Here is a 112,915-nt window from a genome sequence, read left to right as displayed (position 1 = left end):
GGGGTCGTTCATCACCGTCGACGGCGGTCCCTCGGCGACGACCTTGCCCTCGGCCATCACGATCACCCAGTCGGCGATCGTGTTGACCATGTGCATGTCGTGCTCGACGAAGAGCACGGTCATGCCCTCGTCCTTGAGGTTCACGATGTGGCCCAGCAGCGACTGTGTCAGCGCCGGGTTCACGCCGGCCATCGGCTCGTCGAGCATGACCAGCTCGGGTTCCGACATCAGGGCGCGCGCCATCTCCAGCAGCTTCTTCTGGCCGCCCGAGAGGCTGGACGCGTAGTCGTCCTTCTTGGTGTCGAGCTTGAACTTCTCCAGCAGCCGGATGGCGCGGTTCTCGATCGACTCCTCCTCCTTCGACCACAGCGGCCGGATGAGCGAGGTGAGGATGTTCTCGCCCTTCTGCCCCTTGGCGCCGAGGAGCATGTTCTCGAGCACCGTCATGCCGCCGAGGGCCTTGGTGAGCTGGAAGGTGCGCACCATGCCCATCCGGGACACCTTGTAGGCGGGGACGTTCGCGAGGTTCTTGCCCTTGAAGTTCCAGCGCCCGGTGTTGGGCTTGTCGAAGCCCGTCAGCAGGTTGAAGAACGTGGTCTTGCCGGCGCCGTTCGGGCCGATCAGCGCGGTGATCGAGCCGCGCGGGATCTCGACGTGGGCGACGTCGACCGCGGTGAGGCCGCCGAAGCGGCGGCTGACGCCGTCGGCGACGAGGATGGGGTCCTTCTTGACGACCCCGGGGACGATTTCCTGCTCGGTGATGTCCGAGACCGGCGTTTTAGGCAAAGTGCAGATCCTTCTTCTTGCCGAAGATTCCCTGGGGTCTGAAGATCACCAGGAGCATGAGGGCCACACCCACCACGATGAACCGGATCGGTCCGGTCTGCACGGTGGTGAGCTTGATGAGGTCGTTGTTGAGGACCCCGGTGTCGATCCCGAGCGTGAGCAGTCCGTCGGTCAGACCGAGGACGACCCAGAAGATGATCGAGCCGACGACCGGCCCGAAGACCGTCGCGGCACCGCCCAGCAGCATGATCGTGTAGAGGAAGAACGTCAGCTGGGTGCCGTAGTTGTCGGGCTGCAGGGAGCGCGGCAGGATGAACAGCGCTCCGGCCAGGCCGCCCAGCACGCCGCCGAGGATCAGCGCCTGGATCTTGTAGGAGAAGACGTTCTTGCCGAGCGAGCGCACGGCGTCCTCGTCCTCGCGGATGCCCTTGATGACGCGACCCCAGGGGCTGCGCATCAGGAGGAAGACCAGCAGGCAGGCCAGGAGCACGAGGCCCCAGCCGACGATGCGGACCCACCACTGGTCCTGGTTGTAGGTGAGGATCCCGATCCCGAAGCGCCCCTCCGGCAGCGGGTTGAGGTCGTTGAACGCCTTCGCCGCGCCGTTGATGCCCTCCGAGCCGCCGGTCACCGCCGAGAACTCGGGTGTCTTGACCGAGAGCCGGACGATCTCGGCCGCCGCGATCGTGACGATCGAGAGGTAGTCCGCCCGCAGTCTCAGCGTCGGGATGCCGAGGATGAGGGCGAAGAGGGTCGCCGCGACGATCGTCGCGAGCAGGGAGCCCCAGACGGGCCATTCGAACTTGACCGAGGTGATGGCGAAGGCGTAGCCGCCCACCGCCATGAAGCCGGCCTGGCCGAAGTTGAGGAGGCCGGTGAATCCGAAGTGGATGACCAGGCCGATGGTCGCGAGCGCGTAGGCGGCGACGGTGGGATCGACGATCTGCCCGATCGCCAGCCAGATGAAGTTGAGGTTCATGGTGTCAGCCGATCCGTTCCTTGCGACCGAGGATGCCCTGCGGTCTGACCAGCAGGATGATGATCATGAGGACGAGCGGAGCCACGTACTTGAGGTTCTCCGGGATCCAGATCGTCGAGATGTTCATCATCAGGCCGATGATGAGCGAGCCGACCAGCGCTCCGTAGGCGGAGCCGAGTCCGCCGAGCGTGATCGCCGCGAAGATCAGCAGCAGGATCGACGCTCCGGTGTCCCAGCGCAGCGACTGGTAGTAGCCGATGTAGACGCCGGCCAGTGCGGCGAGGGCTCCGGAGAGCACCCAGACCACGCGGATGACGCGCTCGACGTTGATGCCGGAGGCGGAGGCGAGGGCCCGGTTGTCGGACACCGCGCGCATCGCCTTGCCGATCTTGGTCTTCGTGAGCAGCAGGGCGACACCGACGATGCAGACGATGCCGACGGCTGCGCCGACGAGGTCGGTGAACTTGAGGCTGATGCCGAGCGCCGGGACCGTGAAGAACGGCGCCGTGCTGTTCGGCAGGGAGAGCCGGTCCGCGCCGAAGAAGAAGACGAAGGTGTAGCGCAGCGCGAGCGACAGGCCGATGGTCACGATCATCAGCGGGATCAGCTGGATGTTCCTCTTGCGCAGCGGCTTCCAGAGCAGTCCGTCCTGCGCGAAGCCGAACACCCCGCCGAGGATCACCGCGATCGGGATCGCCAGCAGCGCCGGCAGCCCGAAGACGCCGGAGAAGAGGTACGCCATCAGCGCGCCGAAGGTGACCAGCTCGCCGTGGGCGAAGTTGTTCAGCCCGGTGACGCCGTAGATCAGCGAGGCGCCGATCGCCGCGAGGGCGATCAGGAGTCCGAAGATCAGGCCGGTGACGACCTTGGGCCAGAAGATGATCCAGAAGGTGTTCGCCGTGACCGGCTGGTTCGCCGCGGTCGAGGTCCCGTCGGGGTTCGTCGCGTCGTTGCCCGTGGTGCCCTCGGTGGCGGGGTTCGTGGGGGCGGCGGAGTCGGTCGGGACCGGAGCGCTCGCGCCCGTGCCGATCGGGTTGGCCGTCGAGACGATGAAGTTCACGATCTGGTTCTGCGAGGAGACGATCGTCACCTGCTTCGGGTTCTGCCCCGCTGCCGGGTAGCCCTTGTCGGCGGGGAGCGTCTCCTCGTCGACCGTCACGCTGAAGGTGCCGGCCTCCTCGAGCGGGAAGACGGCGCGGCCGTCGTCGCCCGTGGTGAGGGTCGCGGTGGCGTCGCCGCCGAGCTCGACGGTCACCCCCACCAGGTTCTCGTTCGTGCCCTGCACGCGGACCCAGGCGATGATCGACTGGTCGGCCGTGGTCTCGGCGGTCGCAGCGGGCGCCGCGGCGGCGACGCCGGTCAGGGTCGCGGCGAGCAGGCCGAGTGCGACCAGGCCGTCGCGGAGCGTGCGGAGTGTGGGGAGCCGCCTAGGCACGGGGAGCCTCCCGGTCCGTCGGATGCAGGGTCGTCGCGCGCTTGTGGCGCGTCGAACGGCTGGCTGTGAGCAAGACGTCTACCTCTCGTCAGGGTGCACAGACGGATGGGGTCCTCGGGCGCGCCCGGATCGCCGTCGTCAAACAACGTTGGTTGACCATACGTTCCGCATGTGTCGGCGGTGTTTCCCCACCTGCACTACTGCGTGACGACATTATGCGGGGCGGAGAGCGCTCCCGTGTCCCCCGCACGGGTCGCGAGCGCACCCGGAGCACATCCAAGGGACGTCTTGGCAGGAATACCGGGCGCGTCGCCGCGCTTAAGATTGAGCATCCGGGACACCCGTGACCGGATGCGCGACCTCCACCACCGGGCCACCCGCACGACCTGCTAAGGGGCATTGATGGACCAGCCGGATCCCTTCGGATTCCTCGGACTCACCTACGACGACGTCATGCTCCTCCCCGGGCACACCGACGTCATCCCGAGCGAGGCCGACACGGCCTCCCGGCTCACCAAGCGCATCACGGTCGCGACCCCGCTGCTCTCCGCGGCGATGGACACCGTCACCGAGTCGCGGATGGCGATCGCCATGGCCCGTCAGGGCGGGCTCGGCATCCTGCACCGCAACCTCTCGATCGCCGATCAGGCCGACCAGGTCGACCGCGTCAAGCGCAGCGAGTCGGGCATGGTGTCGAATCCCGTCACCACGACCCCCGACGCGACGGTCGCGCAGGTCGACGACCTCTGCGGGCAGTACCGGATCAGCGGCCTCCCCGTCGTCGACGCGAGCGGCGTCCTCGTCGGCATCATCACCAACCGCGACATGCGCTTCGTCTCGCCGTTCGAGAAGGCGTCCACCCTCGTCCGCGACGTGATGACGAGCGCCGGCCTGATCACCGGCCGCGTCGGCATCCCCGACAGCGAGGTGATCGCGCTCTTCGCGCAGCACAAGATCGAGAAGCTGCCCCTCGTCGACGCTCAGGGCAAGCTCGCCGGACTCATCACGGTGAAGGACTTCGACAAGTCCGAGCAGTACCCGAACGCGACGAAGGACGAGGAGGGGCGCCTGCGCGTCGGCGCCGCCATCGGCTTCTTCGGCGACGCCTGGCAGCGCGCCACCGCGCTCCTCGACGCCGGGGTCGACGTCCTCGTCGTGGACACCGCCAACGGCGACTCCGCCGGGGTCCTCGAGATCATCCGCCGCCTCAAGGCCGACTCGGCCTTCGCCGGCGTCGACGTCATCGGCGGCAACGTGGCCACCCGCTCCGGCGCCCAGGCGCTCGTCGACGCGGGCGCCGACGCCATCAAGGTCGGAGTCGGCCCCGGCTCCATCTGCACCACCCGCGTCGTCGCCGGCGTCGGCGTGCCGCAGGTGACCGCCGTCTACGAGGCGTCGCTCGCCGCCCGCGAGTCGGGCGTCCCGGTGATCGCCGACGGCGGGCTGCAGTACTCCGGCGACATCGCGAAGGCGCTCGTCGCCGGCGCCGACACCGTCATGCTCGGCTCGCTCCTCGCGGGCTGCGAGGAGAGCCCCGGCGACCTCGTCTTCCAGAACGGCAAGCAGTTCAAGACCTACCGCGGCATGGGCTCGCTCGGCGCGCTGCAGACCCGCGGCGAGCGGACCTCCTACTCGAAGGACCGCTACTTCCAGTCCGACGTCCCCACCGACGACAAGCTGATCGCGGAGGGCATCGAGGGCCAGGTGCCGTACCGCGGGCCGCTCGCGAACGTGGCGTACCAGCTTGCGGGCGGGCTGCGGCAGTCGATGTTCTACGTGGGGGCGCGGACGATCTCGGAGCTCAAGGAGCGCGGGAAGTTCGTGCGGATCACGGCGGCGGGGCTGAAGGAGTCGCACCCGCATGATGTGCAGATGGTGGTGGAGGCGCCGAACTACCGGCGCTGATTCTGCTGCTGGGGCTCTGGGTGGGGGTCGGCGTCGGGTCGTGAGGGCGGCCCCTCTGCCCGATGGGCCTTCGGCCCATACGCCCACCACGCCGGAGGGGCCGCCCTCACGACCCGACGCCTCCCACTCGGGGCACGCGGACCTGGGGGAGACCGAGGGACTCAGCGCGAGCGGCGCTGACGCGCCGCCGCGACTGCCCCGCCAGACACGCGCGGCAGCAGGGTGGGAGCGCTATCCGCCGATCCGCGTGCCAGCGGATAGGCGTGCGCGGACGCGAGACGCTCTACGGGACGCGACCCGTTGCTCGAGCCGACTGCGGGCGACAGACGAGCGGAGTGCTGAGCGGAGCGAGGCGCGGAGCGAGGATGGAGCCACAGGTAAACTGCCGCTCATGGAGATCGAGATCGGGCGCGCCAAGCGCGCCCGCCGCGCGTACGCCTTCGACGACATCGCGGTGGTCCCGAGCCGCCGGACCCGCGACCCGGAGGTGGTCTCGGTGAAGTGGGCGATCGACGCGTACCAGTTCAGCACTCCGATCCTCGCGGCGCCGATGGACTCGGTGGTCTCGCCGGCGACGGCGATCACGCTGGGCCGGCTGGGGGCGCTGGGCGTCCTCGACCTCGAGGGGCTGTGGACGCGCTACGAGGACCCGGAGCCGCTGCTGGCGGAGATCCGGGAGCTGCCGGCGGAGCGGGCGACGCAGCGCATGCAGGAGATCTACTCGGAGCCGGTGAAGCCGGAGCTGGTGACGGCGCGGCTCGCGGAGATCCGCGCGGCCGGCGTGACGGTCGCGGGTGCGCTGTCGCCGCAGCGCACCGCCGAGCTGTACCAGACGGTGGTCGACGCGGGGGTCGACGTGTTCGTCATCCGCGGAACGACCGTGTCGGCCGAGCACGTCTCGCGGGACACCGAGCCGCTCAACCTCAAGAAGTTCATCTACGAGCTCGACGTGCCGGTCATCGTCGGCGGGGCCTCGACGTACACGGCCGCCCTGCACCTGATGCGCACGGGCGCCGCGGGCGTCCTCGTCGGCTTCGGCGGCGGCGCCGCCTCGACGACCCGCGCGACGCTCGGCATCCAGGCGCCGATGGCCACCGCGGTCGCCGACGTCGCCGGCGCTCGCCGCGACTACCTCGACGAGTCCGGCGGACGCTACGTGCACGTCATCGCGGACGGCGGCCTCGGCACCTCCGGCGACATCGTCAAGGCCGTCGCGGTCGGCGCCGACGCCGTGATGCTCGGCTCCGCGCTCGCCCGCGCCACCGACGCGCCCGGCGGCGGCTGGCACTGGGGTGCCGAGGCGCACCACCAGCAGCTCCCGCGCGGACGCCGCGTCCAGGTCGGCACCGTTGGCACGCTCGAGCAGGTGCTCTACGGCCCCGCGACCGACGCGAACGGCACCGCGAACCTGATCGGCGCCCTGCGCCGCTCGATGGCGACCACCGGCTACTCCGACCTCAAGGAGTTCCAGCGCGTCGAGGTCGTCGTCGCCCCCTACCAGCCCAGCTAGCCCGCCGGCCGGCCGAGGTGACCGCTCGCCGTCTTCGCCGGATGGCTCGCGCTCATGGGCCCTTGTTTGCTGGTCGAGTAGCGCCGGAGGGGCGTATCGAGACCCACCGTCCTCAGCAGGGGGGTCTGCAGACTCGTCGTCTGACGCGGGTGGATCTCGATACGCCCGCTGCGCGGGCTACTCGATCAGCATGGGTCAGGTGTGCTGCGATCAGGGAGCGGAGTCCGAGGTCCGGTCGCCCGTCCTTGCTCGTTCGTGCGCCCTTCTTCGCTGGTCGAGTAGCCCCGGAGGGGCGTATCGAGACCCACCGTGATCAGCACGGCGGATCTGCAGACTCATGTCTTCATGCGCGTGCATCTCGATGCGCCCGCTGCGCGGGCTGCTCGATCAGCAGAGGGGACGCACCTCGACCGAGCGAGGAGGCCGACGTGACCGGGTCCTCCGTGGGCGAACGGGGGCCGGGGGCGGGCGGTGGCCGCCTAAACTGGGAGGAATCCCGAGGTCGGAGCGCTGTCAGGCGCGGATGGAGCACGCATGGTCGAGGTCCGCAGGGTCAAGCTGCCCGGTGTCGGTGTCCTGCACACCTTCCTCACCGCCGACGGCGGCAAGGTCGGCGTCATCGCGCACCGCTCGGGTCACAGCGACCTGATCACCTTCGCCGAGGGCGATCAGGACGGCGCGAAGGTCTCGCTCCGCCTCAGCGACGACGAAGCGCACACCCTCGCCGAGCTGCTCGGCGGCACCCAGATCACCGAGTCGCTCACCGCGCTCGACCAGATCCCCGGGCTCTCCATCGACTGGTTCACCGTCGACTACGACGACCACATCGCGGGCCAGCAGCTGGGCAAGCCCGCCGACCGCGGCATCGTCGGCCTCACCGTCGTCGCCGTCGTGCGCGGTGACGCCGCGAACCCCGCTCCCGCCCCCGACTTCCGGGTGTTCCCGGGCGACACGCTCGTCGTCGCCGGCAGCCCGGAGAAGGTCGCCAAGGCCTTCGCCTTCTTCCGCTCCGGCGTCTTCGCCAAGGCTACCGAGACGCCGCCCGGAGCCTGAGGATGCACCACGGCGAAGACCTCATCGTCCTCGGTGTCCTGTTCGTCGTCGCCTACGTCCTCGGGCGGCTGGGGCGCACGATCGGCCTTCCGGCCATCCCGATCTACATGGTCGTCGGCCTGCTCGCGAGCCCGAACTTCCACCTCTTCCCGCTCGACTTCGAGTCGTCCTACATCGAGCTGACGGCGGTCTTCGGGCTGATCCTGCTGCTGTTCAACCTCGGCCTGGAGTTCGATCAGGACGAGTTCTACGGCAATGCGGCGCGGCTGATCCTCTCCGGCGGCTCCTACATCGCCGTCAACATGGCGGCCGGCCTGGCCTTCGGGTTCGTGCTGGGCTGGGGCAGCCGCGAGGCGCTGATCATCGCGGGCATCACGGCGACGAGCTCGAGCGCGATCGTGACGAAGCTGCTGATCGAGCTCAAGCGCCTCGCCAACCCGGAGACGCCGATGATCCTCGGCGTGACCGTCGTGGAGGACATCTTCATCGCGGTCTACCTGGCGATCGTGTCGGTCGTGCTCTCGGGCGAGACGGAGCCGTGGCCGGTCGTCCTGAAGCTGGTCATCGCGTTCGCGTTCCTCGTGGTGATGTTCGCGATCGCGCGCTGGGGCGGCCGGGTGGTCTCGCGGTTCTTCCGCACCCGCGACGACGAGCTGTTCACGATCCTGTTCTTCGGTCTCGCGATCCTCTTCGGCGGGATCGGTGAGGTGCTCGGCGTGACCGATGCGATCGGCGCGTTCCTGATCGGCCTGGTGATCGGCGCCACCCGCTTCCGCGCGCGGGTCGAGCGGATCGCGATCCCGCTGCGCGACGTGTTCGGCGCCTTCTTCTTCGTGAACTTCGGCCTCGGCCTTGATCCGGGAGCCTTCCCCGACGTCGTGCTGCCGGTGATCGCCGCCGCGGTGATGACGATCGTGCTCAACCTCGGCGCCGGCCAGTTCGTCGCCTGGCTGAACAAGCTCGGGCCCCGGGCCGGGCTCAACGCGGCCTTCATCCTGCACAACCGGGGCGAGTTCGCGCTGATCCTCGCGACGCTCTCGCTCTCGGCGGGGCTCGACGAGCGGATCCAGCCGTTCGCGGGACTCTACGTGCTGATCATGGCGATCGTCGGCCCGATCCTCGCGTCGCGCTCGGAGAGCATCGGGCAGTTCCTCTCGCGGCGGCGGCACCGGCCGAAGCCGGCCACCCGCAGCGCGATGGCGGAGGAGGACTTCGCCTTGGTCGAGGCGGCGATGGCGGACGGGGCGGCGGACGAGCGTCCGGCGGCCGACCCCGCCGAGGCGCCGGTCGCCGAGCCTGCTCCCCGACCGCGCCGACCCGTCGAGCCCGACGAGCTGGACGACGAGTTCCCGGACCCGATGCGGCAGGCCCTCATCGACCAGGCGATGCAGCAGTCCGACGGCATCGACTCCGACCGGCCGCGGCGCCCGCGCGAGCCCGACTACTGAGCCGCCCGGCGCGGTCGCTCGGCGGACGCCCTCTGCTGATCGAGTAGCCCGCGGAGCGGGCGTATCGAGATCCACCTCGATCAGCAGGAGGGATCTGCAGACCCGCCCTGTCGGTGACGGTGGGTCTCGATACGCCCCTGCGGGGCTGCTCGACCAGCAGGAGGGGCAGCGATCCGAGGGTCCTCCCACCCTGGTTGGCTAGGCTTCAGCGGTCCGCCGCCGCCGAGCGGATCCGCCCCGAACGAGGAACGCATGACGCAGAGCGCCCCGCCGCAGAGCACGGTCTGGCAGGTCGCCCGGCGACCGCGCTGGCTCGCGGCCCTGGCCCTTGCGCTGGTGATCGCGGGGCTCTTCGCGGCCCTCGGCCAGTGGCAGGTGGGACGCGCGGTCGAGGCCGCCGCGCCCGACTCCGGCGTCTCCGAGACGGTGCTGCCGCTCGACGAGGTCGCCGCCCCGTCGCGCCCGATCACCGCGACCGCCGACGGCCAGCGCGTGGAGGGCAGCTCCGAGTTCGTCCCGGGCGGCGCCGAGATCCTCGGCGGGCGTCTGAACGGCGAGCAGCCGGGCTGGTGGGTCATCGCGCGCACCCGCACCGCTGACGCCGACCTCGTCGTCGCCTACGGCTGGACCGCGGACCAGGAGCAGGCGCGGAGCGTCGCCGAGCGTCTGAACGACGGCGCGGAGGCGGCGCCGACCGGCTTCACCGGCCGCCTCGTCGCGAACGAGGCCGCCGAGGTGCCCGCCGAGGGCACCGATCCGATGACCCTCACCGCGCTCTCGATCCCGGCGCTGATCAACCGCTGGCCGGACCCGCCGCTGGACGTCTACCAGGGCTACGTCGTCGTCGACCAGCCGGTCTCCGGCCTCGAGGCGATCGACTCGCCCGCCCGCGTCACCGACGTCTCGCTGAACTGGCTCAACGTCTTCTACGCGATCGAGTGGGTCGTCTTCGCCGGCTTCGCGCTCTACCTGTGGTTCCGCCTCGTCCGCGACGCCTGGGAGCGCGAGACCGAGGAGGCCCTCGAGGCCGCCGAGCTCGCGCAGAGCCCGGTCACCGTCTCCGCCCCGTAAACTGGACCCCATGCCCCTCGAGCCCAAGCCCGCGCAGTTCCCTGCGATCCGGAGCGCGCTGCGCTTCTACCGGGTGACCTCGATCATCACCGGCGTGATGCTCCTGCTGCTCTGCGCGGAGATGCTGCTGAAGTACGTGTTCCACCTCGAGCTGTTCGTCTTCGGGCAGCAGGGGATCGCGCACTTCGCCCCGATGTACGAGGTGCCGGGCGGCGAGTGGAAGTCGAGCGGGACGGGCGCGAACCTGTCCACCGGCATCCTGATCGCGCACGGCTGGTTCTACGTCGTCTACCTCTTCGCCGACTTCCGCCTCTGGAGCCTGATGCGCTGGCCGTTCTCGCGGTTCGTCCTCATCGCGCTCGGCGGCGTCGTGCCGACCCTGTCCTTCTTCGTCGAGACCCGCATCGCCCGCGAGGTGGAGCAGTACCTCGAGCGGCGCACCGCCGCCCTCGAGCCGACGACCCCGACCGACTCCGTGGAGGCCCCCCATCAGTGAGCAGTCCGGCGCCAGCGCGCCGCAGTCCGCCCCGCAGCCGCACCTCGCAGCCCAGCCCGTGCTCGTCGTCGACTTCGGCGCCCAGTACGCGCAGCTGATCGCGCGGCGCGTCCGCGAGGCGAACGTGTACTCCGAGATCGTCCCGTCCGGCACGACGGCCGCGGAGATCGCCGCCAAGTCGCCGGTCGGGATCATCCTGTCCGGCGGTCCCTCGAGCGTGTACGAGGAGGGGGCGCCGCAGCTCGACCCCGCGATCTTCGACCTCGGCATCCCCGTGCTGGGCATCTGCTACGGCTTCCAGGTGATGGCCAAGACGCTCGGCGGCGAGGTCGCGAACACCGGGCTCCGTGAGTACGGCGCGACCGACGCGTCCGTCACGGCCGACGGCGGTGTGCTCCTCGGCGACCAGCCCGTCGACCAGACAGTCTGGATGAGCCACGGCGACCAGGTCTCGAAGGCGCCCGCCGGCTTCGACGTGCTCGCCTCGACCGGCTCGACCGCCGTCGCCGCGTTCGGCAGCGACGAGCGCCGCCTCTACGGCGTGCAGTGGCACCCCGAGGTCAAGCACTCCGCGCACGGCCAGGCCGTCATCGAGAACTTCCTGCACCGCGCCGCCGGCATCCCCGCCGACTGGAACTCCTCCAACGTCATCGACGACCAGGTCGCGCTGATCCGCGAGCAGGTCGGCACCGGCCGCGTCATCTGCGGCCTGTCCGGCGGCGTCGACTCCGCCGTCGCCGCCGCGATCGTGCACCGCGCGGTCGGCGACCAGCTGGTCTGCGTCTTCGTCGACCACGGCCTGCTGCGCAAGGACGAGCGCCGCCAGGTCGAGGAGGACTACGTCGCCGCCACGGGTGTGCGCCTGGTGACGGTCGACGCGCGCGAGCAGTTCCTCGACGCGCTCGCCGGCGTCAGCGATCCCGAGCAGAAGCGCAAGATCATCGGCCGCGAGTTCATCCGCACCTTCGAGGGCGCCGCCGAGGCGCTCGTGCTCGAGGCGCAGGGCGAGGGCACCTCGATCGACTTCCTCGTGCAGGGCACGCTCTACCCCGACGTCGTCGAGTCGGGCGGCGGCACGGGCACCGCGAACATCAAGTCGCACCACAACGTCGGCGGCCTCCCCGAGGACCTGCAGTTCGCGCTCGTCGAGCCGCTGCGGACCCTCTTCAAGGACGAGGTCCGCGCGATCGGCCGCGAGCTCGGGCTGCCCGAGGCGATCGTCGGCCGCCAGCCGTTCCCCGGCCCCGGCCTCGGCATCCGCATCGTCGGCGAGGTCACCCAGGAGCGGCTCGACCTGCTCCAGGAGGCCGACGCCATCGTCCGCGCCGAGCTCACCGCCGCCGGGCTCGACGGCGAGATCTGGCAGTGCCCGGTCGTGCTGCTCGCCGACGTCCGCTCCGTCGGCGTCCAGGGCGACGGCCGCACCTACGGCCACCCGATCGTGCTGCGCCCCGTCTCCTCCGAGGACGCTATGACGGCCGACTGGACGCGACTGCCCTACGACCTGCTCGCCCGCATCTCCAACCGCATCACCAACGAGGTGAGCGGCGTGAACCGCGTGGTCCTCGACGTGACCTCGAAGCCGCCAGGCACCATCGAATGGGAGTAGCCGCGACCGCGGTCTGAGAACGGGCCTCCTGCGGGGGCCCGTTCCTCGTCGTGCTCGGGTGGTCCGATGAGCAGGTGATCCCGGCGCGAGAGCGCGCTCACCCGCGCCGGACGTGAGCGGGCGGCCGGATCGCCTGCGAATCGGACGGGGGCAGGCGGGGCGGGCGGGTCAGACGGGGGTGTCGAGGACGCCGACGAAGCGGGTGCCGATGCCGTCGTACTCGTCGCGGCGGTGACCCTCGGGGTGGTGCGGCCACGCGTCGGGGGAGTGGTCCTCGCAGACGAGGAAGCTGAAGTCGGGCCACCACTTCTTCGGGCGGGCCGACTCGGAGCGACCGCAGACGGCGCAGTCCAGGGTCACCCAGACCGGGCGCTTCCCGGTGCGGTTCTCGCGCGACTGGGCGAGCCAGGCGGGCGGATCCTGCTCCAGGGCGACGAGCTCCTCCTCGGAGAGGCGCGTGGGCAGCCCGTGCCGCGTCGCCATCTCGACGGGGATGTCGAGGCGCTGAGCGGCTTCGCGTCGCGTGATCATCGGATCACCCTAGCCGAGCGCCGGGCGGGCGGCCCGGGTGCGCGGTCGGAGCGAGGCCCGCGCGACCAGCCACTCCAGCGGCCCCTGGCCGACGAAGCGGCGCCAGAGCAGGGCGCCGAACACCGCGACGACCGTGAAGGACGCGAGCAGCGTCCAGCTCTGCCAGGCGGCGAAGTCGAAGGGCTCGTAGGGGATCAGGTAGACCGCCAGCGCGACGAGCTGCACGGAGTAGACCGTGAGCGGCATGGCCCCCACCGCGGCGAGCGGCGCGGTGACCGCACGGACGACGGCGAGGCGCGCGGTGAGCGCGGTGAGCGCTCCGATCGCGACGGCCGCGACACCGCCGGCGCCGACGATCTCGGCGGTGGTGCTCGAGTGCGCCTCGACGCTCTCCGGCCCGCCGAGGGCGAGGCCGACACCGTAGCCGAGGACCGCGGCGATCGCGCCGCCGATCACGAGCCAGCGCTGCGTCGTGGCCGAGCGGATGTCGCAGCGCGCGATCAGCAGCCCGAGCATCACGTAGGCGAGCCAGGAGGGCACGGGATAGTACTGCGTCAGCCAGGTGAGCGGCATCCGCGCGAGCAGGGCGTCCTCGGGGGACAGCGTCGTGATCCAGTCGTTCCCGGCGGTGACGATCCGGTCGACGAGCAGGGGGCCGCCGACGGCGGAGACGGCGGCGAGGGCCGCGAGCACCGCCCGCTGCAGGAACATCAGCAGCGCCGCGACGACGAACATCAGGCCGTAGTGCGGCAGGATCACCGCGATCGGCGTGCCGAGCAGAGTCAGACCGACCCCGATGACGAGGAGGTAGAGGCCGCGCAGGAGGATCGACGCGGTGTCCAGGAACGGCCGGGTCGACCGCGTCGCCCCGCCGGACATCAGGCCGATCGAGACGCCCGCGAGGACGGCGAAGAGGACGGCGCTGCGGCCGTCCCAGATCATCTCGCGCTCGGTGGGGGCGAGGTGCGCCGCGAACATCCCGAGCACGGCGAGACCGCGGGCCACGTCGAGGCCGACGATGCGGGTCGGAGCGGCGGCCATCATTCCTCCATCGTCTCAAAAGCGGCGGGCGGGGCTGCGCGGCCCGGCCGCAGAACGACGAACGGGCGCCCGACCGTGAGGTCGAGCGCCCGTCGGGCCGGTCCGGACCGCTCCGGAGGGGACGTGACTACTGGCGGAAGATCGAGATCAGGCGCAGCAGCTCGAGGTACATCCAGACGACGGTGACGAGGATGCCGTAGGCGCCCGTCCAGCCGTAGATGCGAGGGGCGCCGTTGCGGACGCCCTGCTGGATGAACTCGAAGTCCATCACGAGGGAGTAGGTGGCGAGCGCGATGGCGATGAGGCCGATCACGATGCCGATGAAGCCGGTGCGGAGACCGAAGCCGCCGCCGACGCCGAACAGGCCGAGGCCGAGGTTGACCAGCGAGAAGACCGCGTAGCTGATCATCCCGATGAAGAAGATCTTGTTCAGCTTCGGCGAGGTGCGGATCTTGCCGTTCATGAACAGCGCCAGGGTGACGCCGATCACGACGACGGTCGCGAGCAGGGCCTGGACGACCGCGCCCTCGTAGGCGCTCTCGAAGAAGCGCGAGATCGCGCCGACTCCGATGCCCTGGGTCGCCGCGTAGCCGAGGATCAGGGCCGGCGACGGCACCTTCTTGAAGGCGTTGACGATGCCGAGGACCAGCGCGATGAGCACGGCCGGCAGCATCAGCCAGGGGACGAACCAGCCCACCGCGGCACCCGCGAGGAGCACGACGAAGGCGAGTGCCGTCTTCGCGAGGGTGTCCTCGACGGTCATCCGGTTGGTGTCGGCCGAGCCCGCGGCCGGACGGTTGTACATCTGGTCGAGCGTGCCGGGCGACACGTCCGGGACGTCCTGCACGCGGCCGGCGTAGCCCCGGTTGCTGAACTCCGGACGACCGAACGCCGGGTTGTTGCTTGCCATGGTTCCTCTTCTCTCAGGTGCGCTCGACGGTGACGGACGGATCCGTCGGGACTCGCGGAGCTGAGTCGCTGTGACTGCGGGATCCACCGGCTGCCCTCTCGGGCCGCAGGCGGTAGGTCCACAGTATCTGAGAACATCTCTCAGAGTCTGGCTATTCCCTTCGCGGGAGCCCCGGTTCCGCCCGGAGTCGCCTGCCGCCGCCCGTAGGATCGCCGCATGCCGACCCGTCCCGTCCCGCTCGTCATCGGCCACCGCGGGGCCAGCGGCTACCGCCCGGAGCACACCAGGTCGGCCTACGAGCTGGCGATCGCGCTCGGCGCCGACGCCGTCGAGCCGGACCTCGTCGCCTCGCGCGACGGGGTGCTGGTGCTCCGGCACGAGAACGAGATCTCCGGCACGACTGACGTGGAACGTCGCCCCGAGTTCGCGCAGCGCCGCACGACGAAGCGGGTCGACGGCAAGGAGATCACGGGCTGGTTCACCGAGGACTTCACCTGGGCCGAGCTGTCGACGCTCCGCGCGCGGGAGCGGCTGCCGGCCGTCCGCGCCTCGAGCGCCACCTTCGACGGGCAGTTCCCGATCCTGCGCTTCCGCGATCTCCTCGCCCTGCTCGACCGGGCGGGGGAGGAGTCGCCCCCGTCGCCGCCGGGGCTCGTCGCCGAGATCAAGCACGCCACGTACTTCGATGCGCTGGGTCTGCCGCTGGACGTCCTCCTCGAGCAGGAGCTGGCCGCGGCGGGCTGGGCGCGCACCGATCCGCGGCTGACGATCGAGAGCTTCGAGAAGACCGTCCTCGAGCGCCTCGCGGTCCGCGGGGTGGGCACTCGGCGCGTCTACCTGATCGAGTCCCGCGGCACCCCGCCCGATCTCGTCGCCGCCCACGGCTCCCGGGCGACGCCCTACGCCGACTTCGTCACCCCCGCGGGCCTGCGCGGTCTCGCCGGAACGGTCGACGGCGTCAGCGTGGACAAGAGCATGCTCTTCGGGCGGGACGGCGCCGGGCGGGCCGTGGGGACGAACTCGCTGGTCGTCGCCGCGCACGCGGTCGGGCTGCAGGTCTACACGTGGACGCTGCGCGCCGAGAACCGCTTCCTGGAGAAGGTGCACCGGATCGGCAAGGAGCCGGAGGCGTACGGCGCCTGGCAGGACGAGTTCCGCGCGATTCTGCGCACCGGGATCGACGGCGTGTTCGCGGACCAGCCGGACCTGGCGATCGAGGCGCGCGCCGCCGAGGACGACGCCTGGGCGGGGTCCGCCGGCTGATCCCGAGCGCGCGGCCCGGCGAGTGCGCAGGCGACCGGGAGCCTCCGCTGGCATCATCGGGCCGACGACCCCGCCGCCTGGCGCCCCCGCCGGTGCCGACCGACCCCGCCCCGCGCATCCCGAGAGGAGCCCGACCGTGAAGACCCGCGCCCGCATCACCCGCCGCTGGATCGTGTTCGCCGTGCTCGCCGCGCTCGGGGTCGCCGTGGTCTACGGGCTCGCCGTGCTCACCCCGCAGGGGCAGGCAGCCGAGAACTCCGGGCTGCGCGGCGCGGACCTGGTCTTCGGCCGGGCCACCGGCACCGCGGCGGGTGCGCTCGCCGACGTCACCCCGGTGTCGATGATCGGCGGTGCGCTGCTGGTCGCGGCGATCGCGCTGATCCGCCGGCGTCCGGCGCTGGCGCTCGCCTCCGTCGGCTCGATCGTGGTCACGGCCGGGCTGACGCAGCTGCTGAAGAACGTGGTGCTCGAGCGGCCGCTGCTCGTGGAGACCGACTCCTGGTACACCGGCGGCAGCTTCCCGAGCGGGCACACCGCGGCGGCGGTGTCGGTGGTCTTCGCGCTGGCGATGGTCGTCCCGGGGCGCGGGCGCACGGTCGTGCTGGCGATCGGCGGCGCCGTGGTGGTGCTGGTCGGGAATCTGACGATGGCCGCCTCCTGGCACCGCGCGAGCGATGTGCTGGGCGCCGATCTGGTCGGTCTCGCCTCCGCCTCCCTGGCCTGCGCCTGGCTGTCGACGCGGGCGCAGGTGGGGCGGGCGCCGCGGAAGCCGCCGCGGCGGGCGGTGCTGCGGGTGCTGCTCGTCTGCTCGATCGTGCTCGTGCTGACGCTCGGGGCGCTCGCCGTGCAGGGCATCCAGTACTACCCGGACGACACGAAGGACCTCACGGCGTTCGTGCTGCTGCAGGTGCTCGCGGTGGCGACCTCCACCGTCGCGGTGGTCGGCTTCGCGCTGGCCTGGCGCGGGCTCGACATCGGTGGGCCGCTCACCGCGCCCGCGCGGCGGTCGCGCGCCGCCTGATCGGAGCCCGACCGCGCGGCGTCCCGCGGCGGGGTGTCGGAGGCGCGATCTACACTCGGAGGGACATGAGCCTCCTCTTCGATCCGAGCGATTCCCGCGCCACCCCGGTCATCGTCGGCGCGCCCGGCGGGCCCTCCGGCGACTCCGCGCGCACCGACCCCGAGCACGAGCGCCTCGTCGCGGGACTCAACCCGCAGCAGCGCGAGGCGGTCGAGTACCGCGGCGACGCGCTGCTCATCGTCGCGGGCGCCGGGTCCGGCAAGACCAGCGTGCTGACGCGGCGCATCGCGAGCCTGCTCGGCAGCGGCGAGGCCTGGCCCAGCCAGATCCTCGCGATCACCTTCACCAACAAGGCGGCCGCCGAGATGCGCGAGCGCGTCGAGAAGATCGTCGGCCAGGCGGCCGAGGGGATGTGGATCTCGACGTTCCACTCCGCCTGCGTGCGGATCCTGCGGCGCGAGGCCGAGAACTTCGGGATGACCTCGTCGTTCACGATCTACGACTCGGGCGACCAGCGGGCGCTGCTCAAGCGGATCGTGAAGGACCTCGAGGCGGACTCGCTCGGCATCACGGTCGCGAGCGCCTCGTCGAAGATCTCGAAGCTCAAGAACGAGCTCGCCGACGTCGACTCCTACGCGCGGACCGCGAACATGAGCGACCCGAACGAGGAGATGTTCCTCCAGGTCTTCCGCGCCTACTCGCGCGCGCTCGAGAGCGCGAACGCCTTCGACTTCGACGACCTGATCGCGCAGACGGTCTACCTCTTCCGCGCGTTCCCGCACGTCGCGGCGAAGTACCAGCGCCGCTTCCGGCACGTGATGGTCGACGAGTACCAGGACACGAACCACGCGCAGTACTCGCTGATCCACGAGCTGACCCGGGCCGTTCCGCCGGCCACGATCGCGGCGGCCGCCTTCGACCGGCCCTACCGCGGCCCGGTGACGGCCGACGGCTCGATCCCCGGCGCCTCGCTCACGGTCGTGGGCGACTCGGACCAGTCGATCTACGCGTTCCGCGGGGCGGACATCCGCAACATCGTCGAGTTCGAGCGCGACTTCCCCGGCTGCCGGGTGATCCTGCTCGAGCAGAACTACCGCTCCACCCAGAACATCCTCTCGGCCGCGAACGCCGTCATCTCGAACAACTTCGACCGCCGCGCGAAGAACCTCTGGTCGGCCAGCGGCGAGGGCGAGAAGATCATCGGCTACACCGGGTACTCCGGCCACGACGAGGCGCAGTTCGTCGTCGACGAGATCGCCCGGATCCACGCGGCCGGCACCGGCTACGACGAGATCGCGGTGTTCTACCGCACCAACGCGCAGACCCGCGCGCTGGAGGAAATCTTCATCCGCTCGGCGCTGCCCTACCGGATCCTCGGCGGCACCAAGTTCTACGAGCGCGCCGAGATCAAGGACGCGCTCGCGTACCTGATCACGGTCGCGAACCCGGCCGACGTGCTGGCGCTGCGGCGGATCATGAACACGCCCAAGCGCGGCATCGGCCCGGCGACGGAGGCGCAGCTGCAGTCCTTCGCGGACACCAACGCGGTGACCCTCCGCGAGGCGATGCGCAACGCCGGGTCGCTGGGCATGGGGCCGAAGGTGACGAAGGCGATCGTCGACCTCGCGACGCTGCTCGACGAGTGCGCCCTGATGCTCGACCCGGGGCGGCCCGAGGGCGAGGCGAAGGTGCACGAGGTGCTGTCGGCGCTGCTCTCCCGCAGCGGGTACATCGACATGCTCCGCGCCAGCCGCGACCCGCAGGACGAGGCGCGCGCCGAGAACGTCGACGAGCTGATCGCCGTGACGAAGGAGTTCGCGCGGAACAACCCCGACGGCGGCCTGGTCGACTTCCTGACCGAGGTGTCGCTGGTCGCCGCGGCGGACGACCTGGACGACGACTCCGGGACCGTGTCGCTGATGACCCTGCACACCGCGAAGGGGCTCGAGTACGACGCGGTGTTCCTCACCGGCATCGAGGAGGACCTGCTCCCGCACCGCATCTCGGCGAACGAGCCGGGCGGCCCGGCGGAGGAGCGGCGGCTGTTCTACGTGGGCATCACCCGCGCGCGCAAGCGGCTCTACCTCTCGCTCGCGATGACCCGCGCGCAGTACGGCGAGACCTCGGTCGCGATGCCCAGCCGGTTCCTCCAGGAGATCCCGGCCGAGCTGATCGAGTGGCGCCAGTCGCCGGGGGCGGCGACCTCTCGCGGCGGCACCCAGCCGCGGGCGCTGAACGCGCAGCGGCCCGGGTTCGGCCGCTCGAAGTCGAACACCGAGTTCCGCCAGGCGCTCGCCGCGGCGCCGAAGGCGAAGGGCGAGTTCCCCAACCGGATCACCGGGATGGTGCGCGACAACGGCGACCTCGAGCTGATCGCGGGCGACCGCATCCGGCACACCGACTTCGGCGAGGGCCGCGTGAACGCGGTCACCGGCGAGGGCAGCAAGCGGGTCGCGCACGTGCTCTTCGACCAGGTCGGCGCCAAGAAGCTGCTGATCAAGGTCGCGCCCATCGAGAAGATCTGAACCGGTCCGGATGCCCCGTGCCGGTCGACGAGCCGTGAGCCGCTTCAGGGGCCCTGCGGCCGACACCGCGACGAGCGGACGCGGGCCGCTCGCGGCGCGGGTGGCGACGGAGGCGTTCGCGCCGCCGGTGCTGGCGATGGTCGTCCCGCTCATCGTGGGCGCGCGGGTCGCGGACCCGCCGCTGCGCGGCGTGGCCTGGGGAGCACTCGCGGCGCTGTTCGTGGGCGTGCTGCCGTACCTCGTGGTGCGGCTGCTGATGCGCGCGGGGCGGATCCGCGGCGATCACCACGTGCCGGACCGCCGCGAGCGGGCCCTGCCGATCGGGCTCGCGCTGGTCTCGATCGTGGTCGGGCTCGTGCTGCTCGCCGTGCTCGGCGCGCCGGCCGCGGTGACGACGTTCGGGGTGGTGACGGTGGCGGTGCTCACGGTGATCGGGATCGTCAACCTCGGCTGGAAGCTGTCGGGGCACGCCGCGGTCGTCGCGACCTGCGCGGTGGTGGTGCTGATCGCCTACGGCCCGTGGTCGCTGCTGATCACCGTGCCGATCGCACTCTGGACCGGCTGGTCGCGCGTACGCCTCGGCGCGCACACTCCCGCTCAGGTGATCGCGGGCGCCCTGGTCGGCGCCGTGCTCGCCTCGCTCGTCTGGTCCCTCCTGAGCTGACCCCCGCCGCGAGATGCCACTTGTGCACGCCTTTCACGGCGTGTCGCGTGCACAAGTGTCATCTCGCGGAGGGAGAGAGGGGGTTATGCGTCGCAGGCGATGCCGTCGCCGTCGCGGTCGAGGTCGTACTCGTCGGGGCCGACGACCGTGACCGGGCCCTGGATGTAGACCGGGCCGTTGCCGGAGCCCGCGGCGCAGTCGCCGTCGGAGGCGATGGGGACGCACTCGCCGGCGTAGCTGGGGTGGCAGCCGGCGTCGGCTGCCGCGGCGACCGGGGCGGGGGCGGGGACCAGCGTGCCGACGCGGGTGACGTCGTCGACCGCGGGTGTGGTGACCGCCTCCGAGAGCTGGGCGCGGGAGACCTCGACGCCGTCGTGCTTGACGACCTCGAAGGTGCGCGTGAGCACGCCGTCGACGCCCGCGACGACGGTGCTCGTGCCCTGCGCGGCGCTCGGGTCGTCCTCGGTGCGCGAGGAGCGGGCGATAGGAGCGGTCTCGGTGACCTGCTCGGTCGTGATCACGACGGTCGGGGTCGGGGTCGGCGTCGGCGTGCGGGTGGGCGCCGGCGTGGTCGTGCGAGTCTGAGCGGCGGCGAACGACGCCGGGCTCTCGGTCCCGGACGCCACCGCCTGCTCGTCGGCCGGTGCCGGCGCGGACGTGGCTCCGAACGCCGACGTGCTCAGGACGAGCACGAGCATCGCGGCGGCCCCCGTCATCGCTGAGGCGCGGCGGCGGCGCGGCAGTCCGAGCCAGGTCGGCCGGCGCAGGAGCACGCCGTAGGCGGCCGTGATCAGCACGACGAGAGCGACCATGATCAGCGCCGACCAGGGCCCGCCCGTCAGCCAGGCGACGAGGGCGAGGAAGGCGGTGACGCCGCCGACGACCCACTGCAGCGGAGTGAGGCGGAGGCGGGTGAGCCGCAGCGATCCCGCCCGCAGCGGCCGGCGCCCGGACGGGCTGCGGTCCGGGGAGGCGGGGGCGGCGGGAACGCTGTCCTGCGGCCGGCCCCCGGACCGGAGGAGGTGGGGCAGGGCGGCCGCCCGCCGGCGGACGCTGGAACGAGGATCGGCGGAGCGGGCGTTCCGGCGGGCGCGACCCGGCAGATCGGGCGGGAGGTGCGGGTGGCGGGGGCTCATCGTCGTTTCTTCCTGGTGGCGCGGCGGGACGCCTCAGCATGCCCCACGCGCGCCCCTCCCCGTGTCCCCCTTACAGGGCAGACTCTGCACAGCGCTCCCAAGCTCACCTCTTCGCGAGATGCCACTTATGAGCGCGACACGCCGTGAGAGGTGTGCACTAGTGGCATCTCGCGGAGGGGACGCAGGGGTCAGGAGTACTGGGCGACGAGCTCGCGCTTCAGGATCTTGCCGCTCGGGCCGAGGGGGAGAGCGTCGACGAGCTCGATGCGGCGGGGGAACTTGAAGGCCGCGAGGTGCTCGTTCGCGTAGGCGATCAGCTCCTCCGCGGTCGCCGTCGCCGAGGGCAGCAGCACGACGGCCGCCATGATCTCCTGGCCGTGCTTCTCGTCGGGGACGCCGAAGACAGCGGCGTTGGCCACGGCGGAGTGCCCGATCAGGACCTCCTCGACCTCGCGCGGGTACACGTTGTAGCCGTTGCGGATGATCATGTCCTTGGTCCGGTCGAGGATGCGGATGTAGTCCTCGTCGTCCTTGGTGCCGAGGTCGCCGGTGCGGAACCAGCCGTCGACGACCGCGGCGGCCGAGGCCTCGGGGTTGCCGAGGTAGCCCTTCATCAGGTTGTGGCCGCGGACCACGATCTCGCCCAGCTCGCCGCGGGGGAGCAGCTCGATCCGGTCGGCGACCTCGGCGCGGGCGACCTCGACGTCCACGCCCCAGATCGGCGTGCCGACGGTGCCTGCGCGCGGCGGGACGCCGACGTGGTTGAAGGTCGCGACAGGGGAGGTCTCGGTCAGGCCGTATCCCTCGTAGATCTCGACGCCGAACACCTCGCGGAACCGCTCGATCACCGCGACGGGCAGGGCTGCTCCGCCGGAGACCGCGTAGCGCAGCGGCGGGCGGTCCTCACGGCGGGTCGCGGCGTCGAGCAGTGCGACGTACATCGTCGGCACGCCCTCGAACACGGTGCACTCGTGCGCGATCATCGCCTCGAGCGCGGCGTCGCCGTCGAACTTGGGCACGAGCACGACGGTCGCGGCGGTGCGGAACGCGGTGTTCATCGCGCAGACCTGGCCGAAGGTGTGGAAGAGCGGCAGCGCGCCCAGCACGACGTCGCCCTGATGCAGGTCGAAGGTGTTCATCAGGAGCACGTCGGACTGCGAGACGATCGCGAAGTGCGTGCCCTCGGCTCCCTTGGGCCGGCCGGTGGTGCCGCTGGTGTAGAGGATCGTCGCGGTGTCGAACGGCGAGCGCGGCACGTAGGTGTCGACCGGCGTCGCGTCGGCGGCGAGGTCCTCGAGGCGGGGGAAGGGGCTCTCGGTGCCGTCGGGCACCAGCACGCTCAGCACGGGGACGTCGGCCAGGGCCGCTCCGGCGGCGCCCTCGGCCAGCAGCGGAGCCGCGCAGATCAGCGCGGTCGCTCCGGAGTCGCGCAGCACGTAGGCGATCTCGTCGTGCTTGAGCAGCGCGTGCACGGGCACCACGACGGCGCCCAGGGCGAGCACGGCGAAGTAGCCGCGCGGGAAGTCGGGGACGTTGGGGATCAGCAGGGCGACCCGGTCGCCGGGGCCGATGCCCCGCGCGCGGAGAGCTCCGGCGTAGGCGCGGGTCTGCTCCCAGAGGCTCCCGTAGTCGATCGCCTGCGGGCCGACCCGGACCGCGATCGTCGCCGGCGTCCGTCGGGCCGCCTCCGCCAGGATCGCCGCGACCGAGACGCTGCCGAACCCGGCCGTGGGCGGGGGTGCGGCGGGTGCCTCGGTGGTGCGCGGTTCGGTGATGCTCATCGGGGCTCCAGTCGTCGTTGACCGCCGCGGCGCGTTCGCCGGGTGCTTCACGGTAGATCCGCCGGGGGCGCCGTTCAAGCGCTGCGCATCGGATGCTCAGCGTGCCCTCCCTCTGCGGCAGCGCGGCGGCAGGCTGGTGGTGGTCGTCGGCGAGGGAGCGGATCCCGCCGGAGACAAGGGCCTGCAGCCGAGCACGGCCGCCCGTACAGTCGAGGCGACGACGGAGGAGGCGCTCATGCGCGGTGAGGCGACGCTCTACACCGAGACGATCGCGACGGCGCCGTTCGCGCTGGCCGTGATCGCGGAGGCGACCGGCTCGCGGGTGGTCGGCGCGCGCACGGCGGATGCGCACGTGCCGCTCTACAGCGGCCCGACCAGTGCGCGGGTCTCGGTCGCGGGCTTCGGCGACAGCGTGCCGATCAGCGTCGACGTCCGCGACGAGCGCGGGCAGGACGAGGCGCGGGCCGCCGCGCAGGCGCTCGGGCTGGAGCTCGCCGCCTACGCGGGCTGGACGATCACGGCCGGCTTCTGAGACTCCGGTCGGACTCCGCGCGCACCCGGGCCAGGAAGAACCGGCTCGGCGCCGTGCGCACCGCGGTCGGCAGGACGCGGTAGACGGCGAAGGTGCGGGCGAGCGCCCGGTCGAACCGCGCCTGCTGTCGTGCGCTCCAGCGGAAGCCGAACGGCGCGCGGAGCTCGGGCGGCAGGAGGCCCGCCGTCATCAGGCGGAGGTAGGGGCCGACCGGTCGCAGCCACCAGGCGGCGATCCCGCCGTCGAGCAGGTCGTGGGCGACCCGGCGCGCGGCGGGCGTGACCTCGAGCCGGGCGAGCTCCCGCTCCCAGTAGGCGTCGAAGGCCGCGCGGGAGTCGGGCCAGAGTTCCTCGGACATCTGCAGCGCCGTGCCGACGACGCGGGAGCGGTGCACGATCTCGTCCGCCTCCTCGCGGCCGAGCGGGCCGAAGGCGCCCTCGTGGAGCTGCAGCATCGACTGGGTGATGGTGGCGGCGACCCAGCGCTGGAGCTCCGGATCGAACGCGGTGTAGCCGGGGCCGCGGACCGGCGCATGCGCGCGGTTCACCCGGCGCTGGACGGAGCGGACGTCCTCGGGGCTGCCGAACTGCAGGGCGTAGAGGTAGGAGAGGGTGCCGAACAGCCGGCCGAGCGCGCGGTGGACGAAGTCGGAGTGCTCGGCGACGCCGGCGCCGACCGCGGGGTGCGCGATCTGCAGGAGGATGGCGCGCGCGCCCGCGACGAGGAAGACGCCCTCGCGGAAGACGTCGCGGTCGGCGGGTGCTCGCAGGGGCATCCCTCCACGGTACGCGGGGCAGGTCCCTCCACACGCGGCGATCCGGTGGTCCCTCCACAGTCCGCCGCTGCGCGCCCCGCGGCGCAGGAACGCCTCGCGGGGTCCGGAGTAGAGTTGGCGCGGCCCAGGAAGAGTGCCGACACAGAACCGTGCCGAGACTCCGGACAGCGCAGCGGACCACCAGCGCGGATCCGGACAGCACGGACCGCCGGCGCCGTGGGCCGACCTCGGACTCGGAACGCAAGCGCGCTCGGCGCGGAATGGGAATGCAGCGTGGATCTCTTCGAATACCAGGCCCGTGATCTGTTCGAGAAGTACGGCGTGCCCGTGCTCCCCGGCATCATCGCCGACACGCCGGAGGAGGTGCGCGCCGCGGCGGAGAAGCTGGGCGGCGTCACCGTCGTCAAGGCGCAGGTCAAGATCGGCGGCCGCGGCAAGGCGGGCGGCGTGAAGGTCGCGAAGACCACGGACGACGCGTTCGAGGCGGCGAAGTCGATCCTCGGCCTGGACATCAAGGGCCACGTCGTCAAGCGCGTCATGGTCGCCGGTGGCGCCCGCATCGACCGCGAGTTCTACTTCTCGGTCCTGCTCGACCGGGCGAACCGCTCCTACCTCTCGCTCACCTCCTACGAGGGCGGCATGGAGATCGAGCAGCTCGCCGTCGAGCGCCCCGAGGCTCTCGCGCGCGTCGAGGTCGTCCCCGGCCAGGGCATCGACCAGGCCAAGGCCGAGGAGATCGCCCGCGCGGCGAAGTTCCCGGAGGAGCTGATCGCCAAGGTCGCCCCCGTGCTCGTCAAGCTCTACGACGTCTACACCGGCGAGGACGCGACGCTCGTCGAGGTCAACCCGCTCGTGCTCACCGAGGAGGGCGACATCGTCGCGCTCGACGGCAAGGTCTCGATCGACGAGAACGCCGGCTTCCGCCACCCCGAGCACGCCGCGCTGGAGGACAAGGACGCGGCCGACCCGCTCGAGGCCAAGGCCAAGGAGAACGACCTCAACTACGTGAAGCTCGACGGCGAGGTCGGCATCATCGGCAACGGCGCGGGCCTGGTCATGTCCACGCTCGACGTCGTCGCCTACGCCGGTGAGAAGCACAAGGGCGTGAAGCCCGCCAACTTCCTCGACATCGGCGGCGGAGCCTCTGCCCAGGTGATGGCGAACGGCCTCGACGTGATCCTCGGCGACGAGCAGGTCAAGAGCGTCTTCGTCAACGTCTTCGGCGGCATCACCGCCTGCGACGCGGTCGCCAACGGCATCCTGCAGGCCCTCGAGATCCTCGGCGACTCGGCGACCAAGCCGCTCGTCGTGCGCCTCGACGGCAACAAGGTGGAGGAGGGCCGCGCGATCCTCGAGGCCGCCGCCAACCCGCTCATCACCCTGGCCGCGACGATGGACGAGGGCGCCGACAAGGCCGCCGCACTCGCCGCCGCGTAACGACCCCCTCGACTCAAGGAATCAGAGAACAAGCATGTCGATCTTCCTCAACAAGGACTCCAAGGTCATCGTCCAGGGCATCACCGGCGGCGAGGGCACCAAGCACACCGCGCTGATGCTCAAGGCCGGCACGAACGTCGTCGGCGGCGTCAACGCCCGCAAGGCCGGCACGACCGTCACCCACGGCGACGTCGAGCTCCCGGTCTTCGGCACCGTCAAGGAGGCCATCGAGGCCACCGGCGCCGACGTCTCGATCGCGTTCGTCCCGCCCGCCTTCTCGAAGGACGCCGTCATCGAGGCGATCGACGCCGAGATCGGCCTCCTCGTCGTCATCACCGAGGGCATCCCGGTGCAGGACTCGGCCGAGTTCTGGGCCTACGCGCAGGAGAAGGGCAACAAGACGCGGATCATCGGCCCGAACTGCCCCGGCATCATCACGCCGGGCGAGTCGCTCGTGGGCATCACCCCCGCGACGATCACCGGCAAGGGCCCGATCGGCCTCGTCTCCAAGTCGGGCACGCTGACCTATCAGATGATGTACGAGCTGCGCGATCTGGGCTTCTCGACCGCCATCGGCATCGGCGGCGACCCGATCATCGGCACCACGCACATCGACGCCCTCGCGGCGTTCGAGGCGGACCCCGAGACCAAGGCGATCGTGATGATCGGCGAGATCGGCGGCGACGCCGAGGAGCGCGCGGCCGACTTCATCAAGGCGAACGTCACCAAGCCGGTCGTCGGCTACGTCGCGGGCTTCACGGCTCCCGAGGGCAAGACCATGGGCCACGCCGGCGCCATCGTCTCCGGCTCCGCGGGCACCGCGCAGGCGAAGAAGGAGGCCCTCGAGGCCGCCGGAGTCCGCGTGGGCAAGACGCCCTCCGAGACGGCCGACCTGCTCCGCGAGGTCTACGCGGCGCTGTAGCGCACCACCGTCCCGCGCGCCGCGGGACGCGATCGGACGGGATCCTCTGCCTCGGCAGGGGGTCCCGTCGGTCGTTCGGGCCCCCGGCGGCGGTAGCGTGCAGGGGTGACCCGCCGCCTCGGACTCGACTTCCTGACCTTCGTCCCCTACCCGGAGGGCCCCGAGCAGCCGGGCGACGCGGCGCGCAGCCTCGAGGACGGCCTCGCGCTGTTCGAGCTCGCGGAGGAGCTCGGCTACGACACCGGCTGGGTGCGCGTGCGGCACTTCGAGCGCTTCCTCGCCTCGCCGATGACCTTCTTCGCCGCCGCCTCGCAGCGCACCCGGCGCCTGCGCCTCGGCACCGCCGTGATCGGCGCGCGCTACGAGTCGCCCGTCCGGCTCGCCGAGGACGCGGCCACTGTGGACCTGCTCTCCGGCGGCCGGCTCGACCTCGGCGTCAGCAGCGGCTTCGCACACCTCGCCTCGGTCTTCGACGGCGTCTTCGGGCAGGCCGAGCGGGAGTTCCGCGCCGAGGCGCAGGAGCGGATCGAGCGCCTGCGCGACGCGCTCTCGGGCTCGGTGCTCGGCATCGCGGAGTCGGCACTGATGTCGGTGCCGGTCGGCGATCCGCTCGTGCAGCAGCCGCACGCGCCCGGTCTGGCCGACCGGCTCTGGTACGGCGCCGGCACCACCGCCTCCGCGGTCCGCGCCGGGGAGCAGGGCATGCACCTCCAGGTCTCCACCCTCAACACGGAGGAGACCGGGCTGTCGTTCGCGGAGCAGCAGGCCGCGCAGATCCGCGCCTACCGCGAGACGTTCGCCGCCGCCCACCCCGGGCGCACCTCGCGGGTGACGGCGGGGCGCATCGTGCTGCCGCTGACCGGCCCCGCCGACGAGGAGGCGCACCGCCCCTTCATCGAGGGCTACCTCGCGCGGATGGACGACGACGGCCGGCCGCGCACCGCCGACCGCTCGATCATCGCGGCGCCGATGCGCTTCAGCCCGCTGCACCTCGGCACGGCCGACGAGATCGTCGCGTCGCTCTCGGCCGACCCCGCGCTGGCGGAGGCGGACTCGCTCACGATCACACTGCCCGCGGTCGGCGGGGTCGAGTCGCACCGGCGGATCCTGCGGACGATCGCCGCGGAGATCGCGCCGCGGCTGGGCTGGACGCCCGCCGCCTAGCTGCGGCGCAGCAGGAGCAGCGAGAGCGGGCGCTGCGCGATCAGCAGCAGCAGCCACCAGAGCCCGACCGAGGGCACGAGCAGTGCGAGCGCGAGGGCGAGCACGAGGAGGGCGAACGGGACGACGGCGGGGGCCAGCCGGACCGGTCCGGCGCCCTCCCGCAGCAGGTGCGGCCGGCGCCGCAGCCGCAGCTCGATCAGCAGCAGCGCCCCGCTGACCACGACCATCGTGCCGATGTAGAGGCCGATCGTCGCGCGCGAGTCGGGCAGCAGGGCGATGGCGCTGGTCGAGAACGGGAAGAAGGCGATCGCGACCAGCCAGAGCAGATCGAGCCAGACCAGCCCCGCGTCGTAGTCGCCGGCCAGCTCGAAGACCCGGTGGTGCGGCATCCAGAACACCGCGATCAGCGTGAAGGAGAGCGCGAAGGCGAGCACCGAGTCGAGGTGCCGGCCGAGGACCTCGCCCACGCCGCCGCCGTCGCGGCCGATCTCGGGGGCGAGCTCGACCAGCGGGAGCACCAGGATCGTGATCGCGATGGCGACGGTCGCGTCGGAGAAGCTGACCAGGCGGTCGAGGCCCCGCTCCGTGCGGGTGGGCCGGTGCCGCTCGGGCGCGTGCCCGCGGTGCACCAGGCGCTCGATCGGGCCGGAGAGCAGCAGCAGCAGGAGCGCGAACATGTTGACGCTCGGGACGGTGACGGCGAGCACTAGCGCGGCGGCCAGCAGCGCGAGCACGATCAGCGAGCGCGAGAGCGAGCGGAGCGGGTCCGTGCCGGGCACGAGGAGGGCGGGGTCCCGGCGCAGGATCAGCTGCATCGCCAGGGTCGCGGTGCTCGCGACGATCATGGTGCCGATGTAGAGCGCGAACACGCTCGGGTCGGTGGTGAAGACGTTCGACAGCAGATTGGCTGCGAACGGCAGCAGCACGATCGCCGCCAGCCAGACGAAGTTCACCGCGACCAGCGCGGGGGAGTAGCGGGCCACGCCCTCGAAGACCGAGTGGTGCACCAGCCACAGCCGCCCGATCACGGCGAAGGTGATGAAGAACGCCGAGAGCGTGCCGTAGTGGCCGCCGAGCAGCGCTCCGAGGTCGGTCGCGCCGCCCTCCTCGACGACGTCGACGAGGGGGAGCACGAGGAACGTGATCGCGATGGCGACCGTCGCGTCGGTGAAATTCACTAGGCGGTCGAGTCCGCGCTCGGTGCGGGAGGCGCTGGTCGTCACGGCTCGACCCTAGGGGACGGCTGCTCTGGTGACGCAGGTGGATCTCGAGACGCCCGCTGCGCGGGCTGCTCGATCAGCATGAGCGGGCCGTCCGGCGCGCGTCGATCAGCACGGCCCGGCAATGTGCATGCTGGTCGAGTAGCCCCGGAGGGGCGTATCGAGACCCCGCATCGTCAGCGGGGCTTCCGGCCCCGGTCCGGGGCGTCGCTGAGCGGTGCCGGGCGGGGCCGCCGATAGGCTCGACAGGCTCATGAACCGGATCACCGTCGCACTCCTCGCCGCCTTCGACGCCGCGCTCTCGGCGCTGATCGGGCTCGCGATCCCGCTCGTGCCGCTGACGATCCTCTGGGCCGTCCAGTACGACACGGCGGTCGACTGGAGCGTCTTCTGGCGCGTCGCCGCGGACGCCTGGCTGCTCGGTCACGGCGCGGATCTGCAGGCCGCCTTCGCCCCCGACTCCCCGCTGGCGCTCGGGCTGCCGGACGGCGGGCAGCCGTTCGCGATCACGATCGCGCCGCTCGCCTTCGCGCTCCTCGCGATCTTGCTCGGCGCCCGCACGGGCCGCCGCGCGCAGGAGTCGCCCTACCGCCTGCTCGGCATCGGCTCGGCGATCGCCACCTACCTCCTCGTCGCGCTGCTGGTCACCCTCGGCGCGACCACCGACGTCGCACGGGTCGACGTCGTGCAGGGCACGCTGCTCCCGCCGCTCGTCTTCGGCCTCGGCGTGGTGATCGGAGCGGCGACCCATTCGGCCAGGAGCGGGGAGCGCGACCCGATCGGCGAGTTCGCCGAGCGGACGCTGCACCGCCTGCCCGACCCGGCCGCGCCGCTCGTCCTCGCCTCGCTGCGCGGCGGGACCCTCGCGGCGGCCGGTGTGATCGGCGTCGCCGGCGTGCTCGTCGCGGTGCTACTGGTCGCCGACTACGCCGCCGTCGTCGCGCTCTACGAGGGTCTCGGCGGGGAGGCGCTCGGCGGCCTGGCGCTGACGCTCGGGCAGCTGGCGATCCTCCCGAACCTGGTGATCTGGGCGGCGAGCTGGCTGATCGGACCGGGCTTCGCCCTCGGCGCCGGCTCGTCCGTCGCACCGGCCGGGACCCTCCTCGGCCCGATCCCCTCGATCCCCGTGCTCGCGGCACTGCCGCAGGGCGAGCTCGCCTTCGCCTTCCTCGGTCTGCTGGTGCCTCTCCTGGCGGGCTTCCTCGCCGGCTGGCGGATGCGCGCGGAGGTCGTCGACGGGCTCGACGGCCGGTCGCTGCTGCGCTGGGGTGCGGCCGCGGCGGGCGGCATCGGCGTGGTCGGCGGTCTGCTGCTCGGGCTGCTCGCCTGGTTCTCGGCGGGAGCGGCCGGGCCGGGGCGCCTCGTCCAGGTCGGGCCCGACCCGCTGCTCGTCGGGGCGCTCGCGGCGCTCGAGCTGGCGCTCGCCGCGGGTCTCGGACTGGCGGCCGGCCGCCTCCGCCGCGGCTGAGCGCCGGGCCCGACCGCCGGTGGTCGCCGCGGAGGCGTCCCCCTAGACTTGCGCAGTGCTGAAGTTGGTCGTCCTCATCTCCGGCGGTGGCTCCAATCTCCGCGCGCTGCTCGAGGCGACGCGCGACGACCGCTTCCCCGCCCGCGTCGTGGCGGTCGGCAGCGACACCGACGCCGACGGCCTGCGCCACGCCGAGGCGCACGACGTCCCCTCCTTCACCGTGACGCCCGGCGCCTTCGCCTCCCGCGACGCCTGGGGCGCGGAGCTGCTCGCGCAGATCCAGGGCTGGCAGCCCGACCTCGTCGTCTGCGCCGGCTTCATGCGGATCCTCCCGCCCGTCGTCGTCGACGCGCTCAGCCCGCGGATGATCAACACGCACCCCGCCCTGCTGCCGCTGTATCCCGGCGCGCACGCCGTCCGCGACGCCCTCGCCGCCGGCGCCACCGAGACCGGAGTGACGGTGCACGTCATCGACACCGGCGTCGACACCGGCCCGGTCATCGCCCAGGAGAGCCTCGCCGTGCTCCCCGGCGAGAGCGAGCACGCGCTGCACGAGCGCATCAAGACCATCGAGCGTCGCCTGCTGGTGCAGACGGTGCTCGACATCGCCCACGGAACCGTCGATCTCGAGGAGCTCGCCCGCGCATGAGCATCACCGCACACGATCCCAGCAGCTACGACGACCGCGACGTCGTCCCCGTCCGCCGGGCGCTGATCTCGGTCAGCGACAAGACCGGACTGCTCGAGCTCGCCTCGGCGCTGGCCGGCGCCGGGGTCGAGCTGGTCTCCACCGGCTCGACCGCCGCGACCATCCGCGACGCAGGCCACTCCGTCACCGACGTCTCGGCCGTGACCGGCTTCCCCGAGTCGCTCGACGGCCGGGTGAAGACCCTGCACCCCGGCGTGCACGCGGGCATCCTCGCGGACGTGCGCCTCGCCTCGCACCGCGAGCAGCTCGAGCAGCTCGAGATCGCGCCGTTCGAGCTCGTCGTCGTGAACCTCTACCCGTTCCGCGAGACCGTCGCCGGCGGCGCCGACGCGCCGACCGTGGTCGAGAACATCGACATCGGCGGCCCCGCGCTCGTCCGCGCCTCGGCGAAGAACCACGCGAACGTGGCGATCGTCGTCGATCCGGCCGACTACGCCGGCGTCGTCGCCGCGCTCGGCACCGGCGGCACGACCCTCGCCGCTCGGCGCACTCTCGCCGCGCGCGCCTTCGCGCACACCGCCTCGTACGACTCCGCCGTCGCCGCCTGGTTCGCCGGGCAGGAGGCGGATGGCGAGTCCGAGTTCCCCGGCTCGGTCGAGATCCGCGGCACCCGGCAGCAGGTGCTCCGCTACGGCGAGAACTCGCACCAGAAGGCCGCGCTCTACGTCTCGCCCGACGGCACCGGCATCGCCCAGGCGCGCCAGCTGCACGGCAAGGAGATGTCGTACAACAACTTCGTCGACGCCGACGCGGCCGTCCGCGCGGCCTACGACTTCGTCCTCCCCGCCGTAGCGATCATCAAGCACGCCAACCCGTGCGGCATCGCGATCGCCGGCGCGAAGGCCATCGACCCGATCGCGTCCGCGCACCGCCGCGCCCACGAGTGCGACCCGGTGTCGGCCTTCGGCGGCGTCATCGCCGCGAACCGGACCGTCACCCTCGCCATGGCCGAGACGGTGAAGGAGATCTTCACCGAGGTCCTCGTCGCCCCCGGCTTCGAGCCCGAGGCGCTCGAGGTGCTGAAGACCAAGAAGAACCTGCGCCTGCTGCAGCTGCCCGACTTCTACGCCCCGGTCGAGACCGAGTTCAAGCAGATCTCCGGCGGGATCCTGCTGCAGCAGCCGGACCGCTTCGTCGGCGGCCCCGGCGAGGTCAGCTCCGGCTGGGAGCTCGTCGCCGGCGAGCCCGCCGACGCGGACACGATGCTCGACCTCGAGTTCGCCTGGAAGGCCTGCCGCGCCGTCAAGTCGAACGCGATCCTGCTCGCCAAGGGCGGCGCCTCCGTCGGCGTCGGCATGGGCCAGGTCAACCGCGTCGACTCCTGCCACCTCGCCGTCTCCCGCGCCGGCGACCGCGCCCCCGGCTCCGTCGCCGCCTCCGACGCGTTCTTCCCCTTCGCCGACGGCCTCGAGGTCCTCCTCGCCGCCGGCGTCAAAGCCGTCGTCCAGCCCGGCGGCTCCGTCCGCGACCCCGAGGTCATCGAGGCCGCGAAGCGCGCCGGCGTCACCATGTACACGACGGGGGAGCGGCACTTCTTCCACTGAGCGCCGCAGGCGCTCAGTGGGCGCCTTCTTCCACTGAGCGCCGCAGGCGCTCAGTGGGCGCCTTCTTCCACGCCGCTCCCTGCGCGGCGTGGCGCGGTCGGCCTCCTGGGGTGGTGCGTTCCGCAGAGCGGGTCGCGTCGGCCGCCGCGGGAATCGCTTGGCACGCGATCCCCGCGCGCGGCCTCTCCCTTCGGGAGTCGGGGTCTGCCCGCTCCACTCCTCAGAAGTTGTCGTAGTCGAGCGTCGAGTCCGACAACATTTGCGGACTCGGGGTGCGTGCCCGGCGCCGCGCCGCCACTCTCCAAAAGTTGCGGTAGTGGCATGCGACTACCGCAACTTCTGCGGAGTCGGTGGCCTCCGAGCGCGGACGGGTCCCTCCGCTCTCCAGAAGTTGTCGTAGGCGACCGTCGAGTACGACAACTTTTGCGGACTCGGGGAGCGAGCCCGGCGCCGCGCACCCACTCTCCAGAAGTTGCGGTAGCGGGGCGCGACTACCGCAACTCTGCGGAGTCGGCGGCTTCCGAGCGCGGAGGAGCCGCTCCGCTCTCCAAAAGTTGTCGTAGTGGGGCGTCGGGTACGACGACTTCTGCGCACTGGCGGCGCGAGGCGGGCGGGCGGCTTCATTCCGCAGAAGTTGCGGTAGTGGGGTGCGAGTACCGCGACTTCCGCGGAGTCGGTGTCCGGCGAGGGCGGGCCGGGTGCTCCATCCGCCGGAAGTCGCGGTAGTGGGGTGCGAGTACCGCGACTTGGGAGGAGTGGTGGGGGAGCCGAGCGGGCGCGGCGCGGACGGGCGACGGCTCTCAGACGGCTGCAAGGGTCTGGGCAGGGGGCGCAGGGGTGCGAGCGCGTAGGGTCTCCGGGTGCCCTCCGACTCGACGCTGAACGCGCCCACCGCCCCGACCGCCGCCACCGCTCCGACCGGGAGGCGGCGCCTGCTGACGGCGCTCGCCGCCGCGGCGGCCACGGCGATCGCGGCCCACCTCGCCAACCTGCTCGCCTTCTTCATCGGCAACCAGCTGGCGCCGACGTCGATCCCGCAGGTCAACGCCTACTTCCTGCTCTCGAGCGTGCTCGCCTTCGTGGTGGTGCTCGTCCTCGCCGCGGCCGGGCTGCTCGCCCGCGCCTGGACGGCCGCGATCGCCGGGCTCGTCGCGGGGATCGTCGGCGCCGTCTTCGGCACCCTCGTGCAGGCCAGCGCGACGGGCGAGCCGATCACCGGCGAGGTCTGGTTCTCCATCGTGCAGACCTTCGGCGGGCTCAACCTCGTCTTCCTGCTCGCCTTCGTGGTCGCCGCCGCGACCCTCGGCCACCGCATCGCCGTCGCCTTGACGCACGCCAGGTCCGCGAAGTCCTCGGCCACCGCCGCCCGCCCGGAGCGCCGCCTCGCGCTCATCCGGCAGCCCGCGGACGACCTCGACGCCGGCGAGCTCACCCACCTCGAGCGCGTCCCCGTCGACCGGGTGAAGGCGCTGCAGCAGTGGGAGGAGTACGTCGATGCGCTCGAGGAGGCCGGCTGGGAGACCGTCCAGGTCGCCACGGCGCCCGAGCTGCCCGACTCCGTCTTCCTCGAGGACGCGCTGCTCGTCGTCGACGGGCACGCGGTCCTCACCCGCCCGGGCGCCGAGTCGCGCCGCGGCGAGGTCGACGGCGCGGAGGAGGCGGCCCGCGCCCTCGACCTGATCGTGCACCGGATCGAGGCGCCCGGCACCCTGGAGGGCGGCGACGTCCTCCGCATCGGCTCGACCGTCTACGTCGGCCGCGGTGGCCGCACCAACGCCGAGGGCGTCGCGCAGCTGCGGGTCCTGCTCCGTCCGCTCGGCCTGAGGGTCGTCGCGGTCCCGCTCACCCGCGCCCTGCACCTCAAGAGCGCCGTCACCGCGCTGCCGGACGGCACCGTGATCGGCTGGGAGTCCGTCGTCGACGAGCCGCGGCTCTTCCCCTCCTTCCTGCCGATGCCGGAGGAGGGCGGCGCCCACGTGGTCGTGCTCGGCCCGGACACGCTGCTGATGGCGGCGTCCGCGCCGCGGAGCGCGGAGCTGCTCCGCGAGCTCGGCTACCGCGTCGTGGCGGTCGACATCTCGGAGTTCGAGAAGCTCGAGGGCTGCGTGACCTGTCTGTCGGTGCGGGTGCGCTGACCGCCTCGCGCCGCTCGCGCGGGCACTCGGCAGGGCCGGTCGTGGTGGAGAAGGCGACCCGGCGATCCGCGCCCGCGGTCGCCGAGCGGTGGACGCCGCCGAGGGACCGGGTATAGCCTTCAAGGCTGCCCAGAAGCCCGCAAGGGGCCGGCGGCATCCCCGCCCTCGCGACGCCACGGTGCCGCAGGGCTCCGTCCTCCGTCGCGAAAGCCCAGCACCGTGCTCGCACAGTCCTCTCCGCCCGCCGCTCCGAAGCGCCCGAACACCCTCCGCACTCTGCTGCGCCTGGTCCCGTTCGTCGGCGACGCGCTGCCCCGCCTGGTCGGCGGCATCGCGATCGCCCTCGTGGCCAGCCTCGTCTCGCTCGCGATCCCGATCGTCCTCCAGCAGCTGGTCGACGGACCGCTCGGCGACGGCGCGACCGCCGCAGGGTCCGGCGATCTCGGCCCGCTGATCGGCCCGGTCGTCGTCGTGCTCCTGCTCGGCGTCCTCGAGGCCGCCGCCATCGCGCTGCGTCGGCGGATGGTGCTCACCCCGAGCACGCGGGTCGAGGCACGGATGCGCACCGCGCTCTACCGCCAGCTCCAGGACCTGCCCGTCTCGTTCCACGACCGCTGGCAGAGCGGGCAGCTGCTCTCGCGCGCGATGAGCGACCTCAGCCTCATCCGCCGCTGGATCGCCTTCGGCTTCGTGCTGCTGGTGGTCAACGCGCTGACGATCGTCGTCGGCTTCGGCGTCCTCGTCTACTGGAACCCGATCCTCGGCGCGCTGTTCGTGGCCTGCTCGATCCCGGTCTGGATCTACGGCTTCGCCTTCGAGAAGCGCTACTCGAGCATCGCGCGCCGCAGCCAGGACCAGGCCGGCGACCTCGCCACCACGGTCGAGCAGTCGGTGCACGGCATCCGCGTCCTCAAGGCGTTCGGCCGCCACCAGCACGCGCTCGCCGGCTTCGCCGACCAGGCGGAGAAGCTGCGCGGCACGGAGGTGGAGAAGGCGAAGGCCATCGCGGGCATCTGGGTGGTCCTGCTGCTCATCCCCGACATCGCCTTCGCGCTCTGCCTCCTCGCCGGAGTCTGGCTGGCCGCCGACGGACAGCTCAGCGTCGGCGAGCTCTTCGCCTTCTTCGCCACCGCGACCGTGCTGCGCTGGCCGGTGGAGTCGATCGGCTTCCTGCTCTCGATGACGTTCGACGCGCGCACCGCCGTCGACCGCTACTTCGAGGTGATGGACAGCCGGAACACGATCACCGACCCGGAGGCACCCGCGACGATCGCCCGGCCGCTCGGCCGAGTGAGCTTCCGCGACGTGCACTTCCGCTACCAGGACGCGCCCGAGCGCTTCGCCGACCTCCTCGACGGCGTCGACCTCGAGGTCGAGCCCGGCGAGACGATGGCGCTCGTCGGCCTCACCGGCTCCGGCAAGACGACGCTCACCGCGCTGCTGCCGCGCCTCTACGACGTGACCGGCGGGGCGATCGAGATCGACGGCGTCGACGTGCGGCACCTCCGGCGCGACGAGCTGCGCTCCCACGTGGGCATGGCCTTCGAGGACGCGACGCTGTTCTCCACCTCGGTGCGCGAGAACGTGCTGCTCGGCCGCCCCGACGCCTCCGAGGCGGAGCTGCTCGAGGCGCTCGAGATCGCGCAGGCGGACTTCGTGCACTCCCTGCCGAACGGGCTCGACACCACCGTGGGCGAGGAGGGGATGAGCCTCTCCGGCGGCCAGCGCCAGCGGCTCGCCCTCGCGCGCGCCATCGCCGCGCGGCCCGCCGTCCTCGTCCTGGACGACCCGCTGTCGGCCCTCGACGTCGACACCGAGGCGCGGGTGGAGAAGGGCCTGCGCCGCGTGCTCGGCGACACCACCGCGCTGATCGTCGCGCACCGCCCCTCGACGGTCGCCCTCGCCGACCGCGTCGCCCTCCTCGAGGAGGGCCGCGTCACGGCGGTCGGCACCCACACCGAGCTGCTCGCGAGCAGCCCGCACTACCGCTTCGTCATCTCGAGCCTCGAGGAGGACGAGCTCGCCCGCCCCCGCGGCACCGAGCGCGTCGGCTCGCGCCCGCGCGCCGAGGCCGAGCTGACGGACCTGACCGACCTCACGGAGCTGGAGACCCGATCATGAGCACTCTCGGATCCACCGAGGAGCGCGACGACCTCACCCGCGCGGAGTCCGCGGCCCTGCGCCGGCGCTCGCTCGCGCTGCTCGGGTCGCTGCTGCGCCCGCTGCGGCTGCGACTGGTGCTGACCGCGGTCGTCGTGGTGATCTCGACCGCCGCCCAGGTGGCGGGGCCGGCGCTGATCGCGCTGGGCATCGACAACGGACTGCCTGCGATCCTCGACGGTGACGCGACCCCGCTGGTCCTCACCGTCGTCGCCTACGTCCTGACCGGCGTGGTCGGCGCCGTCCTCGTCGCCTGGTACACCGTGCTGTCGGCGCGGGTGAGCCAGGCGATCCTGATCGACCTGCGCAAGCGCGTCTTCCTGCACACCCAGAAGCTGAGCCTGGAGTTCCACGAGAACTACACCTCCGGCCGGATCATCTCCCGGCAGACCAGCGACCTGGATTCCATCCGCGAGCTGCTCGACTCCGGCATCAACCAGCTCGTGCAGGGCGCCCTCTACATGGGCTTCGTCGCCATCGCGCTGGTCTCGCTCGACGGCGTCAGCGGCCTCGTGCTCGCCTGCGCTCTCGTGCCGCTGGCGATCCTGACCCGCTGGTTCCAGAAGCGCTCGCAGTCGCTCTTCCGCGGCACCCGCGTCGCGTCGTCCCGCCTGATCGTCCAGTTCGTCGAGACGATGACCGGCATCCGAGCGGTGCAGACCTTCCGCACCCAGGAGCGCAACGAGTCGGCCTTCGGCGTCGTCGTCGAGCGCTACCGGGTCGCCTACAAGAAGGTCTTCGGCGTCTTCGGCACCTTCGACCCCGGTCTCGTGCTGATCGGCAACGTCACGATGGCGGCCGTGCTCTTCTTCGGCGGGATGCGGGTGCTCGACGGCGGTCTCGAGATCGGCGCCCTGCTCGGCGTGCTGCTCTACACCCGGCGGTTCTTCGCGCCGGTGCAGGAGATGGCGATGTTCTACAACTCCTACCAGTCCGCGGCGGCCGCGCTCGAGAAGATCTCGGGCGTCCTCGCGGAGGAGCAGAGCGTCCCGGATCCGGCGCACCCCGTCGACCTCCGCGAGGCGCGGGGGGCGCTCGGCTTCGAGGGCGTCCGCTTCGCCTACACGACCGACCGGGAGATCCTGCCGCGCTTCGACCTGCGGATCCCCGCGGGCCAGACGATCGCGCTGGTCGGCTCGACCGGCGCCGGCAAGTCGACGCTCGCGAAGCTCATCTCGCGCTTCTACGACCCGACCGACGGAGTGGTGACCCTCGACGGCGTCGACCTCCGGCAGCTGCACCCGAAGGACCTCCGGCGCGCGATCGTGATGGTGACCCAGGAGGCGTACCTCTTCTCCGGCTCCGTCGCGGACAACATCGCGATCGGCCGGCCCTCGGCCTCCTACGACGAGATCGTCGACGCGGCGAAGGCGGTCGGCGCCCATGCGTTCATCCAGGCGCTGCCGGACGGCTACGACACCGACGTGAACAAGCGCGGCGGACGGGTCTCGGCCGGTCAGCGCCAGCTGATCTCGTTCGCGCGGGCGTTCCTGGCGGACCCGGCGGTGCTGATCCTGGACGAGGCGACCTCCTCGCTCGACATCCCGAGCGAGCGGCTGGTGCAGCTCGGCCTGCAGACGCTGCTCGCGGACCGGACCGCGGTGATCATCGCGCACCGGCTGTCGACGGTCGCGATCGCCGACCGGGTGCTGGTGATGGAGCACGGCCGCATCGTCGAGGACGGGACACCGGAGGCGCTGATCGCGGGCGACGGCCGCTTCGCCACGCTGCACGCGGCCTGGCGCGACTCCCTGGTCTGAGCCGGAGGGTCCGCCGCCGCGGTCAGGGCGTCCAGCGCGCGGCGCGGACGTCCACCCGGTAGCCGCCCGGCGTCGTGACGAGCGGCGTGCCCTCGCGCTCGTAGTGCTCGCGGGCGCGCTCCTCGTGCCCGATCGCCGGGGCGCCGCCGGAGCGGACGACCCGCCACCAGGCCACGTCGGAGCCGTAGCGGGCGAGCACCGTTCCCACGGCGCGGGCGGCGCGGGTGCCGAGCACCGCGGCGATCTCGCCGTAGGCCATCACGCGGCCGGGCGGGATCCCGTCGACGACGGCGAGGACCGCCGAGACGAAGTCGGCGGGGTCCGCCGCGTCGTCGGGACGCTCGGTCAGAGCTTCAGCGCCCCGATGTTCTCGCCGTACGGGGTCTCGCCGATGACCTCGAAGCCGATCCAGCGGAAGAACTGCTCGGGGCCGTCGGCGCCGGACTCCCAGATCACGGTGAGCGTGTCGAAGCCGCGGGCGCGCGCCTCGTCGGCGGCGGCGCGGACGGCGAAGGTGCCGACACCGCGGCCCTGCTTGGCCGCGTCGATGTTGATCCGCCAGATGCAGCTGCGGAACTCCTCCGGCGCCTGCGGGTCGAAGTGCGCGTGGATGAAGCCGACGAGCTCGTCGCCGTCGAGGATCGCCCGCTGCCAGGCGGCGCCCGGGTCGATCACGGCGGCGGCCGCGGAGTACGACTCCGGTGCGACGAACTGCTCCTGACCCGGTTTGAGGCTCAGTCCGTTCACGGCGGAGATGTTCGCGGCCGACAGCTCTTCCAGGCGGAGGTCACTCATGCCGCCCAATCTAGCGGCCCGGCTCGGCGGCGGTCATCCTCCTCGCGGACGAGCGTCGCGGCGCGCAGGGTGCGGGGCTCCTCCTCGCGGAGAAGTGTCTCGACGTCGAGACAGTTCCGGCCTCGGGTAGGCTGGTCGAGGCCGTCTGGAGCGGCCGCGGAGCCACCCGTCCCTCGCAGCAGCGGGGCGGTGCAACGAGACCCTGGGAGTGCAATGTCGAAGATCAAGGTTGAAGGAACCGTCGTCGAGCTCGACGGCGACGAGATGACGCGGATCATCTGGCAGAAGATCAAGGACACCCTGATCCACCCGTACCTCGACGTGAACCTCGAGTACTACGACCTCGGCATGGAGTACCGCGACCAGACCGACGACCAGGTCACGATCGACGCCGCCCACGCCATCCAGAAGCACGGCGTCGGCGTCAAGTGCGCGACCATCACGCCCGACGAGGCGCGCGTCGAGGAGTTCGGCCTGAAGAAGATGTGGAAGTCGCCGAACGGCACGATCCGCAACATCCTCGGCGGCGTCATCTTCCGCGAGCCGATCATCATCTCGAACATCCCGCGCCTGGTGCCCGGCTGGAACAAGCCGATCATCATCGGCCGCCACGCCTTCGGCGACCAGTACCGCGCCACCGACTTCGTCTTCAAGGGCAAGGGCACGCTCACCGTCGAGTTCACCCCCGAGGACGGCTCCGAGCCGATGAAGTTCGAGGTCTACAAGGCCCCCGACGACGGCATCGCGCAGGTCCAGTACAACCAGGACTCGTCGATCCGCGACTTCGCGCGCTCCTCGCTCAACTACGGCCTGACCCGCAACTACCCGGTCTACCTCTCCACGAAGAACACGATCCTCAAGGCCTACGACGGCCGGTTCAAGGACATCTTCGAGGAGATCTTCGAGACCGAGTTCAAGGAGCGCTTCGAGGCCGCCGGTCTCACCTACGAGCACCGCCTCATCGACGACATGGTCGCCTCGGCCATGAAGTGGGAGGGCGGCTACGTCTGGGCCTGCAAGAACTACGACGGCGACGTCCAGTCCGACACCGTCGCGCAGGGCTTCGGCTCGCTCGGCCTGATGACCTCGGTCCTCTCCACCCCCGACGGCAGCGTCGTCGAGGCGGAGGCGGCGCACGGCACCGTCACGCGCCACTACCGCCAGCACCAGGCCGGCAAGCCCACCTCGACGAACCCGATCGCCTCGATCTACGCCTGGACGCGCGGCCTCGCGCACCGCGGCAAGCTCGACGGCAACCAGGAGCTCATCGACTTCTCGCTGACCCTCGAGGACGTCGTCATCAAGACGGTCGAGTCCGGCAGCATGACGAAGGACCTCGCGCTCCTCGTCGGCCCCGACCAGGCCTGGCAGACGACCGAGGAGTTCCTCGCCACGCTCGACGAGAACCTCAAGGCGCGCATGGCGAGCTGAGCTCCGCCCCTCGGCCCGGCCTCGGGCTCGCACGAACGGCTCCGGCTCGCGGGAATCCTCGGATTCCGCGAGCCGGAGCCGTTTCCGCGTGCCGGAGGTGCGGTGGCGGTCGGTACCGCCGTCAGAGCACGCGCGCCAGCTGCTCCATCGCCGCCCGGGGATCGCTGCCGACCGGCATGAGCACGGTGCTGGCCGCTCCGGCCGCGTGCAGCTCGTCGATCCGCGCGCGGGCCGTCTCCGGAGTCCCGACGACGGCGAGCCGGTCGACCCACTCGTCCGGCAGATCGCGGACGAAGGCGGCGCGGTCGGCGCTCCGGGCGCGCAGCTGCGCGAACTCCTCGGCGAAGAGCAGCGGCTCGATGTGCGGCGCCCAGTCCGGCTCACCGACCCACTCCAGTCCGGGGCGCACGGCGGCGCGGGCCTCTCCGGCGTCGTCCGAGACGGCGGCCACGTTGTAGGCGACGACGCGGCCCGGCGTGCCCATCTGCTCCCGGGCGCGGGCGAGGTACTCCGGAGCGACCGGCTCGGCGAGGATCGCCCCGTCGGCGATGCGCCCGGCGAGCTCGAGCGAGCGCGGTCCGCGCACGCCGGCCAGCAGTGGCGGCACGACCCGCGGCGGCGACTCGAGCCGCAGCCCGTCGACGTGGACGTAGCGGCCGTCACGGGTCACCTGCTCGCCGGCGAGCAGTGCGCGGATCGCGTCGAACTGCTCCGAGAGCAGGGTCAGCGGGCTCTTCGGCCAGACGCCGAGTCCGCGCATCCAGCCCGGCATGCCGTGGCCGATGCCCGCGTGGACGCGGCCGGGGAAGAGCTCGGCGAGCGTGCCGAGCTCCATCGCGGTGAAGGCGGCGGTGCGGACCGCGGCGGGCAGGATGCCGATGCCGACGACGATCCGCTCGGTCGCGGCGAGGACGGCCGCGGCCTGGGCGACGCCGCCGCGGAAGCCGAGGTCCTCCACGACCCAGAGCTCGTCGAAGCCGAGCTCCTCGGCCCGGCGGGCGTAGGGCAGGACCTCGGCGGCGGGGAGATCGCGGGGGAGCAGGACGCCGACGGCGGCGTCAGGATTCGGAGAGCGCATCCCGCCAGCGTAGGACCGGCGGGGTGGAGTCCCCGAAATGGGGGCATCCGGATCCCCGGAGATCGGACGCCGCTGTCCCCCGAACAAGGACTTCGTTACCTGTTCGTAACAGAGCTGGGCGATCCAGTTCGTAGGGTCGACTCTGTGCGAGAACCGATCCGGTTCTCAGCAACTGTGAGTAAAGGACATCGATTGCCGCTTCACTTGTCCCACCGTCCACCCGTCCGCCGCGCTGAGAAGCGCATCCTCGCCGGCCTCGCCGCCCTCGGCATCGCCGCCTCCGGCGCCTTCGCCGTCTCGGCCGCCTCGGCCGCCCCGCTCGTCGGCGGGGCCGCTCTCGTCGGCGGACTCTCCACCCTCCAGACCTTCGACGACGGCGACTACGTCGTCACGCTCGTCGAGCCGTCCGCGGCGACCTACGAGGGCACCGACGCCCGCTTCGCCCGCACCGCTCCGGACGCCGGCGCGCAGCTGCAGGCCCGCTCGGCTCCGGTCGAGGACTACTCCGCGCACCTCGAGCAGCGGCAGGACGACGTCGCCGCCGCCGTCGACGCCGCGATCGGCTACCACTACACGGTCGCCCTCAACGGCTTCTCCGCCTCGCTCACCGCCGCGCAGGCGAGCGAGCTCGCCGGCCGCAAGGACGTCGCGCAGGTGCGGGAGCTCGAGGACCTGAAGCTCGACCGCGCCGCGGCCTCCACCACGTCGGCTCCCGGCGCCACCGCCGAGGCCGGCATCCCCGTCCCCGACACCGGTCAGGAGTCCTCCACGAGCTTCCTCGGCCTCGAGGGCGACGGCGGAGTCTGGGACACCGTCGGCGGTGTCGAGAAGGCCGGCGAGGGCATCGTCGTCGGCGTCATCGACTCCGGCATCGCACCCGAGAACCCGTCCTTCGCGGGCGCTCCGCTCGCGACCTCCCCGGGCGCCGCTCCCTACACGGACGGCACGACCGTCAGCTACCGCAAGTCCGACGGCACCACCTTCGCCGGCTCCTGCTCGCCCGGCCTCGCCGGCTCCGAGCAGTGGGACGGCGGCGAGTGCAACCAGAAGCTGATCGGCGCGCGCTGGTTCCTCGGCCAGAACGAGGAGGCCGGCTCCGCTGACAACCCCGAGTACCGCTCCCCGCGCGACGCGGACGGCCACGGCTCGCACACCGCGAGCACGGCGGCCGGCAACGCCGACGTCGAGGCCTCGGTCGACGGCTACGACTACGGCACCATCTCCGGTGTCGCACCCGCCGCGAAGGTCGCCGCCTACAAGGTCTGCTGGAACGGCGACGTGGACGGCACCGACGACGACGACTACTGCTCCGGCGAGGGCATCCTGGCCGCGATCAACGCGGCCGTCGCGGACGGCGTCGACGTGATCAACTTCTCGATCGGCGGCGGTTCCGCCGTGTCGACGCTGACCCCCTACGACGAGGCGTTCCTGAACGCCGCGGCCGCGGGTGTCTTCGTGGCCGCTTCGGCCGGCAACTCCGGCCCGGGCGTCTCGACCCTCGACCACGCCTCGCCCTGGTACACCACGGTCGCCGCGTCCTCGATCCCGACCTACACGGCCACCGCCACCCTCGGTGACGGCCAGGCCTTCGTCGGCGGATCGATCAGCGTGCACGACGACGTCACCGGCCCCCTCGTGAACAGCGCCGACGTCGTCGTCGCCGGAACCGAGAACGCCGACATCTGCGCGCCGGGCTCGCTCGACGCCGCGAAGGTCGCCGGGAAGATCGTCGCCTGCACCGCCGGCGTCACCGCGCGCGTCTCCAAGTCGGCCGAGGTCGACCGGGCCGGGGGCATCGGCATGCTGCTGCTGAACCCGTTCCCGAACGCCCTGCACGTCGACGACCACTCGGTCCCGAGCATCCAGATCGACTCGCAGGCCTACGACGCGATCACCGCGTACGCCGGCACCGCGGGCGCGACGGCGACGCTGACCGAGGGCAACGCGACCGGCACCGAGATCCCGGTGCCGCAGGTCGCAGGATTCTCCTCGCGCGGCCCGGCCGAGGCGGACGGCACCGACGTGCTCAAGCCCGACCTCACGGCGCCCGGCGTCGCGATCCTCGCCGACAGCTTCAACGCCGAGGGCGACGACCCCGCCTTCGCGTTCGAGTCCGGCACCTCGATGTCCTCCCCGCACATCGCGGGCCTCGCCGCCCTCATCCTCGGCGTGACCCCGAACGCGTCGCCGTCGGCGGTCAAGTCGGCCATGATGACGACCTCCTACGACAGCGTCGACCAGTCGGGTGCCGCGTCCGACGACGTCTTCGCGCAGGGCGCCGGACACGTCGACCCGACCGCGTTCCTCGACCCCGGACTGCTCTACGAGAGCGGCACGAGCGACTGGATCGCCTTCCTCAAGGGCGCCGGCTACGTCTTCGCCGACCCCGAGCTCGACGCGGTCGAGGCGATCGACCCGTCCGACCTCAACCAGGCCTCGATCGCGATCGGCGCCCTGGCCGGGACCCAGACGGTCACCCGCACGGTCACCTCGACCGAGGCCGGCAGCTACACCGCCGGCCTCGACATCCCGGGAGTCGACGCCGTCGTCTCCCCGTCGACCCTCTCCTTCACCGGAGCGGGCCAGACCGCCGAGTACACGGTGACCTTCACCCGGACCGACGCCGAGCTCGCCGAGTTCGCGACCGGCTACCTCACCTGGTCGAGCGCCGAGCACGAGGTGCGCAGCCCCGTGGCCGTGCGTCCCGTGCTGCTCGACGCGCCGTACGAGGTGTCGGGCTCCGGCTCGACCGGCTCGACGAGCGTCGAGATCATCCCCGGCATCGACGGCCCGCTGCCGCTGGTTCCGAGCGGCCTCGCGGTGGGAGTCCTCGCCGAGGACGCGACCGCGGCGGACGGCCACACCGGCACGCTGCCGCAGGGCGAGACCTTCGAGACGACCGTCGAGGTGCCCGAGGGCACCGAGTTCGCCCGCTTCGACCTCGACTCGCTCGACGACACGGCCGACCTCGACCTGACGATCGCGCAGATCGTTGACGGGAAGCCGGTGACCACGGCGACCAGCGCGACCGGCTCGGCCGACGAGCGGGTGGACCTTTACGCCCCTGAGGCCGGCAGCTACCTGGTCTCCGCGGACATCTACGCGGTGGGCGCGGAGCCGGAGGCGACCTTCGACCTCCGGAGCTTCCTCATCGCGGCGGACGGCGGCGAGGGCTCGCTGACCACCGCGCCCGAGACCGTCGACGCGGTCCTGGGTGAGCCGACGAGCTACTCCGTGTCCTGGACCGGCCTCGCCGGCCCGGCGCAGTACCTCGGCAGCGTCGACTACGCGGACTCGGGTCTCCGGACCCTCGTCAGCGTGGACGTGACGGAGGCGGCGACGCCGGCTCCGACCGCGACGCCGACGGCCGGACCCACGGCCGAGCCGACCGCGACGCCGACCGCCGGACCGACGGCGACGCCGGCTCCGACCGGGACGCCGACCGCCGGACCGACCGCGCCTCCTGCGCCGACCTCCACGCCCACCGCCGGACCGGGCGCGCCCGGCCACGGCGCGGGCGGCCTGCCCTCCACCGGCTTCGGCGGCGGACTGCTCGGAGCGGGCGCCCTGGCGCTGATCGGCGCCGGAGCGGTGCTGACGGGACTGCGTCGCCGCGCGCTCGCGCAGCGTGAGGCGGGCGCCGCGGAGTAGCTCTCCGCAGCCCGGCGACGGCCGCTCCGCACGCCCCTCCGGGGGCGGCGGGGCGGCCGTCGCTCGTTGCGCGCGGATCGAGCCCCACCGTCGTCAGCAGGGTGGTCTGCAGACCACTGTCCTGATGGAGGTGGATCTCGATACGCACGCTGCGCGGGCTACTCGATCAGCATGAAGCGACGCCCTCGTCTGCTGAGCCGCAGCCCCTTGCATGCTGGTCGAGTAGCCCCGCAGGGGCGTATCGAGACCCGCCGTCGTTCGCAGGGTGGTCTGCAGGCTCCGGTTCGGGTGGTGGTGGATCTCGATACGCCCGCTGCGCGGGCTACTCGATCAGCATGAAGCGACGCCCTCGTCTGCCAGCGAAGGTGCACTCGCACAGCGCCGTCAGCTCAGCGCGCGGCGCCCCGAGATCACGCCGGACACCACGGCGACCACGCCGAAGACGATCGCGACGACCGGCTGGCCGAGGTCGAGCCAGGCGAGGGCGGCAGCGCCCATGACCAGCAGCTCGATCAGCGAGCGGCCGTAGAGGTCGATCGCGAGGACGGCGCGCGGCGACAGGAAGAGCGCCCAGAGCAGGATCGCCAGCACCGGTGCGCCCACACCGAAGACGATGCTCCACGGCAGATCCCAGGACAGGAAGCCCCACAGTCCGAGGCTGACGAACGCGAACAGCTCGAGCACGAGGCGGGGGACGTCGTTCGGCCCGACCTTCGGATCGGTCCGTGCAGTGCCCGCTGTCGCTCGATTCACGCGGACCATCGTATCCGCCCGCGGTGAGTCGCCCGAGAGGGCTCGTTCTCCCGCCCTGTGGTCAGCCGTTCCGGGCGAGTCGACGCCGCGCGCCGGAGCGGGGCGGCGGTCAGTGGAAGATGATCGTCCGGGCGCCGTCGAGCAGCACGCGGTCCTCCGCGAACCACTTCACGGCCTGGGTGAGCGTGCGGCTCTCCTCGTCCTGCCCGATCGCGACCAGCTGCGCGGGCGAGTGCGAGTGGTCGACCCGCACGACGTTCTGCTCGATGATCGGGCCCTCGTCGAGGTCGCTCGTCACGAAGTGCGCGGTCGCGCCGATCAGCTTCACCCCGCGGGCGTGCGCCTGCTTGTAGGGGTTCGCGCCCTTGAAGCCGGGCAGGAAGGAGTGGTGGATGTTGATCGCCCGGCCGGCCAGGCGCGCGCAGAGCTCGGGGGAGAGGATCTGCATGTAGCGGGCGAGGACGACCAGCTCGACGTCGTGCTCCTCGACGACCTCGACGACGCGCTCCTCGAAGGCGCGCTTGGTCTCGGGCGACGTCACCGCGCGCGACTCGAACGGCACTCCGTAGAAGCCGGCCAGGTCCTGCAGGGTGGCGTGGTTCGAGAGGATCAGCGGGACGTCGATGGCGAGCTGCCCGGCGCGCTGGCGGAACAGCAGGTCGTTCACGCAGTGCCCCGCGGTCGAGGCGAGCAGCAGCGTGCGCAGCGGGCGGCCGACGACGTCGAGCCGCCAGGTCATGCCGTAGTGCTCGGTGACGGGGAGCAGCGCGGCCTCGAACTCGTCGCGGGTGACGGGCGACTGCACCTGCAGGCGCATGAAGAAGCGCCCGGTGTCGGCGCTGGAGAACTGCTGGCTCTCGGTGATGTTGCCGCGGGCCTGCACCACCGCTCCCGAGACCGCGTGCACGATGCCGGGCAGATCGGGGCAGGCGAAGGTGAGCGTCCAGTGGTTGCCGGGACCGTCGTCGCCGGCGCCGCTCGCCGCGTCGGCGGGCGTTCGGGCGGGAGCGGGCGCGGCGGAATCGGTCTGCATCCGCTCAGGATATCGGCCGCCCGTTGCTACACTGGCCGCGTCGCGACTGGCGTTCGGATGGGTGACCATCAGGGAGCGGCACCCTCTCCGGAGACCTCTTCCGGACACTTTTCCTGCCGCTCGCCTGGGCCGGAACGGATACCGTTGTTCTGCGTGCCCGAGCGTGCCTCGTCGCCTCGCGGACGCCATCCGTTTCGCAGCCAAGGAGCGCACGTGTCCTCTTCTCCCGCCTCGAGCACCGCCAGCACCGGTGTCTCGGCCTCGTTCAACGAGCCCGTCTCCGTCGTCGATCCCGAGATCGCCGCCGTCCTGCAGCAGGAGCTCGACCGCCAGCGCGGCTACCTCGAGATGATCGCCAGCGAGAACTTCGTGCCGCGCGCGATCCTCGAGTCGCAGGGCTCGGTCCTCACCAACAAGTACGCCGAGGGCTACCCCGGCCGTCGCTACTACGGCGGCTGCGAGTTCGTCGACGTCGCCGAGCAGCTCGCGATCGACCGCGCCAAGGCCCTCTTCGGCGCCGAGTTCGCGAACGTCCAGCCGCACTCCGGAGCGACCGCGAACGCGGCGGCGCTCGCCGCCCTCGTCCAGCCGGGCGACACCATCCTCGGTCTCGAGCTGGCGCACGGCGGCCACCTCACCCACGGGATGAAGCTCAACTTCTCGGGCAAGCTCTACAACGCCACCGCGTACGGAGTGGACCCGCAGACCTTCCGCATCGACATGGACGCGGTCCGCGAGAAGGCCCTCGAGGTCCGCCCGCAGGTCCTCATCGCCGGCTGGTCGGCCTACCCCCGCCACCTCGACTTCGAAGCGTTCCGCGCGATCGCCGACGAGGTCGGCGCCAAGCTCTGGGTCGACATGGCGCACTTCGCCGGACTCGTCGCCGCGGGCCTGCACCCCTCGCCCGTCCCGCACGCCGACGTGGTGACCACCACGGTGCACAAGACGCTCGCCGGCCCGCGCTCGGGCCTCATCCTCGCCAAGCAGGAGTACGCCAAGAAGCTCAACTCCGCCGTCTTCCCGGGCCAGCAGGGCGGACCGCTCATGCACGTCATCGCCGCGAAGGCCACCGCGTTCAAGCTCGCGGGCGAGCAGGAGTTCGCCGACCGCCAGGCGCGCACCATCCGCGGCGCGCAGATCCTCGCCGAGCGCCTCACCGCCGCCGACTCGAAGGCCGAGGGCATCGACGTGCTCACCGGCGGCACCGACGTGCACCTCGTGCTCGCCGACCTGCGCGACTCCCCGCTCGACGGCAAGCAGGCGGAGGACCGCCTGCACGAGGTCGGCATCACGGTCAACCGCAACGCGGTGCCGTTCGACCCGCGCCCGCCGATGGTCACCTCGGGCCTGCGGATCGGCACCCCCGCGCTCGCGACCCGCGGCTTCGGCGACGCCGAGTTCACCGTCGTGGCCGACGTGATCGCCGAGGCGCTCAAGCCCTCGGCCGACCTCGAGGCGCTGCGCGCCCGGGTCATGGGGCTCACGGACGACTTCCCGCTGTACCCCGGGCTGTAGGCCGCCCCGCCCCTTTCGGGTGACCCTGCGCTCGGCGGGGTCCGGAGCGCCGAGCGCGCCTCCGGACACCGCCGAGCACTACTGCACGACAGGCGCGGGAGCGCCGACGAACGAGGAGTTCCACGATGACGGCACAGGTACTCGACGGCGTCGCGACCGCCGCGACGGTCAAGGCGGAGATCGCCGAGCGCGTGGCCGTGCTGCGCGAGAAGGGCGTCGTGCCCGGTCTCGGCACGCTGCTGGTCGGCGACGACCCGGCCTCCCGCTCCTACGTCGCGGGCAAGCACCGCGACTGCGCGGAGGTGGGCATCGAGTCGATCCGCGTCGACCTGCCCGCCACGGCCTCCGCCGAGGACATCCGCGCGGCCATCCGACAGCTCAACGAATCGGACTCGGTGACCGGCTACATCATCCAGCTGCCGCTGCCCAAGGGCATCGACGAGAACGCGATGCTCGAGCTGATGGACCCGGACAAGGACGCCGACGGACTGCACCCGACCAACCTCGGCCGGCTGGTGCTGGGCGTCGAGGGCGAGCTCGACAGCCCGCTGCCCTGCACGCCGAACGGCATCGTCGAGATGCTGAAGCGCCACGAGATCCCGATCTCGGGGAAGCACGTCGTGGTCGTCGGGCGCGGGCTCACGGTCGGCCGCCCGCTCGGGCTGCTGCTGACCCGCAAGGGGCTCGACGCGACGGTGACGCTGACGCACTCGCGGACGACGGATCTCGCGGCGGAGGTGCGGCGGGCGGACATCGTGGTCGCCGCTGTGGGTGTTCCAGGGCTGATCGCGGCGGACTGGGTGAAGCCGGGGGCGGCGGTGCTCGACGTCGGGATCACGCGGGTCGAGAATCCGGAGACGGGGAAGGCGAAGCTGACCGGCGACGTCGCTCCCGGAGTCGCGGAGGTCGCGGGGTGGCTGTCGCCGGTGCCGGGCGGGGTCGGGCCGATGACGCGGGCGATGCTGATCCACAACGTGGTGGGGGCGGCGGAGCGGGCTCTGCGCTAGTTCGACGTCGGGGGGTGCTTGCTGCTGCCGTTCTGACGGGGGGAGGGGCGCGGTGCCTCGTCGCGGCTCCTTCCCGCGCGCCTTCGGCGCGCCCGCCAGACCCGAGCCAGGAGCCGCGACGAGACACCGCGCCCCTCCGGGCCGGCGGACGGGGGACCGGGCTTCGCCGGTCGGGGGCGCTGAGGCTCGTTGGGGACCGGAGCACCGAGTGTTGAGGACCAGGGGCGGCGGGACCAGGCGACGGGGCACTCAGGAGTGGAAGCGGACCTCGTCCCCTGGGGTCAGGTGGGCCAGGGCGTCGAGGGACGTCGAGGCGATGACGGCGAGGACCGGGTAGCCGCCCGTTGTGGGGTGGTCGGGGCCGAAGAGGACGGGGAGGCCTGAGGGCGGGAGCTGGATCGAGCCGTGGACCAGGGCCTCGCTGGGGAGCTCAGGGGCGTCGCCTGTGGGGAGGGGGGTGCCGGTGAGGCGGAGGCCGATGCGGTCGGCGGAGGGGCTGAGGTGCCAGGGGCCGGTGAGCAGGCGCTGCCACGTGCCGGGGGGCAGGAGGTCGAGGCGGGGGCCGGGGTGCACGCGCAGGACCGGGTCTCGGGGCGGGTCGAAGGGCCACCAGTCGGGGAGGAGGACCTCGCCGGCGGGGGTGCCGAACGCGAGCAGGCCGCCGGGGCGGAGGGGGGCCGGGCCGAGGGCGGAGAGGGTGTCGCGGGAGCGGGAGCCGAGGACGGGTGGCGCGGCGATGCCGCCGCGGACGCCGAGGGTGCGGCGCAGGCCCGTCGTCAGGGGGCCGAGTCGCAGGACCGAGCCCTCGGGGGCGAGCGTCGGCAGGACGCGGGCGAGGGCGGCGCCGTCGAGGGTCGCGGCTCCGGCGGCTCCGGTCAGGCTGATCCAGGCGGAGGTCTCGAAGCGGGCGGTGAAGCCGGCGCCGAGCAGTTCGAGCGCAGCCGCGTCCGGGGCGTTGCCGAGCAGGCGGTTCGCGAGGCGGAGAGCGCCGCGGTCCATCGCGCCGGAGCGTCCGACGCCGACGGCGGCGTGGCCGGGGCGGCCGTGGTCCTCGACGAGGGCCAGGGGGCCGGGGTCGAGGATGCGCAGGCTCACGGCAGTGCCCGGAAGCGGACCTCGTCGCCGGGGGCGAGCAGGGCGGGCGGCAGGCGCTCGATGTCCCAGAGCTCCGCGTCGGTCGAGCCGATCAGCTGCCAGCCGCCGGGGGAGGAGCGCGGGTAGACGCCGGAGTAGCCGGCTGCGAGGGCGACCGCGCCGGCGGGGACGCGGGTGCGCGGCTCGGCGCGGCGGGCGACCTCCGGCCAGGGGGTGAGCGCGACGAGGTAGGCGAAGCCGGGGGCGAAGCCGCCGAAGGCCGCGCGCCACGGGGTCGCCGTGTGGCGGCGGATCAGCTCGGCGGTCGTCCAGCCCAGGGCGTCCGCCGCCTCGGCGAGGTCGACGCCGTCGTAGCGGACGGCGATCTCGTGCCGGCGGCCGACGGTGCCCGGCACGTTCGGCTCCGTCGCCTCCGCGGTCCGCAGGATCCACGGGGACGCGGTCGCGACCGGCAGTGACTCGTCCAGCACGACGAGGACCGTCCGGGCGGCAGGGACCAGGTCGAGGACGCCCGCGGGCCGGGAGCGGTCGAGCGCCGCCGCGAGGGCGAGCGCCTCGTCGAGGCCGTCGACCTCGGCCAGCACGGCGCGGTCGCCGGAGGGCAGCAGCCGCACCGGGATCACGGCGCAGCGCTCACCAGGGTGACGCCCGCCTCGGAGAGGGCCGCGCGCACCGCCTCCGCCATCGCGACGGCGCCGGGGGTGTCGCCGTGGACGCAGAGGGAGTCGACGTCGAGCTGCAGGTCCTCGCCCGAGGCGGCCGTCACGGCGCCCTCGAGGACCATCCGCACGGCCCGGGCGGCGACGACCGCCGGGTCGGTCAGCAGGTCGCCCGGCTCGCCGCGGGGCACCAGCGTGCCGTCGGCGCGGTAGCCGCGGTCGACGAACGCCTCGCGGAGGAACGGCAGGCCGGCGCTCGCCGCCGCGCGCTCGACGGCGGAGGACCCGAGGCCGAGCAGGGGCAGTGCGGGAGCGGTGTCCCGGACGGCGGCGACCACCGCCTCCGCCTGCCGCTCGTCGTGCACGATGCGGTTGTAGAGAGCCCCGTGCGGCTTGACGTAGCGCACCTCCGTGCCCGCGGCTCGCGCGATCGCCTGCAGGGCGCCGAGCTGGTAGACGACGTCGGCGTGCAGCTCGGCCGGGTCGACGGGGAGGTCGCGGCGGCCGAAGCCGGCGAGATCCCGGTAGGCGACGTGGGCGCCGATCGCCACACCGCGCTCGGCGGCGGTGCGGCAGGTGGCGAGCATGATCGAGGGGTCGCCGGCGTGGAAGCCGCAGGCGACGTTGGCGCTCGTGACGATCCGGAGCATCGCGTCGTCGTCGCCGAGCGACCACACACCGAAGCCCTCGCCGAGGTCGGCGTTCAGATCGATCGTCCTCCGCATCCTCCGAGCCTACGGGCGGCGTCCAGCCGGGGCTCGCTAGCGTGGGTAGACGCGCTCGCGTTCCCACCCCCTCCGGACCACCGCTCGAGCGCGCCCCCACGAAGGAGAAAACATGCTGACCGTCAACGCCTACGCCGCCCCCTCCGCCACCGAGCCGCTCGTCCCCACCACGATCGAGCGCCGCGACGTCGGAGCGCACGACGTGCTCATCGAGATCGCCTACGCGGGCATCTGCCACTCCGACATCCACACCGTCCGCGGCGAGTGGGGCCCCGTCCAGTACCCCCTCACCGTCGGCCACGAGATCGTCGGCGTCGTCGCCGAGGTCGGCTCCGAGGTGACCAAGCACAAGGTCGGCGACCGCGTCGGCGTCGGCTGCATGGTCAACTCCTGCCGCGAGTGCGAGAACTGCCTCGCCGGCGAGGAGCAGTACTGCCTGAAGGGCAACACCGGCACCTACGCCTCCGTCGACCGCGACGGCACCGTCACCCAGGGCGGCTACTCCACCCACGTCGTCGTCGTCGAGGACTTCGTGCTCCGCGTCCCGGAGTCGATCCCCTACGAGGCCGCCGCGCCGCTGCTCTGCGCCGGCATCACCACCTACTCGCCGCTCTCGCACTGGGAGGCGGGCCCCGGCAAGCGGGTCGCCGTCGTCGGTCTCGGCGGGCTCGGCCACATGGCCGTCAAGTTCGCGCACGCGATGGGCGCCGAGGTCACCGTGCTCTCGCAGTCGCTGAGCAAGAAGGAGGACGGCCTCCGTCTGGGCGCCGACCACTACTACGCGACGAAGGACGAGGAGACGTTCTCCACGCTCAAGAACACCTTCGACATCATCATCAACACGGTCAGCGCGCCGCTCGACCTGGACGCCTACCTCGGCCTCCTGCGCCGCAACGGCACGATGGTGAACGTCGGCGCTCCGGCCGAGGCGCTGCCGCTGCACGTCTTCACCCTGTTCGCCGCGCGCCGCTCCTTCGCGGGCTCGGGCATCGGCGGCATCCGCGAGACCCAGGAGATGCTCGACTTCTGCGCGGAGAAGGGCATCGCGAGCGAGGTCGAGGTCGTCTCGGCGTCGCAGATCAACGAGGCCTACGAGCGCGTGCTCGCCTCGGACGTGCGCTACCGCTTCGTCATCGACATCGCGACGCTCACGAAGTAGCGGTTCCACCGGTCGCGGGGTCGGCTACGGTCGTTCGCATGAGCGAGCGCAGCCACCCCGCGGTCGACCGCGTCCTGGCCGATCTCGAGGCGCACGGGATGCGGCCGCCGGTCCGCTGGCTCGACGAGGCGGCGTCGACGGCGGCGCTCGCCGCGGCCGCCCTCGGCATCGAGGTCGGCCAGATCGCGAACTCGCTGGTCTTCCTCCTCGACGGGTCGCCGCTGCTGATCCTCACCAGCGGCGCGCACCGCGTCGACACCGACTGGCTGGGCGCTGAGCTCGGCGGGGAGATCACCCGCGCCTCGGCCGCGGTCGTCAAGGCCGCGACGGGCCAGACCATCGGCGGCGTCGCGCCGGTCGGTCACCCGACCCCGCTGCCCACCGTGGTCGACTCCGCCCTGGCCGAGTTCGACACCGTCTGGGCGGCCGCCGGCCACGCCCACACCGTCTACCCGACCAGCGCCGCGGAGCTCGTCCGCGTCACCGGAGGCGCTCTGCGCTCGGTCGTCCCGCCGGCGCCGGCCGAGTAGCCCGCTCCGCGTTTCGTGGTGAGGAAAAGGACGCGCCGCGCCCCTTCTCATGCTGGTCGAGTAGCCCCGCAGGGGCGTATCGAGACCCACCGCCCTCGACAGGGCGGGTCTGCAGACTCGCGTTCTGACGGTGGTGGATCTCGATACGCCGCGCTCCGCGGGCTACTCGATCAGCATGGTTCGCCCATGCCTACCAGGTGATCTCTCCTAGGAGATCGGAGGATCAGCGGACGCGGCCCGCGCCGTCGGCCGCGGTCACGAGGAAGAGCTCGGGCGTGCGGAAGCCCTTGTCGGCGAAGGCGGCGAGGACCGCCGCGCGGACCTCCTGCTCCTTCTCGACCGGGGTGAGCGCGATGGCGGAGCCGCCGAAGCCGCCGCCCGTCATCCGCGCACCGATCGCGCCGGCGCCGCGGGAGGCCTCGACGGCGGTGTCGAGCTCCGGGATCGAGATCTCGAAGTCGTCGCGGAGCGAGACGTGGCCGGCGTCGAGGAGCTCGCCGATCGCGCGCGGCCCCTGCTCGCGGAGGGTGCGGACGGTGGTGAGGACGCGGGCGTCCTCGGTCACCACGTGCTTCACCCGGCGGTAGGTCACGTCGTCGAGGAGCTCCTCGGCGCGCGGCAGGTCGTCCACCGACAGCTCGCGCAGCGACTCCACCCCGAGCGTCGAGGCACCGAGCTCGCAGGACGCACGGCGCTCGGCGTAGCCGCCGGTGGCGTGCGCGTGCTCGACCCGGGTGTCGATGACGAGGAGCACCAGCCCGGCCTCCTCGAAGCCGAGCGGCACGACCTCGGTGTCCAGGCTCCGGCAGTCGAGGAAGACGGCCGCGTCGCGCTCGCCGAACAGCGAGGCGGACTCGTCCATGATCCCGGTCGGCGCGCCGACGGCCACGTTCTCGGCGCGACGGCCCACGCGGGCGAGCGTCGCTCGGTCGAGCCCGAGCTCCCAGAGCTCGTTCAGCGCCACGGCCATCGCGCACATCAGTGCGGCCGAGCTGGAGAGCCCCGCGCCGACCGGCACGTCGGAGTCGACGAACGCGTCGAAGCCCGAGCGCGCGCCGAGGTCGACGCCGTACTCGGTGAGCGCCCAGACGACACCGAGCGGGTAGGCAGACCAGCCGTCGAGCGCGTCCGGCCCGAGGTCGTCCAGCGAGATCTCGACGTGCTCGGGGGAGAAGGCGCTCGAGATCCGGACGACCCGGTCCTCCCTCGGCGCGACGGCCATCGCGGTGGCGCGGTCGATGGCGAACGGGAAGACGAAGCCGTCGTTGTAGTCGGTGTGCTCGCCGATCAGGTTGACCCGGCCGGGGCCGGCCCAGACGCCGACGGCCGGGTGGCCGTAGGCGCGCTCGAAGTCCTGCGCGGCGCGCTCGGCGACGGCGTCGAGGGAGGCGGAGGTGGTCATCGGTTCTCCTCGGGGGTGGTGTCGGCGGCGGGGAGCGACGCGTCGGGGTTCGCGGCCGTCTCGGCGGCCAGGGTCGCGGCGTCGGCGCGCTCGATCGCCTCGCGCAGGGCGGCGGCGCTCGTCTCGGGGGCGATGTCGCCGATCCAGGCGCCCATCGCCGCCTCGCTGCCCGCCAGGTACTTGAGCTTGGTGGCGGCGCGGCGCGGCGACGTGATCTGCAGCATGAGCCGCACCTCGTCGCGCCGCTCGTGCACCGGCGCCTGATGCCAGGCGGAGATGTAGGGGGTGGGCGAGTCGTAGAGCGCATCGATCCCGCGCAGGAGCCGCTGGTAGACCACGGCGAGCTCGTCGCGCTCCTCGGGCGTCGTCTCGCTGATGTCGGCCACGTGGCGGTGCGGCAGCACGTGCACCTCGATGGGCCAGCGCGCGGCGAAGGGCACGAAGGCGGTCCAGTGCTCGCCGCGGACGAGCACGCGCTCGCCGGCCTGCTCGAAGGCGAGGATGTCGGCGAACATCCCGGGGCCGTAGGCGTCGAGCGACGCGAGCAGCCGCGTCGTGCGCGGGGTGACGTACGGGTAGGAGTAGATCTGGCCGTGCGGGTGGTGCAGGGTGACCCCGATCGCCTCTCCGCGGTTCTCGAACGGGAAGACCTGCTGCACCCCGGGCAGAGCCGACAGCGCGGCGACGCGGTCGGCCCACGCCTCCACGACGGTGCGGGCCCGCGAGGCGGAGAGGGTCGCGAACGAGCCCTCGTGCTCGGGGCTGAAGCAGACGACCTCGCAGCGGCCGACGCTCGTCAGGGTCCGTCCGAGGCCGAGCGTGCGGAGGTCCTCGAGGGACGCGGGCGCGTCCTCGTCCTCGAGCAGCGGCCCGAAGGACGGCGAGCGGTTCTCGAAGACGGCGACGTCGTAGACGCTCGGCACCTCCGACGGGTTCGTCGGCGAGGCCGGGGCGAGCGGGTCGAGCTCGGCGGGCGGCAGGAAGACGCGGTTCTGCCGGGAGGCGGCGATCGACACCCACTCCCCGGTGAGGACGTCCTGGCGCATGCGCGCGGTCGCGGGGCGGGGATCGAGCTCGCGGGCGTCCGCCGAGCGCTCGGGAGGGAGGGACGTGTCCGCGTCATCGAAGTAGATGAGGTCGCGGCCGTCGGCGAGGACGTGCGGGCGCTTGACGACGCCGGCGGAGAGGGGGATCGCTTCGTTCATGGCACCGCCCACGATAGACCGCGACCTTCGGAAAGGAAAGCGTGGTTTCTCTTTGACAAGTCGATGGCGCGAAGGACACGATGGAGCGATGAGGACGGACGGGGAGCAGGAGGGCCGCTCGGCGCTCGAGCGCCGCTTCGAGATGCGGCTGCTCGCCGAGAAGCAGGGCTTCGTCTCCGTCGCGGACCTCTCCGACCGCCTGGGCGTCTCCGTCGTCACCGTCCGCTCCGACCTCGACCGGCTCGCCGGCGAGGGGACCGTCCAGCGCGTCCGCGGGGGAGCCGTGCCGACCGGCGAGCGCTCGGGGGAGCGCTCGTTCGAGGAGGGCCTCGCCTCCGCCTCCGACGAGAAGGCCGCGATCGGCCGCGAGGCCGCCGCCTCGGTGGTCTCCGGCGAGAGCGTGATCCTCGACGTCGGCACCACGACGCTCGCGATCGCCCACGCACTCGTGGCCCGCGACGACCTCCGCGATGTCACCGTCGTCACCAACGGCCTCAGCGTCGCCCTCGCGCTCGAGCCCGCCATCCCGCGCTTCACCGTCGTCGTCACCGGCGGCACCCTGCGCCCGCTGCAGCACTCCCTCGTCGAGCCGCTCGCCTCCGAGGTGCTCGAGCGGATCCGCGCCGACGTCGTCTTCGTCGGCTGCACGGGCGTCCACCCGGAGGCGGGCGTGACCAACGTGAACCTGCCCGAGGCGACGCTCAAGCGCCGCATGCTGCACGCGGCCACCCGCCGCGTCGTGGTCGCCGACTCGAGCAAGCTCGGCGTCGTCGACCTCGGCCGGGTCGCCGGCACCGAGGAGTTCGACCGCCTGCTCACCGGTGCGTCCGCGGGCGACGCCGTCGTGGAGCGGCTCGAGGCGGCGGGCCTCGCCGTCACCCGCTGCGGCACGCTCCGGCCCGGTCCGCAGGCCGACGGCGGTGCCGGTCCGTAGGATTCAGGGATGGCCGACTTCACTCCCGCCCCCGCAACCGGGCGCCAGTTCGCCCTCGACCTCACCGCCGAGGGACGCACCCTGCACGCCGTCGTCACGGAGGTGGCCGCAGGGCTGCGCCACCTCTCCGTCGACGGCGTCGAGATCACCGCCGGATACCCCGAGACCGTCGTCCCGCCGTTCGGCTCGGGCATCGTCCTGATGCCCTGGCCCAACCGCGTGAAGGACGGCCGCTGGCACCACGCCGGGCGCACCCAGCAGCTCGACATCACCGAGCCCAAGTACCACAACGCGATCCACGGCCTGCTGCGCAGCGCCTCCTACCGCGTCGTCGAGCAGGGCCCGTCCTTCGTCGAGCTCGCCGCGCCCGTCGTCCCGCAGGCCGGCTACCCGTTCCACCTCGAGACCACGGTCCGCTACGAGCTGCAGGCCGACGGCCTGAAGGTCGTGCACCGCGTCGTCAACGTCGGCGCCGATGAGGCACCCGTCGCGATCGGCACGCACCCGTTCCTCGCGATTGGCGACGTCCCGACCGACGAGCTCGAGATCACGGTCGACGCGGCCGTGCACATCGAGGTCGACGAGCGGCTCAACCCCACGGGTCAGAGCCCGGTCGACGGCACCGAGTGGGACCTCCGCCGCGGCCGCCGGATCGGCGAGCTCGAGCTCGACGACGCCTGGGCCGACGTCACGATCGTCGACGGCGAGAGCGTCCACGGCCTCCTCGCCGACGACGGCCGCCGCGTGCTGCTCTGGGCCGACGCCTCGCACAACTTCATCCAGGTCTTCATCACCCGGATCTTCCCCGACGGCGACGACGTCAAGACCGCCATCGCGGTCGAGCCGATGACCGCGCCCGCCGAGGCGCTCAACTCCGGTCAGGGCCTGCGCTGGCTCGAGCCCGGCGAGGAGTGGAGCGTCGCCTGGGGCATCCGCCACGAGGGATTCCCCGCCTCGTCATGACGACGAGCAGCACGAGCGCCGTCAGCACCGCCACGGCCGGAACCTCCGCGGGCCGCGACGACGAGGCGAAGCGCGCCGCACTCGTCGCGATGAAGCGGCTCGCCACCGGTCTGCTGGTGCTGATGGCGATCGTGTTCGCCGTGTCCTTCGCGCTCCAGGACCGCTACCCCTGGCTGCAGTGGGTGCGCGCGGCGAGCGAGGGCGGCATGGTCGGCGCGCTCGCGGACTGGTTCGCGGTGACGGCGCTCTTCCGGCGGCCGCTCGGGCTGCCGATCCCGCACACGGCGATCATCCCGACCAAGAAGGACGAGATCGGCGCGAGTCTCGCCCAGTTCGTGGAGGAGAACTTCCTCCGCGGCGCGATCGTCCGCGAGAAGCTCGACTCCTTCGGCATCGCCCGCCGTGCCGGGCTCTGGCTCGCCGAGCCCGAGAACGCGCATCGCGTCGGCGGCGAGAGCGCGGCGGCGGTCCGCTCCGCGATCGCGCTGCTCGACGACTCCGACGTGCAGCGCGTGATCGAGGCGCTCGCCCGGCGCCACCTGCTCGACCCGCAGTGGGGCCCGCCGCTGGGCTCGCTCGTCGGCAGCGTCGTCGAGGCCGGGCACCACCGCCGGCTCGTCGACACGCTGGTCGAGCAGGCCGAGGCCTGGCTGATCGCGAATCCCGAGAGCTTCACGAGGATGGTCAGCGGCCGGCTCCCCAGCTGGCTGCCCTCCGCGGTCAGCCGGGCGGTCGACGAGCGGCTCTACCGCGAGGCGCTCGTCCTCGTCGAGACGATCCGCGACGACCAGGGCCACCCGTTCCGGATCGCGGTGGACGGCTACCTCGCGACGCTCGCGAAGGACCTCGGCAGCGACCCCGACCTGATCCTGCGCGTCGAGGAGATCAAGAACCGCGCCTTCGACAGCCCCCGGGTGCGCGAGCTGGCCGGGGACGCCTGGGAGTCGACGAAGTCGTCGCTGCTCGGCGCGATGGACGACCCCGAGAGCCCGCTGCGCGCGAGCATCGAGTCGATCGTCGTCGACCTCGGCCGCCGGCTCTCGACCGATCAGGCGCTCGCCTCGACCGTCGACACCTGGATCGGCACCGTCGCGGCGAACCTCGTCGACCGCTACCGGGGCGACATCGCCAGCATCATCGGCGAGACGATCGGCCGCTGGGACCCGCAGGAGACCTCCGAGAAGCTCGAGCTGCAGGTCGGCAAGGACCTGCAGTTCATCCGGATCAACGGCACCGTCGTCGGCTCGCTGGCGGGCCTGGTGATCTTCACCGTCGCCCACGCTCTCCTGGGCTCCTGACGCGGGACGCCCGCCGGATCGGGCGCGCGATCGGAACGGGTCGCCCGGGCCCGCTCCGCAAGCCCTCGCCGGTGTCGGTGGTCGGGCGTACGGTCGCAGCATGAGCGACGACATCCCCAACACCACCGATCCCGACGTCAAGACCGAGGGCGACGTCCTCGGCGCCCGTGCCGATGACGGCAGCGACACCAGCGCCAGCAAGGACCCGTCCGACTGGGTCACCGGCGACGAGCCGATGACCGGCCCGCAGCGCAGCTACCTCGACACCCTCGCCCGCGAGGCCGGCGAGACCCTCCCGGCCGACATCACGAAGGCGGAGGCGTCCGAGCACATCGATCGCCTGCAGTCCGCGACCGGCCGCGGCGACGGCAGCAAGTAGTCACCCGCACCACCCGCACCGGGGCGCACGACGGCTGAGCATTGCTGCCGTCGTGCGCCCCCGTGTCGGGGCCGTCAGGGCGCGCCCACCCTCTCTAGGGTCACGGGCATGGCGATGTCCCGGACCACGCAGACGGCTCTCGATCTCATCGACGCGGTACGGATCCCGGAGGGGATCGACCCGCGTCTCGCCCGCCAGGTCTCGCTCTCGCTGAGACTCCTCCTCGAATCCGACAGCTTCGGTCCGAGCGACCGGACGCTGCGCCGCCGCTCCCGCAGGCTGCGCGCCGGTCGCCTGGTCTGAGGGCTGTGGCTGGAGCGCCTGCGTGACCTCGCAGGGGGCAGACAGCGCGCGCGCAGCGGTCTAGAGTTCGGGTCATCCGGTCCGCCGGACGCCCGCGGGGCCGAGCACGGGGACGACGTCGTCCCACGAGCCGGGCCCGCCGTCCGCTCGCACGACGAGCGACCGCTCCCTGCCGACGCCCAGCGCCGACGCCGTCTCGATGAGGAGACCGTCATGCCGTCCTTCCGCTCCACCCTGCTCGCCCTCGCCGCCTCTGTCGCCCTCGTGGGCGCCGCCGCCACCCCCGCCCTCGCCGATCACAACGCCGGGGCCAACCTCGACGGCTACGCCTCGACCGACATCTCGTCGAACGGCTCCTGCTACTACGGCGCCCTGCTGCCCGCCGCGCCCGGCTACAGCCTCCAGACGAAGGACTACCGCTTCGTCCGGTCCGGGACGTCGCTGACGCTCGTCTGCGTCTTCACCGGCATCCCCGCCTTCGTGCCCGCCGACGACACGGTCACCGGTGACGACTACACGGCGCCGACCCGGCTGACCCGGTACGTCTCCCTCGGCTCGTGCCTCCCGCCCGGCGTCGACTCCGCCTCCGAGCTCTACCCGGACTACGAGCGCGAGGTGCCGAGGGTCGACGCGGTCACCTACTCCTACCGCTCGACCACCACGATGGTCTGCCACTGGCGCGTCGACCCCACGCGCTGACCCGCAGGGGCGGCCGGCGGTGTCCCCTTCCGCCGGTCGCCCCGCCCCCGCGGCCACCCCTGCTGATCGCTCAGCCGCCATCGCAGGGCGATGAGGAGACCGAGGTTCATGGGGAGGTGGGTCTCGATACGCCCCTGCGGGGCTACTCGACCAGCAAGCTCTGCGCCCTCTCTTCCCAGTCGACCCGACTCTCGAGCAGCCCCTCCCCGCCACCGACTCATGCTGGTCGAGTAGCCGCCGCAGGCGGCGTATCGAGACCCGCCCACCGCCCGAGCAGCTCCACCAGGCGCCCCGCCACGACCCCGCCCCGACAGGACACCCCCGATGACCCACCGCCTCCAGCCCCACCAGAGCACGACCGTCCGCCTGGTCCGCTGGTTCCGCACCGTGGACGGCTGGCAGTCCGAGATCGTCCGCGGCCGCCTCCTCGAGCACCACGACGGCGTCTGGCGCCTGCTCTCGACCGAGGACGGCGAGGAGCGCGACTACCCCGACGCCGCCTGGTCCCTCTGCCACGAGTGATCTCGGCCGTCGGCGGGAAGGGCGTCGAGCGCTGCTGCTCCGCCGCGTCCACCGACGCACGTTCGCGGCGGTCGTGCTCGGGAGACGGCGGGAGGAGTGGGCCCCGTCGGGCTCGAACCGACGACCCGCGGATTAAAAGTCCGCTGCTCTGCCAACTGAGCTAGAGGCCCGCGGCATCCAGGGTAGCGCCCCCGCGCGCCCGGAGCGGCGTCGGGCATACCTGCCCAGGCGCAGGCGTTACCCTCCTCGAACCCCCACGAAGCAGGACGCGTCCGCGCGTCCCGCCCGACCGCGGAAGGCGGCCCCATGACAGACGGCTTCCACAAGCCGACCAAGTTCCCCTCCCGCGTCTTCGAGGCGTTCCAGGGCGGGGAGGACCCGGCGCAGATCAGCCGGGTCGCCCACGAGACGGCGATCGCACTGCTCAGCCGGGTGCGCGAGGACCCGGATCCGGTGGTCATCGACCGCCTGGTCGAGTACACCGACCACAACGGCATCGACGCGCTCGCCGAGCTCTGGGCCCGCTCCAGCCCGTCCAGCCTCCCCGGCGCCCTCTGGCGCATCTACCTGCTGCGGCTCGTGATCCGGCAGGACCCGGAGAGCACGAGCTTCCTCTACCAGCGCGGCGTCGAGCTCTCGGCGACCATCGACCCGGTCGTCGCCGGCGCGGTCACGCCGACCGGACCGGCCGAGATCACCGAGCTGGCCGACCGCATCCTCCGCGGAGTGTTCGACGGCGACTTCGCCGTCGCCCTCGACCGCGCGGCGGCCTTCTGCCGGGTGAGCGCCTCCGGTGCCGCCTCGGTGGCCGACGACGTCGAGCTGATCGACGGACCGCGGGCGAGCCAGCTGACGACCCGCGCCCTCCGCCTCTCGACCACCGCGGCCGAGCTGGTGAGCTGCGCACGCCTCTGGCGCAGCGACTCACTCGAGTAGGAGCGGACTCCGCTACCCGATCGCGGCGCCCTGCGGCACCCCGCGTTCTCGCTCCGCGAACGCCCCTCGCGGGCGTGCGAGGGACAGCCGGTACACTGGTCGGAGCCGGATCGCAGTAACCCCGGGCTCCACTTATAGCCGCTTCGAGCGGCCTCGCGCCGAGAGGCGTTTCTGCGATCCGGCCCCTTCTCCTCTCGACAGCATCCCCAGCGGATCCCGGCGGCGAGCGAGGGCCCAGTGGCGGGCGGTCCGAGGCGCGAGTCCTCCCCTCCCGGCAGAGTCCCCGACAGACAGGCGACATCCGGAATGAAGAACCGCAGGGCACTCCGGATCGGCGCGCGATGGTGGGCCGGGATCGCCCTCCTGGTGATCGCCGTCCTCCTCTTCCTCTCCGCCCCGGGCGTGGACGACGAGATCGGCGCCCTCCTCGGCAACGGCGTCGTCTTCTCGCAGGGCGCGCTGATGCGCACGCTCGCCGTGCTCGACACGGCCGCCGCGCTCTGGGTGCTCGTCCGTCCGCGCAGCTCCGCCGGTCTGACCGCGGCCCTCGCCGCCGTGATCGGACTGTGGCTCGCCCCGCGGATGGGCGCCGCGGCGCTGGTCGACGTGGGCGGCTTCGCTCTCGACGTCCGCTTCGTCGTCCTCCCCCTCGAAGTGTCGGTCGTGATCGCGGGACTCGCCGTGACAGCCTTCTGGATGACCCGGAATCTGAAGTCCCGGGCACGAGCAGGGCAGGGCGCATGAGCGACGACACCACCGCCGAGGGCACCGCCCCCGACCTTGGCGCTCTCCTCGAGCGCATCGCCGCGGGGGAGCAGGCCGCGTTCTCGCAGCTCTACGACCTCGTCGCCTCGCGCGTCCTCGGACTGATCACGCGGGTCCTGGTCGACCGCGCCCAATCGGAGGAGGTGGCCCAGGAGGTCTTCCTCGAGATCTGGCAAACCGCTGGACGCTTCGCTCCGAATAAGGGAAGTGCGACGACCTGGATCCTCACGATGGCACACCGCAGGGCCATCGATCGGGTTCGCGCGGCCCAAGCGGGCCGTGATCGGGACGTCCGCATAGGAATCCGCGACCTCGGTCGCGACTACGACCAGGTCGCCGAGCAGGCGGAGGTGTCCCTCGAGCACGAGAAGGTCACCGCCGCCCTGGAGCGGTTGACCGAGCTCCAGCGGCAAGCGCTGCAGCTCGCGTACTACGGCGGCTACTCGCACAGCGAGATCGCCGGGATCCTGAACTGCCCCGTCGGTACCATAAAAACGCGCCTGCGCGACGGGATGATACGACTGAGAGAAGAGATGGGGGTGGCCCTGTGAACGACGTGCAACTCCCCGAAGATCCGCGCGAACTCGCAGCAGGACACGCACTCGGCATCCTCACCCCGGACGAGACCGCCCGGTACGAGAGATTCCTGGACGAGAATCCGGAGGCGCGCGGCGAGGCCGACGCGTTCTCGACCGTGGCCGACGCGCTGGCCGCCGACGCTCCGGCGGTCGCACCGTCGCCGGCCCTCAAGGCCGATCTGATGGCGCTGATCGCGACCACGCCCCAGCTGCCCCGCGACGACACCTCCGATGCTCCGGCCGAGGACCTCGCCGACCGGCGCGAAGCGGTCCCGACCCTGCGCGCCGTCGAGCCTTCCGCGGCCGCCGCGAGCGGGCCGTCGGCCGTTGCGCCGTCCGCCACCGCGACCTCCGGCCGTCACGGCGCCGAGGCCCGCGCCCGCGGACGCTGGTTCACCCGCCCCGCCGTCTACCTCTCCGCCGCCGCCGCCGCGGCCGTCATCGTGGTCGGGGGAGTGGCGCTCCCGCCGCTGCTCACGCCCGATGCCGGGCAGAGCCAGCAGCTGACCGCGCTCGAGCAGATCCGCAGCGCTCCCGACGTGCAGGAGACGGCCGGAGCCGTCGCGACCGGCGAGACCGCGACCCTGGTCTGGTCGGCCTCGCTCGGCCGCTCGGCGCTCGTCGTCGACGACCTCGCGCCGCTGCCCGACGACAAGACCTACGAGCTCTGGTACATCGGCTCGTCCGGCCCGGTCTCGGCCGGCACGTTCGACGGGGGTGACGGCCGCACGGTCGCACCGCTCGAGGGCACGCTCGCCGAGGGCGCCGTCGTCGCGGTGACCGTCGAGGACGCGGGCGGTTCCGAGGCGCCGACCACGGACCCGATCCTGGCCATCGCGACCGCCTGACACCGCCACAGCATCGAGGAGAGAAGAGCCGCATTCCCCGAGGGGGTGCGGCTCTTCTGCGCTCCCCACCGGGGGCCGCCGGCTGCAGGCGGCTCTCACGGGCTCCCGGACAGCAGAAGAGCCGCACCCCCGGGGGAGTGCGGCTCTCGTGCGTGCCGGCCGGAGGCTCAGCCGAAGCGGCCCGAGACGTAGTCCTCGGTCGCCTGGACGGACGGCCGCGAGAAGATCGTGGCGGTGTCGTCGTACTCGATGAGCTTGCCGGGCTTGCCGGTGCCCGCGATGTTGAAGAACGCGGTGCGGTCCGAGACGCGCGAGGCCTGCTGCATGTTGTGGGTCACGATCACGATCGTGTACTCGTTCTTGAGCTCCTCGATCAGGTCCTCGATCGCGAGGGTCGAGATCGGGTCGAGGGCCGAGCACGGCTCGTCCATCAGCAGCACGTCGGGGGAGACGGCGATGGCGCGGGCGATGCAGAGCCGCTGCTGCTGGCCGCCGGAGAGGCCGGAGCCGGGCTTCTCGAGCCGGTCCTTGACCTCGTTCCAGAGGTTCGCGCCCTGCAGCGACTTCTCGACGAGGTCGTCCGCGTCGGACTTCGAGATGCGGCGGTTGTTGAGCTTGACGCCGGCCAGCACGTTGTCGCGGATGGACATCGTCGGGAACGGGTTGGGGCGCTGGAAGACCATGCCCACCTGGCGGCGCACGAGCACCGGGTCGACACCCGGGCCGTAGAGGTTGTTGCCGTCGATCAGCACCTCGCCGTCGACGTAGGCGCCGGGGATGACCTCGTGCATGCGGTTGAGCGTGCGGAGGAAGGTCGACTTGCCGCAGCCGGAGGGGCCGATGAACGCCGTGACGGTGCGGGGCTCGATGGTGAGACCGACTCCCTCGACCGCGAGGAACTTGCTGTAGTAGACGTTGAGGTCGTTGACTTCGATGCGCTTGGACAACGGAGATCCTTAGGGTTAGCGGCCGAGCTTGGGGGCGAAGATGCGCGCGACCAGGCGAGCGAGCAGGTTGAGCAGCATGACGATCAGGATGAGGACCAGCGCGCCGGTCCAGGCCCGATCGATGTAGGCGGCGGCGTCGGCCCCCTGGTCGGCGTACTGGCGGAACACGAAGACCGGGAGGGTCATCATCCGGTCGTCGAACGGGTTGTAGTTCATCGACTGGGTGAACCCGGCGACGATGAGCAGCGGGGCGGTCTCGCCGATGACGCGGGCGATCGAGAGCATGACGCCCGTGACGATGCCGGCGATCGAGGTCGGCAGGACGATCTTCACGACGGTCAGCCACTTCGGCACGCCGAGGGCGAAGGACGCCTCGCGCAGCTCGTTCGGGACCAGGCGCAGCATCTCCTCGGTGGAGCGCACGACGACCGGGATCATCAGCACCGACAGCGCGATCGCGCCGCCGAAGCCCATCCGGATGCCGTCGCCGAAGAGGAGCACCAGCAGGGCATAAGCGAAGAGGCCGGCGACGATCGAGGGGATGCCGGTCATGACGTCGACGAAGAAGGTGATGCCGCGGGCGAGCGCGCCCCGGCCGTACTCGACGAGGTAGATGGCCGTCATCAGGCCGATCGGGATCGAGATGACCGCGGCCAGCGCCGTGATGATCAGCGTGCCCATGATCGCGTGCAGCGCTCCGCCGCCCTCGCCGACGACGTTGCGCATCGAGGAGGTGAAGAAGAGGATGTCGAAGCGCGCGGCGCCCGCGGTGACCGCGGTGTACATCAGCGAGATCAGCGGGATCAGCGCGACGACGAACGCGGCGGTGACCAGCGTGGTGACGACCCGGTCGGTGGCGCGGCGGGGGCCCTCGACCAGGCGGGCGAGGACGAAGACGGCGACCGTGTAGAGCACGGCGCCGAAGAAGACGGTGCCGACCACGTCGAAGCCCTGGGTGGTGCCGGTGACGGCGAGGAGGGCGTAGACGAGCGCCATCACGGCGATGCTGCCGACCAGGAGGGCGACGGGCGCCCACTTGGGCAGCTGGCCGCTGGTGAGCGTGTTGACCGGCGCAGGGACCGCGTCCTCGACGCGGCGCTGGCGGGGCGGAGTCATCGTGACCATCAGTTCGCTCCCGAGAAGGCCTTGCGGCGGTTGATGATGTAGCGCGCGAGCATGTTGACGAGCAGCGTGATGACGAAGAGCATCAGGCCGGAGGCGACGAGCTCGTTGACCTTCAGGCCGTAGGCCTCGGGGAAGCTCAGCGCGATGTTCGCGGCGACGGTGTTCGAGTTCGTCGACTGCAGCAGCGCGAAGTTCACGACGAAGGACGGCGAGAGCACGATGGCGACCGCCATCGTCTCGCCGAGTGCGCGGCCGAGGCCGAGCATCGACGCGGAGATGATGCCGGGGCGGCCGAAGGGCAGGACCGCCGTGCGGACCATCTCCCAGCGGGTCGCGCCCAGGGCGAGCGCGGCCTCCTCGTGCAGCGTCGGCGTCTGGAGGAACACCTCGCGCGAGATCGCCGTGACGATCGGCAGGATCATGACCGCGAGCACGAGGGCGACGGTGAGGATCGTGCGGCCGGTGCCGGAGACCGGGCCGTTGAAGAGCGGGAACCAGCCGAAGGCGTCCGTGAGGAACGCGTAGAACGGCTGGACGAAGGGGGCGAGCACCGTGATGCCCCAGAGGCCGAAGACGACCGACGGCACGGCGGCCAGCAGGTCGATCACGTAGCCGAGGCCCTGCGCGAGCTTGCGCGGGGCGTAGTGCGAGATGAAGAGCGCGATGCCGATCGCGATGGGGACGGCGATCACCATCGCGAGCCCGGCGGCGTAGACGGTGCCGAACACGAGCGGGCCGACGTAGGACCAGAAGCCCGCTCCGCCGGAGATCGTGTCGGGGGACGCCGTGAGAGCCGGGATCGACTGGACGACCAGGAAGAGGGCGACGGCGGCGAGGATGACGAGGATCAGCGCGCCGGAGGCGACTGCCGTTCCGGAGAAGATCCGGTCTGCGGGCCGCTGCTTCGCCTTGATGGCGCCGACGGGCCGCTCTGCGGTGGTCATGTGGGTGTCCCTGCGTTCGGTGTGGGGGAGGGGGCCGAGCCGTGACGCGGCCCCGGACCGGCTGGGGTCCGGGGCCGCGTCATGAGGGGGAGGTTACTTGATCGACTCGATGGCCGTCGCGACCTGGGTCGACAGCTCGGACGAGAGCGGCGCGGCGCCGGCGGAGGTGGCGGCCTCCTGCTGGCCCTCCTCGCTGGTCACGTAGCCGAGGTACGCCTTGACGAGCTCGCCCGTCGCGGCGTCCTGGTACTCCTGGCAGGCGATGAGGTAGCTCACCAGGACGACCGGGTAGACGCCGGACTCCTCGGAGGCGTAGTCGATCTCGTAGACGATGTCGTTCTCGGGACGGTCGGTCGCCTCGGGGGACGCGTCGACGATCGCGGCAGCGGCCTCGGGCGAGTAGGCGACGAAGTCGTCGCCGACCTTCACCTTGGCGGTGCCCAGGCTGCCGGCGCGCGAGGCGTCGGCGTAGCCGATGGTGTTCTGGCCGTTGGTGACGGTGTCGATGACGCCCGAGGTGCCCTGGGCCGCCTCGCCGCCCTCGTAGGGCCAGACTCCGTCGGGCTCGGCGTCCCACACGGTGGGCGCGGTCGCGTTGAGGTACGCGGCGAAGTTCTCGGTGGTGCCCGAGTCGTCCGAGCGGTGCACGGCGGTGATGTTCGAGGACGGGAGCGTCGCGTCGGGGTTCAGCGCGGCGATCTCGGGGGCGTTCCAGGTGGTGATGGTGCCCTTGAAGATGCCCGCGATGGTGGCGGCGTCGAGGTTCAGCTCGTCGAGGCCCTCCACGTTGAAGACGATCGCGATCGGCGAGATGTAGGCCGGGACGTCGATGGCGGAGGTGCCGTCGGCGCACTTGCCGAAGGAGCCGTCGAGCTCCTCGAGCTTCAGCGCGCGGTCCGAGCCGGCGAAGTCGGCGCCGCCGGCGATGAAGGCCTCACGGCCCGCGCCGGAGCCGTCGGGGGAGTAGTTGACGGTGACGCCGGTGTTCGCCTGCTGGAAGGCGGAGACCCAGGCCTCCTGGGCGGAGCCCTGCGAGGAGGCGCCGATGCCGTTGAGGGTGCCCTCGAGGGTGCTGGCGGAGCCGGAGGAGGACGAGTCGCCGGTGGCGGCGGGCCCCTCGTTGGCAGCACAGGAGGTCAGCGTGATGGCTGCGACGGCGGCGATGACGGCCGCCTGGCCGAGACGCGAGAAACGCACAAGTATCCCTTTCGGGTAGGAAAGCAGGGGGATGGACGGGCTTGGTGCGGCCCGCCAGCGAGAGTACGGAGGGGTCGTGTCCTGGCCCCGTCCGCTCGGTGAACGCGCGGTGAACGACGGGCCGCCCTCAGGCGCCGCCGAGCGCGGAGGAGCAGTATTCGCGCGGCAGGTCTGCGTCCCGCGCGCGGGCTCACTCGAGCGGTGCGTGCGTCTCGATCGCGACGATGCCGGAGCCCGGGTGCTCGACCGAGAGGTGCACGACCGCGAAGCCGCCGGTCGGCAGGTCGGAGGCCTCCTCGAGGTACGGGCCGATCGGGGTCGCGGTGGCCAGTGCCAGCTCGCGCAGGATCTCGGGGATCACCGGACCGTGGCTGCAGAGCACGGCGCTCTTGCGCGCGCGGACCCGCTTGCCGACGACGGAGCGGACGTCGGCGGTGCCGTGCTCGTGCGCGTCCTGGCTGAGGTCCTCCGAGAGGCGGACCGGCCGCTTGAGCAGCGCGGAGAGCGGAGTGATCGTGGTGCGGCAGCGCTTCGCGGTGCTCGAGACCAGCCGGCGGGGCCGCCACGCGGCGACGGCGCGGCCGGCCGCGGCCGCCTCCTCCTCGCCGCGGCGGTTGAGGCGCCGGGTCGAGTCGCGACCGTCCCAGGAGGACGCGGGGACCGCCTTCGCGTGCCGGAGCACCACGACCGCGAAGGTGTCGTGGGTGCCGCGCGAGACGATCCGCGAGAACTCGTCGACGATCTCGATGTCGTGCGGGTAGGTCAGGTAGCTGCGGGCGCGCTTGATCGTGACCCACTCGAGGGCCTCGACCTCGCGGTTCGGCACGAAGTCCGAGGCGAGCACCGCCTTCTCGGTCACCCGTGCCGCCCAGTAGTGCACGGTCTTCGGTCGCCCGTTCGGCAGCGCGTACTGCACGGTGCCGAGCGGCACTCCGAGCGCGACCGCGAACCCGGTCTCCTCGCGGATCTCGCGCACCGCGGTCTCCGGCAGCGACTCGCCCGGATCGACCTTCCCCTTGGGCAGGCTGACGTCCTTGCGGTGCGGCCGGTGGATCACCAGGACGTGCAGACGCCCCTCGATGATCCGCCAGCACACGGCGCCGGCCGCGTAGACGGTCCCCGTCACGGCGTCAGCGGGTGGAGGCTCGGGAGCCGGTCCGCGTCGCCGTGCGCTTGCGATGCGTGATGTGCGCCATCAGCCGGTTCTGCAGATCGGAGAGGGGTGCGCCGTCCTCGTCGAGGTGGTGCCGCGTCCAGATCCCGTCCGGGCCGAGCCACCAGGAGGCCGTCTTCTCGTCCATCGCGCGGTCGAACATGTCGGCGATCTCGCTGAGGTGCGCGGGCTCGACGATCCGCACCAGCGCCTCGACGCGGCGGTCGAGGTTGCGGTGCATCATGTCGGCGCTGCCGATGAAGACCTCGGGCTCGCCGCCGTTGACGAAGCTGAAGATGCGGGAGTGCTCGAGGTAGCGCCCGAGGATGGAGCGGACGCGGATGTTCTCCGAGAGTCCCTCCTGCCCGGGCTTCAGACCGCAGATGCCGCGGACCCAGACGTCCACGGGCACACCGGCCTGGCTCGCCCGGTAGAGCGCGTCGATCACGGACTCGTCCACGATCGAGTTCATCTTGATCCGGATGCCCGAGGGGCGGCCGGCGCGGGCGTTCTCGGTCTCGGCCGCGATCCGCTTCAGCAGTCCCTTGCGCAGGTGGCGCGGCGCGACCAGCAGGCGCTTGAACTTCTTCTCGATCGCGTAGCCGGAGAGCTCGTTGAAGAGGCGGGTGAGGTCCTTGCCGACCTCGGGGTCGGCGGTCAGGAGGCCGAGGTCCTCGTAGATCCGCGAGGTCTTCGGGTTGTAGTTGCCGGTGCCGATGTGGGAGTAGTGCCGCAGCACTCCGCCCTTCTCCTGGCGGATGACCAGCGCGAGCTTGCAGTGGGTCTTCAGCCCGACGAGGCCGTAGACCACGTGGACGCCGGCCTTCTCGAGCTTGCGGGCCCACGAGATGTTGGCCTTCTCGTCGAAGCGCGCCTTGATCTCGACGAGCGCGAGCACCTGCTTGCCGGACTCCGCGGCGTCGATCAGCGCCTCGACGATGGGGGAGTCGCCCGAGGTGCGGTACAGCGTCTGCTTGATCGCCAGCACGTCGGGGTCGGCCGCGGCCTGCTCGAGGAACGCCTGGACGCTCGTCGCGAAGGACTCGTAGGGGTGGTGCAGCAGCACGTCGCCGCGCGAGACCGCCTTGAAGATGTCCTGGCGCTGGTTCGGCTCGCTCGGCGAGAGCTGCACGGCCGTCGTCGGGACGTGGTTGGGGTACTTGAGGTCCGGTCGGTCGATCTTCTGCAGGCTGAACAGGCCACCGAGGTCGAGCGGCGCGGGGAGCTTGTAGACCTCCTGCGTGGTGATGTCGAGCTCGCGGACGAGGAGCCCGAGGGTCTCGTCGTCCATGTCGTCGGTCACCTCGAGGCGGATGGGCGGGCCGAACCGGCGGCGGAGGAGCTCCTTCTCGAGCGCCTTGATCAGGTTCTCGGTCTCGTCCTCGTCGACCTCGACGTCCTCGTTGCGGGTGACCCGGAAGACGTGGTGGTCGAGGATCTCCATGCCCGGGAAGAGGTCGTCGAGCTGGTTCGCGATCAGGTCCTCGAGCGAGATGAAGCGCATCGGCTCACCGGGAGCGGCGACGCCGGCGATCCGCACGAAGCGCGGCAGCATCTGCGGCACCTTGAGGCGGGCGAACTCGGTCTTCTGGGTCTTCGGGTTGCGCACGCGCACCGAGAGGTTGAGCGAGAGCCCCGAGATGTAGGGGAACGGGTGCGCCGGGTCGACGGCCAGCGGCATCAGCACGGGGAAGACCTGCGCCGAGAAGTAGTCGTCGAGCACCTCGCGCTCGGCGTCGCTGAGCTCGCTCCAGCGGACGATGTCGATCCCGGCGTCGCGGAGGGCCGGCTCGACGAGCTCCTTGAAGGCGCGCGAGTGCCGCTGCTGCAGCAGGTGCGCCTTCTCGGAGATGTCGGTCAGCACGTCGACCGGCACCCGGCCGATGTTGGTGGGCAGTGCGAGGCCGGTGAGGATGCGGCGCTTCAGCCCGGCGACGCGGACCATGAAGAACTCGTCGAGGTTGGACGAGAAGATCGCGAGGAAGTTGGCCCGCTCGAGCGCCGGGACCAGCGGGTCCTCGGCCAGCTCGAGCACGCGCTGGTTGAACGCCAGCCAGCTCAGCTCGCGGTCGAGGTAGCGGTCGTCCGGGAGCAGGGGGTCGGAGTGACCCTCCTCCTCCTCGTCGAAGTCGTCGTCGAGCTCGTCGCTCAGGCCGTCTTCGAGAATCAGGTTGTCGCCGTCCATGCGACCATCCTGGCACCGCGCCGGACGCGCCCGCGCCGCCCGTGGTGAATGCCGGGTGAACCCGCCCTGGGGAGGAGCCGCGGAGCCGGTGCGCCGCTCAGCGCACCGCGGGGCGGCGGTGCAGGTACTGCACGTCGACGGCCGCGTCGGTGAAGCCGAGCGAGCGGTACAGCGCCACGGCGGAGCGGTTCTCCGCCTCGACGTAGAGGTCCGCGACGGTGCAGCCGCGCTCGAGCATCCGGGCGAGTCCCGCCCCGAGGAGCGTCCGCCCCAGCCCGCGACCGGCGGTCTCGGGGGCCACGCCGAGGACGTAGATCTCGCCCGTCGTCGACTCCGGCTCGATCTTCAGCCAGTCGTATCCGACGAGCGCGCCGTCGGCGTCGCGGAGCAGGAGGAAGTCCCCGTCGTCGTACCAGGGCTCGGCCCGGCGCGCGGCCAGGTCGTCCTCGGTGATCCGGCCCTGCTCCGGGTGCGCGGCGAAGACCCGGGCGTTGAGGGCGACCCACTCGGCCGGGTCGAGGTCGCGGCCGTCGGAGAGCGCGAAGCCCTCGGGGACGCTCACCTCGGGGGCGACGAGCGGATCGAGCGCGAGGTGCAGCAGCGTCCGCACCGGCGCGAAGTCGTGCGAGGCGGCGAGGGCCCTGGCCGCCGGGTGGTCGCCGTGCGCCCAGGCCAGGAGCCCGGTGCGCCCGCTCGCGAGCACCTGATCGAGGACGGCGCGGCCGAACCCGACGCCGCGCCACTCCGGGTCGACGACGAACTCGAGCTCGCCCTGGCCGAGCACGGCGGCCGCCACCACGACGTCGGCGCGCAGGCCGACGAGGAGCGTGCGCGACCCGGCCCGCGCGTCGATCAGGGTCTGATCGCTGAACGGGGGCCGGCCGTCGAACCAGGCGGCCCGGCCGATCAGGTGCTCGAGCCCCGCGGCGACGGCGGGATCGGCCAGGTTCTCAACCGAGAGATTGAGCGACTCGTTCATTGTCCTCTTCGTACACGTTGAAGCGGTATCCGACGTTGCGGACCGTCCCGATGAGCGATTCCAGATCGCCGAGCTTGGCGCGCAGGCGCCGCACGTGCACGTCGACCGTGCGGGTGCCGCCGAAGTAGTCGTACCCCCAGACCTCGCTGAGCAGCTGCTCGCGGGTGAAGACGCGCGACGGGTGCGTCGCGAAGAACCGCAGCAGCTCGAACTCCTTGAAGGTGAGGTCGAGCGGGCGCCCGTGCACCTTCGCGGAGTAGCTGGCCTCGTCGATCACGACGCCGGACGCCTGGATCCGCGACGTCGACTGCTCCTGCGCGAGCCGGCCGATGACCAGCCGGATGCGGGCGTCGACCTCGGCGGGGCCGGCCGAGTCGAGGATGACGTCGTTCACGCCCCAGTCCGCGGAGACCGCGGTGAGACCGCCCTCGGTGAGGATGAGGATGAGCGGGACGTTGATCCCGGTGGTGGTCAGGATCTTGCAGAGCGACTTCGCGCTGGCCAGGTCCTGCCGGGCGTCGACGAAGATGAGGTCGCAGCTCGGGGCGTTCACGAGGTGCGCCGGCTCCGCCGGGATCTGCCGGGTCTTGTGGCTGAGCAGGCCCAGTGCGGGGAGGACCTCCGAGCCACCGGCTGAGGTCAGTATCAACAACTGCGCCACGGATCCTCCAGGATTGGTCTCCGGCAATACTAGCGGCGGGTCGGAGAGGCCGATTCCCTGGGGCACAATTGAGGGATGGGCAGGGATCGCGCGGGAGTGGCAGCGGTCTGGGTGCTCGCGCTCCTCGGCTCCGTCGTCACCCTGGTGATCGCCCCGGCCGGCTCGCAGCAGCTCTGGCTGGCGCTGACCTTCGGCGGCTGCGTCCTCGCGACCTTCGCCGTCCAGCTCGCCGTGGCGAAGGCGGACGGCTATCTGGTGCGCACGATGACGAGCGTCGTCGGCGCGATGGTCGTCGTCGCGGTCGCCAGCGGCATCGCCGCCCTCACCTCGCTCTGATCAGGCCTCCTCCACCCCGTCGCGTCGGTGCCGCCGGATAGGATGGAGTCATGCTTCTCGCCCTCGAACTCTTCTATCTCGGACTGCTCGGGCTCGCCTCCCTCGCGATCGCGTGGGTCTCCGGCGTGGTCGTCTACAAGCTCTACCGCGGCCAGCGCTAGCCGCCGCCGGAGCAGGTTTGATCTCCCTCCCCTCGGGCCTCCCGCCCGAACTCGTCCCGCTCTCCTGGCTGCTCGGCGTCTGGGAGGGATCGGGCGTCATCGACTACGCCGTCGGCGACGACTCCGTGCAGGCCGAGTTCGGCCACCGCGTGAGCTTCAGCTACGACGGCCTGCCCTACCTCAACTACAGCTCGTACACCTGGCTGCTCGAGGACGACAGCGAGGTCGGCCACCGGCCGCTCGTGAGCGAGATGGGCTACTGGCGGCTCAGCCGCCCGCTCACCGACGCCGACGCCGGCCCCGCGATGCTGCCGGGCCGCGGTGCGCCCGCGTTCCCCGACGCCGAGTCGGTCGAGACGCTGCGCAACGGCGCGGGCGGCTTCGACATCGAGGTGTCGCTGGTGCACCCCGACGGCGTCAGCGAGCTGTACCTCGGCCAGGTCAAGGGCCCGAGGATCGACCTCGCGACCGACGCGGTCATGCGCACCGCCGCCGCGAAGGACTACGCGGCCGCCACCCGCCTCTACGGCCTCGTCGACGACCACCTGCTCTGGGCGTGGGACATCGCCGCGCTCGGCCAGGGGCTCCGCACCCACTCCTCCGGAAGGCTCGCCCGTGTCGAATGAGACCGCGTCCTCCGAGCGGCCGCCGATCTCCCCGCTCCTGTCGGTCTCGGGCGCCGTCGTCGGGACCAGTGCGGCCGAGCCCGGCGTCGCCGCGCACTACGGCGAGCCGTTCCGCGAGCAGCGGGCGCTGGCCGCGGGCACCGCGATCGTCGACCTCTCGGGCCGCGGCGTCGTCACCGTCACCGGCCCGGACCGCCTCACCTGGCTCGATTCGCTGACCAGCCAGGCGCTCGCCCGCCTCGCCCCCGGCGACTCGGCCGAGACCCTGCTGCTGGACCCGTCCGGCCGGATCGAGCACCTGATCCGCGTCGTCGACGACGGCGACACCGCCTGGCTCCTCCTCGACCGAGACGAGACGCCGGGGCTCGCGGCCTGGCTCGACCGGATGCGCTTCATGCTCCGCGTCGAGATCGCCGACCGCACCGCCGAGTTCGCGACGCTCGCGACGCTCGGCGACGGCCCCGCGACCGCGCTGGCCCTCGAGCTCGCGGGGGAGTCCGGCATCAGCTGGCTCGACCCGTGGGCGCAGGTGCAGCCCGGCGGCTGGCAGTACGCCACCGCTCCCACGCATCCCGCGGCCGGCTGGACCGCCCGCGAGACCCTCGTGCCGCGCGCGGCGCTCGACGGGCTCGAGTCCCGGGCCCGCGCGGCGGGCGTGGCGCTGGCCGGCTCCGACGCCCTCGAGGCGCTCCGCATCGCCGCCTGGCGCCCGCGGCACGCGACCGAGGTCGACGACCGGTCGATCCCGCACGAGCTCGACCTGCTCCGCTCCTCGGTGCACCTGGCCAAGGGCTGCTACCGCGGTCAGGAGACGGTCGCCAAGGTGCACAACCTCGGTCACCCGCCCCGCCGCCTCGTGCTGCTGCAGCTCGACGGCTCCGACTCCGCCCTGCCCGGGCACGGCGACGTCGTCACGGCGCTCAAGGGCGGCGAGCCGGTCGAGGTCGGCACCGTCACCGCGAGCGCCTGGCACTACGAGGAGGGCCCCATCGCCCTCGCCGTCGTCAAGCGCTCGGTCCCCGTCGACCTCGAGCTCACCGTGCTGGCGGGCGAGATCCGCGTCTCCGCCGCCCAGGAGGTCGTCGTGCCGCCGGGCGCCGGCGCCGAGGCGGGAGTGCCCCGCCTGCCCCGCCTCGGGGCAGCGACCAGGTAGGCCACGCCGTGGTGGCCGCAGGACCCGCTCGGCGGGATCGGGCGGCCGCGCGGATCCGGGCGCTCGTCCGCCTCGACGACGTCCGGCCCGGCCGAGGCGTCGCGCGCGCCGTGGCGTCGCTGCCCGCGGTGCTGCAGATCGTCCTCGCGGCGATCCTCGCCTACTCCGTCTCGCGCTTCGTCTTCGGGCACCCCGCCCCGGTGCTGTCGCTGACGGCGACCATCTCGAGCCTGGGCATCGCGCGCGACACCCGGCCGAAGCAGGTCGCCGAGACCGCGATCGGCATGCTGATCGGGATCACCGCGAGCGAGGTGCTGCTGCTGCTCTGGGGCACCGGCGTCTGGCAGCTGGCCGTGGTGCTCGCGATCGTCTTCACCGTGGGGCGGGCGCTCTCGCCGTCGCCCGGCTTCGCGGTCGCGGCCGGCACGCAGGCGATGCTGGTGATGATCCTGCCCGCGCCCGACGGGGGAGTGTTCACCCGGAGCCTCGACGGGCTGGTCGGCGGGCTCGCCGCGCTGCTGTGCACCGCGATCGTGCCGCGCAACCCGCTCCGGGCGGCGCGCGCCGAGGCGCGGCGGCTGGTGGCGGCGCTGGCGGAGACGATCGACGCGCTCGCCGACGCGCTCCGCCGGGGCGATCAGGCGGCCTCCGCGGCGGCGCTGGAGCGCGTCCGCGGCACGCAGCCGGTGATCGACGGCTGGACGGCCGCCCTCGACTCGGCGATCGGCGTCGCGCGGATCTCGCCGTTCGTCCGGCGGCACCGCGCGGAGCTGGAGCGCCAGCGCACGATGCTCGCCGCGCTCGACCTCGCGACCCGCAACCTCCGCATCGTCGCGCGGCGCACCGACTTCCTGGTCGGCGACGCCGTGCCGCGGCCGGCGCTCGCCGACGTCGTCGCGGACTTCGGCCCGGGGATCGCCCTGCTCGGCCGGGCCGTCACCGAGCCCGCTGTGCTCGCGCTCGCGCGTCAGGACCTCGTGCTGCTCGCGACGACCCTCGACCCGCAGGCGCTGATCCCCGAGGCGCGGCTGGCGGAGAAGACGCTGCTGGTCATCCTCCGCCCGCTCGTCGTCGACCTGCTGACGGCGACCGGGGCGAGCTCGGCCGAGGCGAGAGCCGCGCTGCCCGAGCTCGCCTGACCGGCCGGGCTCCTCCGGCGCTCACGCGTTGGTGGCGTCCTGCACCTCGCCCACGAGCTCCTCGATGATGTCCTCGAGGAAGAGAACACCGGTGGTGCGACCCTCGGCGTCGACCACCCGGGCGAGGTGCGCGCCGGTGCGCCTGAGCGCGGCGAGCGCGTCCTCCAGCTCGTCGCCGGCCGAGACCGCGGCGAGCCGGCGGATCCGCTTGCGCGGCACCGGCATCTCGGTCGCGTCGAGGTCGGAGACGTCCTTGAGGTGCAGGTAGCCGCCGGGCAGTCCGTCGCCGTCCGCGAGCAGGTAGCGGGAGTAGCCGTGCTCGGCCACTGCGCGGCGCACGTCCGCGGGCGTGGCCTCTGCAGGCAGCAGCACCATCCGCTCGAGCGGGACCGCGACGTCCGCGACCCGCTTGGTCGTGAACTCGAACGCCGCCGTGACGGTGCCGGAGGCGTCGACCAGCACGCCCTCGCGGGTCGACTGGCGGACGATCGCGGCGACCTCGTCCAGCGTGAAGGCGCTGGTCGCCTCGTCCTTCGGCTCGACCCGCACGAGGCGGAGGATGCCGTTGGCGACCGCGTTCAGCGACCAGATCACCGGCTTCACCAGGCGCGAGACGAGAACGAGCGGCGGAGCGAGGAGCAGCGCGGCCCGGGTCGGCACCGAGAACGCCAGGTTCTTCGGCACCATCTCACCGAACACGACGTGCAGGAAGGTGACGAGCAGCAGCGCGGCGACGAACGCGATCACGCCGATCGCCTCCGCGGACAGCGCCGTGAAGCCGAGCGGGATCTCGAGCAGGTGGTGGATCGCCGGCTCGGAGACGTTGAGGATCACCAGCGAGCAGACGGTGATGCCCAGCTGGCTCGTCGCGAGCATCAGGGTGGCGTGCTCCATCGCCCACAGCGTGGTCTTCGCCGCGCGGCTGCCCGCATCGGCTCTCGGCTCGATCTGCGAGCGGCGAGCCGAGATCACGGCGAACTCGGCGCCGACGAAGAAGGCATTGACGATCAGCAGGACCACGAGCCAGGCGATCCCGGGCAGGTACTCACTCATGGACGGCCCCCTCGGCTCGGAGCGCGGCGACGCCGACGGCATCGCCGCCGTCGGTCTCGTCTCCGGCAGCGGCCGGGGTGAAGCGGACGCGGTCGACGCGGTGGGCGGCGACGCGGTCGACCCGCAGCACGCCGCCGGCCACGGCGACCTCGTCGCCGAGCTCGGGCACGCGGCCGAGGGCCGAGGCGAGGAAGCCCGCGACCGTGTCGTAGTCCTCGCCCTCGGGCACCACGGCGCCGAGCCGCTCCGCGACCTCGTCGGGGCGCAGCTCGCCGCCGAAGGTCGCCGAGCGGCCGGAGCGGACGACGCCGGCGCGGCTGCGGTCGTGCTCGTCCTCCAGCTCGCCGACGATCTCCTCGACGAGGTCCTCGAGCGTCACGACGCCCGCGGTCCCGCCGTACTCGTCGACGACGACCGCGATCGCGAGGCCGCTGCCGCGCAGGGGAGCGAGCAGGGCGTCGGCACGCGCGGTCTCGGGGACGCGCATCGGCGCGATCATCAGCGACTCGGCGGTCGCCTGCGCCCGGTCCTCCGGGGCCAGTGCGAAGGCGTGCTTGACGTGCAGGACACCGCGGACGTCGTCGGAGTCGCGGCCGATGACGGGGAAGCGCGAGAACCCGGTGCGGTTCGCGAGCCGCACCACGTCCTCCGCGGTGCTCGCGAGCGGGACGGAGGCCATCCGGACCCTCGGCGTCATCACGTCGGCGACGCTGCGGCTCGAGAAGCGGAGCGTGCGGTGCAGCAGGTCCGCGTGGTCGCTGTCGAGCGTGCCCTCGAGCACCGAGCGGCGCACCAGCGAGCCGAGCTCGTCGGCGCTGCGGGCGCCCGAGAGCTCCTCCTTGGGCTCGATGCCCATCGCGCGGATCAGGGCGTTGGCCGTGTTGTTGAAGAGCAGGATCACGGGCTTGAAGACCGTGGTGAAGAGGATCTGGAACGGCACGACGACCTGCGCGGTCCTCAGCGGCAGCGCCAGGGCGAAGTTCTTCGGGACGAGCTCGCCGATCACCATCGAGAAGACCGTCGCCAGCAGGACGCCGACGACCGTGCCGATGCCCGGCACGATCTCGGCAGGGATCCCGAGCGAGCGCAGCGGGTCGCCGAGCAGCGAGCTGATCGCGGGCTCGAAGGTGTAGCCGGTGAGCAGCGTGGTGAGCGTGATGCCCAGCTGCGCGCCGGAGAGATGGGTGGAGGTGATCCGCAGGGCCGAGATCGTCGGGTCGAGGCGCTTCTCGCCACGGGCGCGGCGCTCCTCGAGCTCGTTGCGGTCGAGGTTGACCAGCGCGAACTCGGAGGCGACGAAGAGACCGGTGCCGACGGTGAGGAGGAGGCCGATGACGATGCCGAGCCATTCAGGCACCCGCGGCACCGCCGATCAGGGTCGCGGTCGGTGCGGCGGAGGAGGGAGCAGTGCCCGAGGGTTCAGGGGGAGGGTCGTCCATGGGGCATGAGGGTAGCGGGCGTGAATATGAGAATGCTCACAGTGACGGGGCCGGGTCGAGCGGAGCCACCGCCTCCCACGCGACGGTCACCTCACCGAGCCGCCACCGCCGCCGGCCGCCGAGGATCGGCCACTCGCCGCGCAGCGACTCGACGGCGGCGATCCAGCGCTGGGTCGGCCCGTAGACGGCGAGCGGGGCGGCGTGCAGCCAGGCCCGCTCCAGCGCGAGCAGGAAGGCGTGCACCGGCTCGCCCGCGACGTTGCGGTGGATCAGCGCCTTCGGCAGCCGCTCGGCCGCGATCATAGGGGAGGGCACGGCGCCGAGCCGGAGCGACAGGGTGAGCGAGCGCGGCCCCTCGCGTCCGATCTCGATCCAGGTGCAGATCCGGCCGATCTCGTCGCAGGTCCCCTCCACCAGCACGCCGTCGGGGGTCAGCCGGTCGGTCATCGTCCGCCACGCCTCCGCGACCGCCGACTCGTCGTACTGCCGGAGGACGTTGAAGGCGCGGATCACGCTCGCCCGCTGCCGCCCGGGCAGCGGGACCTCGAAGCCGCCGCGCTCGAAGCGCACCCGGGCGTCGGCCGGGAAGGCGGTGCCCCCTTCACGGACCCGCTCCAGCTGCCGTCGCGCGGTCTCGACGCGGGCCGGCTCGATCTCGAAGCCGACCACGTCGACGCCGGGTGCTGCGCGGACGAGGCGGCGGTGCAGCTCGAGCGTGGTGACCGCGCTCGCGCCGAAACCGAGGTCGACGACGACGGGCTCCGGGGTCGTGCGCAGGACCGGCAGCTCGGCCAGCCGGCGGTCCACCCGGCGGAGGCGGTTCGTGCCCGTCGTGCCGCGGGTGACGGCTCCGATCGGCATGGTCTCCAGCGTATCCGGGGGCGCAGGGGCCGCCTCTAAGCTGGACGCATGTCCGAGACCTACACCCTCATCCTCGTGCGCCACGGCAACAGCGAGTGGAACCAGAAGAACCTGTTCACCGGCTGGGTCGACGTGCGGCTGACCGAGCAGGGCGTCGCGGAGGCGACTCGCGCCGGCGAGCTGCTGGTCGAGGCGGAGCTGCACCCCGACGTCGTGTACACCTCCCGCCAGACGCGCGCGATCCAGACCGCGAACATCGCGCTCGAGAAGGCCGACCGCCTGTGGATCGACGTGAAGCGCTCCTGGCGCCTCAACGAGCGCCACTACGGCGCGCTGCAGGGCAAGGACAAGGCGCAGACCCTCGCCGAGTACGGCCCCGAGCAGTTCATGACCTGGCGCCGCTCGTTCGACGTGCCGCCGCCCCCCATCGACGACGAGGACCAGTACTCGCAGGCGCACGACGAGCGCTACGCCGACCTCGGCGACGACCTGCCCCGCACCGAGTCGCTCAAGCTCGTGATCGAGCGGATGCTGCCCTACTGGGAGTCGGACATCAAGCCGGATCTCGCCTCGGGCAAGACCGTCATGATCACCGCGCACGGCAACTCGCTGCGCGCGCTGGTGAAGACCCTCGACGGCATCTCCGACTCTGATATCGCCGAGCTGAACATCCCGACCGGCATCCCCCTCGTCTACACCCTCGACGAGAACTTCGAGCCGATCGGCGAGGCCCGCTACCTCGACCCCGAGGCCGCCGCCGCGGGCGCCGCCGCCGTCGCCGCCCAGGGCGCCAAGAAGTAGCCCACCCCCCGCACCCCGCACGGCCCGCCGGAGTCCCACTCCCGCGGGCCGTCCGCGTCTGCACCCCGCCCTCGCCTGACGGTGGATCTCGATACGCGCGCTGCGCGCGCTACTCGATCACCATGAACGAGCCGGGTCGCGGTACGCGCCCCTTGCATGCTGGTCGAGTAGCCGCGGCACGCGGCGTATCGAGACCCCGCGTCCGTACGACGGCGGATCTCGATGCGCGCGCTGCGCGCGCTACTCGATCAGCATGGAAGCGCGGGCGATCGACCAGCGAGGCACGGCAGCTGTCACTCGACGCCCGGGCGCTGAGAGTGCAGACCAGCCGCCCCCCACAAGGCGAACGGGCGAATCGCGTGCCAGCGATTCGCCCTAGCCGTTCGCACCCCGCTCTGCGGAACGCGCCCACGCGGTCTGCCGACCGCGGTCGATATCGCGCTCCGCGCGACATCGACAAATGAACTCAGCCCCAGTCGCCCGAGATCAGGTACTGGACCTTCTTCGCGATGGACACCGCGTGGTCGGCGAAGCGCTCGTGGTAGCGGCTGGCGAGGGTCGCGTCGACGGTGTCGGCGGCCTGGCCCTTCCACGCCTCGCTGAGGACCTTGTCGAAGACGCTGACGTGCAGCTCGTCGATCTTGTCGTCCTCGTCGCGGATCTCCTCGGCGAGGCGGGGGTCCTGCGTGCGCAGCAGCTCGGTGAGCTTGTGCGCGACGACGACGTCGAGGCGGCCCATCTCGACGAAGGTCGGGCGGAGCGACTTCGGCACGACCTTGTCGGGGAAGCGGTAGCGGGAGAGCTGAGCGATGTGCTCGGCGATGTCGCCCATCCGCTCGAGCGAGGCGCTGATCCGCAGCGCGGACACGACGGTCCGCAGGTCGCGGGCGACGGGGCCCTGGCGGGCGAGGATGTCGATCGCGAGCTCGTCGAGGCTGATGGCCAGCTCGTCGATGCGGGCGTCGCTGGCGATGACCTCCTCGGCGAGGGACACGTCGGAGTGGTTGAACGCCTGGGTCGCCTTCTCGATCGCGATCTCGACGAGCCCGGAGATCTCGACGAGCCGATCCTGGACCTCGGCCAGCTCCTGCTGGAAAACTTCGCGCATCTTCTTCTCGACCCTCTCTGCGGCACGCACGGAGACCGGTGCCGATCCGCGCCGCGCACGGCGCTGCGACTGCACCAGTCCGGCGCAGGCGCAGCCATGATGACCACGGCAGGTTAACGAACGGTGCCGAGCGTTTGAACAGTACTCGACCCGCGACCCGTCGCCGGGCATCCGGTAGGGAGACGCGCGGTGGATGGATAGCCTGGGAGCGTGGATCCGGGCCTGATCGTCGTGCTGTCGCTCGTTCTCGGCATCGTCATCGGGATCGTCCTCACCAGTGTCGTCACCCTCGCCGCGCGCCAGGGCCGGATCGCTGCGGAGGTCGTCACCGTCGGCCTGCCCGAGGGCATCGGCGCGATCATCGACGCCGTCGGCGCTCCCGCGTTCGTGACCGACCCCTCCCACAACGTGCTGAAGGCGTCCGCCCGCGCGATCTCGCTCGGCCTCGTCTCCCAGGACACGCTCCTTCACCCGGACCTCGTCGCGATCGTCGACCGGGTGCGCCGCTTCGGCGACGACATCGAGCAGGACCTGGAGCTGGCGACGAGCCCGCTCTCGGACGCCGCGGTCACCCTCGTCGTGCACGCCACGCGGCTCGGCTCCCGCTTCGTCCTCGTCCTCGCCGAGGACCACACCGAGGCCCGCCGGCTGGAGGCGGTGCGCCGCGACTTCGTCGCCAACATCTCGCACGAGCTGAAGACGCCGATCGGCGCGGTCGGCCTGCTCGCCGAGGCCCTCGACTCCGCCGCCGACGACCCGAAGCAGGTCCGCCGGTTCGCGCACCGCCTCACCCAGGAGTCGCACCGCCTCGCGAAGATCACCCGCGAGATCATCGAGCTCTCCCGCCTGCAGTCGGCGGACGTCGCAGGCTCCGCCGAGGTCGTCCGCGTCGACGACATCGTGGTCGCCGCGCTCGAGACGACGCACGTGATGGCGGAGTCGCACGACGTCACCCTCGTCAAGGGCGGGATGAAGAAGGCGTACGTCGCCGGCCAGGAGAAGATGCTCGTCTCGGCGCTGCACAATCTGCTGGCCAACGCCATCCAGTACTCCCCGCCCGGCTCCCGCGTCGGGATCGGCGTCCGCTCGACCGGCGGCGTCGTCGAGATCGCCGTCACCGACCAGGGCATCGGCATCCCCGAGGAGGACCTCGACCGCGTCTTCGAGCGCTTCTACCGCGTCGACCAGGCCCGCTCCCGCCACACCGGCGGCACCGGGCTCGGCCTCAGCATCGTCAAGCACGCCGTGCAGAACCACGGCGGCGACGTCCGGGTCTGGTCCAAGCCGGGCCGCGGCAGCACCTTCACCATCCGACTCCCCGAAGTAGACCCGGCCAGGACGCCCTTCGCGTCCGCCGCCCCGATAGGAGACACCGCGTGACCAGCATCCTGCTCGTCGAGGACGAGAGCGCCCTCAGCGAGCCGCTCAGCTACCTGCTCGAACGCGAGGGCTACGACGTCACCGTCGCCGAGGACGGCCTGCGCGCCGTCGCCGCCTTCGACGAGGGCGAGTACGACCTGATCCTGCTCGACCTCATGCTCCCCGGCATGCCCGGCACCGAGGTGTGCCGCGAGATCCGCACCCGCTCCGCGATCCCGATCATCATGGTCACCGCGAAGGACTCCGAGGTGGACATCGTCGTCGGGCTCGAGCTCGGCGCCGACGACTACGTCACCAAGCCGTACTCGACCCGCGAGCTGCTCGCCCGCATCCGCGCCGTCCTCCGCCGCCGCACCGAGGACCCGGGGGAGGAGCGCATCGTCGTCGCCGGCCCCGTCCGCATGGACATCGAGCGCCACACCGTCGAGGTCGACGGCGTCGAGACCCCGATGCCTCTCAAGGAGTTCGAGCTCCTCGAGATGCTGCTCCGCAACGCCGGCCGCGTCCTCACCCGTGGCCAGCTGATCGACCGCGTCTGGGGCAGCGACTACTTCGGCGACACCAAGACCCTCGACGTCCACGTCAAGCGCATCCGCTCCAAGATCGAGAAGACGCCCAAGGAGCCGGTGCTCCTGGTGACCGTCCGCGGCCTCGGCTACCGCTTCGACGCCTGAGATCGCGGGGCCTGGCGGGGGCGTCTGCGGCGTCGTCGCCGGGTGCGGTGGAACATGCTGGTCGAGTAGCCCCGCAGGGGCGTATCGAGACCCGCCGTCGCCGGGGCGCGGAGTCTGCGGACCGGGCTTCTGATGCCGGTGGATCTCGATACGCCCGCGCAGCGGGCTACTCGATCAGCAAGTGGGCCCGCTGCGCGGGCTACTCGATCAGCATCTGGTCGCACGACGAAGGGCCGCCCACCGAGGTGGACGGCCCTTCGCGGGAGCGGGTGCTACTCCGCCGGGGCGTCGACGCCGGGCTGCACGGTCGGGGTGGGCAGCGCCGTCTGCGCCGGGTCCGGCGTGGGCGTGAGGGTCGGCGTGGCCGACGGGGCCGGGGTCAGCGTCGCGTAGGCCTCGAGGGCGTTCGTCAGGATCGGGACGAGCAGCTCCTCGCCCTCCTCCGAGCCGTACTGGAAGTACACGGGGAACAGACTGCCGGGGATCGTGTCGAGGCCCTCCATGGTGACCGACTCGGTGCTGCCCGGGCGGACCTCCGTGCGACCGGGGACAGCGTCCACCGTGTCGCTGGTGCGGCCGGTGCTCGCCTCGTACTGCACCTCGACGCTCACCGTCTCGTCGGTGTCGTTGACCAGGGACACGACCAGCGTGCCGGTCTCGCCGTCCTCGGAGATGATCATCGCGTTGCGGATGGCGAGATCGCCGATCGTCGCACCCACTCCGTCGCTCGGGTCGTAGATGGCCCGCGTCGCCTGCGGGGCGACCAGGTTGCAGCCGGCGGTGGCGAACGTGACGCCGACCGCGAGAACGACGGATGCAGCGATGCGCGCCTTCACGGGTTCCTCCAGATCATCGGCTCCGCCCGCCCCGGACAGGGCGGAATCGAGGTGCAGGAGCCGGAAAAAGACTAGCGCAGCCTCGTCGGCGTCCCGGCCGGGCTGCCCCCTCCTCCCGCCCGCTGCTACTGTGACCGGCGGCGAAAGGACGTCCCGTTGAACACCGTCTCCGGATCGGCGCCGACCGCGGCCGTCGTGATCGTCGCCGCCGGCAGCGGCACCCGCCTCGGGCGCGAGCTGCCCAAGGCCTACGTCGAGTGCGCCGGCGTCACGATCCTCGAGCGCAGCCTCCGCACGGTGCTCACCCTCGCCGAGCCGGTCCAGGTGGTCGTGGTGGCACCGGAGTCCCTCGTCGACGCGACCGTCGAGCTCTGCCGCCGCGCCGCCGGGTCCGCCGTCGAGGTCCTCGTCACCGCCGGCGGATCGACCCGCCAGGAGTCCGTCGCCCGCGGACTCACCCTGCTGCACCCGGGAGTCGCCACCGTCCTCGTGCACGACGCCGCCCGGGCCCTCACGCCCGTCGCGCAGTTCGAGCGGGTGCTCGCCGCCGTCCGCTCGACCGGCGGCGGCGCGATCCCGGGCCTGCCCGTCACCGACACCATCAAGCTCGTCGGTGCCGACGCGGCGATCCTCGACACGGTCGACCGCTCGCAGCTCGCCGCCGTGCAGACGCCGCAGGGCTTCCCCCGCCGCCTGCTCGACGAGGCCTACGCGGCCGCCGGCCGGGAGTTCACCGACGACGCCGCCCTCCTCGCCGCTCACGGCCGCGGCTCCGTCGTCGTCCCCGGCGATCCGCTCGCCTTCAAGATCACCACGCCCTGGGACCTCGCCCGCGCGGAGCAGCTGCTCGCGCCGCCGCTATCGTCCGCGGTGCCGCGCGTCGGCATCGGCACCGACGTGCACGCCTTCGACGACGCGTCGCCGCTCTGGCTCGCCGGACTGCACTGGCCGGGGGAGCGCGGACTCTCCGGGCACAGCGACGGCGACCCCGTCGCGCACGCGATCTGCGACGCGCTGCTCGCCGCGGCGAACCTCGGCGACATCGGCTCCCGCTTCGGCACGGACGACCCGCGGTTCCAGGATGCGCACGGCGAGGTCTTCCTCCGCGCCACCCGCGAGCTCGTCGAGGCGGCCGGCTTCACAATCGGCAACGTCTCGGTCCAGCTGATCGGCAACCGCCCGAAGTTCTCCCCGCGGCGGGACGAGGCCCAGCAGCTGCTGTCCGCGCTCCTCGGCGCCCCGGTCAGCGTCGCCGCGACGACCTCGGACGCGCTCGGCTTCACCGGTCGCGGGGAGGGGGTCGCCGCGACGGCCACGGCACTCGTCCTCCCCACTCCCGGATCCGCGCACTGATCGACCGCGCCAGCCCGCCGCCCGGCCGCGCCCGCCCCGCCCGGTAAACTCGCGGCGTGACTCTGCGACTGCACGACTCGAAGGCCCAGGCCCTCGTCGACTTCGTCCCCCTCCGCGAGAACGAGGTCGGGATGTACGTCTGCGGACCCACGGTGCAGTCGTCGCCGCACATCGGGCACCTGCGCTCCGCCCTGGTCTACGACCAGCTGCGCCGCTGGCTGGCCTACCGCGGCTACCGGGTCACCCTCGTCCGCAACGTCACCGACATCGACGACAAGATCCTCGCGATCGCCGAGCAGGCCCGCCGCGCGGCCGGGGAGGGCGAGCCCTCGGAGCAGTGGTGGGCGCTCGCCTACCGGGTCGAGCTCGAGTTCACCGCCGCCTACTCCGCGCTCGGCATCCTGCCGCCCACCTACGAGCCGCGCGCGACGGCGAGCATCGCCGAGATGGTCGCGCTCGTGCAGCGCCTGATCGAGCTGGGCCACGCCTACCCCGCTCCGGACGACTCCGGCGACGTCTACTTCGACACCCGCTCCTGGCCCGACTACGGCGCGCTCACGCACCAGCGCCTCGAGAGCATGGAGGCGGCGACCGACGCCGACCCGCGCGGCAAGCGCGACCCGCACGATTTCGCGCTGTGGAAGGGCATGAAGCCCGACGAGCCCGAGTCCGCCTCCTGGGCCTCGCCCTGGGGGAGGGGCCGGCCCGGCTGGCACATCGAGTGCTCCGCCATGTCGACCAAGTACCTCGGCACCCAGTTCGACATCCACGGCGGCGGGCTCGACCTGCGCTTCCCGCACCACGAGAACGAGCTCGCCCAGTCGAGCGCCGCGGGCCACGCCTTCGCCAGCTACTGGCTGCACAACGGGCTCGTCTCGGTCACCGGGCAGAAGATGAGCAAGTCGCTCGGCAACTCCGTCTTCGCCTCCGAGCTGCTCGACTCCGCCCGTCCGCTGGTCGTCCGCTACTACCTCGGCTCCGCGCACTACCGCTCGACGCTCGAGTTCCACGACGGTGCGCTCGAGGAGGCCGAGGCGGCGCTCGAGAGGATCGAGGGCTTCCTCGACCGCTCCCGTCGGCGCCTCGAGGGCACCCGCTTCGCCGCCGTCGGCGAGCCGGTCGTGCCCGACGAGTTCGCCGAGGCGATGGACGACGACCTCTCGGTCCCGCAGGCCATCGGCGTCCTGCACGAGACCGTGCGGGCCGGCAACGCCGCCCTCGACGCGGAGGACCTCGGCACGGTGTCCGCGCTGCGCACCCAGGTCCTCGCCATGGCCTCGGTCCTCGGGATCGACCCGGAGGCCCCCGAGTGGGCGCGCTCCGACGACGAGCCCACCTACCGGGCCCTCACCGTGCTCGTCGACCGCCTGGTCGCCGAGCGGCAGACCGCGCGCGAGCAGCGCGACTGGGCGGCCGCCGACCGCATCCGAACCGATCTCGCTGCTGCGGGAATCACGATCGAAGACACCCAGACGGGTGCGCATTGGAGTCTCGATGGCGAATAAGCCCGGCCGCCCAGGAGCGGTCCGCAAGAAGAGCAAGGGCAAGGCCGTCGGTTCCGGCGGTCAGGGCCGTCAGGCCCTCGAGGGCAAGAAGCCCACACCCAAGGCCGAGGACCGGCCGTACCACCCCGCGGGCAAGGCGAAGCTGGCGCGCGAGCGCTTCGTCGCCGCCGGCGGCAAGGGCCGACCCGGAGCGGCGCTGAACGGCGCGGCCCGCGGCCAGGGCCGTCCGGCCCCGTCGCGGAAGCCCAAGAGCGGCGACGAGTCCGAGATGGTCACCGGCCGCAACTCGGTCCTCGAGGTGCTGCGCGCCAAGATCCCCGCGACGACGCTCTACCTCGCGACGCGCATCGAGATGGACGACCGGGTCAAGGAGGCGCTCAAGCTCGCCACCGCCCGCGGCATCCCCGTCCTCGAGGTCATGCGCCCGGAGCTCGACCGCCTCGCCGGCCCGGACTCCGTGCACCAGGGCCTCGTGCTCAAGGTCCCCCCGTACGAGTACGCGCACCCGAGCGACCTGCTCGAGCGCAGCGTCTCCCGCGGCGTCGTCCCGCTGTTCGTCGCGCTCGACGGCATCACCGACCCGCGCAACCTCGGCGCGATCATCCGCTCCGTCGCCGCCTTCGGCGGGCAGGGCGTCATCGTCCCGCAGCGCCGCTCGGTCGGCCTGAACTCCGCCGCCTGGAAGACCTCGGCCGGAGCCGCCGCGCGCGTGCCCGTCGCGATGGCGTCCAACCTCACCGCGATGATCAAGGACTACAAGCGCGACGGCGTCTTCGTCATCGGCCTCGACGGCGACGGAGACACCATGCTCCCCGGCCTCGAGCTCGCCGACCGCCCACTGCTCGTCGTCGTCGGCAGCGAGGGCAAGGGCCTCTCCCGCCTCGTCACCGAGCAGTGCGACGCCGTCGTCTCCATCCCGATCAGCGCCGCCACCGAATCGCTCAACGCCGGCATCGCGGCGTCGGTCGCGCTCTACGAGATCTCCAAACTCCGCGCCGCCTCCGAGTAGCACAGGCAGCGCGGGCGCCGGCACGGCGATCTGCGGCGTTGTCGTCGGGCGCGATACCGCCGGTATCGCGCGGGCGCCGGCACGGCGATCTGCGGCGTTGTCGTCGGGCGCGATACCGCCGGTATCGCTTCCTCCTCCGCCTTGCAGCTCACCGCGCCGGCACCCGCGCTGACGCCGGGGGAGGCAGGGGGCGCCGCCTTCGGCGAGCGGGGGCTGAGGGGCGCCGCCTTCGGCGAGCGGGGGCTGAGGGGCGCCGCCTTCGGCGAGCAGTGGCCGCGGGGCGCTGTCTTCGGCGAGCGGGGGCGCATGCTGATCGGTCATCGCCGGCCAGGGGGCGCTTCATGCTGATCGAGTAGGCCGCGGAGCGGGCGTATCGAGATCCGCCCGCGTCCGCAGTCGAGGCTGCAGGCCGGACTGCTGGTGACGGTGGGTCTCGATACGCCGCTGCACGGCTACTCGACCACCATGAAGGGGTGCCGCCCGCGGCGAACGACGGCCGAAGGGGCGCCGCCTTCGGCGAGCGGGGGCGCATGCTGATCGGTCATCGCCAGCAGGGGGCGCTTCATGCTGATCGAGTAGGCCGCGGAGCGGGCGTATCGAGATCCGCGACAGCACGCACCGCAGACGACGAAGGGCTCGTGCCGGATCCGGGATCCGCACGAGCCCTTCGGCGTGCCGGGTCAGACGTTCTTCATCCAGTCGACGTCGGCGTCCTCGTCGGTCAGCTCGGCGTCGCCGGCGCCGTCGATGACGAGGTTCGGCAGGGTGATCGCCTCGGTCGGCGGGGCGATGATCGTCGCCTCGTCGCGGCGGTGCCGCAGGATGTCGTTCACGTAGGCGGTGACCGCCTCGGCCAGCGGCACGTCGCGCGCCTGCTGCTGCGACATGAACCAGCGGTGCTCGAGCAGCTGGTGGAACATCTCCGCCGGCTCCAGCCGCCCCTTCAGGTCGCGCGGGATCGAGCGGATGACCGGCTCGAACACCTGCGCGAGCCACTCGTGGGCGACCATCTCCTCGTCCAGCCCCTGCTTGTCGTAGGTGGCGGTGTAGGAGTCGAGGTCGTTCAGCAGGCGGCGCGCCTGGTTCTCCTGCGCGTCCAGCCCGGTCAGCCGCAGCAGGCGGCGCTGGTGGTGGCCCGCGTCGACGACCTTCGGCTGGATCCGCACAGTGGAGCCCGCCTCGTCGGTCTTGATCGCGAGCTCCTCGATGTCGAAGCCCAGCTCGTTGAGCCGGTTCACCCGGTCGTTGATGCGCCAGCGCTCGGAGGTCGAGAACGACTCCGCCCCGGTCAGCTCCTTCCAGAGACTGCGGTAGGCCGCGACGATGCCGTCGGACACCGTGATCGGGTCGAGGTCGTCGTCGACGCGGCCGCCCGCCTCGAGGTCCAGCAGCTCGCCGGCGATGTTGACCCGGGCGATCTCGAGGTCGTTCTCGCGCTGGCCGTTGGAGAGCCCGCCCGAGTAGAGCTGCCCGGTCTCCGCGTCCACGAGGTACGCCGCGAAGGCGCCCGCGTCGCGCCGGAACAGCGTGTTCGAGAGCGAGACGTCGCCCCAGAAGAAGCCGATGACGTGCAGGCGCACCAGCAGCAGCGCCAGTGCGTCGACGAGGCGCGTGGCCGTGTCGGGACGCAGCGTCTGCGAGAACAGCGCGCGGTAGGGGAGCGAGAACTTGAGGTGCCGGGTGACCAGCACGGCGGGCAGCTCGTCGCCCTCGTCGTCGGTGCGGTTCGTGATCACGGCGCCCGGCACGACGCACGGGACGTCGAGCCGCTGCAGGGTCTTGAGCATCTCGTACTCGCGCCGCGACATCTCCGCCGTCGTCTCCTTCACGGCGACGACGTGGCCGGAGAGGTGCGCGAAGCGGACCGTGTGCCGCGAGATGCCCTTGGGCAGCGCGGCGATGTACTCGTCGGGCCAGTCGTTCAGCCGCAGGTTCCACGGCAGGTCGAGGAGGGCGGGGTCGACCGTGGCCGAGGTGATGTTGAGGGAGCCGGACATGGCGCGCCGTTCGTGTCGGGAGTCGGACGGTGGAGGGGCCCGGACGAACGCTGCCGCCGCCTCGGAGGAGACGGCGGCAGCGTGTGCGCGGGGGCGGAGCCTAGGAGAGGCGCAGTCCCGACTCGCCGTCGAAGATGTGCACGCGGTGGTTCGCGGTCACGTAGACGCGGTCGCCCGCGGTCGGGTGCACGCGGCCGTCGACGCGCGCGACGATGTCGGTGCGGCGACCCTCGACCTCGGTGTGGCCGTAGAGGTAGCCGTCCGAGCCGAGCTCCTCGATCAGGTCGACCTCGATCGGCAGGCCGCCGGGCTGGGTCGAGACGGTGACGTCCTCGGGGCGCACGCCGAGCGTGACGACCTTCTGGGTGGTCTTCGCGAGCGCCTCGCGGGCGATCGGGAGGACCGTGTCGCCGAACTTGACGCCGCCGTCGGTGACGTCCGCGTGGAACAGGTTCATCGCGGGCGAGCCGATGAAGCCGGCCACGAAGACGTTGTTCGGGTTCTCGTAGAGGTCGCGGGGCGTGCCGACCTGCTGGAGCAGTCCGTCCTTGAGGACCGCGATGCGGTCGCCCATGGTGAGCGCTTCGGTCTGGTCGTGGGTGACGTAGACGGTGGTGATGCCCAGGCGGCGCTGGAGCGTGCCGATCTGCGTGCGGGTCTGGACGCGGAGCTTGGCGTCGAGGTTCGACAGCGGCTCGTCCATGAGGAACACCTGCGGCTTGCGGACGATGGCGCGACCCATCGCGACGCGCTGACGCTGGCCACCCGAAAGGGCCTTCGGCTTGCGGTTGAGGTAGGGCTCGAGGTCGAGCATCTTCGCGGCCTCGAGGACCCGCGCGGCGCGCTCGTCCTTGTTGATGCCGGCGATCTTGAGCGCGAAGCCCATGTTCTCGGCGACCGACATGTGCGGGTAGAGCGCGTAGTTCTGGAAGACCATCGCGATGTCGCGGTCCTTCGGCGGAACGTCCGTGACGTTGCGGTCGCCGATCAGGATGCGGCCCTCGTTGACCTCTTCGAGGCCGGCGAGCATGCGCAGGGAGGTGGACTTGCCGCAGCCGGAGGGGCCGACGAGGACGAGGAACTCGCCGTCTCCGACCTCGAGGTTCAGCTTGTCGACCGAGGCACGCGTGGCCCCGGGGTAGACGCGGGACGCGTTGTCATAGGTTACGGACGCCATTGTTCTTGCTCCTTCACCGGCAGGTACGTGCCGGACGATCCGAGTGAATGGAAGTGACGGTCGTCGTCGCGTGGGCGACTCCGACCAACCGTCACAGTATGCCACGCGCCACCGGACGGGGGGAGCCGCGGTCCGACGGCGGGCGCCGGGACCCGGCGGTATCCGTCGTTTGGAGGTTTCCCAGGGCTCGCGCGTAGGATTCCGGCGAGTCGCAGCCCGGCGGCACTTCTTCCTCTCTCATTCGGAGCGTTCTTGTCATGACCATCGGCGGAGCCAACGACCGTCTCTCGAAGAACCAGCGTCGAGAGGCCGCCCGCGAGAAGGCCCGCCGACTCCGCGAGCAGCAGAAGCGCCGCGATCGCGTCAGCCGCTTCGCCCTGCAGGGCGGTCTCGCGATCGTGGTGATCGCCATCGTCGCGGTCGTCGTCTTCGCCGTCACCTCGAGCATCCGCCCGGCCGGCCCCGGCCCCGCCAACATGGCGAGCGACGGCGTCCTCGTCACCGAGGGTCTGGTCGCCTCGACCACCCCGGCGATCCCGGCCGACGGCACCCCGACCCCGAGCGTGCTCGACACCTCCACGGGCACCGTCGACATCCGGGTCTACCTCGACTACCTCTGCCCCTACTGCGGCCAGTTCGAGCAGACCAACGGCGACCAGATCAAGGAGTGGGTCACCAGCGGTGCCGCGACGGTCGAGATCCACCCGATCGCCATCCTGACCACCCGCTCGAACGGCACCAAGTACTCGGAGCGCGCGGCCAACGCCGCGGCCTGCGTCGCCGACCGGTCGCCCGACTCCTTCTTCGACTTCAACGCGGCGCTGTTCGCCGAGCAGCCGGCGGAGGGCACCGACGGCCTCTCCGACGACCAGCTCAAGCAGGCCGCCGCCGACGCGGGCGTCGAGGACACCGCCGCGGTGAACTCCTGCATCGACGACCAGTCCTTCGTCAGCTGGGTGCGCGCGGCCACCGAGCGCGCCACCTCCGGCCCGCTGCCGGGCACCGAGGTCGCGTCCGTCTCGGGCACCCCGACGGTCCTCGTCAACGGCGAGGCCTACACCGGCTCGCTGACCGACGCGGACGCCTTCAGCTCCTTCGTGCTCTCGGCCGCCGCCGACACCTACTCCTCGGCCACGCCGACCCCGACGCCCGCCGCGGGCTAGACCGCGAGCCCGCTGAGACGGGTCGGAACACACGAAGGGCCCCGGGAGACCGGGGCCCTTCGTCGTGCTCCTCGGGAGGCCTGAGCCCGTTCGCCACAGGGGGCAGGCGCTGCGGGGAGGAGGACGGCCCGCGATCGCGCGACAGCCGGTTCCGCGCCTCCGCGTCGGCCGCTTGCTCTCGTGGATAGGCTCACCCGTTCTCACCGGGGGGCAGCCATGACCACGCCGCCGATCGTCACGCCGACGACCGCCAGGACACCGATCTTCGAGGGCGTCCAGGCCCTGCGCTTCGTCGCGGCTCTCCTGGTCGTCCTCACGCACGCCACGTTCTACGCGCACGAGCGCCTCGACGACTCGATCACCGTCTGGAACGGGGGCGCCGCGGGCGTCGACGTCTTCTTCGTCGTCTCCGGCTTTGTGATGGCGGTCACCGCGGGTCCCTTCGAGGTGCGGGGCGGCTGGCGGTTCTTCGCCGTCCGCCGCGTGATCCGGATCGTCCCGCTGTACTGGATCGCCACGACCCTCAAGATCGCGTCGATCCTCGTCCTGCCCGGGGCAGTGCTGCACGCCGCCCTCACCCCGTGGTCGGGAGTCGCGTCCTACCTCTTCCTGCCCGCGCGCAACCCCGATGGCGCTGTGGAGCCGCTCCTCGGCGTCGGGTGGACCCTCACCTACGAGACGGCCTTCTACGCGGTCTTCACTCTCGGGCTGCTCCTGCGGCGGAACGTCCTCGTGTTCGCGTCGACGGTCGTGCTCGTCGTCGCGTCCGGCCATCTCCTCCGCCCCGCCGAGGACTGGCCGGCCTGGGCGGTCTACTTCGACCCGCTCGTCCTGTACTTCGCGGTCGGCATGGCGATCGGCAGGATCGCCGGGCTCCCGCGCGCGCGCCGCGGCCTGCTCCTCGCGCTGGGCGCCGCCGCCGTGTTCACCGTCGTCGCGGCTCTCGCGCCGGAGGGGATCTCCTGGGAGCGCGACGCGCTCTTCCGGAAGGGGATCGTCACCGCCGCGTTCGTCGCGGTGGTCCTGGCCGAACCGCTCTTCCGGCGACTCGCATCGCGTCGTGGCGCGAACCGCGTCCTCCGGCGACCGCTGCTCGCCCTGGGCGAGGCGTCCTACAGCCTGTACCTCTTCCACCCCCTGATCGGGCCGGTCGTGCCCGCCGTCCTGGCACTGATCGGCCTGCGATCGGGAGTGCTCTCCGCCGCGGGCACGATCGCCGTCTCGCTGGTCGCCGGGATCGTCATCCACCGCTGGGTCGAGAAGCCGATCACGCGGAGGCTGCGGAGACTGCCGTACGCCGGACTGCCGCCGGACGGCCTGAAGCAGCAGGGGGTCGCGGGGGAGCGGGTGGTCGATCGGCTGCTCACGAGGCCGCCTCGGAGCCGACGACGGGACTTGAACCCGTAACCGCCCGATTACAAGTCGGGTGCGCTACCAATTGCGCCACGTCGGCAGGTGCGTCACCGCACCGGGCCACCCTATCGCGGGGCCGGAAGCCGCCTCGGCTCCGGCCCGCGCGGGCGGATCACGGCTCGAGGATGCTCAGGTGCCGCTCGGCCGGCGTCGGCCGCTTCGGCCCGCCGATCTTGCCGTCGGGCCGGCCGACGTACAGCCAGCCGAGGAGCTCCTCGCCCTTCTCCAGGCGGTGCGCCTTCCGCACGGCCTTGGCGCGGGTGTACGAGCCGGTGCGCCAGAAGACGCCCCACCCGGCCTCGTCGAGCAGCAGGCTGAGCAGGTGCGCGACGCCCGAGGCGACGGCCTCCTGCTCCCAGGCGGGCACCTTCGACTTCTTCACGCTCACGACGACCGCGAGGAGGAGGGAGGCGCGGTGCGTCTTCTCGATGTGCTTGCGCGCGTCCTTCTTGTCGCCGGACGCGGCGGCGAAGCTGCGCCCGATGCGGTCGCGCGCCGCCCCGCGGATCTCGATGACCCGCCAGGGCCGCAGCGAGCTGTGGTCGGCGAGCCGCGAGGCGGCCGAGACGTACGCCGCGATCTCCTCGTGCCCCGGCGCCTCCGCGGTCACCTTCGAGCGGGAGCGCCGGGCCAGGACGGCCTCGAGCACGGGAGTCGCGGACACGGTCACTCGCCCTCGGTCGTGAAGTTCATCGCGATCGAGTTCATGCAGTAGCGGTCTCCCGTGGGCGTGCCGAAGCCGTCCGGGAAGACGTGGCCCAGGTGCGAGCCGCAGTTGGCGCAGCGGACCTCGGTGCGGACCATGCCGAGGGTGCTGTCCTCGATGAGCTGCACCGCGTCGGGGCGGATGGACTCGTAGAAGCTCGGCCAGCCGCAGCCGGAGTCGAACTTGGTGCCGCTCTTGAACAGCTCGGCGTGGCACGCCGCGCAGGTGTAGAGCCCCTCGCGGTGCTCGTCGAGCAGCTCGCCGGTCCACGGGCGCTCGGTGGCGGCCTGGCGCAGCACCGAGTACTGCTCGCGGTCGAGCTCCTCGCGCCACTCGGCGTCGGTCTTGTTGACGGAATACGACGACATGGGTCTCCCTAGGAATCCTGGTCAGTGTACGGGGGAGGGCGCTCCCCCTGTCCTCTCGTAAACTCTCCGCCGTGCAGCTGAATTCCGTGATCTCGAAGGCGTGGAGCGAACTCACGACCGAGGAGGTCTACGCGTTCGCGCGGCTGCGGACCGACGTGTTCCTGCGCGAGCAGCGGGTCGACGACGAGGAGCTCGACGGCCGCGATCTGGAGCCGACGACGCGGCACTGGTGGATCGCCGACGAGCGCGGCACGGCCGCCTACCTCCGCACCCTCCGGGACGAGCGGCCCGAGCACCGCGACGCCCACCGGGTGATCGGGCGGGTGGTGACCCGGGCCGACCGGCGGGGCGAGGGCCTCGCGCACCGGCTGGTGAGCGCGGTCCTGGATCGCCACGGGGACGAGCCGCTCCTGCTCCACGCGCAGTCGTACATCTCGGGTCTCTACGCGCGGTCGGGCTTCGAGCCGTTCGGCGACGAGTTCGACGAGGCGGGCATCCCGCACATCGGCATGTACCGGAGCGCCTCAGCCGCCGCCGAGCCGTCCCTCCCTACTGTGGAGGGATGAGCAGGGCCACGGACGTCGAGCGCAGCACGGGCGCCGTCCTGTCCGAGCGGGACCGCCGCGTCCTCGAGTTCGAGGGTGAGTGGACGGTCCGCGCCGGGGACAAGGACGACGCGATCCGCGAGAGGTTCGGCCTCTCGGTCGCCCGCTACTATCAGGTGCTCAGCGCGGTTCTGGCCTCACCGGCCGCCCTCGCGCACGACCCGATGCTCGTCAAGCGGCTGCAGCGCATCCGCGACGGGCGCGCCGGCGCCCGCGCCGCGCGCCGCCTCGGGCGCCCCGAGTAGACGAGCTGCTCGGGCCCACTGACGGAAGGCCGGCCGTACCGACGATGACCACCACCGCTCCGAAGGACCGCTTCGACGAGATCCCGGCCACCGAGGGCCGCGTCGGCGCCCACCGTCGCCCGCCCGCCCCGCACGCCCGGGCCGTCGCCCTGGCCTGGGCGGCGCTGGCGACCGGAGTGATCGTGCTGCTCGGGTTCATCGGACTGCTGGTGATCGACAACCGGGTGCAGTTCAACGACGTCTTCACACCGCCCACCGGCATCGCCGAGACGGAGGCGACCCCGGCGGTGACGCCGACCGTCGACCCGACCCTCGCGCTCGCGGTCCTGAACGGAACGGCGACGGCGGGCCTCGCCGCGAACGCCGGGGAGGCGCTGGCCGCTGCGGGCTGGAGCGTGCCCACGGTCGCGAACGCGAACACCGAGGACGAGGCGGCCACCACCGTCTACTACACCGACCCGCGACTCGAGGGAGCGGCGCTCGGCGTCGTCCAGTCGCTCGGCGTCGGGACGATCGTCCTGACCGCGGACTTCGTCGAGACCGGCGCCGTCGTCGTCGTGCTCGGCTCGGACTACCCGACGCCGTAGCGAGAGGCCGCGAGCACCCCCGGAACACGGTCGTCGAGCCGCTCTCCGGGGGCGCTCTGTTTCCGGCACGTTTAATTCATGTTGAATCCCGGACAACTCTTTCCCCCGGGCGCTTTCCGCCCCATTCCGGGCCGAAACGCTGGCTTATGCTCCCTAGTCAGGCACCTGCGCATCGCTCGTGTCGCAGGCAGCACAGCACTTTGGGAGTGAGAGATGGCGAACGGAACCGTCAAGTGGTTCAACTCTGAGAAGGGCTACGGCTTCATCACGGTCGACGGCGGCGGACAGGACGTGTTCGTCCACTACTCCGCCATCGACATGTCGGGATACAAGGTCCTCGAAGAGGGCCAGCACGTCGCGTTCGAGGTCGGCACCGGGTCCAAGGGTCCGCAGGCCGAATCGGTGCGCGTGGTCTGAGGCCCCCGCCCTGCCTGGAGCCGTCCTCCGCCTCGTGCGGACGGCGGCTCCTCGCGTTGCGCCAGGCGCCGACGTCACTTGCACTCCTCCCGGGTGAGTGCCAGAATCGCTGTTGGCACTCGCTCCAGTCGAGTGCCAACGACGGAATTCCCCTGACGTCCGGGAGGGACGAAGAACACACATGGCCAAGATCATTGCTTTTGACGAAGAAGCCCGCCGCGGCCTCGAGCGTGGACTCAACACCCTGGCCGATGCGGTCAAGGTGACCCTCGGCCCGCGCGGCCGCAACGTCGTGCTCGAGAAGAAGTGGGGCGCCCCCACCATCACGAACGACGGCGTCTCGATCGCCAAGGAGATCGAGCTCGACGAGCCGTACGAGAAGATCGGCGCCGAGCTCGTCAAGGAGGTCGCCAAGAAGACCGACGACGTCGCCGGCGACGGCACCACCACCGCGACCGTCCTCGCCCAGGCGCTCGTCCGCGAGGGCCTGCGCAACGTCGCGGCCGGCGCCGACCCGATCAGCCTGAAGAAGGGCATCGAGAAGGCCGTCAAGGCCGTCACCGCCGAGCTCGTCGCCGGTGCCAAGGCGATCGAGACCAAGGAGGAGATCGCGGCCACGGCCTCCATCTCCGCTGCGGACCCCGAGATCGGCGCGATCATCGCCGAGGCGATCGACAAGGTCGGCAAGGAGGGCGTCGTCACCGTCGAGGAGTCGAACACCTTCGGCACCGAGCTCGAGCTGACCGAGGGCATGCGCTTCGACAAGGGCTACCTGTCGCAGTACTTCGTCACGGACCCCGACCGCCAGGAGGCCGTGTTCGAGGACCCGTACATCCTGATCGTCAATTCCAAGGTCTCGAACATCAAGGACCTCCTCCCCGTCGTCGACAAGGTGATCCAGGCGGGCAAGCAGCTGCTGATCATCGCCGAGGACGTCGACGGCGAGGCGCTGGCGACCCTGGTCGTCAACAAGATCCGCGGCATCTTCAAGTCGGTCGCCGTCAAGGCCCCCGGCTTCGGCGACCGTCGCAAGGCGCAGCTCCAGGACATCGCGATCCTCACCGGCGGCCAGGTCATCTCCGAGGAGGTCGGCCTCAAGCTCGAGAACGTCACCCTCGACCTGCTCGGCTCGGCCCGCAAGGTCGTCATCACCAAGGACGAGACCACGATCGTCGAGGGTGCCGGCGACGCCGAGGCCATCGCCGGTCGCGTCGCGCAGATCCGCGGCGAGATCGAGAACACCGACAGCGACTACGACCGCGAGAAGCTCCAGGAGCGCCTCGCGAAGCTCGCCGGTGGCGTCGCGGTCATCAAGGCCGGAGCTGCGACCGAGGTCGAGCTCAAGGAGCGCAAGCACCGCATCGAGGACGCCGTCCGCAACGCGAAGGCCGCCGTCGAGGAGGGCATCGTCGCCGGTGGTGGCGTCGCCCTCATCCAGGCCGGCAAGCTCGCCTTCGAGAAGCTCGAGCTCGTCGGAGACGAGGCGACCGGTGCGAACATCGTCAAGGTCGCCATCGACGCGCCGCTCAAGCAGATCGCGCTGAACGCCGGTCTCGAGCCGGGCGTCGTCGCCGCCAAGGTCCGCGAGCTGCCCACCGGACACGGCCTCAACGCCGCGACCGGCGAGTACGTCGACCTGATCGCCGCCGGCATCATCGACCCGGTCAAGGTCACGCGCTCCGCTCTGCAGAACGCCGCCTCGATCGCCGGTCTGTTCCTCACCACGGAGGCCGTCGTCGCCGACAAGCCCGAGCGGAACCCCGTCGCCGCAGGCGGAGACCCCACGGGTGGCATGGACTTCTAGTCCGACCCGAACGACGCAGAAGGCGGTTCCCCTCCGGGGGAGCCGCCTTCGGCGTTCCCGGGCGGCGTCCTCGGCCCGCAGTCGGTCGAGGACGCCGCCGGCGGGTCAGAACGCGAACAGGCGCGCGTTGGCCTCCTCGGTCTCCGCGTACTGCTGCCCCGCCGCCCCCAGGGCGAGCGCGATCGACTCGAGCCCGTCGTCGACCTGCCCCTGCGTGGTCCGCCAGAGGCCGACCACCCCCTGGAACGCGGTCGAGGCCTGCCCCGTCCACGAGCTCTCGAGGCCGGTGAGCAGGCCGAGCATGCCGGCCACCTCGGCGCGGATGCGGTCCGCGGAGCCGTGGATCGAGCCGCTCGCGGTGCTGATCGCCTCGATGTCGGTCTGGAAGTGGGTCATGTCAGGTCCTCTCACTTGTCCGCGCCGTTCGGCGCGTGGGAGAGAACCTAGGGCGGACCGCGTCGGCCGCGCGGGCCGTCAGGCCGCAGCTGGGGACGGATCGCCGTCCGGGTCGACGGTGAGGAGAGGCAGGGCGACCCGGAAGGTGGCGCCGCCGCCGGGAGTCTCGACGACGTCGACACGGCCCTTGTGCGCCGCGACGATGGAGGAGACGATCGCGAGCCCCAGGCCGCTGCCGCCGGTCTCGCGGGTGCGCGAGGTGTCGGCACGCCAGAAGCGCTGGAAGATCTTCTCCCGGATCTGCGGCGGAATGCCCTCGCCGTGGTCGATGACCTCGAGGAACGCCAGCCTCCGCGCGCGGTCGACGGCGACGCCGACCTCGATCGGGGTGTCCTCGGGGGTGTAGCGGACGGCGTTGCCGATCAGGTTGGTCAGCACCTGGCGGATCTTGTTCTCCTCCGCCATCACGAGCGCCGGGACGCCGACCTGCTCGGGCTCGGGGGCAGTGCCCGCCGCGAGGTCCTCAGCCGGGACACGGCGCGGGCGGCGGCGGAAGCGCGCCAGGCGTGCGCCGGCGGCCGCGATCGGGCCGGTGAGCCCGGCGGCGGCCGGAACCTCCATGGTCTGCGTCGCGGTGCCGGACGGCTCGTCCATCTCGAGCGCGGGCGTCTCGACGGGGGTGTCGTCGCGGGTCTCGACGCCGAAGTCGCGGTCCGGCCAGGAGGCCATCGCGTCCATGGCGGCGTCGCGGGCGAGCGGCATCAGGTCGACGGGGGAGAGGGCGAGCGGCTTGGTCTCGTCGAGGCGGGCGAGCTCGAGGAGGTCCTCCACGAGTCCGCCCATCCGGATCGCCTCCTTCTCGATGCGCTCCATCGCCTGGCCGACCGCCTCGGGCGTCTGCAGCGCGCCCATCCGGTAGAGCTCGGCGTAGCCGCGGACGGAGACGAGGGGGGTGCGCAGCTCGTGGCTCGCGTCGCCGACGAAGCGGCGCATCTGGTCGATGGTGCGGGCGCGATCGCGGAAAGCGCTGTCGATGCGCACCAGCATCGCGTTGAGCGAGCGGTTGAGGCGGCCGACCTCGGTGTTCGGCGTGGTGCCGTCCAGGCGCTGGCTGAAGTCGCCGTCGGCGATGGCGGCGGCGGTCTGCTCGACCTGGCGCAGGGGAGCGAACGTGGTGGTGACGAGCAGCCGCGTCAGCATCGCGCCGATGACGACGATCGCGACGCCGAACCCGAGGAAGATCGTCAGGTAGATCGTCATGATGTTGTCGATGTCGCGGGTCGACGTGGCGAGCAGCAGCGTCTGGTAGTCGTTCCCGCGGGAGTAGACCGTCGAGACGGCGTGGTACTCGATCCGGTCGTTGACGCTCATCAGCGTGTTCGGCTCGCTGGAGGCGTTCAGGGCCTCCTCGATCGTGTAGCGCGAGGGGAAGGCGGGGTCGGTGCCCTGCGCAGCGTTGGAGTAGACGAGCGTCCCCGAGGAGTCGTACACGGCGCCGTAGTAGTCGTCGGACTCGGAGAACTGCGAGACCCCCTGTGCCGACAGGTCGGTCGCCACCTTCTGCACCTTGTCCGCGAGCTGCGCGTCGAGCTGGGAGATCAGCTGCGGCTTCAGCATCGTCATCGTGCCGATGCCGGAGACCAGCAGGCCGAGCGTCAGCAGGAGGACGGTGACGGCCGTGATCTTCGTGCGCAGCGAGATGGAGTTCCACCGCTCGGCCAGACCCTGGTGCATGGCGGTGGAACTCCCTCGAGATCGTGCGGGCGCCCGCCCCCTCACGGGGCCGGCGCCGGGGCGGCGGAGGTCAGACCTTCGCGACCTTCAGCATGTATCCGAATCCTCGCTTGGTCTGGATGAGCGATTCCTCCGAATGCGTGTCGAGCTTACGTCGCAGGTAGGAGATGTAGGACTCGACGATGCCCGCATCGCCGTTGAAGTCGTACTCCCAGACGTGATCGAGGATCTGCGCCTTGCTGAGCACCCGGTTGGGGTTGAGCATCAGGTAGCGCAGCAGCTTGAACTCGGTCGGGCTCAGCTCGACCGGCTCGTCGCCGACGAGGACCTCGTGCGTGTCCTGGTCCATCGTGAGCTCGCCGGCGCGGATGACCGCGTCCTCCTCGGCGTGCATCGTGCGGCGGAGGATCGCTTTGATGCGCGCCACGATCTCGTCGAGGCTGAACGGCTTGGTGACGTAGTCGTCGCCGCCGACGGTGAGACCGGTGATCTTGTCCTCGGTGTCGTCCTTCGCCGTGAGGAAGAGGATCGGCGAGGTGTAGCCGGCCGAGCGCAGGCGCTTGGTGACGCCGAAGCCGTTCATGTCCGGCAGCATCACGTCGAGGATGATGAGGTCCGGCTCCTCCTCGAGGACTGCGGAGATCGCCTGGGCGCCGTTGCCCACCGCGCGCACGGCGAAGCCGGCGAAGCGGAGGCTCGTGGTGAGCAGGTCGCGGATGTTGGGCTCGTCGTCGACGATGAGAATGCGGGGTCCGTCCATGCGGACAGTATCTGCGCGTGGCCTGGATGAAGTCTGGGAGTCGTGTGACCGGTTGCTCGTCGAGGGCTCGGCACGGCCGGAGAGGTCTCCGCTAGGAGGAACGGCGGCGGCGGACGCCGACCACGAGCATCGCGATCATCATGAGGAACGCGATCGGCAGGCCGACGAGCGGCAGCGCGAGGACGAACTGCCAGAGGCTCCCGCTGTAGTCGCGGACGCCCATCATCGGCGCGACGAGGACGGCGATGAACGCGATGACGGTCACGACGATGATCGCGACGAACATGTAGGCGAGCACGCGCTCCGCGCGTCCGATGCCCGCGGGCTGCTGTGGCTTCACGGGTCAAGGATAGGGCGGGTGCCGTCCTCTAAACTGATGGCTGCTTCATTTCCAGGAGGGGTTCTGCATGCCTACCGGCAAGGTCAAGTTCTACGACGAGGAGAAGGGCTTCGGCTTCATCAGCACTGATGACGGCCAGGAGGTCTTCCTGCACGCTTCCGCGCTGCCCTCCGGGACCGCGGTCAAGGCCGGCACCCGCCTCGAGTTCGGCATCGCCGACGGCAAGCGCGGTGCGCAGGCCCTCTCGGCCCGGATCATCGACACCCCGCCCAGCATGGTCAAGCTCAGCCGCAAGTCGGCCGACGACATGTCCGTGATCGTCGAGGACACGGTCAAGCTGCTCGACGGCATCGGCACCGGCCTCAAGCGCGGCCGCTACCCCGACAAGGCCCACGGGCGCACCATCGCGACGCTGCTGCGCCGGGTCGCGGACGAGCTCGATGCCTGACGCCGGCGAGACGACCGGCGATCCTTCGCCCGAGACCGACGAGACTCCGGACACCGAGTCCGAGGCCACGACCGAGGGTCCCGTGGACTCGCAGGACGGCGTCCCGGCGTCGCGCACTCCCGTGCCGGCGGTCTGGAGCGACGAGATCGACGAGGACGACTCCGACGAGGACTCCGACTCCGACTCCGACGACGGAGGAGACCCGGACGCCGGGTCCGCAGCGGCCGCCGGAGAGCTGGAGCCCGCGCCCGTGTACGAGCTCGACGCCGTCCTCGCCGGCTCGGAGGACCGAGCGCGCGAGGCGCTCCTCGACATCACGACCGCCGACACGATCGGCGACCTGGTCGCGACGCTCGCCCAGGGCGAGCACGTGGTCTCGCTGCAGTTCACGAATCTGATGCGCGGCTACCCGGGCTGGCTCTGGACGGCGACGCTGTCGAGGATCGACGAGTCCGGGGACGTCAACGTCCTCGAGGTCGAGCTGCTGCCGGGCGAGGGCTCGGTGCTCGCGCCCGACTGGGTGCCGTGGTCGGTCCGGCTCGCGGACTACCGCGCGGCGCAGGACGCCAGCGGTGAGCGCGACGAGACCGAGGACGACGAGTACGACGACGACACCGTCGTCGACGGCGACGCGGCGGAGGCGGACGAGGACGAGATCCTCGACGACGACGAGGCTGACGACGACGAGGCTGACGACGACTCGGACGAGGACGACTCGGACGACGACGACGACGACGACTCCGACGACTCCGACGAGGACGACTCCGACGACGACGACGACTCCGATGAGGACGACTCGGACGGCCAGGACTCCGGCGCCGAGGACGGGTCGGTGGCCTCGGCCGCCGGACGACGCGGCGGCAGCGGTCGCGGACGACGGCGCCGCCGCCGGTGAGGACCCGGCCGAGCGGGGACGCCCTCGCTCGGCCACGGCGCCGACCTCGCGCACCACGCGCGCGGACGCCGGTGGATCAGCGGCGGTTGCGACTGTAGAACAGGCCGATCGCGCCGAGGACGACGCCGATCACGACGGTCGACAGGACGAGCGGCGGTACGGACGCGCCGGCCGCCACGGCGATCAGCACGCCGACGAGGGCGAGCACCCAGACGATGCAGCCTGCGAGGAGCGCCGTCGCGTCGTCGGAGGCGTAGGGCGGGGGAGCGGGGCGGCGCTCGTCCGGACGGAGCCAGAGCCTCATCCCGCGCCTCCCCGTTCCCCGGTCGCTCAGTCGGCCAGGCGCTCGATGACGTGGTCGATGGAGCCGAGCAGCGAGCGGACGTCGTCCGGCTCGATGGCGACGAAGGTCGCCACGCGCAGCTGGTTGCGGCCGAGCTTGCGGTACGGCTCCGTGTCGACGATGCCGTTCGCGCGCAGGATCTTCGCGATCAGCGCGGCGTCGACGGAGGCGTCGAAGTCGACGGTGGCGACGACCTGCGAGCGGTGCTCGGGCACCTCGACGAACGGGGTCGCGACCGGCGAGGCCTCGGCCCAGTCGTAGATCGCCGACGAGGACTCGAGGGTGCGCGCCGACGCCCAGGCCAGTCCGCCGCTCTCGTTCATCCACTGGAGCTGCGACTCCATCAGCAGCAGAGTGGAAAGGGCCGGGGTGTTCAGCGTCTGGTTCAGGCGCGAATTGTCGACGGCGTTCTGCAGGCTCAGGAACTCGGGGATGTAGCGGCCGCTCGCCGCGATCCGCTCGATCCGCTCGATCGCGGCCGGCGAGAAGAGGCCGAACCACAGGCCGCCGTCCGAGGCGAAGTTCTTCTGCGGAGCGAAGTAGTAGACGTCGGCCTCGGCCGCGTCGAAGTCGATGCCGCCGGCGGCGCTGGTCGCATCGATCACCGTGAGCGCGCCCTCATCGCCGTGCACGCGGCGGACCGGCGCCATGACGCCGGTGGAGGTCTCGTTGTGCGGCCAGGCGTAGACGTCGACGCCCTCGAGGACCTCGACCTCGCTGCGCGATCCGGCCGGGGCCGAGACGACGTGCGCGGGCTCGAGGAACGGCGCGGACGCCGCCTTCGCGAACTTCTGGCCGAACTCGCCGAAGGTGAGGTTCTCGGCGCGGCGGTCGATCAGCGAGAAGGCGGCCGCGTCCCAGAAGGCGGTGGAGCCACCGTTGCCGAGCAGGACCTCGTAGCCCTCGGGGATGCGGAAGAGCGTCGCGAGGTGCTCGCGCACGGACCCGACCAGGTTCTTCACCGGGGCCTGCCGGTGCGAGGTGCCGAGGAGGTGCGCGCCCTGCGTCGCGAGGTGCGCGAGCTGGTCGTGCCGCACCTTGGACGGGCCGCAGCCGAACCGCCCGTCGTGGGGGAGGAGCTCGCGAGGAATGGTGACGTCCGGCATGCGTTAATACTAGGGTTCCCGGCCCGCCCCGCCTTCGACCATCGGAGGCCCTGCGCCCTGCCCCGTCGACGAAGACGGGACACGGTGCCCAGTAAGGTTGTGCGCGCTGAGACCGGAAGGCTGAGATGACGGATCTGATCGACACGACCGAGATGTACCTGCGCACCATCCTGGAGCTGGAGGAGGAGAACATCATCCCCCTGCGGGCCCGCATCTCCGAGCGGCTCAGCCACTCGGGCCCCACCGTCTCGCAGACCGTCGGCCGGATGGAGCGCGACGGCCTCGTCGTCGTCTCCGGCGATCGCCACCTCGAGCTGACCGGCGACGGACGCCGCAAGGCGATCCACGTCATGCGCAAGCACCGCCTCGCCGAGCGCCTCCTCCACGACGTCATCAAGCTCGACTGGGAGTTCGTGCACGAGGAGGCGTGCCGCTGGGAGCACGTGATGAGCGAGCAGGTGGAGCGCCGCCTCCTCGAGATGCTCGACCACCCCACCGAGTCGCCCTACGGCAACCCGATCCCGGGGCTCGACGAGCTGGGCGACACCCCGGCGTCGCGCTTTGCGGACGGCGTCATCAGCATCCCCCGCTTCGTCGCCGGCTCGGCCGAGCCGCAGCGCGGCACCGTGCGCCGGCTCGGCGAGCCCGCGCAGGTCGACCCGGAGCTGCTGCTGCAGCTCAAGCAGGCCGGCGTCGTCCCCGGGGCCGAGGGCGAGTTCTCGGCGCTCAACGGCTACGTGCTCGTGCGCATCGACGGCGCGGAGGCGGGCATCGAGCTGCCGAACGAGGTCGCTGCGCACATCTTCCTCGTCAGCTGAACGTCCGCTCCACGCGCACTACAGCATCGGAGGGTCGGAGCGGGATACGATCTCGTCTCCGGTTGGTGACAAATCGGTAACGGTCGCTTACGCTCTGTAAAGCCCTGCGCCCGAACCCCGGTCGTGAGGCGCGGGGTCCGACGTCCCTTCCCGTCTCGGACTCCGTGAACGCCGATGCTTCGCGCACTCGAGACGGGACAGCTGCCTGGGCTGGCGGGACGTCGGAGGTCCTCCCCCTTGCCCCAGAACCCCACCACCCCCGCCGGTTCCCCCGACCGGTTCCGCTCCACCCACCCGGACAGCCCCCGCAACGCGTCCTCCTTCGAGAACCGTCCGCCGGTGATCCGCGCCCGCTACACCGACGAGGCGCCCGTCGCCCGCCGGGCCGTGCCCACGGCGCCGTCCCGCCGGGCCGACGTCACCGACTTCGTCCCGACGCCTGCCGGCTCGCCGCGCAAGCGCAGCCGCGGCCGCACGATCGGCAAGGTCGCCATCGTCGGATTCGCCGGAGCGCTCGTCGCGACGATGGCGCTGCCGGCCTACGCCTTCTCGCCCGGCACCGAGAGCGACGGGCTGTTCGCCGCCTCGCAGGCCGACCTTCTGCGACAGGGCGACGCGCAGACCGTCGCCGTCGCCGGGGGAGTGGTCCAGGCCGCGATCGCCCGCGACGGCTTCACCGCCGAGGCCGCGCCGCCGCCGCCCGAGCCGGAGCCGGTCGTCGAGCCCGTCGTCGACACCAGCGACGTCGCCGAGGCCCGCGCCGAGACCGCAGAGAGCTTCAACTCCTACGAGGGCGCCTCGGCCAGCGAGCTCGCGGCGAGCGCGCCGAGCACGAGCTACAGCCTCTCCGCCGTGTTCGACACGGCGCTGCAGTACCAGGGCGTGCCCTACGTCTTCGGCGGTGCGGACCCGAGCGGCTTCGACTGCTCCGGCCTCGTCATGTACGTCTTCGCGCAGTACGGCATCTCGATGCCGCACTCGGCGGCCGGCCAGGCGGCCATGGGCACGCAGATCCCGGTGTCCGAGGCGCAGCCCGGCGACCTGGTGATCATGCCCGGCCACGACGGCTTCTACGCGGGCAACGGCAACATCCTGCACGCGCCGTACGAGGGCGCGAGCGTCCGCGTGCAGCCGATCTGGACGACCGACTACACGATCGTCCGCATCTCCGGCTGACGACGACCGCGAGCATCGGCCGAGAGCCCGTCCCCTCACCGGGGCGGGCTCTTCCGCGTGCCCGGCAGTGCCGGCCCACCGCGCGCCGTGTGAACTGCGGATGACGAAAACCCCGGTTCCTCTGGTGTTCCAGGCGCGAAGGGTTAATCTGAACCTCAGTCCGCTCGCGTGGCGAGCGGAGCGATTCGTCGAGGGACGGAGTGCCGGGATGGCCGAGCGGAACGGGCACCACTGCGTGGGGCTGCGTTCGCGCGTGCGGCGCACCGACGCGATCCGGGCGGGGATCCTCCTTGCCGCACTCCACTCCGCCGACACTCGGATACGGCACCACGTCACCGTGCGGCTCTGCGCCGCGGCCTCGAAGGGCGCCGTCATCACGACGGCGCCCTTTCGCGTGGTCGCGGCGTCTCCGTGCGGCGGCGTGCGACAGCACGGAGGTCACTGATGCGCACACTCGTCCTCAACGCCGGCTACGAGCCACTCGCGGTGGTGTCGTTCAAGCGGGCGCTGGTGCTGCTGATGACCGAGAAGGCGATGATCATCGTCGCCGACGAGGAGCACCCGGTGCACGGAGCGACCGGCGACTACGTCCGGCCCTCGGTGATCGTGCTGACGCGCTACGTCCGCATCCCGAGCTCGCGCAGCGTGCCGGTCTCGCGCCGCGGGGTGCTGCGGCGCGACAACCACCGCTGCGGCTACTGCGGCCAGCACGCGAACACGATCGACCACATCCAGCCGAAGTCGCGCGGCGGGCGGGACACCTGGGAGAACCTCGTCGCCTGCTGCCACCGCTGCAACAACGTCAAGAGCGACCGGACGCCGCTCGAGATGGGCTGGCAGCTGCGCTCCGTGCCGCGGATGCCGCGCGCCGGCTCCTGGCTCGTGCGCGGTGCCGAGCGCACCCAGCCCGAGTGGGACGACTACCTCACGTCGGCGGCCGCCTGACCCCCGCCGCGAGATGCCACTTGTGCACGCCCGACACGGCGTGTCGCGTGCACAAGTGGCATCTCGCGGGGGGCGGGGGCGGAGGCGGGGCTATTCGTTGTCGCCGCCGGTGGCCTCCGAGGCGTTGCCGGAGCGGGAGCCGGACCAGGTCCAGTTCGCGACCTCGGGGATGTCCTCGCCGTGCTCGCGGGTGTACGCGCGGGCGCGGATCCGGGCGTCCTGCATCTCCTGGCGGAGGCCCGCCGCCTTCGCGCCGAGGCCGGGTGTGCGGTCGATGACGTCCATCACCAGCGAGTAGCGGTCGAGGTCGTTGAGCATCACCATGTCGAACGGCGTGGTCGTCGTGCCGTTCTCCTTGTAGCCGCGGACGTGCAGGTTGCCGTGGCCGGTGCGCTTGTAGGTCAGCCGGTGGATCAGCCACGGGTAGCCGTGGTACGCGAAGATCACCGGTCGGTCGGGTGTGAAGATCGCGTCGAACTCGCGGTCGGACAGGCCGTGCGGGTGCTCCGACTCGGACATCAGGCGCATCAGGTCGACGACGTTGACGGTGCGGATCGCGAGGTCGGGCAGCGCCTCGCGGAGGATGCTGACGGCCGCGAGGGTCTCGAGGGTCGGGACGTCGCCGGCGCAGGCCATCACCACGTCGGGCGACTCGCCGCGGCGCTCGCTGCTCGCCCACTCCAGGATGCCGAGGCCGCGGGTGCAGTGCGCCACCGCCTCCGCCATGGTGAGCCAGGCGGGAGCGGGCTGCTTGCCGGCGACGACGACGTTGACGTAGTCGACGCTGCGGAGGCAGTGGTCGTAGACGGAGAGCAGCGTGTTGGCGTCGAACGGCAGGTAGACGCGCACCACCTCCGGCTTCTTGTTGACGACGTGGTCGATGAAGCCCGGGTCTTGGTGGCTGAAGCCGTTGTGGTCCTGGCGCCAGACGTGGCTGGAGAGCAGGTAGTTGAGGCTCGCGATCGGGCGGCGCCACTCGATGTCGCGGGTGCCGTCCAGCCACTTCGCGTGCTGGTTGAACATCGAGTCGATGATGTGGATGAAGGCCTCGTAGCAGGTGAAGAGCCCGTGCCGGCCGGTGAGCAGGTAGCCCTCGAGCCAGCCCTGGCACTGGTGCTCGGAGAGCACCTCCATCACGCGGCCGGCGCGGGCGAGGTGGTCGTCGAGCGGGCTGAGCTCGGCGTTCCACTGCTTGTCGGTCGCGGCGTAGACGCTCTGCAGCCGGTTGCTGGCGACCTCGTCGGGGCCGAAGATCCGGAAGTTCGCCGGGTTCTCGCGGATGACGTCGGCGAGCCACTCGCCGAGCACCTTCGTCGCCTCCGCGACGGTGCCGCCCGGCTCGTGCACGACGACCTCGTAGCGCCGGAAGTCTGGCAGCCGGAGGGTCTGGCGGAGCAGGCCGCCGTTGGCGTGCGGCGTCGCGCTCATCCGCAGCTCGCCCTCGGGGGCGAGTGAGCGGACACGGTCGGCGATCCCGCCCTCCTCGGTGAAGAGCTCCTCCGGACGGTAGGAGCGCATCCAGGTCTCGAGCAGGCGGGTGTGCGCCTCGGTGTCGCGGGCGTTCGCGAGCGGGACCTGGTGCGCGCGATAGGTGCCCTCGACCTGCACGCCGTCGATCTCCGCGGGGCAGGTCCAGCCCTTCGGGGTCTTCAGGATGATCATCGGCCAGGCCGGGCGGGTGAGGTCGCCCTCGGCGGCGCGCGCCTTGATCGCGGCGATGCGGTCGAGCACGGTGTCGAGGACCGCGGCGAAGCGCTCGTGCACGCGCATCGGGTCCTCGCCGTCGAAGCCGCCCTCGACGGTGAACGGCTCGTGGCCGTAGCCGCGCATGAGACTCTCGAGCTCCTGGTGCGGGATGCGGGCGAGGACCGTCGGGTTGGCGATCTTGAAGCCGTTGAGGTGCAGGATCGGCAGCACGACGCCGTCGGTCGCGGGGTTCACGAACTTGTTCGAGTGCCAGCTGGTGGCGAGCGGGCCGGTCTCGGCCTCGCCGTCGCCGACCACGGCGGCGACCAGCAGGTCCGGATTGTCGAAGGCGGCGCCGTAGGCGTGGCTGAGCGAGTAGCCGAGCTCGCCGCCCTCGTGGATGCTGCCGGGGGTCTCGGGGGCGGCGTGGCTCGGGATGCCGCCGGGGAAGCTGAACTGGCGGAAGAGGCGGCGCAGGCCGTCCTCGGTCTCGTCGATGTGCGAGTAGATCTCGCTGTAGGTGCCGTCGAGGTAGGCGTTGGCGACCATGCCCGGTCCGCCGTGGCCGGGGCCGGTGATGTAGAGGGTCGGCTGCGCGCGCTCGGCGATGGCGCGGTTGAGGTGCGCGTAGATCAGGTTGAGGCCGGGAGTCGTGCCCCAGTGCCCGAGCAGGCGCGGCTTGATGTGCTCCCTCGCGAGGGGCTCGCGCAGCAGCGGATTGGCGAGGAGGTAGATCTGGCCGACCGCGAGGTAGTTCGCGGCGCGCCACCACGCGTCGATCGTGTCGAGGGTGGCGGGGTCGAGCGGACTGTCGTCGCGGGCGGCCCAGACGTGCTGAGCAGCGGCGGTGGTGAGGGATGCGGCCATGCTGCAACGCTCCCAGGCGAGCGGGCGGGGCGGAAGGGCCTTGCGGGCGGCGGGGCCTTGCGGGTGGCGGGGCGCCGTCCGGACGGGGCTGCTCGCCGCAGAACATCAGCTGAGACGGGAGGGCATCGCTCCTCAGCGGACGCCCCCCTCGCTCAGCTGATGTTGTGCGGCCGGATCAGCCGCGCGGGGTGGCTCGGCCCAGGATCAGGGCGCCGAGGACCGCGGACAGGACCGTCGGGACGAGCAGCAGGGCGAAGGCGCCCGTGAAGCCGATGGCCTGGAAGGCGAGCCAGACGGAGTCCCAGCTCTCGGTGAGGGTGAGCAGGGCGATCAGGCCGACGATCAGCGCGGCGAGGGCGAGGAAGAAGACGGTCATCCCCGTGGCCCGCCAGCGGACGAAGACCGCGGCGACGGCCGAGCCGGCGAAGAAGAAGAACAGGAAGAGGCTGAAGACCGCGAAGGTCTGGGCGAGCCAGGAGACGTCGCTGTAGGGGGCGGCGCGGAACATGTAGCCGCCGAGCCCCCAGCCGTTCGTCGCCTGCTCGAGCGCGGACATCGTGGAGTAGAGGACGGTCCAGGCGGCGGACATGCCGAAGAAGGTTAGTGCTGTGCCGAGGGAGTAGTCGCGGCGGGTCGAGCCGTAGCCCAGCGCGAGGGCGAAGGTGACGTTGGTGGCCTGGACGGCGACGACCAGCATGTAGATGAAGATGAAGGTCGTGCCGCCGGTGATCTGCACGCCGGAGTCGCCGCCGGCGGCCGGGACGCCGACCATCCGCAGCACGAGCAGCCAGATGATCAGGCTGCCGACGAAGATCGCGCCGAGGATCGCGAGCGGAGTGACGAGCAGCGTCGCCGGGTTCGCGAGGTGCAGGCGGACGATGCTGAGCAGGCGGTGGCGCGCGACGGAGCGCTGCGGGGCGAGGGCGGTCATGAGGCGGCCTTTCCGGTGGTCAGCTGGACGACGAGCTGCTGGAGCGAGACGGGCTCGAGCTCGAGGCCGCGGTGGCGGGCCTCGTCGCGGTCGGCGGTGCCGAGGTGGGG

General features: G+C 71.9%; 106 protein-coding genes and 2 tRNA genes (2 of these 108 running past the window's edge). 60 read left to right on the top strand and 48 right to left on the bottom strand.

Going from position 1 to position 112,915, the window contains the following annotated elements:
* The 3 genes in view from MT353_RS03430 to MT353_RS03420 are tightly spaced (at most 4 nt apart) and all read right to left on the bottom strand, a layout consistent with a single transcriptional unit that may run on beyond the window.
* A protein-coding gene (locus MT353_RS03430; protein WP_374204668.1) for an ATP-binding cassette domain-containing protein crosses the window boundary here: on the bottom strand, positions 1–795 show its 5' portion. The gene continues 306 nt to the left of window position 1, outside the view; 795 of the gene's 1,101 nt are visible here — the first part of the coding sequence; the start codon lies at positions 793–795; the stop codon falls past the left edge of the window.
* The gene (locus MT353_RS03425) at positions 779–1,765 is read right to left on the bottom strand and encodes a branched-chain amino acid ABC transporter permease (RefSeq protein WP_123445092.1); all 987 of its coding nucleotides are present in this window, start codon (positions 1,763–1,765) and stop codon (positions 779–781) included. Before MT353_RS03425 ends, MT353_RS03430 begins: the two co-directional genes overlap by 17 nt.
* A gap of 4 nt (positions 1,766–1,769) precedes the next feature.
* On the bottom strand, positions 1,770–3,200 hold the full coding sequence (locus MT353_RS03420; RefSeq protein WP_243600572.1) for a branched-chain amino acid ABC transporter permease: 1,431 nt from the start codon (positions 3,198–3,200) through the stop codon (positions 1,770–1,772).
* A 402-nt stretch (positions 3,201–3,602) separates the two neighbouring features.
* Here MT353_RS03420 and guaB point away from each other — a divergent pair, with 402 nt between their 5' ends.
* From guaB to guaA, 7 genes are all read left to right on the top strand, one after another.
* The gene (gene guaB, locus MT353_RS03415) at positions 3,603–5,105 is read left to right on the top strand and encodes an IMP dehydrogenase (protein ID WP_243600573.1); all 1,503 of its coding nucleotides are present in this window, start codon (positions 3,603–3,605) and stop codon (positions 5,103–5,105) included.
* Positions 5,106–5,496: 391 nt separating this feature from the next.
* The gene (locus tag MT353_RS03410) at positions 5,497–6,615 is read left to right on the top strand and encodes a GuaB3 family IMP dehydrogenase-related protein (protein WP_123733534.1); all 1,119 of its coding nucleotides are present in this window, start codon (positions 5,497–5,499) and stop codon (positions 6,613–6,615) included.
* Between the two features lie 534 nt (positions 6,616–7,149).
* Complete coding sequence (locus tag MT353_RS03405; protein WP_243600574.1) at positions 7,150–7,668, top strand: cation:proton antiporter regulatory subunit; 519 nt, start codon at positions 7,150–7,152, stop codon at positions 7,666–7,668.
* 2 nt (positions 7,669–7,670) lie between these two features.
* Entirely contained in the window at positions 7,671–9,116 is a 1,446-nt protein-coding gene (locus tag MT353_RS03400; protein WP_123445097.1) for a cation:proton antiporter, read from the top strand.
* A 252-nt stretch (positions 9,117–9,368) separates the two neighbouring features.
* Entirely contained in the window at positions 9,369–10,187 is an 819-nt protein-coding gene (locus MT353_RS03395; protein ID WP_243623609.1) for an SURF1 family protein, read from the top strand.
* A gap of 10 nt (positions 10,188–10,197) precedes the next feature.
* Entirely contained in the window at positions 10,198–10,683 is a 486-nt protein-coding gene (locus MT353_RS03390; RefSeq protein WP_123445099.1) for a DUF3817 domain-containing protein, read from the top strand.
* A gap of 58 nt (positions 10,684–10,741) precedes the next feature.
* Positions 10,742–12,292: a glutamine-hydrolyzing GMP synthase gene (guaA, locus tag MT353_RS03385; RefSeq protein WP_208110562.1), complete on the top strand. Its 1,551-nt coding sequence runs from the start codon at positions 10,742–10,744 to the stop codon at positions 12,290–12,292.
* 168 nt (positions 12,293–12,460) lie between these two features.
* Here the strand turns inward: guaA and MT353_RS03380 are convergent, their stop codons facing one another.
* The 3 genes from MT353_RS03380 to MT353_RS03370 form a co-directional block, all read right to left on the bottom strand.
* A complete protein-coding gene (locus tag MT353_RS03380) occupies positions 12,461–12,823 on the bottom strand; it encodes a hypothetical protein (RefSeq protein ID WP_243582582.1) in 363 nt (120 codons plus the stop codon).
* A 9-nt stretch (positions 12,824–12,832) separates the two neighbouring features.
* A complete protein-coding gene (locus MT353_RS03375; protein ID WP_243623608.1) occupies positions 12,833–13,867 on the bottom strand; it encodes a DUF418 domain-containing protein in 1,035 nt (344 codons plus the stop codon).
* 124 nt (positions 13,868–13,991) lie between these two features.
* On the bottom strand, positions 13,992–14,774 hold the full coding sequence (locus MT353_RS03370; RefSeq protein ID WP_243623607.1) for a Bax inhibitor-1/YccA family protein: 783 nt from the start codon (positions 14,772–14,774) through the stop codon (positions 13,992–13,994).
* Between the two features lie 216 nt (positions 14,775–14,990).
* On the opposite strand from MT353_RS03370, the gene MT353_RS03365 reads away from it, so the two are divergent.
* From MT353_RS03365 to MT353_RS21855, 4 genes are all read left to right on the top strand, one after another.
* Positions 14,991–16,037, top strand: a complete 1,047-nt coding sequence (locus MT353_RS03365; RefSeq protein ID WP_243623606.1) for a glycerophosphodiester phosphodiesterase family protein — start codon at positions 14,991–14,993, stop codon at positions 16,035–16,037.
* A 136-nt stretch (positions 16,038–16,173) separates the two neighbouring features.
* Entirely contained in the window at positions 16,174–17,058 is an 885-nt protein-coding gene (locus tag MT353_RS03360) for a phosphatase PAP2 family protein (RefSeq protein WP_243623605.1), read from the top strand.
* Between the two features lie 65 nt (positions 17,059–17,123).
* On the top strand, positions 17,124–19,583 hold the full coding sequence (locus MT353_RS03355; RefSeq protein WP_123735062.1) for an ATP-dependent helicase: 2,460 nt from the start codon (positions 17,124–17,126) through the stop codon (positions 19,581–19,583).
* A 34-nt stretch (positions 19,584–19,617) separates the two neighbouring features.
* Entirely contained in the window at positions 19,618–20,247 is a 630-nt protein-coding gene (locus MT353_RS21855; protein ID WP_243623604.1) for a phosphatase PAP2 family protein, read from the top strand.
* Between the two features lie 83 nt (positions 20,248–20,330).
* On the opposite strand, the gene MT353_RS03345 is transcribed toward MT353_RS21855, so the two are convergent.
* Both MT353_RS03345 and MT353_RS03340 read right to left on the bottom strand, forming a co-directional pair.
* Positions 20,331–21,383, bottom strand: coding sequence for a G5 domain-containing protein (locus MT353_RS03345; RefSeq protein WP_243623603.1), 1,053 nt, complete (start codon positions 21,381–21,383; stop codon positions 20,331–20,333).
* A gap of 188 nt (positions 21,384–21,571) precedes the next feature.
* On the bottom strand, positions 21,572–23,164 hold the full coding sequence (locus MT353_RS03340) for a long-chain fatty acid--CoA ligase (protein WP_243600584.1): 1,593 nt from the start codon (positions 23,162–23,164) through the stop codon (positions 21,572–21,574).
* A 136-nt stretch (positions 23,165–23,300) separates the two neighbouring features.
* Here MT353_RS03340 and MT353_RS03335 point away from each other — a divergent pair, with 136 nt between their 5' ends.
* Complete coding sequence (locus MT353_RS03335; protein ID WP_243600585.1) at positions 23,301–23,696, top strand: hypothetical protein; 396 nt, start codon at positions 23,301–23,303, stop codon at positions 23,694–23,696.
* Here MT353_RS03335 and MT353_RS03330 read toward each other — a convergent pair.
* Entirely contained in the window at positions 23,680–24,471 is a 792-nt protein-coding gene (locus MT353_RS03330; protein ID WP_243623602.1) for an oxygenase MpaB family protein, read from the bottom strand. The genes MT353_RS03335 and MT353_RS03330 overlap by 17 nt on opposite strands.
* Positions 24,472–24,744: 273 nt before the next feature.
* Between MT353_RS03330 and sucC the strand changes: the two genes are divergently transcribed.
* The 3 genes from sucC to MT353_RS03315 all read left to right on the top strand — a co-directional run bounded on the left by sucC (position 24,745) and on the right by MT353_RS03315 (position 27,994).
* A complete protein-coding gene (gene sucC / locus MT353_RS03325) occupies positions 24,745–25,908 on the top strand; it encodes an ADP-forming succinate--CoA ligase subunit beta (RefSeq protein WP_243623601.1) in 1,164 nt (387 codons plus the stop codon).
* Positions 25,909–25,942: 34 nt separating this feature from the next.
* On the top strand, positions 25,943–26,830 hold the full coding sequence (sucD, locus tag MT353_RS03320) for a succinate--CoA ligase subunit alpha (protein WP_123445113.1): 888 nt from the start codon (positions 25,943–25,945) through the stop codon (positions 26,828–26,830).
* Between the two features lie 105 nt (positions 26,831–26,935).
* Positions 26,936–27,994, top strand: a complete 1,059-nt coding sequence (locus MT353_RS03315) for an LLM class flavin-dependent oxidoreductase (protein WP_243623600.1) — start codon at positions 26,936–26,938, stop codon at positions 27,992–27,994.
* Here the strand turns inward: MT353_RS03315 and MT353_RS21850 are convergent.
* Positions 27,991–29,217, bottom strand: coding sequence for a TMEM175 family protein (locus tag MT353_RS21850; protein ID WP_243623599.1), 1,227 nt, complete (start codon positions 29,215–29,217; stop codon positions 27,991–27,993). The two genes, MT353_RS03315 and MT353_RS21850, sit on opposite strands and share 4 nt — an antisense overlap.
* Positions 29,218–29,467: 250 nt before the next feature.
* Between MT353_RS21850 and MT353_RS03305 the strand changes: the two genes are divergently transcribed.
* The 6 genes from MT353_RS03305 to MT353_RS03280 all read left to right on the top strand — a co-directional run bounded on the left by MT353_RS03305 (position 29,468) and on the right by MT353_RS03280 (position 38,990).
* Positions 29,468–30,682, top strand: coding sequence for a DUF6350 family protein (locus MT353_RS03305; protein WP_243623598.1), 1,215 nt, complete (start codon positions 29,468–29,470; stop codon positions 30,680–30,682).
* 55 nt (positions 30,683–30,737) lie between these two features.
* Positions 30,738–31,331 (top strand): phosphoribosylglycinamide formyltransferase, encoded by a 594-nt coding sequence (gene purN / locus MT353_RS03300; protein WP_132436007.1) that lies wholly within the window; start codon positions 30,738–30,740, stop codon positions 31,329–31,331.
* Positions 31,328–32,935: a bifunctional phosphoribosylaminoimidazolecarboxamide formyltransferase/IMP cyclohydrolase gene (purH, locus tag MT353_RS03295; protein ID WP_243600591.1), complete on the top strand. Its 1,608-nt coding sequence runs from the start codon at positions 31,328–31,330 to the stop codon at positions 32,933–32,935. The genes purN and purH overlap by 4 nt, the downstream gene beginning before the upstream one ends.
* An 860-nt stretch (positions 32,936–33,795) precedes the next feature.
* Positions 33,796–35,070 (top strand): dimethylargininase, encoded by a 1,275-nt coding sequence (gene ddaH / locus MT353_RS21405; protein ID WP_308197502.1) that lies wholly within the window; start codon positions 33,796–33,798, stop codon positions 35,068–35,070.
* Between the two features lie 219 nt (positions 35,071–35,289).
* The gene (locus MT353_RS03285; RefSeq protein ID WP_243623597.1) at positions 35,290–37,191 is read left to right on the top strand and encodes an ABC transporter ATP-binding protein; all 1,902 of its coding nucleotides are present in this window, start codon (positions 35,290–35,292) and stop codon (positions 37,189–37,191) included.
* Positions 37,188–38,990 carry an ABC transporter ATP-binding protein gene (locus MT353_RS03280; protein WP_243623596.1) on the top strand — a complete coding sequence of 601 codons (1,803 nt, stop codon included), beginning with the start codon at positions 37,188–37,190 and terminating at the stop codon, positions 38,988–38,990. The genes MT353_RS03285 and MT353_RS03280 overlap by 4 nt, the downstream gene beginning before the upstream one ends.
* 22 nt (positions 38,991–39,012) lie before the next feature.
* Here MT353_RS03280 and MT353_RS03275 read toward each other — a convergent pair whose 3' ends face one another.
* Both MT353_RS03275 and MT353_RS03270 read right to left on the bottom strand, forming a co-directional pair.
* The gene (locus MT353_RS03275; RefSeq protein ID WP_279400532.1) at positions 39,013–39,339 is read right to left on the bottom strand and encodes an MGMT family protein; all 327 of its coding nucleotides are present in this window, start codon (positions 39,337–39,339) and stop codon (positions 39,013–39,015) included.
* Entirely contained in the window at positions 39,336–39,785 is a 450-nt protein-coding gene (locus MT353_RS03270) for a GNAT family N-acetyltransferase (protein WP_123445122.1), read from the bottom strand. Before MT353_RS03270 ends, MT353_RS03275 begins: the two co-directional genes overlap by 4 nt.
* 213 nt (positions 39,786–39,998) lie before the next feature.
* Here MT353_RS03270 and MT353_RS03265 point away from each other — a divergent pair, with 213 nt between their 5' ends.
* Entirely contained in the window at positions 39,999–41,216 is a 1,218-nt protein-coding gene (locus MT353_RS03265) for an NADP-dependent isocitrate dehydrogenase (protein WP_123445123.1), read from the top strand.
* Positions 41,217–41,337: 121 nt separating this feature from the next.
* On the opposite strand, the gene MT353_RS03260 is transcribed toward MT353_RS03265, so the two are convergent.
* Entirely contained in the window at positions 41,338–42,294 is a 957-nt protein-coding gene (locus tag MT353_RS03260; RefSeq protein ID WP_243623595.1) for an LLM class flavin-dependent oxidoreductase, read from the bottom strand.
* 204 nt (positions 42,295–42,498) lie between these two features.
* Between MT353_RS03260 and MT353_RS03255 the strand changes: the two genes are divergently transcribed.
* Positions 42,499–45,945, top strand: coding sequence for a S8 family serine peptidase (locus MT353_RS03255; protein WP_243623594.1), 3,447 nt, complete (start codon positions 42,499–42,501; stop codon positions 45,943–45,945).
* A 384-nt stretch (positions 45,946–46,329) separates the two neighbouring features.
* Here MT353_RS03255 and MT353_RS03250 read toward each other — a convergent pair whose 3' ends face one another.
* Positions 46,330–46,698 carry a YrdB family protein gene (locus MT353_RS03250; protein ID WP_243623593.1) on the bottom strand — a complete coding sequence of 123 codons (369 nt, stop codon included), beginning with the start codon at positions 46,696–46,698 and terminating at the stop codon, positions 46,330–46,332.
* A gap of 109 nt (positions 46,699–46,807) precedes the next feature.
* On the bottom strand, positions 46,808–47,731 hold the full coding sequence (gene purU, locus MT353_RS03245) for a formyltetrahydrofolate deformylase (RefSeq protein WP_243600597.1): 924 nt from the start codon (positions 47,729–47,731) through the stop codon (positions 46,808–46,810).
* 213 nt (positions 47,732–47,944) lie between these two features.
* Between purU and glyA the strand changes: the two genes are divergently transcribed.
* Both glyA and MT353_RS03235 read left to right on the top strand, forming a co-directional pair.
* Positions 47,945–49,246, top strand: coding sequence for a serine hydroxymethyltransferase (gene glyA / locus MT353_RS03240; RefSeq protein ID WP_308197501.1), 1,302 nt, complete (start codon positions 47,945–47,947; stop codon positions 49,244–49,246).
* 125 nt (positions 49,247–49,371) lie between these two features.
* Positions 49,372–50,253 (top strand): bifunctional methylenetetrahydrofolate dehydrogenase/methenyltetrahydrofolate cyclohydrolase, encoded by an 882-nt coding sequence (locus tag MT353_RS03235; protein ID WP_123445127.1) that lies wholly within the window; start codon positions 49,372–49,374, stop codon positions 50,251–50,253.
* A 249-nt stretch (positions 50,254–50,502) separates the two neighbouring features.
* Here the strand turns inward: MT353_RS03235 and MT353_RS03230 are convergent, their stop codons facing one another.
* From MT353_RS03230 to MT353_RS03220, 3 genes are read right to left on the bottom strand one after another with little or no spacing between them, the layout of a single operon-like run.
* Positions 50,503–51,348, bottom strand: a complete 846-nt coding sequence (locus MT353_RS03230; RefSeq protein ID WP_243623592.1) for a biotin-dependent carboxyltransferase family protein — start codon at positions 51,346–51,348, stop codon at positions 50,503–50,505.
* On the bottom strand, positions 51,345–51,971 hold the full coding sequence (locus MT353_RS03225; RefSeq protein ID WP_243598718.1) for an allophanate hydrolase subunit 1: 627 nt from the start codon (positions 51,969–51,971) through the stop codon (positions 51,345–51,347). The genes MT353_RS03230 and MT353_RS03225 overlap by 4 nt, the downstream gene beginning before the upstream one ends.
* Positions 51,968–52,732 carry a LamB/YcsF family protein gene (locus tag MT353_RS03220; protein WP_243598719.1) on the bottom strand — a complete coding sequence of 255 codons (765 nt, stop codon included), beginning with the start codon at positions 52,730–52,732 and terminating at the stop codon, positions 51,968–51,970. The genes MT353_RS03225 and MT353_RS03220 overlap by 4 nt, the downstream gene beginning before the upstream one ends.
* A 112-nt stretch (positions 52,733–52,844) precedes the next feature.
* Here MT353_RS03220 and MT353_RS03215 point away from each other — a divergent pair, with 112 nt between their 5' ends.
* Positions 52,845–53,891 carry an NAD(P)-dependent alcohol dehydrogenase gene (locus MT353_RS03215; RefSeq protein ID WP_123735082.1) on the top strand — a complete coding sequence of 349 codons (1,047 nt, stop codon included), beginning with the start codon at positions 52,845–52,847 and terminating at the stop codon, positions 53,889–53,891.
* A gap of 38 nt (positions 53,892–53,929) precedes the next feature.
* Complete coding sequence (locus MT353_RS03210) at positions 53,930–54,421, top strand: YbaK/EbsC family protein (RefSeq protein ID WP_243598720.1); 492 nt, start codon at positions 53,930–53,932, stop codon at positions 54,419–54,421.
* Between the two features lie 223 nt (positions 54,422–54,644).
* Here the strand turns inward: MT353_RS03210 and galK are convergent, their stop codons facing one another.
* Both galK and galT read right to left on the bottom strand, forming a co-directional pair.
* A complete protein-coding gene (galK, locus tag MT353_RS03205) occupies positions 54,645–55,823 on the bottom strand; it encodes a galactokinase (RefSeq protein ID WP_243598721.1) in 1,179 nt (392 codons plus the stop codon).
* Positions 55,820–57,028 carry a galactose-1-phosphate uridylyltransferase gene (gene galT / locus MT353_RS03200; RefSeq protein ID WP_123702214.1) on the bottom strand — a complete coding sequence of 403 codons (1,209 nt, stop codon included), beginning with the start codon at positions 57,026–57,028 and terminating at the stop codon, positions 55,820–55,822. Before galT ends, galK begins: the two co-directional genes overlap by 4 nt.
* Positions 57,029–57,116: 88 nt before the next feature.
* Between galT and MT353_RS03195 the strand changes: the two genes are divergently transcribed.
* From MT353_RS03195 to MT353_RS03165, 7 genes are all read left to right on the top strand, one after another.
* Entirely contained in the window at positions 57,117–57,962 is an 846-nt protein-coding gene (locus tag MT353_RS03195; protein ID WP_243623591.1) for a DeoR/GlpR family DNA-binding transcription regulator, read from the top strand.
* 9 nt (positions 57,963–57,971) lie between these two features.
* Positions 57,972–58,925, top strand: a complete 954-nt coding sequence (locus MT353_RS03190) for an aldose 1-epimerase family protein (RefSeq protein ID WP_243623590.1) — start codon at positions 57,972–57,974, stop codon at positions 58,923–58,925.
* Positions 58,922–60,223, top strand: a complete 1,302-nt coding sequence (locus MT353_RS03185) for a DUF445 domain-containing protein (protein WP_243623589.1) — start codon at positions 58,922–58,924, stop codon at positions 60,221–60,223. The genes MT353_RS03190 and MT353_RS03185 overlap by 4 nt, the downstream gene beginning before the upstream one ends.
* Before the next feature lie 100 nt (positions 60,224–60,323).
* Complete coding sequence (locus MT353_RS03180; RefSeq protein ID WP_123445134.1) at positions 60,324–60,602, top strand: DUF3072 domain-containing protein; 279 nt, start codon at positions 60,324–60,326, stop codon at positions 60,600–60,602.
* A 108-nt stretch (positions 60,603–60,710) separates the two neighbouring features.
* A complete protein-coding gene (locus MT353_RS03175; RefSeq protein WP_123445135.1) occupies positions 60,711–60,905 on the top strand; it encodes a hypothetical protein in 195 nt (64 codons plus the stop codon).
* A gap of 213 nt (positions 60,906–61,118) precedes the next feature.
* Entirely contained in the window at positions 61,119–61,604 is a 486-nt protein-coding gene (locus MT353_RS03170) for a hypothetical protein (RefSeq protein ID WP_123445136.1), read from the top strand.
* Positions 61,605–61,928: 324 nt separating this feature from the next.
* Positions 61,929–62,126: a hypothetical protein gene (locus MT353_RS03165; protein ID WP_243598725.1), complete on the top strand. Its 198-nt coding sequence runs from the start codon at positions 61,929–61,931 to the stop codon at positions 62,124–62,126.
* Positions 62,127–62,223: 97 nt separating this feature from the next.
* Here MT353_RS03165 and MT353_RS03160 read toward each other — a convergent pair.
* Positions 62,224–62,296 (bottom strand) — tRNA-Lys (locus tag MT353_RS03160).
* A 136-nt stretch (positions 62,297–62,432) separates the two neighbouring features.
* On the opposite strand from MT353_RS03160, the gene MT353_RS03155 reads away from it, so the two are divergent.
* The 4 genes from MT353_RS03155 to MT353_RS03140 all read left to right on the top strand — a co-directional run bounded on the left by MT353_RS03155 (position 62,433) and on the right by MT353_RS03140 (position 65,253).
* Positions 62,433–63,062: a DNA-directed RNA polymerase subunit beta gene (locus MT353_RS03155; protein WP_123445137.1), complete on the top strand. Its 630-nt coding sequence runs from the start codon at positions 62,433–62,435 to the stop codon at positions 63,060–63,062.
* 306 nt (positions 63,063–63,368) lie between these two features.
* Positions 63,369–63,806 carry a hypothetical protein gene (locus MT353_RS03150; protein WP_243615332.1) on the top strand — a complete coding sequence of 146 codons (438 nt, stop codon included), beginning with the start codon at positions 63,369–63,371 and terminating at the stop codon, positions 63,804–63,806.
* Positions 63,803–64,378, top strand: coding sequence for an ECF RNA polymerase sigma factor SigK (gene sigK, locus MT353_RS03145; protein WP_123445139.1), 576 nt, complete (start codon positions 63,803–63,805; stop codon positions 64,376–64,378). The genes MT353_RS03150 and sigK overlap by 4 nt, the downstream gene beginning before the upstream one ends.
* A gap of 5 nt (positions 64,379–64,383) precedes the next feature.
* Entirely contained in the window at positions 64,384–65,253 is an 870-nt protein-coding gene (locus MT353_RS03140) for an anti-sigma factor (protein WP_243598728.1), read from the top strand.
* 167 nt (positions 65,254–65,420) lie between these two features.
* Here MT353_RS03140 and pstB read toward each other — a convergent pair whose 3' ends face one another.
* The 8 genes from pstB to MT353_RS03100 form a co-directional block, all read right to left on the bottom strand.
* Positions 65,421–66,200 (bottom strand): phosphate ABC transporter ATP-binding protein PstB, encoded by a 780-nt coding sequence (pstB, locus tag MT353_RS03135; RefSeq protein WP_132435969.1) that lies wholly within the window; start codon positions 66,198–66,200, stop codon positions 65,421–65,423.
* A gap of 15 nt (positions 66,201–66,215) precedes the next feature.
* On the bottom strand, positions 66,216–67,325 hold the full coding sequence (gene pstA / locus MT353_RS03130; protein ID WP_374204637.1) for a phosphate ABC transporter permease PstA: 1,110 nt from the start codon (positions 67,323–67,325) through the stop codon (positions 66,216–66,218).
* Positions 67,325–68,269, bottom strand: coding sequence for a phosphate ABC transporter permease subunit PstC (gene pstC, locus MT353_RS03125; protein WP_123445142.1), 945 nt, complete (start codon positions 68,267–68,269; stop codon positions 67,325–67,327). The genes pstA and pstC overlap by 1 nt, the downstream gene beginning before the upstream one ends.
* Before the next feature lie 93 nt (positions 68,270–68,362).
* Positions 68,363–69,466 carry a phosphate ABC transporter substrate-binding protein PstS gene (locus MT353_RS03120; RefSeq protein ID WP_243598730.1) on the bottom strand — a complete coding sequence of 368 codons (1,104 nt, stop codon included), beginning with the start codon at positions 69,464–69,466 and terminating at the stop codon, positions 68,363–68,365.
* A 190-nt stretch (positions 69,467–69,656) separates the two neighbouring features.
* Positions 69,657–70,592, bottom strand: coding sequence for an NUDIX domain-containing protein (locus tag MT353_RS03115; RefSeq protein WP_243598731.1), 936 nt, complete (start codon positions 70,590–70,592; stop codon positions 69,657–69,659).
* Positions 70,593–70,596: 4 nt separating this feature from the next.
* Positions 70,597–72,804, bottom strand: coding sequence for an RNA degradosome polyphosphate kinase (locus MT353_RS03110; RefSeq protein ID WP_123702233.1), 2,208 nt, complete (start codon positions 72,802–72,804; stop codon positions 70,597–70,599).
* A gap of 97 nt (positions 72,805–72,901) precedes the next feature.
* Positions 72,902–73,783, bottom strand: coding sequence for a mycothiol synthase (mshD, locus tag MT353_RS03105; protein ID WP_127885970.1), 882 nt, complete (start codon positions 73,781–73,783; stop codon positions 72,902–72,904).
* Positions 73,755–74,444 carry a winged helix-turn-helix domain-containing protein gene (locus MT353_RS03100; RefSeq protein ID WP_123445147.1) on the bottom strand — a complete coding sequence of 230 codons (690 nt, stop codon included), beginning with the start codon at positions 74,442–74,444 and terminating at the stop codon, positions 73,755–73,757. Before MT353_RS03100 ends, mshD begins: the two co-directional genes overlap by 29 nt.
* 75 nt (positions 74,445–74,519) lie before the next feature.
* On the opposite strand from MT353_RS03100, the gene MT353_RS03095 reads away from it, so the two are divergent.
* The 4 genes from MT353_RS03095 (at position 74,520) to MT353_RS03080 (ending at position 77,859) form a co-directional block, all read left to right on the top strand.
* Positions 74,520–74,780 carry a hypothetical protein gene (locus MT353_RS03095; protein WP_132435964.1) on the top strand — a complete coding sequence of 87 codons (261 nt, stop codon included), beginning with the start codon at positions 74,520–74,522 and terminating at the stop codon, positions 74,778–74,780.
* A gap of 178 nt (positions 74,781–74,958) precedes the next feature.
* A complete protein-coding gene (locus MT353_RS03090; RefSeq protein WP_123702239.1) occupies positions 74,959–75,567 on the top strand; it encodes an FABP family protein in 609 nt (202 codons plus the stop codon).
* Positions 75,557–76,720, top strand: a complete 1,164-nt coding sequence (locus tag MT353_RS03085) for a folate-binding protein YgfZ (protein WP_374204683.1) — start codon at positions 75,557–75,559, stop codon at positions 76,718–76,720. Before MT353_RS03090 ends, MT353_RS03085 begins: the two co-directional genes overlap by 11 nt.
* Before the next feature lie 8 nt (positions 76,721–76,728).
* Positions 76,729–77,859: an aromatic acid exporter family protein gene (locus tag MT353_RS03080; protein WP_159423355.1), complete on the top strand. Its 1,131-nt coding sequence runs from the start codon at positions 76,729–76,731 to the stop codon at positions 77,857–77,859.
* Positions 77,860–77,880: 21 nt separating this feature from the next.
* Here the strand turns inward: MT353_RS03080 and MT353_RS03075 are convergent, their stop codons facing one another.
* The 3 genes from MT353_RS03075 to MT353_RS03065 form a co-directional block, all read right to left on the bottom strand.
* On the bottom strand, positions 77,881–78,912 hold the full coding sequence (locus MT353_RS03075) for a hemolysin family protein (protein WP_243623588.1): 1,032 nt from the start codon (positions 78,910–78,912) through the stop codon (positions 77,881–77,883).
* Complete coding sequence (locus tag MT353_RS03070) at positions 78,905–80,269, bottom strand: hemolysin family protein (protein ID WP_243623587.1); 1,365 nt, start codon at positions 80,267–80,269, stop codon at positions 78,905–78,907. The genes MT353_RS03075 and MT353_RS03070 overlap by 8 nt, the downstream gene beginning before the upstream one ends.
* A gap of 118 nt (positions 80,270–80,387) precedes the next feature.
* Entirely contained in the window at positions 80,388–81,212 is an 825-nt protein-coding gene (locus tag MT353_RS03065; RefSeq protein ID WP_243623586.1) for a class I SAM-dependent methyltransferase, read from the bottom strand.
* A gap of 48 nt (positions 81,213–81,260) precedes the next feature.
* On the opposite strand from MT353_RS03065, the gene MT353_RS03060 reads away from it, so the two are divergent.
* Positions 81,261–82,013, top strand: coding sequence for a phosphoglyceromutase (locus tag MT353_RS03060; protein WP_123445151.1), 753 nt, complete (start codon positions 81,261–81,263; stop codon positions 82,011–82,013).
* Between the two features lie 466 nt (positions 82,014–82,479).
* Here MT353_RS03060 and phoU read toward each other — a convergent pair whose 3' ends face one another.
* Positions 82,480–83,121, bottom strand: a complete 642-nt coding sequence (phoU, locus tag MT353_RS03055; protein ID WP_123445152.1) for a phosphate signaling complex protein PhoU — start codon at positions 83,119–83,121, stop codon at positions 82,480–82,482.
* A gap of 210 nt (positions 83,122–83,331) precedes the next feature.
* On the opposite strand from phoU, the gene MT353_RS03050 reads away from it, so the two are divergent.
* Positions 83,332–84,501, top strand: coding sequence for a cell wall metabolism sensor histidine kinase WalK (locus MT353_RS03050; protein WP_123445153.1), 1,170 nt, complete (start codon positions 83,332–83,334; stop codon positions 84,499–84,501).
* On the top strand, positions 84,498–85,175 hold the full coding sequence (locus tag MT353_RS03045; protein WP_123445154.1) for a response regulator transcription factor: 678 nt from the start codon (positions 84,498–84,500) through the stop codon (positions 85,173–85,175). Before MT353_RS03050 ends, MT353_RS03045 begins: the two co-directional genes overlap by 4 nt.
* A gap of 272 nt (positions 85,176–85,447) precedes the next feature.
* On the opposite strand, the gene MT353_RS03040 is transcribed toward MT353_RS03045, so the two are convergent.
* Entirely contained in the window at positions 85,448–86,011 is a 564-nt protein-coding gene (locus tag MT353_RS03040; protein ID WP_243623585.1) for a DNA modification methylase, read from the bottom strand.
* Between the two features lie 156 nt (positions 86,012–86,167).
* Here MT353_RS03040 and ispD point away from each other — a divergent pair, with 156 nt between their 5' ends.
* From ispD to rlmB, 3 genes are read left to right on the top strand one after another with little or no spacing between them, the layout of a single operon-like run.
* A complete protein-coding gene (gene ispD / locus MT353_RS03035; protein ID WP_243623584.1) occupies positions 86,168–87,364 on the top strand; it encodes a 2-C-methyl-D-erythritol 4-phosphate cytidylyltransferase in 1,197 nt (398 codons plus the stop codon).
* 56 nt (positions 87,365–87,420) lie between these two features.
* Positions 87,421–88,869, top strand: a complete 1,449-nt coding sequence (cysS, locus tag MT353_RS03030) for a cysteine--tRNA ligase (protein ID WP_123445157.1) — start codon at positions 87,421–87,423, stop codon at positions 88,867–88,869.
* Positions 88,859–89,878 carry a 23S rRNA (guanosine(2251)-2'-O)-methyltransferase RlmB gene (rlmB, locus tag MT353_RS03025; protein ID WP_127885979.1) on the top strand — a complete coding sequence of 340 codons (1,020 nt, stop codon included), beginning with the start codon at positions 88,859–88,861 and terminating at the stop codon, positions 89,876–89,878. The genes cysS and rlmB overlap by 11 nt, the downstream gene beginning before the upstream one ends.
* A 680-nt stretch (positions 89,879–90,558) precedes the next feature.
* Here the strand turns inward: rlmB and MT353_RS03020 are convergent.
* Both MT353_RS03020 and MT353_RS03015 read right to left on the bottom strand, forming a co-directional pair.
* Positions 90,559–91,875: a DUF4032 domain-containing protein gene (locus MT353_RS03020; RefSeq protein ID WP_123445159.1), complete on the bottom strand. Its 1,317-nt coding sequence runs from the start codon at positions 91,873–91,875 to the stop codon at positions 90,559–90,561.
* Between the two features lie 100 nt (positions 91,876–91,975).
* Positions 91,976–93,052: an ABC transporter ATP-binding protein gene (locus tag MT353_RS03015; RefSeq protein WP_123702257.1), complete on the bottom strand. Its 1,077-nt coding sequence runs from the start codon at positions 93,050–93,052 to the stop codon at positions 91,976–91,978.
* A 257-nt stretch (positions 93,053–93,309) separates the two neighbouring features.
* Here MT353_RS03015 and MT353_RS03010 point away from each other — a divergent pair, with 257 nt between their 5' ends.
* The gene (locus MT353_RS03010; RefSeq protein WP_123445161.1) at positions 93,310–94,215 is read left to right on the top strand and encodes a thioredoxin domain-containing protein; all 906 of its coding nucleotides are present in this window, start codon (positions 93,310–93,312) and stop codon (positions 94,213–94,215) included.
* Positions 94,216–94,431: 216 nt separating this feature from the next.
* Entirely contained in the window at positions 94,432–95,622 is a 1,191-nt protein-coding gene (locus MT353_RS03005) for an acyltransferase (RefSeq protein ID WP_243623583.1), read from the top strand.
* Here MT353_RS03005 and MT353_RS03000 read toward each other — a convergent pair.
* The 3 genes from MT353_RS03000 to msrB form a co-directional block, all read right to left on the bottom strand.
* Positions 95,596–95,668, bottom strand: a tRNA-Thr gene (locus MT353_RS03000). The genes MT353_RS03005 and MT353_RS03000 overlap by 27 nt on opposite strands.
* Before the next feature lie 72 nt (positions 95,669–95,740).
* Positions 95,741–96,298 (bottom strand): nitroreductase family protein, encoded by a 558-nt coding sequence (locus MT353_RS02995; protein ID WP_123733794.1) that lies wholly within the window; start codon positions 96,296–96,298, stop codon positions 95,741–95,743.
* Positions 96,295–96,702 (bottom strand): peptide-methionine (R)-S-oxide reductase MsrB, encoded by a 408-nt coding sequence (gene msrB, locus MT353_RS02990; RefSeq protein ID WP_123445164.1) that lies wholly within the window; start codon positions 96,700–96,702, stop codon positions 96,295–96,297. The genes MT353_RS02995 and msrB overlap by 4 nt, the downstream gene beginning before the upstream one ends.
* A gap of 71 nt (positions 96,703–96,773) precedes the next feature.
* Between msrB and MT353_RS02985 the strand changes: the two genes are divergently transcribed.
* From MT353_RS02985 to groL, 5 genes are all read left to right on the top strand, one after another.
* Positions 96,774–97,268 carry a GNAT family N-acetyltransferase gene (locus MT353_RS02985; RefSeq protein ID WP_243623582.1) on the top strand — a complete coding sequence of 165 codons (495 nt, stop codon included), beginning with the start codon at positions 96,774–96,776 and terminating at the stop codon, positions 97,266–97,268.
* On the top strand, positions 97,265–97,552 hold the full coding sequence (locus tag MT353_RS02980) for a DUF3263 domain-containing protein (RefSeq protein WP_243623581.1): 288 nt from the start codon (positions 97,265–97,267) through the stop codon (positions 97,550–97,552). The genes MT353_RS02985 and MT353_RS02980 overlap by 4 nt, the downstream gene beginning before the upstream one ends.
* Before the next feature lie 44 nt (positions 97,553–97,596).
* Positions 97,597–98,139: a LytR C-terminal domain-containing protein gene (locus MT353_RS02975; RefSeq protein WP_243623580.1), complete on the top strand. Its 543-nt coding sequence runs from the start codon at positions 97,597–97,599 to the stop codon at positions 98,137–98,139.
* 213 nt (positions 98,140–98,352) lie between these two features.
* Positions 98,353–98,556, top strand: a complete 204-nt coding sequence (locus MT353_RS02970; RefSeq protein ID WP_123445168.1) for a cold-shock protein — start codon at positions 98,353–98,355, stop codon at positions 98,554–98,556.
* 181 nt (positions 98,557–98,737) lie between these two features.
* On the top strand, positions 98,738–100,360 hold the full coding sequence (groL, locus tag MT353_RS02965; RefSeq protein WP_123445169.1) for a chaperonin GroEL: 1,623 nt from the start codon (positions 98,738–98,740) through the stop codon (positions 100,358–100,360).
* A gap of 105 nt (positions 100,361–100,465) precedes the next feature.
* On the opposite strand, the gene MT353_RS02960 is transcribed toward groL, so the two are convergent.
* From MT353_RS02960 to MT353_RS02945, 4 genes are all read right to left on the bottom strand, one after another.
* On the bottom strand, positions 100,466–100,756 hold the full coding sequence (locus MT353_RS02960) for a WXG100 family type VII secretion target (protein WP_123735107.1): 291 nt from the start codon (positions 100,754–100,756) through the stop codon (positions 100,466–100,468).
* A 78-nt stretch (positions 100,757–100,834) separates the two neighbouring features.
* Complete coding sequence (locus MT353_RS02955; RefSeq protein ID WP_243598742.1) at positions 100,835–102,490, bottom strand: cell wall metabolism sensor histidine kinase WalK; 1,656 nt, start codon at positions 102,488–102,490, stop codon at positions 100,835–100,837.
* Between the two features lie 70 nt (positions 102,491–102,560).
* Complete coding sequence (locus MT353_RS02950) at positions 102,561–103,250, bottom strand: response regulator transcription factor (RefSeq protein WP_085475163.1); 690 nt, start codon at positions 103,248–103,250, stop codon at positions 102,561–102,563.
* A 91-nt stretch (positions 103,251–103,341) separates the two neighbouring features.
* A complete protein-coding gene (locus MT353_RS02945) occupies positions 103,342–103,590 on the bottom strand; it encodes a hypothetical protein (RefSeq protein ID WP_243582849.1) in 249 nt (82 codons plus the stop codon).
* 67 nt (positions 103,591–103,657) lie between these two features.
* Here MT353_RS02945 and MT353_RS02940 point away from each other — a divergent pair, with 67 nt between their 5' ends.
* Positions 103,658–104,038 (top strand): cold-shock protein, encoded by a 381-nt coding sequence (locus tag MT353_RS02940; protein ID WP_123445172.1) that lies wholly within the window; start codon positions 103,658–103,660, stop codon positions 104,036–104,038.
* Positions 104,031–104,933, top strand: coding sequence for a DUF3027 domain-containing protein (locus MT353_RS02935; protein WP_243623579.1), 903 nt, complete (start codon positions 104,031–104,033; stop codon positions 104,931–104,933). Before MT353_RS02940 ends, MT353_RS02935 begins: the two co-directional genes overlap by 8 nt.
* A gap of 76 nt (positions 104,934–105,009) precedes the next feature.
* On the opposite strand, the gene MT353_RS02930 is transcribed toward MT353_RS02935, so the two are convergent.
* A complete protein-coding gene (locus tag MT353_RS02930; protein WP_243623578.1) occupies positions 105,010–105,237 on the bottom strand; it encodes a DUF2530 domain-containing protein in 228 nt (75 codons plus the stop codon).
* Positions 105,238–105,263: 26 nt separating this feature from the next.
* On the bottom strand, positions 105,264–106,382 hold the full coding sequence (gene serC, locus MT353_RS02925; RefSeq protein ID WP_243598745.1) for a phosphoserine transaminase: 1,119 nt from the start codon (positions 106,380–106,382) through the stop codon (positions 105,264–105,266).
* Between the two features lie 125 nt (positions 106,383–106,507).
* On the opposite strand from serC, the gene MT353_RS02920 reads away from it, so the two are divergent.
* The 3 genes from MT353_RS02920 to MT353_RS02905 all read left to right on the top strand — a co-directional run bounded on the left by MT353_RS02920 (position 106,508) and on the right by MT353_RS02905 (position 109,321).
* Positions 106,508–107,200 carry a metal-dependent transcriptional regulator gene (locus MT353_RS02920; RefSeq protein ID WP_123445176.1) on the top strand — a complete coding sequence of 231 codons (693 nt, stop codon included), beginning with the start codon at positions 106,508–106,510 and terminating at the stop codon, positions 107,198–107,200.
* A gap of 237 nt (positions 107,201–107,437) precedes the next feature.
* Positions 107,438–108,376 carry a C40 family peptidase gene (locus MT353_RS02910; protein WP_279392132.1) on the top strand — a complete coding sequence of 313 codons (939 nt, stop codon included), beginning with the start codon at positions 107,438–107,440 and terminating at the stop codon, positions 108,374–108,376.
* Positions 108,377–108,820: 444 nt separating this feature from the next.
* On the top strand, positions 108,821–109,321 hold the full coding sequence (locus MT353_RS02905; RefSeq protein ID WP_243623577.1) for an HNH endonuclease: 501 nt from the start codon (positions 108,821–108,823) through the stop codon (positions 109,319–109,321).
* Positions 109,322–109,411: 90 nt separating this feature from the next.
* Here the strand turns inward: MT353_RS02905 and MT353_RS02900 are convergent, their stop codons facing one another.
* From MT353_RS02900 to MT353_RS02890, 3 genes are all read right to left on the bottom strand, one after another.
* The gene (locus tag MT353_RS02900) at positions 109,412–111,874 is read right to left on the bottom strand and encodes a phosphoketolase (RefSeq protein ID WP_243623576.1); all 2,463 of its coding nucleotides are present in this window, start codon (positions 111,872–111,874) and stop codon (positions 109,412–109,414) included.
* A gap of 175 nt (positions 111,875–112,049) precedes the next feature.
* Entirely contained in the window at positions 112,050–112,805 is a 756-nt protein-coding gene (locus tag MT353_RS02895; RefSeq protein ID WP_243598748.1) for an ABC transporter permease, read from the bottom strand.
* Positions 112,802–112,915, bottom strand: partial view of an ABC transporter ATP-binding protein gene (locus tag MT353_RS02890; RefSeq protein WP_243598749.1) — the 3' portion only. The gene runs 762 nt beyond the window's last position; 114 of the gene's 876 nt are visible here — the last part of the coding sequence; its start codon lies off the right edge, out of view — the gene reads right to left on this strand; the stop codon is at positions 112,802–112,804. The genes MT353_RS02895 and MT353_RS02890 overlap by 4 nt, the downstream gene beginning before the upstream one ends.

It is taken from the genome of Rathayibacter sp. VKM Ac-2927, assembly GCF_022815525.1.
Taxonomy (GTDB): Bacteria; Actinomycetota; Actinomycetes; order Actinomycetales; family Microbacteriaceae; genus Rathayibacter; species Rathayibacter festucae.
This window is presented reverse-complemented; position numbering and strand designations above follow the sequence as displayed.

Excerpts from the sequence above, each read along its gene's own strand:
- purH (WP_243600591.1), top strand. The coding sequence starts at position 31,328 with ATGAGCATCACCGCACACGATCCCAGCAGCTACGACGACCGCGACGTC.
- MT353_RS03390 (WP_123445099.1), top strand. The coding sequence starts at position 10,198 with ATGCCCCTCGAGCCCAAGCCCGCGCAGTTCCCTGCGATCCGGAGCGCG.
- msrB (WP_123445164.1), bottom strand. The coding sequence starts at position 96,702 with ATGTCGTCGTATTCCGTCAACAAGACCGACGCCGAGTGGCGCGAGGAG.
- MT353_RS03210 (WP_243598720.1), top strand. The coding sequence starts at position 53,930 with ATGAGCGAGCGCAGCCACCCCGCGGTCGACCGCGTCCTGGCCGATCTC.
- MT353_RS03410 (WP_123733534.1), top strand. The coding sequence starts at position 5,497 with ATGGAGATCGAGATCGGGCGCGCCAAGCGCGCCCGCCGCGCGTACGCC.
- MT353_RS03235 (WP_123445127.1), top strand. The coding sequence starts at position 49,372 with ATGACGGCACAGGTACTCGACGGCGTCGCGACCGCCGCGACGGTCAAG.
- MT353_RS03345 (WP_243623603.1), bottom strand. The coding sequence starts at position 21,383 with ATGAGCCCCCGCCACCCGCACCTCCCGCCCGATCTGCCGGGTCGCGCC.
- MT353_RS02980 (WP_243623581.1), top strand. The coding sequence starts at position 97,265 with ATGAGCAGGGCCACGGACGTCGAGCGCAGCACGGGCGCCGTCCTGTCC.
- serC (WP_243598745.1), bottom strand. The coding sequence starts at position 106,382 with ATGCCGGACGTCACCATTCCTCGCGAGCTCCTCCCCCACGACGGGCGG.
- MT353_RS02935 (WP_243623579.1), top strand. The coding sequence starts at position 104,031 with ATGCCTGACGCCGGCGAGACGACCGGCGATCCTTCGCCCGAGACCGAC.
- MT353_RS03165 (WP_243598725.1), top strand. The coding sequence starts at position 61,929 with ATGACCCACCGCCTCCAGCCCCACCAGAGCACGACCGTCCGCCTGGTC.
- MT353_RS03180 (WP_123445134.1), top strand. The coding sequence starts at position 60,324 with ATGAGCGACGACATCCCCAACACCACCGATCCCGACGTCAAGACCGAG.
- MT353_RS03260 (WP_243623595.1), bottom strand. The coding sequence starts at position 42,294 with ATGCGCTCTCCGAATCCTGACGCCGCCGTCGGCGTCCTGCTCCCCCGC.
- MT353_RS03400 (WP_123445097.1), top strand. The coding sequence starts at position 7,671 with ATGCACCACGGCGAAGACCTCATCGTCCTCGGTGTCCTGTTCGTCGTC.
- guaB (WP_243600573.1), top strand. The coding sequence starts at position 3,603 with ATGGACCAGCCGGATCCCTTCGGATTCCTCGGACTCACCTACGACGAC.
- MT353_RS03175 (WP_123445135.1), top strand. The coding sequence starts at position 60,711 with ATGGCGATGTCCCGGACCACGCAGACGGCTCTCGATCTCATCGACGCG.
- MT353_RS02920 (WP_123445176.1), top strand. The coding sequence starts at position 106,508 with ATGACGGATCTGATCGACACGACCGAGATGTACCTGCGCACCATCCTG.
- MT353_RS03010 (WP_123445161.1), top strand. The coding sequence starts at position 93,310 with ATGACCATCGGCGGAGCCAACGACCGTCTCTCGAAGAACCAGCGTCGA.
- MT353_RS03280 (WP_243623596.1), top strand. The coding sequence starts at position 37,188 with ATGAGCACTCTCGGATCCACCGAGGAGCGCGACGACCTCACCCGCGCG.
- purU (WP_243600597.1), bottom strand. The coding sequence starts at position 47,731 with ATGCAGACCGATTCCGCCGCGCCCGCTCCCGCCCGAACGCCCGCCGAC.
- MT353_RS02960 (WP_123735107.1), bottom strand. The coding sequence starts at position 100,756 with ATGACCCACTTCCAGACCGACATCGAGGCGATCAGCACCGCGAGCGGC.
- MT353_RS03270 (WP_123445122.1), bottom strand. The coding sequence starts at position 39,785 with ATGAGTGACCTCCGCCTGGAAGAGCTGTCGGCCGCGAACATCTCCGCC.
- MT353_RS03220 (WP_243598719.1), bottom strand. The coding sequence starts at position 52,732 with ATGCGGAGGACGATCGATCTGAACGCCGACCTCGGCGAGGGCTTCGGT.
- MT353_RS02900 (WP_243623576.1), bottom strand. The coding sequence starts at position 111,874 with ATGGCCGCATCCCTCACCACCGCCGCTGCTCAGCACGTCTGGGCCGCC.
- MT353_RS02950 (WP_085475163.1), bottom strand. The coding sequence starts at position 103,250 with ATGGACGGACCCCGCATTCTCATCGTCGACGACGAGCCCAACATCCGC.
- MT353_RS03405 (WP_243600574.1), top strand. The coding sequence starts at position 7,150 with ATGGTCGAGGTCCGCAGGGTCAAGCTGCCCGGTGTCGGTGTCCTGCAC.
- MT353_RS03095 (WP_132435964.1), top strand. The coding sequence starts at position 74,520 with ATGGGCAGGGATCGCGCGGGAGTGGCAGCGGTCTGGGTGCTCGCGCTC.
- sucD (WP_123445113.1), top strand. The coding sequence starts at position 25,943 with ATGTCGATCTTCCTCAACAAGGACTCCAAGGTCATCGTCCAGGGCATC.
- mshD (WP_127885970.1), bottom strand. The coding sequence starts at position 73,783 with ATGAACGAGTCGCTCAATCTCTCGGTTGAGAACCTGGCCGATCCCGCC.
- MT353_RS03305 (WP_243623598.1), top strand. The coding sequence starts at position 29,468 with ATGAACCGGATCACCGTCGCACTCCTCGCCGCCTTCGACGCCGCGCTC.
- MT353_RS02940 (WP_123445172.1), top strand. The coding sequence starts at position 103,658 with ATGCCTACCGGCAAGGTCAAGTTCTACGACGAGGAGAAGGGCTTCGGC.
- MT353_RS03265 (WP_123445123.1), top strand. The coding sequence starts at position 39,999 with ATGTCGAAGATCAAGGTTGAAGGAACCGTCGTCGAGCTCGACGGCGAC.
- MT353_RS03340 (WP_243600584.1), bottom strand. The coding sequence starts at position 23,164 with ATGAGCATCACCGAACCGCGCACCACCGAGGCACCCGCCGCACCCCCG.
- MT353_RS03370 (WP_243623607.1), bottom strand. The coding sequence starts at position 14,774 with ATGGCAAGCAACAACCCGGCGTTCGGTCGTCCGGAGTTCAGCAACCGG.
- MT353_RS03215 (WP_123735082.1), top strand. The coding sequence starts at position 52,845 with ATGCTGACCGTCAACGCCTACGCCGCCCCCTCCGCCACCGAGCCGCTC.
- galT (WP_123702214.1), bottom strand. The coding sequence starts at position 57,028 with ATGAACGAAGCGATCCCCCTCTCCGCCGGCGTCGTCAAGCGCCCGCAC.
- MT353_RS03015 (WP_123702257.1), bottom strand. The coding sequence starts at position 93,052 with ATGGCGTCCGTAACCTATGACAACGCGTCCCGCGTCTACCCCGGGGCC.
- MT353_RS03065 (WP_243623586.1), bottom strand. The coding sequence starts at position 81,212 with ATGCCGATCGGAGCCGTCACCCGCGGCACGACGGGCACGAACCGCCTC.
- pstC (WP_123445142.1), bottom strand. The coding sequence starts at position 68,269 with ATGACCACCGCAGAGCGGCCCGTCGGCGCCATCAAGGCGAAGCAGCGG.
- MT353_RS02975 (WP_243623580.1), top strand. The coding sequence starts at position 97,597 with ATGACCACCACCGCTCCGAAGGACCGCTTCGACGAGATCCCGGCCACC.
- MT353_RS03355 (WP_123735062.1), top strand. The coding sequence starts at position 17,124 with ATGAGCCTCCTCTTCGATCCGAGCGATTCCCGCGCCACCCCGGTCATC.
- MT353_RS03185 (WP_243623589.1), top strand. The coding sequence starts at position 58,922 with ATGACGACGAGCAGCACGAGCGCCGTCAGCACCGCCACGGCCGGAACC.
- pstA (WP_374204637.1), bottom strand. The coding sequence starts at position 67,325 with ATGGTCACGATGACTCCGCCCCGCCAGCGCCGCGTCGAGGACGCGGTC.
- MT353_RS03005 (WP_243623583.1), top strand. The coding sequence starts at position 94,432 with ATGACCACGCCGCCGATCGTCACGCCGACGACCGCCAGGACACCGATC.
- MT353_RS03380 (WP_243582582.1), bottom strand. The coding sequence starts at position 12,823 with ATGATCACGCGACGCGAAGCCGCTCAGCGCCTCGACATCCCCGTCGAG.
- MT353_RS03060 (WP_123445151.1), top strand. The coding sequence starts at position 81,261 with ATGTCCGAGACCTACACCCTCATCCTCGTGCGCCACGGCAACAGCGAG.
- sigK (WP_123445139.1), top strand. The coding sequence starts at position 63,803 with ATGAGCGACGACACCACCGCCGAGGGCACCGCCCCCGACCTTGGCGCT.
- MT353_RS02970 (WP_123445168.1), top strand. The coding sequence starts at position 98,353 with ATGGCGAACGGAACCGTCAAGTGGTTCAACTCTGAGAAGGGCTACGGC.
- MT353_RS03425 (WP_123445092.1), bottom strand. The coding sequence starts at position 1,765 with ATGAACCTCAACTTCATCTGGCTGGCGATCGGGCAGATCGTCGATCCC.
- MT353_RS03110 (WP_123702233.1), bottom strand. The coding sequence starts at position 72,804 with ATGGACGGCGACAACCTGATTCTCGAAGACGGCCTGAGCGACGAGCTC.
- MT353_RS03150 (WP_243615332.1), top strand. The coding sequence starts at position 63,369 with ATGAAGAACCGCAGGGCACTCCGGATCGGCGCGCGATGGTGGGCCGGG.
- MT353_RS03075 (WP_243623588.1), bottom strand. The coding sequence starts at position 78,912 with ATGAGTGAGTACCTGCCCGGGATCGCCTGGCTCGTGGTCCTGCTGATC.
- MT353_RS02930 (WP_243623578.1), bottom strand. The coding sequence starts at position 105,237 with ATGAGGCTCTGGCTCCGTCCGGACGAGCGCCGCCCCGCTCCCCCGCCC.
- MT353_RS02955 (WP_243598742.1), bottom strand. The coding sequence starts at position 102,490 with ATGCACCAGGGTCTGGCCGAGCGGTGGAACTCCATCTCGCTGCGCACG.
- groL (WP_123445169.1), top strand. The coding sequence starts at position 98,738 with ATGGCCAAGATCATTGCTTTTGACGAAGAAGCCCGCCGCGGCCTCGAG.
- MT353_RS03375 (WP_243623608.1), bottom strand. The coding sequence starts at position 13,867 with ATGATGGCCGCCGCTCCGACCCGCATCGTCGGCCTCGACGTGGCCCGC.
- MT353_RS03365 (WP_243623606.1), top strand. The coding sequence starts at position 14,991 with ATGCCGACCCGTCCCGTCCCGCTCGTCATCGGCCACCGCGGGGCCAGC.
- galK (WP_243598721.1), bottom strand. The coding sequence starts at position 55,823 with ATGACCACCTCCGCCTCCCTCGACGCCGTCGCCGAGCGCGCCGCGCAG.
- MT353_RS03170 (WP_123445136.1), top strand. The coding sequence starts at position 61,119 with ATGCCGTCCTTCCGCTCCACCCTGCTCGCCCTCGCCGCCTCTGTCGCC.
- MT353_RS03020 (WP_123445159.1), bottom strand. The coding sequence starts at position 91,875 with ATGTCCGGCTCCCTCAACATCACCTCGGCCACGGTCGACCCCGCCCTC.
- MT353_RS03155 (WP_123445137.1), top strand. The coding sequence starts at position 62,433 with ATGACAGACGGCTTCCACAAGCCGACCAAGTTCCCCTCCCGCGTCTTC.
- rlmB (WP_127885979.1), top strand. The coding sequence starts at position 88,859 with ATGGCGAATAAGCCCGGCCGCCCAGGAGCGGTCCGCAAGAAGAGCAAG.
- MT353_RS03330 (WP_243623602.1), bottom strand. The coding sequence starts at position 24,471 with ATGCCCCTGCGAGCACCCGCCGACCGCGACGTCTTCCGCGAGGGCGTC.
- MT353_RS03395 (WP_243623609.1), top strand. The coding sequence starts at position 9,369 with ATGACGCAGAGCGCCCCGCCGCAGAGCACGGTCTGGCAGGTCGCCCGG.
- MT353_RS03195 (WP_243623591.1), top strand. The coding sequence starts at position 57,117 with ATGAGGACGGACGGGGAGCAGGAGGGCCGCTCGGCGCTCGAGCGCCGC.
- MT353_RS02905 (WP_243623577.1), top strand. The coding sequence starts at position 108,821 with ATGCGCACACTCGTCCTCAACGCCGGCTACGAGCCACTCGCGGTGGTG.
- MT353_RS03190 (WP_243623590.1), top strand. The coding sequence starts at position 57,972 with ATGGCCGACTTCACTCCCGCCCCCGCAACCGGGCGCCAGTTCGCCCTC.
- MT353_RS02895 (WP_243598748.1), bottom strand. The coding sequence starts at position 112,805 with ATGACCGCCCTCGCCCCGCAGCGCTCCGTCGCGCGCCACCGCCTGCTC.
- phoU (WP_123445152.1), bottom strand. The coding sequence starts at position 83,121 with ATGCGCGAAGTTTTCCAGCAGGAGCTGGCCGAGGTCCAGGATCGGCTC.